Raw genomic sequence first — 115,343 nt, 5'->3', positions numbered from 1 at the left:
CAGCGTTTGCCACACGTAGAGAAACGACATCAGCCGGCCCCACTTCTGCTCGCCGTACGCCAGCTTCAGAAAGCGGTAGGAGCCGCCCGCTTCGGGGTACGCGGCGCCCAGCTCGCTCCAGATAAGGCCATCGACCAGGGCCAGGCCCGCCCCCACCAGCCAGGCCAGCAGAAAATTGGGCCCCATAAAGCCCATCACGAGCGGCAAGGTCACGAACGGCCCAATGCCGACCATGTCAATCATATTTAGCGCCGTGGCTTGCACCAGGCCCAGGCGGCGCTGCAAAGAAGGTTGAGACATGGGACGAAAGTAACCGCCACTGTTTTAAATGAGGAAAGCAGAAGGAGGAATGAGGAATTCCCAGTCACCAATTCTCCATTCGTCCTTCTTCATTCCTCATTAAGCAATGCGCCCCGCCAACGCCTGCGCCAACTGCTGCGTAAGGCTAACCCATGAGTACAACAGCTTCCTCTTCCAAAGTCGCCATCTACGGGGCCATTGGGGCCAACATCGCCATTGCCATCAGCAAGTTTGTGGCGGCGTTTTATACCGGGAGCTCGGCCATGCTCTCGGAGGGTATTCACTCCCTGGTCGACAGCGGCAACGGGGTCCTGATTCTGTACGGCGTGCACCAAAGCGGCAAAGCGGCCGACGCGCGCCACCCTTTTGGCCGCAGCAAGGAGCTGTATTTCTGGGCCCTGATTGTGGCCATTCTGGTGTTCTCAGTGGGTGGCGGCATGTCGTTTTACGAGGGCATCGAGCACATCAAAAACCCCGCGCCCCTCTCCGACCCCACCTGGAACTACTGGGTGCTGGGGCTCTCGCTGGTGTTCGAGAGCATTTCCTGCTTCCTCGCCTTCAAGGCCTTCAACGCCGACCGCGGCGACGAAGGCTTCTGGAAAACCCTGCGCCGCAGCAAAGACCCCGCGGTGTTTGCCATTCTGCTCGAAGACCTGGCCGCGCTGCTGGGCCTCGTCATTGCCCTGGCAGGCGTGTATTTAGGGCATTTGCTCAATAACCCCATACTCGACGGGGCCGCGTCCATCGGCATTGGCACGCTGCTCGTCATGGTAGCCATCTTCCTCATTTACAAGACTAAGGCGCTACTGGTGGGCACGGGCGTCGACGAGGAAACCCTGGACGACCTGCAGGTCATCGTGCGGCAGCAGCCGGGTGTGCAGCAAATGCGCGCGCCGCTCACCATGTACATGGGCCCCGCCGATATCATCCTGGCCCTTGACGTGGAATTTGATAACCACCTGACGGCCGACGAGATAGAAACCGCCGTGAAAGCCGTTCAGAAGGCCATCCGCGTGAAGTACCCCGAGTTTAAGCGCATTTTTGTCGAAGCCAAAGCCATTGGCGAAAAAGAGCGTGTGGGCAGCGCCGCCACTGATTAACCAGCCCAATTTTTTCTAATCCTGCCTTATGGCTTCCCCGAATTCTTCTAAACTCGCCCTCTACGGGGGCATTGTGGCCAACGTGGCCATCGCCGTCAGCAAGTTTGTAGCGGCGTATTTCACCGGCTCGTCGGCCATGCTTTCCGAGGGCATTCACTCGCTGGTAGACACCGGCAACGGGGTGCTGCTGCTGTTCGGCATCCGCCAGAGCCAGCTTCCCGCCAATTCCCGCCACCCCTTTGGGCGGAGCAAGGAGCTGTACTTCTGGGCCCTGATTGTGGCCGTGCTCATCTTCGCCATCGGCGGCGGCATGTCGTTCTACGAAGGCGTGAAGCACCTGCAGGACCCCAGTCCGCTGGAAGACCCCACCTGGAACTACGTCATCCTGGGCTTGTCCATCGTGTTTGAGGGGCTGGCCTGCTACCTGGCCGTGAAGGCACTCTACGCCGTGCCCGCCGAGGAAAAACCAGCTTCTTCACCACCCTGCGCACCAGCAAGGACCCGGCGGTTTTTGCCTCCGTGCTCGAAAACCTGGCCGCGCTCGTGGGCCTGGTGTTTGCACTGGTGGGCGTGTTCCTGGGCCATTACCTGGACAATCCTTACTTCGACGGCGGGGCCTCCATTGCCATCGGCTTGCTGCTGATGCTGGTAGCCATTTTTCTGGTGGGCAAAACCAAGCGCCTGATTGTGGGCCTCGGCGTTGATGACGCCACCCTGGCCAGCCTGGCGACGGTGGTGAAAGGCCAGTCGGCCGTGGAGACGTTCCGGCCGCCGCTCACCATGTACCTCGGCCCCACCGACGTGGTGCTGGCCCTCGACGTGGACTTCCGCGACGAGCTCTCGGCCGTGGAGGTAGAAAGCGCCATCGAGGAGCTGCAAACGGCCATCAAAACCGCTCACCCGGAGTTCCAGCACATTTTTGTGGAGGCCAAGGCCCTGGCCAAACGCCGACACAATCAACCAGTTGTATAAAATTAGCCCTATCTTATACCTGTAGTTTCAGGTATATCAGCAGCGGCCCAGGCCGATTAGCTGCGCTTTATTTTGCTATTATGGCTTTCTCTGCTTCCAATCCTTTCCGCTCCTTCTGGATGGGCGGCTACGAATGCACCGACCAGCTCAACGCCTTCGGCAACCGCGTCGATTTCCTGCCCCTGACCGGTCACTTGCAGCTCATTGACGAAGATTACGCCGCCCTCGACCCGTTTCAGGTGCGCACCGTGCGCGAGGGCATCCGGTGGGCCCAAATCGAGAAAACGCCCTACCACTACGACTTCAGCACGGTGAAAACCATGCTGGCCGCGGGCCAGCGTCACGGCATCCAGCAGGTGTGGGACTTGTGCCACTTCGGCTACCCCGACGACCTCACGCCGCTGCACCCCATGTTTGCCCGCCGCTTTGCCGCGCTGTGCCGGGCCTTCGTGGATTTCTACCGCAGCGAGCGGCCCGACGACACGCTCATCGTCACGCCTATCAACGAGGTGAGCTTCATCTCGTGGCTCGGCGGCGAGGTGCGCGGCACCTCGCCCTACTGCCACCACCAGGGCTGGGACGTGAAGTACGGACTGATGCGCGCCTACATCGAAGGCAGCTACGCCCTGCGCGAAGCCGACCCCGGCATCCGCTTTCTGACCACCGAGCCCTCATCAACATTGTGCCGCCACCCAACGCGACGCCCCAGCAGCGCCGCGACGTGCGCACGGCCCACCTGAACCAGTTTCAGGCCACCGACATGCTCTGCGGCCAGATGTGCCCCGAGCTCGGCGGCGCCCCCGAACTGCTCGACATTGTCGGGTTCAACTACTACTACGACAACCAGTGGCAGCTGCACCTACCGTCAGTTGGGCTGGAACGACACCGTCATTGACCCCAACTGGCGCCCGCTGCATACCTTGCTGCGCGACGCCTACAAGCGCTACCGCCGCCCCTTCGCCATCACCGAAACCAGCCACCCGGGCGTCGACCGCCCCCTGTGGTGGCGCATGATTGGCCGCGAATGCGCCGCCGTGCTCAGCGAGGGGCTGCCGCTGTGGGGCACCTGCCTCTACCCCATCATCGACCGGCCCGACTGGGACCACCTCGACCAGTGGCACCAGTCTGGCCTCTGGGATGCCGACCTGGGCCAGCCCGGCCCCGGCCGCCTGCTGCACCTGCCCAGCGCGGAAGCCCTGCGCGAAGCCCAGGCCCAGGTGGCGGCCGCTGTGGCTTCTACCGTGCCCCGCAAAAGCAGCCAACGGATATTGGGCTAAAAGGGGCCACCCGCGGGCTTCCGTTCCGCAGGGAGCCCCTACTTTTAAGCCATGCCAGCCACTGCTTATCTCGATTCCCCATTGGGCCTGGTGTCCCTCACCGGCTCTGACGCGGGCCTGAGCGCCGTGAGCTTCGATGTGCCCGCGGGCCTCGCGGCTACGAGTTTTAATGCTGTGCCCACCTGTTTGCGCGAAGGTCACCGCCAGCTGCAAGCCTATTTTGCCCGCGAGCCTGCGCGACTTTGCCCTCACGTACGCCCCGGAGGTTGGCACCGAATTCCAGCGGCAGGTATGGACGGCGCTGCTGGGCATTGGGTACGGGCGCACGGCTTCGTACCTGGAAGTAGCTAAGCTGCTGAACAACCCCAAATCGGTGCGGGCGGTGGGTGCGGCCAATGGCCAGAACCCGCTGGCCATTGTGTGGCCCTGCCACCGTGTTATCGGGGCCGATGGCAGCCTGACGGGCTACGCCGGCGGCATGCACCGCAAAAAGTGGCTGCTGGAATTTGAGCAACCCACCCGGCAAATTGGGCTGTTTGGGTGATGCACGCATTGCGGCTAACTATTACAACAACTGCCCGTCTTGCCAAGTGGAGCTGCAGGGACCTCCCCCGGCCCCTCTCCAAAAGAGAGGGGAGCTACGGCACAAGGGTTAGCTCAATTATAAAGCAAAAGGCCCGGCTCAAGTTAGCCGGGCCTTTCTGTTTGCTGATTAACGTCAGGCTCCCCTCTCTTTTGGAGAGGGGCCGGGGGTGAGGTGCCACCAGGCAGAGGCTCCGCTACGCAGGAAGCCCCATTCCTTACGCCCCGACCATCTTCAGCAGCTCCCGGTAAATAATATTGTGCTGCCAATACAGCTGTAGCACCATGGGAATGTGGTGGCGGCCGGCAATGACGGTGTAAGGTGCCGGCTGCCCAATGGCCTTGAGCCGGTCGCGAAAGCGTCCCGAGCTTCCGCTGATGCTCGGGTACGTTTCGCCGCCGATGAAAAACTGGAACGGCGGCATGCCCGCCTTAATCTTGTAAATGGCCGACTGGGCCTTCCACACGGCGGGGTCGGTGCCAAAGGGCACGAGGTACTGCTGGTCACCCGCGTACTTCATTTCCTTGAGGTAGCTGTACATGTCGAGGCCGGCGGGGTCGTCCATGATGGCGCCGCGCACGGGGTTTTGGGGCAGGCCGTGGCGGGCGAGTAGCTCATCGTCGGTGGCCAGTAGGGCGGCCAGGCCACCGCCTGCCGAGTGGCCCATCACGAAGATGCGGGCGGGGTCGCCGCCGTGGCGGGCGATGTTTTGCACGGTCCAGGCCAGGGCGCGGGCGCAGTCGGCGGCTTGCTCGGGCACGTGCACGGCCGGCGCCAGGCGGTAGTTGATAACCACGGCCACTACGCCCTGCTTGGCCAGGCGCCGGCCGATGAAGGTGTAGATGTTCTTGCTGCCGCTCGTCCAGCTGCCGCCGTGGATGAATAGCACCACGGGGTAGCCGCCCGTGTGGGGCCCGGCTTTTTTGGGCGAATACACGTCGAGGACGTGCCGCTCCTGGTCGAAATCGGGGGCGGAGGCGGGCACATAGGCCAGGTCTTTGGCGCGGCGGCTGGGGCGGGCAGCCACGTATTCGGTGGCCAGCAGCATTACCAAGGCGGCCAGCAGCACGGCCAGGGGCATCAACAAAAAGAAACGACGCATACAGTCAACAACCGGAAAAGCCCGGCAATAGCTGGCGGGCAGCCCAACCTACGCCCGGGCGCCCGCCGCAGTTTGCGGCCAGCTCAACTTCCGGCCCCACTATATCCTTGCCGCTATTGGCTTTACCTTTGTCAACAACCTTGCTCAGGCGGTTTTATAGCGCCTGGCTTCATTTTTAATTTATCCCAGACCCGTGCTTATTTCCGCTTCGCTCAAAACCGTTTCGCAGTCGTTGGCCGCTTTGCTGCTGCTCGGGCTGCTCGTTGCTGAGCCCGCCCAGGCCCAACGCAAGCGCAGCACTTCGGTAGCCAATGCCGACGGCAGCCTGGCTACTACGGCGCCCGTTCCCGCCCGGCCCGCCCGCCTGCAGCCCTTGTTTGGGGGCCTCACTCCGGCTCAGGCCACCCAGCTCATCGGCGAGAAGCAGCTCAAGGCCATTGCGGCCAGCTTTGCTTCTACGGCCGAGGCCAGCACGTTTTTCACCACCAAAGGCTACGAGTACCTGCGCGAAAACCAGCCCGACACGGCGGCCTACCGTTTCAACCTGGCCTGGCTGCTCAACCCCCAGAATGCCGAAGCCTACCGCGGCCTGGGCATCGTGGCCAGCACCCAATCGGCACCCGACGCCGCTATCAACCTGCTGAGCAAAGGCCTGGCGCTGGACCCCAAAAGCAACTACATCATGGGCGACCTGGGCGCGAGCTACCTCATTCGCTACGGCCAGACCAAAAAGAAGAAGGACCTGACCACCGGCCTGGACCTGCTCAAGCGCGTGCTCGCCGCCGAGCCCACCAACGCCGATGCCTGGCAGCAGGCGGCGCGCGGCCTCTACTACCAGGAGAAATACGCCGAAGCCTGGGACGCCGTGCACAAGGGCCAGGCCCTGAGCGTACCCAGCCTCGATTTCACCCTCATCACCGACCTGCTGGCCAAGCAGCCCGACCCGCAAGGCACGTTTAAGTAAGCCGCACGGTACACGGATTCCGGCGGTTTCACCGTTGAAGCCCGTATAAGCGGTGTTATTTTCACTTAGATAGATAGTATGCGGTTTAGGGCCTTGATTTTAGGAGTAGCAGCGGCAGGAATATTTAGCATTCAAACAGCTCAGGCCCAGCACTATGGGGTGAAGCGACATTACAATACGCAGGGCCGGCCTTACTACCGGGGGCCGTACCACGTGACACTCGGCGGCGGCACGGCATTTTACGACGGCGACCTGGGCAATAGCCTCGGCAACAATTTTTATGGGCCGGCCATCAGCGCGGGCATGCTGCACCGCATCACCACGCGCATGCACATCGGCAGCGAGCTGTCGTACGTGAAGATGGGTGCCCGCGACCAGGCCCAGGAGCGCGGGCTGGCCTTCACCAGCACCAACGGGCTCGGCACGGTGTTTCTGCGCTTCGATTTGCTGCACGACGAATCCATCTTTGCTGCTTCGCAGGCCGAGGCGCCCAGGTTTCAGGTGTACGTGCAAGGCGGGGCGGGCCTATTGCTGTACAACCCCAAAGCGTACAACGGCACGGAGCGGCCCACGAAAGGCACTACCATTCTGGCACCGGAGCGCAACGACTACCCCGCGCTGGCCGGGGTGCTGCCCGTCGGGGGCGGGTTTCAGGTGCGGCTCACCGACCAAATCCGGGCCGGTGTAGAAGGCAATTACTACTTCACCTCCACCGACCAGCTCGACGACATCAACACCCGTCTGGGCGGGGCCGGCCTCAAGAAAGACGGCTTCGGCACGCTGATGCTCAAGCTGGACTATTCACTGGAATAGCATCGCTTAACTTAGCTCAACGGAAACAAAAAAGGCCCGCCAGCATCGCTGACGGGCCTTTTTACTTGGCTTCCGAAGCTTATTGCTTCACGAAGCGCTGGTGGAACAGCTTCTGGCCGTTGCTTACCGCAATGGTGTACATGCCCTTGGGCAGGCTGCTGATGTTCACTTGGCCGTTAGCCAGGGTCACATTGTCCATCCGTGCGCCGCGCACATCGGTGATTACCACGCTGACGGCATCGCCCGGCAGGGAGAGGTTCAGCAGGCTGGAGGCGGGGTTCGGGTATACTTCTAACACCTTGGCCAGCTCGTTGCCAATCGGCGTAGCGTCGCCGGTCAGCGCGTAGGTACCGCCGGTTAGGGCTGCGCCACCCGTGATGTTCACGTTATAGTCTTCGGTTTCGCCGTAGCTGTAGCTGTTGCAGCGGTGGTAGCCGAGTTGTCGCTCACAATAACCCGCATGCGCGTAGTGCCCGACTTAGCCGTGGAAGGGACCGTAAAGGTGCCCGACAGCGTAGCGCTGCTGCTGCTTGAACCGCTTATAACCAGTTCGCCGGCATCGGTGAACACGCCGTTCTTATTGTAGTCGATGTATACTTTCCAGTACTCGGTGTAAGCCGTACCGGTTGGGAAGGCTACGCTGAAGCGAACGGTTTGCGAAGTGCCGGCACCGATGCTAGGAGCAGCCAGGGCCGTGCCGTTGTAGTAACCAGCGTCCGAACCGGAGGTGCGGGCCAGGGTACCCAGGCTTACGTAGTCGATGTACTCATACGACTGGCTGCCGCCTTTGCTCGCGCAATAGGTAGCCGGGGGAGGCGTGGTGCCACCGCCGCTGTACGCAGCGCCGACGCCTACGGCGCTCCAGGCGTTGGTAACGGCAATTTCCTGAGCCGAACCGGCACCGTAGAGGTCCTTGGCCGACTGGATGGAGTAGGTACGGGCGGCGGCGTAGTTGCTCGAAGCCGTCAGGTACACACTCTCGGTGCGGTAGGCAATTTTGGCGGCCGCATCAATGCCGATGCCGGTCACGCTGAAGGCCGTGCCCAGGTCGTTGGTGCCGCTGCCGCCCACCGCCGTGCGGTAGAACCAGTGGTTGAGCACGCCCGAGTTGGTGTGCACTCCGCCGTAGTCGCCGGTGCCGGTGTACCAGTAGGTGCCTTTGTAGGTGTCGGGCTGGCTTTCGGCGTTGGGGTTGCTCATCGAGCGCAGCGAGGGCCGCACTTTGTCGATGTCTTCGCCAATGAGCCAGGTGGATTTGGCGGGCGCCTTGTAGTACTCCACGGCCGCACCCCAAATGTCGGAGAAGCCTTCGTTCATGGCGCCCGACTCGTTGGAGTACGTCAGGTTGGCGGTTCTTTCGCACACGGCGTGGCCGATTTCGTGGGCCGCTACGTCGAGCGAGGTCAACGGGTCGAAGCGCGAGGCGCCGTCGCCGTAGGTCATTACCGAGCCGTTCCAGTAGGCATTCTCGTAGCCCACGCCATCGCCGGGGGTGTCGTCGAAGTGCACGTAGCTCTTGATTTTGGCGCCGGCGTTGTCGTAGGAGTTGCGGGCGTGCACATTCTTGAAGTAGTCGTACGTGCTCTGGGCCCCGTAGTGCGCGTCCAGCGCGGCGTTGTCGAAGTTGGCGTTGTTGTACTCGGTCCAGCTGTTGTCGGCGTCGATGAAGTCAACGGCCGCGGTGTAGCTGTTGCCCTTGCGGCAGTTGTAGGTCTCGATGCCCAGGCCGCGGGTGAGCTCGCGCAGGTAGTAGCCGCCGGTGGTGGTGCCGGTAGCGCTGGTCTGGGTGCCCGAGTACTTGGTGGCAAACGTGCCGGTAGCGGCCGCGTGCTTGATGATGTTGTCCTGCAACACCACCTCGCCGGTGCGGGCGTCTACGTAGATGTAGGCGCGGCTCACGGGCTGCTGGGCGTAGATGTTGAACTTCCAGGCCAGCACCAGCGGGCCGGCTTCGGCGTTGTGGCGGGCGTCGCGCACAATCACCAGGCTCGCCTTTGGGCAGGTAGGTAGCAGCCGGGTTGTTTTCCTGCTGCTTGAGGCCGGCTTCTTCCGAGCGGTCCTGCCACATGTACTTGCGGGCACCTACTTTCGCCAGGGCGCGGCTCAGGGCGGCGGCCTCGTTCAGGCTGGGGGTGGTGCTCAGGCCGGCGATTTTCTCAAAGTCGCCGCTGATGCTTTCTACCGCGCCGCCTTTGGCGTGCACGTTGTAGTCGGCGTGCTCTACCCGAATGCCCTTGTAGAACTGCGAGAATTTCTGGTGGGTAAAGCCGAGCTGGTCGAGCTCGGTGCGGGCGGGCCGCAGCTGGTCGTCGGCGCCGAGGGCCAGTTCCTGGCGCAGCACCTGGGCCGCGTTGGCAGCTTTGTAGCTGGCCTTGCCCGCGGCGCTGAATTCAATCAGCTCGGGCTGGTTGTCGTTGCCCAAAACTTTGGTTTTGATGCGGGCGGCATCTTGGCCTTGAGCTGTGGAAGCAGCCAGGGAGCCGAGCATCAATAATGCAGCAGCTGAGTATTGTTTTCTCATGAACAGAAATGGGGAAAAATGGTGAAAATGGTGAAAAGCGTTATTTGCGGAAATGCTAATATTTGATAGCGTATCTGCCGCAACCTAGTCATTTTAGGAATCGGCATTACTGAATTTTTAAAATTAGGTTACAAAAGCCCGAATTTTACACGTTTATCATCAAACAAATTGCACTCTGACAAATTGAAACATTCCTTTAACCTGAATATTAAAATTGGACCATTTTTTGCTACAAGCTTCTACTCATGAAGCGGATATCCGGAAAACAAATGAGGATTTTGCTCTTCCGGGTGGACTTCAGGCAGGTTGCATCCTAGCCCTTTTGAGGGCCGGCAGCATGAGCATGGATACAAGAAATTCGGAGTTGAGCTGATGGTCGGGCTTGCAGCAGCGCGGCAAACCAGCTCAACTATCCACTTGGCGGGGCGCCGCGCCGGGGAGTGGCCGCGAACTGCACCGCTACCCTAGAGCTGTTTCAGATTCACCGTATGGCCATGCCAGTAGCGCGGACTTTGTAGTCCGCGTCCCCGGCGGAAAACTGAACGTCACTCAACGGTGCGGGGACGCGGACTACAAAGTCCGCGCTACTGTGCACGCACTCCGAAACCGCTCTAAGGGGGCGTATTAGGCTTCTAGCGAGATGCCAGCAACCGTCCAATGAGTAGCAAGCGCAGCTTTACGCAGCTCAATTACTGCGCATAATGGTCTCGCACGCCGCAGCCTGCGGCGTGCGTGCTCAACGCCGGTTGCTCCCGATTACAGTTGAGCTACTAATCCCTCAAACAAGGAGCCAAGTCTTTGCTACTGCTTCTTGGCGTTGAGGTAGTCGGCGGCCAGCGTGGCCAGGGTTTTTACGCCCAGCGTGAGGCCGCTCTCGTCGATGCGGAAACCGGCGGTGTGGTGGTCGGCGGTCTTGGCGGGGTCCTGGCCTTTGGTCATGCCGCCCACGAAGAGGAACAGGCCGGGCACTTTTTCCTGGTAAAAGGCAAAGTCCTCGGCGCCGGTCACGGCCTTGATTTCGCGCACGTGGGCCGGGCCGGCGGTGGCCTGCAGGGTGGGCAGCATCTGGGCCGTGAGGGCGGGGCTGTTGGTGGTTACGGGCACGTAGGGCTCGATGGTGACGTCGGCCGTGGCCCCGGCGCTCTCGGCGATGTTGGTGGCAATGCGCTTGATGGAGGCCCAGATTTGCTTTTGCACGTCGGGATTCAGGGCCCTGATGGTGCCGCTCAGCTCCGCATCGGGCGGGATGACGTTGTAGCGCACCCCGGCGTTGATGGTGCCCACCGTGACCACTGCCGCGTCGTCAATCAGCCGCACCTGGCGGCTCACGATGGTTTGCAGGCCCATGATAATCTGGGCGGCGGTTACCACGGGGTCCACGCTGTTCCAGGGGTAGGCGCCGTGCGCCCCTTGCCGTGCACCTTGATGACAAACCGGTCGGACGAGGCCATGGTCCCGCCCGGGCGGTAGGCCAGGTTGCCCACCTCGGTTTGCGCGTTGATGTGCACGCCAAACACGGCGTCGACCTTGGGCTTGTCGAGCACACCCTCCTTCACCATGAGCTTGGCGCCGCCTTCCACGCCCGGCAGGGAGCCTTCTTCGGCGGGCTGAAAAATGAATTTCACGGTGCCGGGCAGGTCTTTCTTCACCTGGCTCAATACCTCGGCGGCGCCCATGAGCATGGCCACGTGGGTGTCGTGGCCGCAGGCGTGCATCACGCCCACGGGCTGGCCCAGGTAGGTGGTCTTCACCTTCGAGGCGAAGGGCAAGTCATTGGTTTCGGTGATGGGCAGGGCATCCATGTCGGCGCGCAGGGCCACCACGGGGCCGGGCTTGCCGCCCTTCAGAATGCCCACCACGCCGGTGCGGGCCACGCCGGTTTGCACTTCCAGGCCCAGCTTCTTGAGGTGGGCCGCAATGATGCCCGCCGTGCGGGTTTCCTGGTTGCCCAGTTCGGGGTGCTCGTGCAGGTCGCGCCGCCAGGCAATCACCTTGCTTTCTTCCTGGGTGGCCAGTTGGGCAATGCGGGTGTTGAGGTCCTTGTTCTGGGCGTGGGCCGGCAGCCCCGCAAACGCCAGCCCAACACCAGCCGAAAGAGTAGCAAAAGAAAACCGCATGGCAAGCAGAGAAGAAAATTAGACGCAGCGCCCCGATTCCAGCGGGCAAGCAATGTTACGCCAGAGACGCCAACCAATCACCTACTGTTGAGGCTAGGGCGTAATTTTACCGCTTAATTATCATCTACCCTTCCCAACTGCCGTTTCCATTGCCCACGCTTCTCTCCCCTCCCGGGAGCTCCCCTGCCGCGTCAGGAACAGCAGTAGCCCAGCCGCAGCGGCAGCCCTGGCCAGCGGCGTGGGCCCTTCCCGGCTTCCGTTGGCGCCTCGGGCTCATTGTGCTGCTGCTGATGGGCTTGCTCGCAGTAGTACCGGGCTTCTACCACTTTATTCAGGCGCGCCCCGGCCAGCAACTGGCCGACCCGCTGCTGGACCTGCTGCCGGTGCGCGACACCTCGGCCCTCACCTTCGCCCTGATTTACGGGAGCATTGCAGCCACGCTGGGGTTCCTGGCCCGAAGGCCTAAGCTGCTACTACGGGCGCTGTGGGCGTATTACTTCCTGCAGTTGCTGCGCATGCTCACCCTGTGGCTGGTGCCGCTGGAGCCGCCGACGGCCCTGGTAGTGCTGCACGACCCCGTGATGGACCACATTTTTGCCGTGACCACCCAGCCCATTGTGCGCGACTTATTCTTCTCGGGCCACACCGCTACGGCCGCGCTGCTGGGGCTGGCCGTGCGCGGGCGCACCTGGCGCCGAGCCCTTGGCTTGCTCACGGTGACCATTGGCCTGCTCGTGCTGGTGCAGCGGGTACACTACTCGTACGATGTGCTGGCCGCACCGTGGTTTGCGTGGGCGGCGTATTGGCTCGCCGGGCAGGTCTGCCTGTCGAGGGGAAAAGCCCAATCAGCTCAATAACCCAATGAAAAAGGCTGTTCCATCAGGAGCAGCCTTTTTCATTAAACAGAACTTGAGCCGACTTAAAGGTATTTCTCGTAGATACCCGCCGCGATTTTCTCCACAATGCCCTTGGGCACCACGCTGGTGAGGCCGGCCGATACCTTGTTCAGCACGCCGGGGATGATTTCGGCCTCGCCGGCGAGCAGGCCCGCTACGGCAGCTTCGGCTACGGCTTCGGCCGTCATCGAGACCTTGTTGGCGGTGGCTTGCAGCTCGGCGCCCATGCCAGCGCGGTCGGCAAAGCTGGTGGTGGTGGCCCCGGGGCATAGGCAGGTCACCGAGACGCTGCTGGCCTTGAGCTCGTAGCGCAGGCCCCGGCTGAAGCTCAGCAAAAGGCCTTGCTGGCGGCGTAGAGCGAGAGCGACGGCACGGCCTGGTAGGCAGCGGTACTGGCCACGTTCAGCACGTAGGCTTTCGGGGCGCGGTGCAGGGCAGGCAGCAGGGCGTGCGTGAGGGCTACCGGCAAGTGCATGTTGAGCTGCAACATGTTTTGCTGCTCGGCCAAATTGAGCTGCTCGAAGCGGCCCCAGAGGCCGTAGCCGGCATTGTTTACCAGCACGGCCAGCTGGTCGGTCTGCTGCGTGGTCCAGGCGGCCACGGCTTCGGCGGCGCCGGGCGCGGCCAGGTCTAGGGCCAGCACGCGGGCCTGGCGCTGGTGCTTCTGCCCAATTTCCTGAGCCAGGGCCTGGAGCTGGTCTTCGGAGCGGGCCACCAACAACAGGTCGTAGCCCCGCTGAGCCAGCAAAAGGGAGATGGCGCGGCCAATGCCGCGCGAGGCGCCGGTAACGAGTGCGTACATTTTATAAATGAAGAATGAGGAATGAAGAATGAGGTATTGAAACCGGCCAGGTTGAGCCAATTCTTCATTCCTCATTCTTCATTCCTCATTTATTTGACAAGGTGCAGAAAGCGCAGGTAAAACGGCGTGGGGCTGGCTTCGCTTTTGGGCTGATACTTGCCCGCGATGATGGGCACGTACATCACCCGGCGGCGGCTGGCTTCGCCCGTGAGGGGCGACTGGGCCACGCGGTGCCACATGCGCCCGTCGTGCACGGTGAGGTCGCCGGGCTCGGTTTCGATGGCCACTTCGTTGGGGTCGTCGAACACGTCTTTGTAGTAGCGCTTGCGAAACAGCATCTGGTGCAGCCCCTGGCGGTGGGTACCGGGAAGTACGCGCAGGCCGCCGTTGGTGGCCTTGGTGCCGTCGAGGTGCAGGCCCACGTTCAGCATGGGCCCGATGCGCTTGCCGTAGAATACGTCGCGCAGCGAGTCGGTATGCCAGCCCATTTGCGAGAACTCGGAGCCGGCCACGTGCACGTAGTGGTTCACCACGAGGCCGTCCTTCTCGTTTTCGCCCACCCGGCCGCCGTCGGCTTCCAGCAGCGGAAACAGGGCCTTGAAGCGGGCGTCCTGCACCAGTGGTGCAGCACCGGGCTGTGCTGGGAGGCAAAGGCAAACCGCTGCACAATGCGCGAGCCGTCCACGTCGTGCCCGTATTTGATGGGCACCCCGTTCACCTTCTCCACGCCCTCGGCCAGCCATTTGGCTTGCACGTCCTGGGTGGCTTTAAGCAGTTGCTGCACGTATTCGGGCGAAGCAAAAGGCCGGAAATGCAGGAAGCCGTACTGGGTAAAAAACGCGCGCTGCTCGGCCGTAAGCGTGCTGCCGAGGGTAAAACGCGGATAATTGGCGGATAAGGACATAGCAGAAAAGAGGCGGCCAGCGGGCGTTGCCGCCGGGGCACAAAGGTAACAAGGCAGCTTGCGCGCCTGCCGTTTGCAGACGAGCCGGGGCAATGCAGCCGCTGGTAACCGCCCCGGCGAGGCAGTGTTTTGCGAAGGCATCGCCGCCCGGCGTAACGGTAGTGGTGGTGAAGCGCTTCACCCCCTCCCGACACAAGACGTTCGCGCCCGCCGCATACCTTAGCTACCTAAATATAGCCCCGTCTAGGCAAGGTTTGGCCTCGGAAAATAATTTCCCAGCACGTATATATTTTGCTACTGCAGCCCAACCCTTCTGCTTGGCGGCGGGGCCGGCGCGTCGGGCCGGAGCCCAGGACCGCCGGCTACCGGGTGACGCGCCGCCTGAACGGCCGGTGGGCCGGCCAGGGCGCTACTTTTTCCTTAAAATTCCCCACCTTCACCCCCGCGCATCCCGCCGGCTCGTTCTTCACGCTACACCACATCACCCACCAATATGGTCTTCACTCCCAGCCCCATGCTCCTGAAGCTGCTGTATACCCGCGGCAGCCTCCACAACCTGCCCCACACGGGCGTGGCTTTCAGCATCAAAAACCGGCTCGACACCGTGAACGTGACCGGCTTCAAGCAGGTGCAAATCGGCGACGTGGTGATTCCGGCTGAGAAAATACACATCGACCTGGGCAACGGCGAGCGCCGCGCCGCCACCGACATCAGCCCCGACGGCCGGGCCATTGAGCTGCCGGTGGGCCGCGCGCTCGACATTTTCCTCGACACACCGCGCCTCGCCGAGGGCATGCACCCGGTGCAAATCTGGTTTTCCACCGATGCCTTCGGCGACCTGCACGTGGAGGTAGAAGACGCCATTGTGGGCCTGGCCAGCTTTAAGCCCCACATTCCCCGCTCCAGCGAGGACGATTATTCGGAGGCTTCCATCGCGGCCCGCCAGCGCTTTGCCGAAGAGTTTTCGGGGAAAGAATTCACCCACCTCAAGCACTACTCCTTCGACCCGCACATGCTGAAGGGCAACTGCGAGCATTTCACGGGCGTGGCGCAGATTCCGGTGGGCCTGGCCGGGCCGCTGCAAGTGAACGGCGAGCACGCGCAGGGCGAGTTCCTGATTCCGATGGCCACCACCGAAGGCACGCTGGTGGCCAGCTACAACCGCGGCATGCAGGTGCTCAACCTGTGCGGCGGGGTGAAGTGCACCGTCATCGGCGACGCCATGCAGCGGGCGCCGGTGTTCGTGTTCAGCGACGCCCGCGGGGCCCGCGACTTTGGCAAATGGGTCGAAGACACCATCGACCAAATCCGGCCCCAGGCCGAAAGCACCTCGAGCGTGGCCAAGCTGCAGTACATCGACACGTACCTGAGCAACAAGTTTGCCTACCTGCGCTTCAATTTCAGCACCGGCGACGCTGCTGGCCAGAACATGGTGGGCCGCGCCACCTTCGCCGCCTGCTCCTGGATTCTGGAAAACTACCGGGGCCCGAAGGTGGAGCACTTCTACCTCGAATCGAACTTCGCCACCGACAAAAAGGCCTCGCAAATCAACGTGATGCGCACCCGCGGCAAGCGCGTGGTGGCTGAGGCTGTGGTGAAGCGCGAGGTGCTGCAGCAGCGCATGCGCGTGACGCCCGAGCAGGCTGGCCTACCACGGGCAGGTGAGCAACGTGGGCGCCTTCCTGTCGGGGGCCAACAACAACGGCGCGCACTCGGCCAACGGCATCACGGCCATGTTCATCGCCACCGGCCAGGACGTGGCCAACGTGAGCGAGTCATCGGCCGGCATCTTGTACTCCGAGGTCACGGCCGAGGGCGATTTGTACATCAGCATCACCATTCCGTCGCTGATTGTGGCCACCCACGGCGGCGGCACCGGCCTGGCCACCCAAAACGAGTGCCTGCAAATGCTGGGCTGCGTGGGCCGCGGTACCGTGCGCAAGTTTGCCGAAATCGTGGCCGGCGTGGTGCTGGCCGGCGAGCTCAGCCTGGGCGCCGCCATCAGCAGTTCCGACTGGGTGAGCAGCCACGAGCAGTACGGCCGCAACCGCTAACCGATTTCAGCTCAATTTTTATTCGGCCAAACGCCCCGCTACCTAATCAGTTAGCGGGGCGTTTATGATTCAATAGAGAATAAAACTTGTTCCTGAATTAGCCTTGATATAAAAAGACCGTCCTGCTTTATCTGGCGTCCGCGCAGCCGAAGCATCTCTACCGCAGCACTAACCCAATCGCCTGTCATGCTGAGGCACGAAGCATCTTATCAGGTCAGCACGAATCGTTGAGCCGTGAAAAGATGCTTCGTGCCTCAGCATGACAGACGATTGGATTACTAACACACGCGAGATGCTTGGCTACGCCGACCTACGGTTCGACAAGCTCAGCATGACGTTCTTTTTGGGAACAGGTCTATGGTGCTTCCCCGGAGTTGAGCCGGTTTTACCCATTCAGGGCCGAAGGATACCACGGCGGGCTTTGTCCGGCGCCTTACTTGTCCGCATTTTCCTCGGGAAAACTGCACCAAAACCATACTCCTTTAACCCGCAGCTCGCGATGCACGGAGCATCTCAAGGAGCAGAGCAGGAAAAAATAGCTCAATAAAAGCGGGGCGAGTTTTCCAAACGCGCGGCCCGACCTGCACTTAGCCTTCAAAATACTTCGGCTATATTATCAGCAACTTACGGGGCGAAACTTCCTGTCCCCGCCTTCCAAAAGCCGCGCTGGCATGGTGATTGGGATTATTCCATATATGCATGAAAGCTGCCGATGTTATCGTAGTTTTGATGCCCTTCTTATTTCGATGCTTTTTTATAATTAATTAGTGAAGCACTCCTACTATTTAATTGCTTTGCTGGTACTGTTGGGCTGCGGGTGCCCGGCCCTGGCCCAAACGGCGCGGGAGCAGGCAGAAGCCCAGGCGATGTACCAGCAAGCGAATACGGCCGCGTCGGGGCAGGCCCTGCGCACGGCCCTCAGCCAGCAAACGACGGGCTTTCTGGGCGATGGCAGCTTTCAATTTGGCGCCCTGCGCACCTATGACGGCCGCTACCGCCCCATCACGGGCCTGCGCTACCACGTGGGCCTGCAGCTGCTCGAAGCCCAGGATTCGCTCGACCTGGAAAAAACCCACCTCTGGCCCGCCGGCAGCCTCCGCGGCTTCGACCTGGGCGAGGCCGGAGATGCCGAAGTGCCGCTGCGCCGCTTCCGCTGCCGCGTGGTGAAGGAAGGCACCACGGGCACCCGCCGCGAATTTGTGGAAATCCTCACCGCCGTGGATGCTGGGCCGCTCGTGTTGGGCTGGCTGTACTCCATTGCCCTGGTGCCCACGCCCAACGGCAAGCGGCCGCTGGTGGCCACGCTCATGGCTGGCCCGGGCACCATCGGCGCCGAACCGCTGCGCCCACTCGAGCCCAACCAAACGGCCGTGCTGCGCCTGTTTGGGGCCCGGGCCGAGGACGTGCGCATGTTCGCCCTGGGCCAACACCTTGACTTTACCCGCCCCGCCGACATTGCCCGGATGATGGACCATTACAACCGCATGGTGGTAGTGGTGCGATAACCCCGAACCTTCTGCAAACGACAACGCCGGCCCAAGTGGACCGGCGTTGTCGTTTGCAGGAAATTTAGCTCAATTTAGAGCGGTTTAGCCGTGACCTTAAACGTGGCGTCGGACCGGACCGTGAAATCGTTGGCGTTGAAACCGCTCAGCTTAGCATCGACGCTCAGGCTCGTAGATATCGGCCTTTAGATACTCGTCGAGCTTGGATTTGGTGGGCACCAGGGTAATGGTATTGGTGCCCCGCGGAACGGTGGCGAGGCTGGCGAGCAGGATTTTATTGTTGGCGCCTGGGGTGTTGATGTAGATGTCAATCTTGTCGAGAAAGTCGAACGTAGCGCCGGCCGGGCTGGTCACCGTCAGCACCATCTTGTCGAGGTACACGTCCTTCACCTTGTCGCGGGTGGTCTTGTTGTTGCGGAAAGACTCTTCCGACTTGGTGGTCACCTTCACGGGTGGCACTGCGCGCCCACGAAGTAGCCGGGAATGGTCACGCTCTGCGTCACGTCCACGTTGAAGGTGAGCAGCTGGTCAATCTTTTTGCACCCAACGAGGACGAGAAAAAGCAGCAGCGGGGCTAGTAGAAAACTCTTTTTCATAAAGCTGAAGAATAAATTGTGCTGCAAATACGGCAAAAGCCAAGCCAATGGTTCACGGCGAGCAGGTTGCCGTGCGCAGATGTAAAAATAGTTGTTTGTCGGTTTCGGCGCTAACTTGGAAACCTCTCTGTATCATTCAATAAAAACATGGTCAAACCTTACTCTTTGCTGACCCTGGCTTTTGCGTTTACGCTGAACTCCCAGGCGCAACCCGCGGGCCCCGAAACCCTGCTACTGCGCGAGCCGGCCCTGAGCCGCGACAAGCTGGCCTTCAGCTATGCCGGCGACATCTGGACGGCCAACCGCGACGGCTCCAACCCACAGCGTCTCACGGTGGGCCCGGGCGTGGAAACCAGCCCCCACTTCTCGCCCGACGGCCAGTGGATTGCCTTCACCGGTGACTACGACCGCAATGCCGACGTATACTTGGTGCCCATCAGCGGTGGGCAGCCGCGCCGCCTTACCTGGCACCCTTCGGCCGACGTGGTGCGCGACTGGACGCCCGACGGCAAGGCCATTCTCTTCAGCAGGCTCGCAGGAAGCGTATGCGCGGTCGTTGCAGCTGTTTACGGTGGCGGTGGCCGGCGGCCTCCCTACCCGCCTGCCCCTGCTGATGGGCGAGAAAGGCAGCTACTCGGCCGATGGCAAAGCGTTGGCCCACACGCACATCACCAACGCTACCACCACCTGGAAGCACTACCGCGGCGGCCAGACCGGCCCCATCTGGCTCACCAACCTGCAAACCCTGGCCACCGAAGAAATTCCCCACGAAAACGCCACCGACACCAGCCCCCGCTGGCTAGGCGGCAAGGTGTATTTCCTCAGCGACCGGCAGCGCACCAACAACGTGTTTGTTTACGACGTGGCTTCCAAAAAGTGGAGCAGCTCACCCGGCACACCGACTACGATGTGAAAGCCCTGGCCGGCTACGGCACCGAGCCTGGTGTACGAGCAGGCCGGGCGGCTGCATGTGCTCAATACCGAATCGGGCAAAGCCACGCCCCTCAAAATCAGCATCACGCCCGAGGTGCTGGCCCTGCGCCCGCAGTACCGCAACGTGGCCGCTATGATGCGCTCGGCCGCGATTTCGCCCACCGGCATGCGGGCCGTGGTGGAAGCCCGGGGCGACATTTTCACGGTGCCTGCCAAGAAAGGCGAGAGCCGCAACCTCACCCACTCCGACGGCGCCCACGAGCGGTACCCGGCGTGGTCGCCGGATGGCACGCGCATCGCCTACGTGTCGGATGTATCGGGTGAGTACCAGCCTGCAGGTACAGGACCAGCGCGGCATTAAGCCCGCCGAGGCCTACTCGCTGGGCGCCCCTTCGTTTTACTTCCACCCGTTGTGGTCGCCCGACAGCAAGAAAATAGCCTACACCGACAAAAAGCTCAACCTCTGGTACCTGAACCTGGCCAACAAAAAGTCGGTGCGGGTGGCCACCGATGCTTTCGGCCCCGTGCGCGGCGAGCCGGTGATGGCCCCGGCCTGGTCGCCGGACGCCCAATGGCTGGCGTATTCGGCGCTGATGCCCAATCACCTGCGCACCGTGTTTGTGTACCACTTGCCCACGGGCCGGCGCTTCGCCATCAGCGACGGGCGCAGTGACGCCACGTCGCCGGCCTTTAGCCGCGACGGCAAGTACCTCTTCTTTGCCGCCAGCACCGACGTGGGCCTACGCACCACCTGGCTCGATATGACGGCCTACGACCGGACAAGCAAGCGCACCCTCTACGTGGCGGTGCTGAATCAGAAAGACGCGTCGCCTTTCGCCCCGCAAAGCGACGAGGAAAAGGACGCCATCAGAAAGCCGGACTCCGTGGCAGTGGGCAAGCCCGTGGGCAACCGCCCCGCCCCGAAAGTGGCCATAAAAGACCTGAAAGGGAAAAAGCCGGCCAGCGTGAAAGTGGTTATCGATACAGTCGGCATGAGTCAGCGTGTGCTGGTGGTGCCCGGCTCCGCCGTGGGCGCCCTCGAAAACTTAGAAGTAGCTGATGCCGACAAGCTGTTCTACCTCGAAGCCATGCCCGCCACCACGCCGGCCGGCCCCACGGCCACCCCGGCCGAGCCCACCCAGCGCCTGCACCGCTTCGACCTGAAAGAGCGCAAAGACGACGTGTTTATGGCCGAAGTGAACGGCTATGCGCTCAGCGCTGATGGCAAAAAGCTGCTCTACATGGCGCCCGGCAACGCCTTCGGGATTGTGGAAGCCGGAGGCAAACCCACCGCGACCGACGGCAAGCTCACCCTCACCGGCATGGATGCCTACATCGACCCGCGCCACGAGTGGGCGCAGATGTTCAACGAAGTGTGGCGCCTGGAGCGCGACTACTTCTACGACGCCAACATGCACGGCCTCGACTGGGTGGCCACCAAGAAAAAATACGCCTCCTTCCTGCCCTACGTGGCGCACCGCGCCGACCTCAACTACCTGTTTGGTGAGATGATGGGCGAAATGGTGGTGGGCCACAACTACGTGAGCGGCGGCGACATGCCGGCCCTGCAAGCCGGCCCGGTGGGGCTGCTCGGCGCCGACTACGAGGTCGCCAACGACCATTACCGCTTCAAGCGGGTGTTCAACGGCGAAAGCTTCAACCCCGGTCTGCGCGCTCCGCTCACCGGCCCCGGCGTGAACGTGAAAGTGGGCGAGTACCTGCTGGCCGTGAACAACCGCCCGGTGCGCGGCACCGACAACGTGTACAGCTTCTTTGAGAACACCGTGGGCAAGCAAATCACGCTCACCGTCAACGACAAGCCCACTATGCGCGGCGCCCGCGAAGTAACCGTGGTGCCAGTGGCCAGCGAGGCCACGCTGCGCCGCATTGCGTGGGTGGAGGGCAACCGCCGCAAGGTAGACGAGCTCACCGGCGGCCGCGTGGCCTACGTGTACCTGCCCAACACCGGCCCCGAGGGCTACGAGTTTTTCAACCGCTACTACTTCAGCCAGCTCGACAAACAGGCCGTCATTATAGACGAGCGGTTCAATGGCGGCGGCTTCGTGGCCGACTACATCCTCGACCTGCTCAACCGGCCTTTGCTCAGCTACTGGGCCACTCGTGAGGGCCCCGCTTTCACATCGCCGGGCGCATCCATCTATGGCCCGAAGGTGATGCTGGTGAATGAGTTCGCCGGCTCGGGCGGCGATGCGCTGCCGGCCTTCTTCCGTCGGCGTGGGCTGGGTACCATCGTGGGCAAACGCACCTGGGGCGGCCTGGTGGGCATTTCGGGCTACCCGCCGCTCATCGACGGCGGCAGCGTGACCTCGCCCAGCTTCGGCATCTACAGCCCCGACGGGAAATGGGAAATCGAGAACATCGGTGTGTCGCCGGATATTGAAGTGGACGTGCTGCCCAACGCCACCCAAAACGGCGACGACCCGCAGCTGACCAAAGCCGTGGAAGTCATCATGGCCGACTTGAAAAAGCAGCCTTTCAAGCCGCAGGCCATTCCTGTACAGCACCCCGAGCGGGCCGGTGGGAAAATGGAGCAATAAGACTGACGGCCTGCTGCAGGCCAAAACAGAACGTCGTACTGAGCGCAGCATCACGGCCGGCGGAACCTCACCCCGGCCCCTCTCCAAAAGAGAGGGGAGCCTTACATAAATCAAAAAAAGCCCCAACTCAATAGAGTTGGGGCTTTTTTGTTAAAATTGAGCTGAACATTGTGCCGTGGCTCCCCTCTCTTTTGGAGAGGGGCCGGGGGTGAGGTTCCCCGTTGCGGCTCAACGAAGCAGTAGAGATGCTTAGATAAGCTCAGCATGACGTTCTGTTTTGCCTTTAGCTAGCGCTTAGCCCACGGTTCAGCTCAATCCATCATATCCGCTGAGCGGGGTGGGTCGGGTACGAAGCCGGGGTTCCAGCTCATGGGGTAGCGGGCGTCGACGTAAGGCAAGGCCGCCTCGGTGAGGTAGAGCGGGCGGAAGGTGTCGAGCATCACAGCCAATTCGTGGGTTTCCTTCTTGCCGATGCTGGCCTCCACGGTGCCGGGGTGCGGGCCGTGGGGCAGGCCCGTGGGGTGCCAGGTGAAGGATGCCAAATCGACGCCCTTGCGCGACATGAAATTGCCGGCCACGTAGTACAGAACCTCGTCCGAATCGACGTTGGAGTGGTTGTAGGGCGCCGGAATGCTGAGCGGGTGGTAGTCGAACAAACGGGGCACAAACGAGCAGATGACGTAGTTGTGGCCTTCGAAGGTCTGGTGCACGGGCGGCGGCTGGTGCAGGCGCCCGGTGATGGGCTCAAAATCGTGGATGCTGAAGGCATAGGGGTAGAAATAGCCATCCCAGCCCACCACATCGAAGGGCGAATGCGCATAGGTGAGCTGGTGCAGCAGGCCTTCCTTTTTCACCTGCACCACGTAGTCGCCCTCGGGCAAGTCGTCGAGAATCAGCTCGGTGGGCGGGCGCATGTCGCGCTCGCAGTAGGGCGAATGCTCCAGCAGGCGGCCGAAGTGGTTGCGGTAGCGGCGCACGGTTTCCACGGGGCTGAACGACTCGATAATCATCAGCCGAACCGGCCCTTCCTCGAAGTGAAGCTGGTGAATGACCGTGCGCGGCACCACCACGTAGTCGCCGGGCTCGAAGGCTACCTTGCCCATTTGGCTCCATAGCTCGCCGCGGCCCTCGTGCACGAAAATCACCTCATCGGCCTGGGCGTTTTTGTAGTAATAGTCCATCCGCTTGTCCGTGGGGTTGCAGATGCTCATGGTCACGTCGGCGTTGCCGAGCAAGGTCTGGCGGGCGGTGAGGTAGTCGCCGCCGGTGCTGTTTTGGGCCAGCGTGCGCAAGTGCTCGGGCTGCAGCGGCCGGTCCTTGAGCAGCTTGGGGGCATAGGGCCGGGGCTCGCCCACGTGCTTAATCTGGGTGGGCGGGTGCACGTGGTAGAGCAGCGACGACACGCCGTGAAAACCCAGCGTGCCCACCAGCCTGCTCCGAATACAGGGTGCCGTCGGGCTGGCGAAATTGGGTGTGGCGCTTGCGCGGAATCTGGCCTAAGCGGTGGTAGTGGGACATAAAAACGGGGGTGGGATTGGAGCAGTGAAGTTACGTGCTTGGCCCGTCTTTGCATTCCCGCCGGTTCTGTTCCGGGCCTGGTTGGCGCTGCGTTACTTGCCCAACAAGGCCAATTGAGCTGTGCTGTCGCTCACGGCGTGCAGGGCGCGCTGCAGCTCGGGGTCCTGCTCGCGCAGCACCGTGTAGTAGGCCACCGGCCCGTAGGCGCTGCGGGCAATGAAAGCCTTGAGCCTGGTTGCGCAGCAGCGGCGCGCAGCGGCGCACGGCAGCCACATCGGTGCTCACGCCGGCCTGCGCCGCTTGGGCCGCCAGGCTCACCAGTTGGGCATCGCTGATGCGGAAAGTGGCGTTGAACTGCTCGAAGCGCAGCCCAGCCAGCTCCTCCTTGTGGGCTTGGTAGAACGACAAGGCGAAGGCGCGGGCTACGCCGTGGCTCATCAGCTTGGTGTAGTAGGCGGAGTGGGCCAGCGTGTCGCGGGGCACAAACACGTCGGGCATGATGCCCCCGCCGCCGTACACGGCGCGGCCGTGGTCGGTGCGGAAGCGCAGCTCTTTGGCGAAGTGAATGCTGTCGGCCGAAGTGAGCTCGCCGCGGGCGGAGCGCCCGGAAAGCTCGCGGCTGTATTCGGCGTAGTTGGCGCCGTAGGGCTTCTGAATGGAGCGGCCGGCGGGCGTGTAGTAGCGGGCAATAGTCAGGCGCAGCTCGCCGCCGTCGCTCAGGGAAATGGGTTGCTGCACGAGGCCCTTGCCGAAGGTGCGGCGCCCCACCAGGATGGCGCGGTCGTGGTCTTGCAGGGCGCCCGCCACCACTTCGGCGGCCGAGGCGCTGCCTTCGTCCACGAGCACCACGAGGGCGCCGTCTTCGAATTCACCGGCCACGCGGGCGTAGGTCTGGGAGTCGTATTGCTCGCCCTTGCCGTCGGTGTACACGATTTTGCGCGAGCCGCCAATGAACTCATCGGCCAGGCGGGTGGCCCGGTCGAGGTAGCCGCCGGGGTTGCCGCGCAAGTCCAGCACGAGGCGCGTGAGGCCCTGGCGGCGCAAGTCGCCCAGGGCAGCCTTGAACTCGTCGTACGTATTAGAAGCAAAGCGGCTCACCTTGATGTAGCCGGTCTGGCCATCTATCAGATAAGCGGCGTCCACGGAGGAGTTGGAGATGCGGCTCCGGGCGATGGGGACGTTGAGGGTGCGGCCCAGGCCCCGGCGGCGCAGCTCCAGGGTGACGCTGCTGCCCCGTGGGCCGCGCAGCAGCTCGCTGAGGCGACCGGTAGTAAGGTGGCTGCCGGAAACGCGCCGGTTGGCTATGCTCAGAATCTGGTCGCCGGGCTGCACGCCGGCCTGCTCGGCGGGGCCGCCGCTGAGCGGGGCCACCACCGTCATGGTGTCGCGAAACAGGTTAAACTCGAGGCCGATGCCGTCGAAGTCGCTTTGCAGAAACGAATCGGCCTTGTCGCGCTCCCGGGCCGGGATATACACGGAGTGCGGGTCGAGCTTTTCCAGCATCTGCACCACGGCGTAGTCGGCCAAGCCTTCGGTATCGACGGAGTCGGCGTAGTCGCGGTCGACGTAGCTCAATATTTCCTTGAAGCGCAGGTAGCCGCGGGCCGTGGCATCGGGATTTTCCGAGGAGGGCCGAAACGGGTTGTTGGCCACCAGCACCCCGCTGCCCATGGCCAGCAGCAGCAACACGCCCTGCCGCAGCCACCGGCGCCGGCTCCGGGAGGGAGCGGGCCGGCCAGTTTCTGGAGCAGCGGGCGGGGCGGAAAACATGCGTCGAGTAAAGGTGTTGGCGAATAGAAAATCGGTTTGTACAAACCAAAACTATTTAAATTTTCTTAGAACCAAATCAATCAAGACAACAATATGCCTTTTTCTTTGAAAATTACAATATATTGCGTTCAAAGAGCAAATAAAACATGTGATTAATGGCAAATTACAATTGTAAACACCTTTAAATATCAGAAATCGGACATTCTATTTTTATAACTTTGCCATTATAGCCCTGTCTTATTTTGAACACCAACCCTGAAAGATTGTGGTAGGGAAATGGCCAACCGAACCGTCATATCAGCTGCTGCATTTCGGGCAGGCGGCTCAACTACGGCGCCCGACTACCCTTTGGATTGAGGGCCTTGCCCCCTGCCGTATCTTTGCGCCGGCAATACTGCCGCGCTTCACCTTCGCTACTTTAACCTCGGGCACATGGGCCGCATCCTTGCCATCGATTACGGGAACAAGCGCGTGGGCCTGGCCGTCACCGACCCGCTGTGCATGATTGCCTCGCCGCTCGAGACCATTCACAGCCAGGATTTGGTGGCGTATGTGCTGGCCTACCACAAGCGCGAGCCCCTGCGGGCCGTGGTGGTGGGCATGCCGCGCACGCTGCTCAACGAGCCCACCGACGTGACCAGCGCCGTGGTGGGCCTGCTGCGCCGCCTGCGCCGCGAGCTGCCCGAGGTGCCCGTGCACGAGCTCGACGAACGGTTTACCTCGCGCATGGCCCACGCCACCATGCTGGCCGGCGGCCTGGGCCAGAAAGCCCGCCGCGACAAAGCCACCGTGGACCGCATCAGCGCCACCATCATCCTCCAATCGTTTCTCGAATCGCCGCTGATGCGGGCGCTGGAGGCCAATAGCCTGCCTCCGACCCCGTTGAGTTGAGCCAGCCGTTATTTATCTAGTTCCGACACCTGAATTTTAGACCATGATTTATTCCATCGTCGCCATCGGCGACCCCGTGCTGAAGACCAAGGCCAAAAACCTGGCCGCCGACCTGGCCGCTGCCGACTTGCAGCAACTCATTGCCGACATGTACGAAACCATGTACTACGCCCACGGCGTGGGCCTGGCCGCACCCCAGATTGGCAAAGGCATCCGCCTGTTTGTGATGGACTCGGGCCCAATGGTGGAGGTAGACGAGGAAGACCGGGAAGAAGGCGAAGTGCTGGAAGCGCCCATCAAACGCGCCTTCATCAACCCCCAAATGGTGAGCGAAACCGGCGAGATGTGGGGCTTCGAAGAAGGCTGCCTGAGCATTCCCGGCGTGCGCGAGCCTGGTGAACCGCAACGCCGACATCGTGCTGCGCTACGAAGACGAAAACCGCCAGGTGCATGAGGAAGCCTTTTCTGGCATGGCTGCCCGCATCATTCAGCACGAATACGACCACCTGGAAGGCGTGCTCTTCACCGACAAGCTCTCGGCGTTTAAAAAGCCTGCTGAAAGGTAAGCTGGCCCGCATCAGCAAGGGCGACGTGAAGCACGACTACCGCATGAAGTTTGCCGCTGACGGCAAGCGGCGGTAGTCGGCTCTATTCTGCGCCCTCGTTTAGCTCAACTTGCGCTTTGCATGGCGTACCCTGTTTTCAGTAGTTTGCCCGCGCCCCAGGTAGCTGCCCGCTGCCTGGGGCGCTGCTTATGGGCCCTGTCGAATCCGAATTTGCAGCAGTAGGGCCTCGCCAAAAGTTTTTTGACATGCAATGCCAATACTTAACAGTAGATTGGCGGGCCTTCTACCCCGGGCGCTTTTGTTGTGATGAAAAAGCTCTTTCCCTGGTGCTGCTGGGGCTTGTTGTGCTGCTGAGCACCAGCCCGGCGTGGTCGTGGGGCTTTTTCAGCCACCGCCTGCTCAACCGGCTGGCCGTGTTCACGCTGCCGCCCGGTATGGTGGGCTTCTACAAAGCCCACATCGACTACCTGACCACCAACGCCACCCGGCCCGACTCGCGCCGCATGGTGGTGCCCGGCGAGGCCCCCAAGCACTTTCTCGACGTGGACCGCTACGGGGACAGCGCCGCTTACCGCCTGCCGCGCCGCTACGCCGATGCCGTGGCCCGCTACGGCGAAGACTCCCTGCTGCAGCACGGCATAGTGCCCTGGAACGTGGTGGCCATGAAAAACCAGCTCACCGCCGCGTTCCAGGCCCGCGACACCGACCGCATCCTGCGCCTCTCGGCCGACCTGGGCCACTACCTGGCCGATGCCTGCGTACCGCTGCACACCACCCGCAACTACAACGGCCAGCTCACCGGCCAGCGTGGCCTGCACGCCCTCTGGGAATCGCGCCTGCCCGAGCTGCTGAGCACCGACTACGACCTGTTCAGCGGCAAGGCAAGGTACCTGGAGAAGCCCAGCGACGCTATCTGGGCGGCCGTCATTCGCTCGCACGCCGCTGTAGATTCGGTGCTGCGCTTCGAGCGCGAGCTCACGGCTCAATACCCCGAAGACCAGAAGTACGGCTACGAGCAGCGCGGCACCCAAACGGTGCGGACGTATTCGCGCGGGTTCAGCAAGGCCTACCACGCCCGGCTCAACGGGCAGGTGGAGCGGCAGATGCGCTACGCTACGGCCCTCATCGGCGACTTCTGGTTTACCTGTTGGGTCGACGCCGGCTCGCCGGACCTGAGCAACATGCCGCGGCCCTCCGAACTCGAGCAGCAGCGGCTAGAGCGCGAAGCCAAGGAAGCGGCCGCCGCACCGGTAGTGGCCGTACCGGGCCACGAAGAATAGGCAGCACTCAACGGCGCGGGGACGCGGACTACACAGTCCGCGCTACTGGGACAGCACTCCCAAACTGCTCTAAGCAAGTCCTTACAGGCTGTAATTTCTGGCCCGGGCGCGGCTGGCTTCCCTTGCCAGGCAAGCCGGTGAGTGGCAGCGGATGGCTAATAACCTCGGCCCTCGAACAGCGTATAGAACGCGCCTGAATATGGCCAATGGTTGAAATCATATTCGGGACGAGCTATAGCTCAATAAGTGGCCGCGCTATTGCATAGCGTGCGTTTCAACTACAACGCCTTTCTCTTACTCTATGCTCGCTATGACCTCAATCAGACGGCTACTCAACAAGTCCGGCTTGCCGCTTTCTTTCTTGTTTTTGATGCTGGCCTTCCAGGGCTGCACCAAAAATGAAAACGCCGTGAAGCCCGACGCCGAGGGCCAGTCGAGTGGCGGCGTAAGCAAAATAACGGGCAACATCGCCGGCGCCTGCAAGCAGGTATGCCTGGTGGCCGACCAGAAAAAGTACGTGGGCGCCGTGGGCGTCGTGACCACCAACGGCGATTTGCTGGTGACTTATAAGCTCACCGCGCCGAATGCCTACCTGGCCGACGTGCAGCTCGATGTGTTCACGAGCGTGGCTCGCCTGCAGGCCGCCGGCAAGCTGACCAGCGCCGGCGTAGTGCCCAGCAAATTTGCGTTTACCCACACCTTCAGCGCCGCCGACAAGGCCACGACGTACACGGCCACCATACCCAAGGCCTACGTGGACCAGCTGAGCAGCGACTGCTTTTTCGTGGCCGCGTACGCGGTGCTCTCCACCGGCGAAAAGGCCTGGGGCGGGCTGTGCATGGACGCCGCCGACGGCGTGGCCCAGGACGCGGGCAAGCAGTTTGCGGGCAGCCCCGGCGCGGGCTATTTCGAGTTCTGCAAGACCGACTGCGCCCCTGGCATCGTGTACACCTACGCCTGGGAAGACCAGCGTACCAGCGGCAACGACAGCGACTACAACGACCTGGTGGTGCAGTCCACCATTGCCAAATCGGCGACTGAGCTGAAAATCAACTTCCTGGCCGTGGCCCGGGGCGCTTCCATCGACCACAAGTTCCGCTTCAAAATCGCCAAAACGGGCATTGCCGCCATCTTTGGCGGGGCCTATACCCAGGACGCCAACTTCTACTACGTCACCGTGTTTGAGAGCACCAAGGCGGCGCTGCCCACCTCCAACGCTTCGGGCTTTGCCAACACCTCGCCCACGCCGCCGTGCGTGCCGTTTGCCCGCCGCGAAGTGGTGCTCACGCTCAACAACGCCTTTTCCTACAACAGCGCCAAGCCGATTGAGCCGTTCATTTCGGTGTATGGGTCAGGCAATACCACGACGGCCTACGACCTGTACATCTACGAGGTATCGAACCGCGACACCTGGACAGCTACCAACGGCAAAACCTACCCCAACGGCATCCTGATTCCGCTGGACTGGCGCTGGCCGCTGGATGGGGTCAACATCGCGGTTCCGTATCCCAAGTTCACGAGCCTCACCGACGGGTTTACCCCGAATTGGGCCGGCCCGCCCGTCGACCCTCCAAAACGTTCGACAAAGGCATTTGCCAGTAGCGCCCGCCGGTTGAGCCACCTGCAGACAAAAGCCCTCCCGAACCGTTGTTTGGGAGGGCTTTTCTGTGGCCGTGCTGCGGCTTTCTCGCGTACTTCGGGCCGCGTGCGTTTCTTCTGCCCGCTCAACTCACGACTCTGCTGCTTTCCATGAAAGGCGTTTATTCTCTGCTGCTGCTCACCATTTCCAACCTGTTCATGACGTTTGCCTGGTACGGGCACCTGCACTTGTTCAAAAAGATGGCCTGGTTTGCCAAATTGGGCCTGTTCGGCGTTATTATGGTGAGCTGGGGGCTGGCGCTGTTCGAGTACATCTTCCAGGTGCCGGCCAACCGGCTGGGGTACGAGGGCAACGGCGGGCCCTTCAGCCTGTTTCAGCTCAAGGTGATTCAGGAAGTCATCACGCTCACGGTCTTTTCGCTTTGTGCCGTGTTCGTTTTCAAAACCGATAAGCTGGCCTGGAACCACGTGGTGGGCTTTGCGCTGCTGGTGGCCGCGGTGTACGTCATTTTCAAGAAATGGTAAAAAGCCACCGGGCAGGTATTCCGCCCGCCAGCGCCTACCTTGAGGCAATTCCCTAACAACCTGTCCTGCACTGGCGGCGTACAGGCAGTGCTTTGCTTAACAAAGCGTATTGAGCTGATTTTATGCATAAAATGTTACCGCGCACCGTTGCGCTTTTGGCAATAAGTTTTCTGTGGTGTTTCGGGGCGCAGGCCCAGCGTGTGGGCGTGGTGCTGAGCGGCGGCGGCGCCAAGGGCCTGGCCCACGTGGGCGTACTTAAAGTCCTGGAAAAGAACGGCATCCCCATCGACTACATCATCGGTACGAGCATGGGCTCTATTGTGGGCGCGCTGTATGCGGCGGGCTACTCGCCGCGCGAGATGGAGCAGCTCATGCTCACGCCGGAATTCCAGAACTGGGTGAGCGGCAAGCCCACCGAGGACAAAACCTTCAACTACCTCACGGCCGAGCCGTCGCCGTCGGCCCTGCGGGTGGGCGTGGCGCTGGATTCCACGTTCCGGGCGCGCATCAGCACCAACCTGGTCAACGACCTGAACCTGAACTTTGCCCTGGCCCGTACGCTGGCCCCGGCCGCCGCGCAGGCCAACTACGACTTCGACAAGCTGTTTGTGCCCTTCCGCTGCCTGGCGGCGGAGGTGTTTACGCGCAAGCAGGTGATTCAGAAAAGCGGCTCGCTGGCCGATGCCGTGCGCAACTCCATGACCGTGCCGTTGGCCTTCCGCCCCATCCGCAACCCCGACGGGCGCTACCTCTTCGACGGCGGCATCTACAACAACTTCCCCACCGACGTCATGCGCAACGAGTTTGCGCCCGACGTCATCATCGGGGTGAACGTGGGCGACGTGGCCTACAAGAAATACCCCTTCAAAGAAGACGACGCCCTGCTCACCGGCACGCTTCTGTTCCTGGGCGCCAACGTGGCCGACACCCTGAGCGTGGGAAAAAATGGCATCTTCATTCAGCCCGACCTGGAAGGCTTCGGCGGCACCGACTTCGACCGCGTGAACGACCTCATTGCCAAAGGCGACACCGCTGCCCAGCGCCACTCGATTTGCTGAAAAAGCGCATAACGCGCCGCGTGGACACACTGGAGCTGCAACAGCGCCGCCAGGCTTTCCAGAGCGGCGCGCCGGCCCCGCGCTTTGTGCAGGTGCGCGTACAGGGCCTGCGGCCCGAGCAAAACGCCTACGCGCAGGCCTTCTTCCAGCGCTCGGGCAGCACTTATACCATCGATGACCTGGAAGAAGGCTACTTCCGCTTAGCGTCCGACGACTTCTTCCGCAACATTTACCCGCGCATCAAGTACGACCCCGAGCAGAAGGGCTACGTGATGAGCGTGGACGCCCGCCAGAACAACAACGTGAGCGCCGAAGCGGGCTTCGTGCTCAGCAACCGGCCGCTCGACAACCTGTACATCGGCGTGGAGTACCGCTACCTCCGCCGCCTGCTGTATTCGGCGTCGGCCAACGTGAGTCTGGGCCGGTTTTACAACGGCGCGCAGGGTGGCTTCCGCATCAACGTGCCCGGCCGACTCCTTCTACGTGGAGCCCACCGCTACCTACAACCGTTGGGACTACCAGAACACCAGCGGCCTGCTGGGCCGCGACGTGCTCAGCACCCAGGTGCGCCAGCAAGACACCAAAGTAGGCGCGCAAGTGGGCCTGAGCCCCAATTACCGCAGCCGCATTCTGCTGGACATGGGCGCCTTTTACCTGAGCGACGACTACGCCAACATATCCGAGATTTCAAGCGACACCAAGCTCGACAAAACCAACTTCCGGGGTGGTACGGTGGCCGTGCAGTTTGCCCGCAACTCACTCAACCGCAAGCAATACGCCACCAACGGCAAGCGCATCGTGCTCACGGCACGCGCCGTGAGCGGCTCGGAAGACTACAAGCAGGGCGACACGTCCATTCTGCCCGGTTTCTCGCAAAACCACCGGTGGTTGCAAATGCGCGCTACCCTCGAGAAGTACTTCCCGCTGAAGGGCGACAAGCACGCCTGGGGCTACTACGCCGAGGTGGTGGTCAGCGGCCAGGGCACCTTTGCCAATTACCGCTCCACGCTGACCACCTCGCCGGTGTTTGCGCCGCTGCCCGACTCACGCACCTCGTTTATGGACAGCTACCGCTCGCCGCGCTACGCTGCCGCGGGCCTGCGCTACACCATGCCCTTCCTAGGCAAGCTGGAGTGGCGCAACGAAGTCTTCACCCACGTCAACTACCAGCCCCTGCGCCAGAACGAAGAGCAGCGCGCCGTGCGCCGCAACGGCTTCGAACGGCCCCGCCTCACGGCCAGCACGGGCTTGGTGTTCCAAACCCCGGTGGGCCCGCTGGCGCTGCACGCGTTGTTCTACGACGACCCCTCGCGCCGCTTCAGCGTGTACGGGCACCTGGGCTACCTGCTGTTCCGCAGCCGCGCGCTGGAGTAGGCCGGCGCATTGTTGAGCTGATTCAGGCGTGAGCAGTTTAGCTCAACGCGGGCACTCCTCACGCGTCAGGGCTTCGTTGATGACGATAGCAGCTCTGGCGCCAGCCGCAGCGGCCAGCAGGGCTTGCTGCGTTCCCGGCGTGGTGTCGCCGGCGGCATACAGGCCGGGAACGGAGGTTTGCATGGCCGAGTCGACCCATACGGCGCCTCTACTAGTGTGCCTTGCCCCAAGCTTTTCGGCCAAGGCACTGCGCTGGTGCTGCGGGGCGTGCAGAAACACGGCGGTGCGTTCGAGCTGGCTGCCATCGGCAAACTCGATGCACTGCAGGTCGTTGGTGGCCGAGCCCACCAGGCGGGTGATGTGGTCTTCGCGGATTTTTATTTTCTGCCGCCGCAGCCGGCGCCGGGCATTGGGCGTGAGGTGCCCGGGCCCGTTGGTGATTACCACCACGTCGTCGGTCCAGCGGCTCACGAGCAGCGCGAGGCCCGTTACGGTTCGGCCCTGCCCGTACACGGCCAGGGGCTGGTTGCGCACCTCCCAGCCGTGGCAGTACGGGCAGTGCAGCACACCCCGCCCCCACAGCTCCCGAAATCCCGGCAAGGGCGGCAATATATCCGACACGCCCGTGGCGAGCAGCACCCGCCGGGCCGTGATGGTAACCGGCGTATCATCGGCGGTATTGCTGCCGGTGGCCCGAAAGCCGCGGCCTTCGGGTACTATACCGTCAATCTCCAGGCACTGCACCTCCACCGTGGTGTAGGGCTCCAGCCTGCTCATGGCCCAGGCGCAGCAGCTCGGCCGGGGCAATGCCGTCGCGCGTGAGAAAGCCGTGCACGCCGGGCGAGGCTTCGTTGCGCGGGGGCCGCCATCGGCCAGCAGTACCCGGCGCATGCACCGCCCCAGCGTGAGAGCCGCAGAAAGCCCGGCGCTGCCCGCACCGATAATAAGAACGTCGTAATGCATCGGGATAGAATAAAGCTCAGAACTTGCTCTAACCCCCGGCTAAGGCCCCGGGTTACGAAAACAGGCCCCGCCAGATGCAAAAAGACCCCTTCCGGCCGGAAAGGGTCTTTTTCATTTGAAGTTGAGCTGAGGTAGAGACGCAATATTTTGCGTCTCGTCGTTGAACGATGGGTGCCGCGCCGTTCTGCCGACGACCGTTCAACGACGAGACGCAAAATATTGCGTCTCTACTTCGTTCCAGCTAATTCCAACAACTCCTTATCCCCGGCCGCTGGCTTCTACCAGCCCACGCAACGGCTCGTTGAAGCCCACCGCATCTACCAGCTCTTCGAGCGGCAGGTGCAGGCGGTACTTCCAGAAGTGCGTGGGGTTGCTGGGCACGTTGATTTGCTCGTCGTGCGGATTGGCGCGGCGCAGGCCGGTGTCCATGGCCAGCAGGTCCTGCAGGGGGAAGATGGCCCACATAGCGGGCGAGTGCAGGTGCTGCACCAGGATTTCGCGCGCTACCCAGGGCTCGCAGTAGAACGGCGCCACTTCGCGCCAGTGGCCCAGGATGGTTTCGAAGAAGCGCTGGGTGCGCACCCGGTCTTCTTCCCACCAGCCGCGGACGGTGCTCATGTCGTGGCTGCTGGTGGTCACCACGCTCAGGTAGGCGGCGGTGTCGGGGTGGCCGAACTCGGTTTCGGGGTTCGAAGGCATGCGCTGGATGTTCAGACCCAGGATGCCGAGCTCTTTCATCACGCCGGGCACGGAGGCGGGCACCATGCCCAGGTCTTCGCCGCAGATGAGCATGTCGGTGGCGTAGCGCACGGGCGGCAGCTTCACAAGGCCCTGCTGGCGCCAGAACTCCTCGTGACGGCGGAAGAAGAAGTCCACGTAGATGTCGTCGTAGAGGCGGCGGCGGTCTTCGTCGCTTTCCAGCTCCCGGAATGAGTAGCTCTTGTTCAGGGTGATGCGCGGGTGGTAGAAGTCGTCGCCGGCGGGCACGAACAGCACCTCGTTTATCAGCTGGAACAAGCCCTTTGCAGCCAGGCAAAGTAGTCGGCGTGCTCGGGCGCGGCGGCCAGCTTCTGGGCAATGTAGGCCTCAATCTTGCGCTGGGTGTCCACGGGCTCCTTGAAGTGGATGCGGCCGTAGCTGGCGTCGTACATGTACTCGTCGAACACGGCCTGGGCTTCGCCCTGGAAGATGTCCTGCAGCATGTGCCAGCGGATGTAGGGCTCGCACAGGCGGCTGTAGCTGAACCAGCCCAGGCGGCGCTCAATTTCGTGGCGGTGCAGCGGCAAGGCGGGCGAGAAGTGGCCCAACAAGCCCTCCACCGACTCGATGGGCATTTCCCAGATGCGGAAGAAGCCCAGAATGTGGTCGATGCGCAGGGTGTCGAAGTAGCGGGCCAGGTGGCCCATGCGCTGCTTCCACCACTTGTAGCCGTCCAGGGCCATGCGCTCCCAGTTGTAGGTGGGGAAGCGCCAGTTTTGGCCGGTGGTGGAGAAATCATCCGGCGGGGCGCCGGCCTGGCAGTCCATGTGGTAAAGCTCGGGCTGGGTCCAGGCATCCACGGAGTGGCGGTAGATGCCGATGGGCAGGTCGCCCTTGAGCACCACGCCGCGGCTGCGGGCGTAGGAAACGGCCGAGCGGAGCTGCTTGTCGAGGTAGAACTGGGTGAAGAAGAACAGGCCGTACTCGTCGTAGCCGGGAGCGGTTTCGGCGGTAAGTTGAGCTAAGTTCTGCGGGGTGCGGAACTCGGCGGGCCACTGCTGGAAGTCGGCCGTGCCAAACCGGTCGCGCAGGGCCGAGAAGGCGGCGTAGGGCACCAGCCAGTCGGCCTGGCTCACCAGGAACTCGCGGTACTCGGGGTCGGCCAGAAAAGCCTTCTTTTCCTGCTGATACAGCAGCTTAAGAAACTTCCATTTGGCGTTCATCACCGGCTCGTAGTCCACAAAGTCCTTGGCGTTGAACTCCTGCTTGAGTTGAGCCAGTTCGGCCGCGGCCTTCTTGTCCTTGAGCGGCGCAATGCCTTCGAGGTGAATAAACTGCGGGTGCAGCGCAAACACCGAAATGGCCGCGTACGGGTACGAATCGACCCAGGTGTGGGTGGCAGTGGTGTCGTTGATGGGCAGAATCTGCACCAGCTTCAGGCCGGTTTGCACGGCCCAGTCGGTGAGCAGCTTCAGGTCGGAAAACTCGCCCACGCCGAAGCCTTTTTCGCTGCGCATGGCAAACACCGGCAGGGCCACGCCCGCGCCGCGCCAGGTATCGGAATAGCGGTAGGCTTCGTCGCTGAACACGCGGGCGGCGGTGCGGTCCTTGGTGCCGGGCACCACGCGGTTTTCGCCGCCTTCCATGTCGAGGGCGTGGCCGGCCTGGGTGTCCCACACGGCGTATTTATAGAGGCAGTCTTCGGTGGGGTTTTCGAGCGTAATGCTGCCTGTCCAGGTCGGGTAGTCCCGGTCCGAAAGCACGAGGCCCTTGGTGTTGTCCCAGGCCCCCAGGGCCGGGTCGGAACCGAGAATACACAGCTGGTAGTGCGGCTCAACGCGCGGAGCCAGCAGCCGAAATACGGTTTCGCCGGCCGCGGGCGTGGCCGGGGCCACGGCGTCCACCTTGGGAGCTTTCGCTTTTTTGCCTTTGGCCACGGGGACCGGGGCCGCGGCTCCAGCAGCCGGCCGGCGGAACAGGGCTTTGGTGAAGGCCGCGGTCAGCAGCTCGTTTTCGGGTTGGGCCGGGGCGCGCCAGTAGTCGGTCAGCTGCAGACGCTGAGTACGCGAGGGGTCGCAGGCAATGCTGCGGTTGGGGCCCGACTCCCAGTGCACCGCGCCGGTGTTGGCGTCGAGCAGGAGGTATTTGTAGGTGAGTGTTTGCGGCGCGGCGGTATCGGCTACGGTCAGCTCAAGCGACCAGCAGGTGGTAGCCTCGTCGTAGCGCATCACGGCCGCGGCGGCCTGCAGCCAGTTGCCCAGGTCGGGGTGGGAGCCGCACACGGCCAGGCGCTGGCCAAATACGGTGCGGTAGGGCAGCGAAAAACGTAGTATCATGCAATCGGTGGTTTTGGGGGTGCAAGATAAGGAGGGCATTGGGCAGCCCGCATCAGGAAAAACTTATGGCAGGGGATACGAAGGATTGCCAACCCCGGCCGGACGTTTTGCGTTTGGAAGCTCGTCCTGCTTCGTTTGACGCTTACCACCTCTCGCTTTGTCCACTTTTCTGCGTCGTGCCCTTTACGGTTTGCTGGGGCTCTTAGCCTTTGTGCTCCTCCTCGTTATTGCGGTGGTGGTTGTGTTGCAATTTCCCGCGGGCCAGGACTTTGTGGCCCGTCGGGCCGAAAGCTACCTGCGCGATAAGCTGAAGACGGAGGTGCGCATCGCTAAGTTTCGCACGGATTTCCGCCACGCCATCAACCTCGACGGCGTGTACCTCGCCGACCAGCAGCGCGACACCCTGCTTTCGGTGGGCCACCTGGGCGTCGACCTCGACATTCTGGCCCTGTTGCGCAGCGAAATCAACGTCTCGAACGTGGAGCTCAACGACGGCCGCGTGCGCCTGACCCGCACCGAGCCCGACTCGGTAAACAACTACGACTTCATCCTCGCCGCCTTCACCGACCCCAACGCGCCGGTGGACACCACGGCTTCGAACCTGAAGTACGACATCGGCAAGCTGCGGCTCACCAATATCTACTTCACCCAGGACGACCAGGTGACTGGGTCCGACGTGCGTGCCCGGATTGGAGAATTCACAGCTAACATGGACGAGGTAGATGTGGATAAGTCTATGTACAAAGTGGATAACGCGGCGCTCCGTCAAGCTTCCATCAGCATTACCCAGACCAAAACAGCGCCGGAAGTGGACAACCCCGCTCCTACCGAGCCGCTCACCCTGCAGTTTGGGCTGAATCGGGCGACGCTCGACAGCGTGGCCTTCACGTATAAGAACAACCCCGCGGCGCAGTACATCAGCACCAACATTGGGCTGGCTGACATCACGGCCCGCAACATCGACCTGCAGAACCAGCGCGTCGACCTCACCAAGCTCACCCTCAAAAACACGCGCTTTGCCTACGCGCAAAACGAAAACGTGCCCGTGGAGCAGCGCGTGGTGAACCCCGCCGAGGCTATTCGCAAGCTCGACGAAGCCACCGACAAAGCCAAAGCCGCCACCGGCCAGCCCCTGAAATGGCGCGTGACCCTGGCTCAATCCGACATCAGCGGCCTCGACGTGGCCTTCGACAACTTCAACCAGCCCAAGCAGCGCACCCGCCTGCCGGCCATGGACTACAACCACCTCCACTTCACGGATTTGGTGCTCAACACGCGGGACTTTGCCTTCTCCGAAAACAGCACCACCGCTAAGGTAGACAACCTGGCCGGCCGCGAGCAAAGCGGCTTCCAGGTGAATAAGTGGCGAGCCAACGTGGTGTACGACTCGGTGCAAATCCGCCTCGACAGCCTGGATTTAATAACCCCGCATACCCGCATCCGGCGCACGCTGGCCATTGGCTACGAGAGTCTGGCGGCGCTTGGCGAAACCAAGAACCTGCCCAACCTGAAGATAGAGGGCGATTTGCGCAATGTGCGCCTCGGTTTCCGCGATATTCTGTACCTGGCGCCGGACCTGGCGGGCACGCCCCTTCAACACCGGCCCCAACCAGTCGGTGCTGCTCAACGGGCTGGTGGCCGGCCGCGTGGGCGACTTCACGGTGCGCAACCTGGAGTTTGTGGGCCTGCGCAACACGGTGCTGCGCGCGCGGCGCGGCCGCATTCAGGGCCTGCCCAACGTGGACTCGCGGCTGTACGCCGACCTGGACATTCAGCAGTTCAGCACCACCGAGGCCGACATCCGCAGCCTGGCGCCGAAGGGCAGCATTCCGAGCAACATCAACATTCCACCGACGCTGGCCGTGAGCGGCACGTTCCGTGGCCGGCCCACCGTGCTGCAGTTCGACACCGACCTGACACTGCGCTCCACCTACGGCAACCTTGCCTTCGACGGCAACCTGGGCGCCAAGCAGGCCAATGGCCGGCAGCCGGTGGTGGGCACCTTCGCGGTGGGCGGGTTCGATTTTGGCAAGCTCCTGAAAGACCCCACCATTGGGCGTGTCACGGCCACCGGGCGCATCAATGCCAGCGGCAACGTGCAGGACCCCGCCACCCTGGTGGGCCAAGTGAAAGCCAATGTGCAAAGCGCCGTGTACAACGGCTACACCTACCGCGGCGTGGCCGCCACCGTCGACCTCGACCGGAACCGCTACGTCATCAACGCCAACAGCAAAAACGACCCCAACCTCGACCTCGACCTGCGGGCCGTGGTGAACCTGCGCGACGCCAACAACCCCACCTACGAGGTAACATCGCTGAACCTGCGCGGCGCCAACCTTACGGCGCTCGGCTTTTATACCGGCGGCGACCTGCGCGTGCAGGGCAACCTCAACGCCAACATCTCCGGCTCTAGCCTCAATACGCTCAACGGCACGATTCGCGGCACAAATGTGGTGCTGGTGCGCGACAACCAGCCCTTTGCCTTCGACACGCTCAGCGCCAAAATCACCCAAACGGCCACGCGGGCCGCGCTGGATTTCAATTCCAACATCGTGGCCGCCAAGCTCGACGGCAACGTGCACCTCGGCGACCTGGCGCCGGAGCTGCAGCAGCACCTCGACCGGTATTTTGACCTGCCCGGCGTGCGCTACGCGGCCGGCTCGGCCGACCGCCGCTTCACGTATTCGCTGCAGCTCAAGGATGGCAAGCTGGCCACCAAGCTGGTGCCGGGCCTCAAGGAAATTTCGCCCTTCACGCTGGCCGGCGACTACAGCCGCCGCGACGCCCGCCTCACCGCCAACACCAGCATTCCCGTAATTCGCTATGAGAATTACCGGGTCGACTCGCTGCGGCTCAACGTGGGCTCCGATGCCAGCAAGCTGGATTATGGCCTGCGCATGGCCCAGGCCGCCCAGGACACGACCCTAAAGCTGCGCCGCCCGAGCATTATCGGCAACGTGGCCGACAATAAGGTGTTTACCCGCGTGGCCATCCTCGGCGACTCAGCCAACCGCGAGCAGCCTGGCGCTGGCCGGCACGCTGCAGGCCCTGACGGAGCGCGGCCGCACCGGCGAGGTGGTGTATCAATTTGCCGCTGCCCCCGAGCAAGTCATCAACTACGAGAAGTGGAGCGCTGGCCCCAACAACTACGTGCGCTACTACCCCACCGGTGCCGTGGTGGCCGACGGCCTGCGCCTGACCAACGGCCGCAGCACGCTGGCCCTGCAAAGCCAGAATCCCGCGGTGGCTACTTCGCCGCTGGGCGTCACGTTCAACAATTTTGAGCTGGCCGAGCTGGCCCGCATCGTGCAGCAGCAGGATTCGCTGGTGGCCGGCACCCTGAACGGCACGGCGCGCATCGACAACCTGGGCACCAAGCGCCAGGCCTTCACGGCCGATGCCACGGTGAGCAACTTGGTGTTTCAAAAAGCCGTCATCGGCGACATTGCCGTGAAGGCCACCAACCCCGCGCCCAGCCGCTACGACGTGGACGCCCGCCTAACTGGCGGCGCTGCCGGCAGCGTGGGCGGCAGCGGCAACGACGTGCGCCTCACCGGCAGCTACCTGGCCAGCAGCGCCACTCCGCTCAACTTCGTGGTCGAGGCCAACCGGTTCAACCTGAAGCTGGTTGAGCCCTTCTCGGTGGGCCAGGTGCGCAGCGCCACCGGCTTCGTGCGCGGGCGCCTGACCGTGGCCGGCGCCCCGGCCGCGCCCCAGGTGCGGGGCACACTCACCACTTCCGACGATGCCGGGTTTGTGGTGCCGCAGTTGGGCTCGCCTTTTCGCCTGCCTGGCCAGGACCTGACGTTCGACGACCGCGGCATTGCCTTCAACAACTTCACGGTGCTCGATTCGGCTTCGAACAAGGCGGTGGCCAACGGCTACTTGCTCACCAAGGACTTTGTCAACTACACGTTCGACATGCGGGCCACGACCAACAACTTCATGGCCGTGCGCAGCACCCGCGCCAACAACGAGCTGTTCTACGGGCGCTTGGTGCTCGACTCGGAAACCCGCCTGACCGGCCCCCTCACCCTCATCAAAGTCGATACCCGCGTGACGGTGGTGGAAGGCTCGAACCTGACGGTGGAATCGCCCAGCGCCACGCCCACCACGGTGGCCCGCGAAGGCATTGTGGAGTTCATCGATGTGAGCGCGCCGCTCGACACCATGCTGGCCCGCAACCTGGCTCTGGACACGGTGAAGGTGGACGCGACGGGCTACGACGTTACGGCGGTGGTCACCGTGACCAGCCGCACGCCGTTCACCATCGTCATCGACCCGGCCAGCGGCGACAACCTGCGCGTGCGGGCCGACGGCACCCTGAACACCAACATAGCGCCGGACGGCACCATCACGCTCACCGGCCGGCTGGACGTGGCCCGCGGACAGTACCACATGTCGCTGTATGACCTAGCCGAGCGGGATTTCATCATCAGCCGGGGCTCGTCCATCACCTGGGACGGCGACCCGTATAACGCGGCGCTCAACGTCACGGCCATTTACAAAGTGCAGGCGGCTCCGGCCGAGCTGCTGGCCAGCCAGGGCGAAGACGACCCCACCAGCAACACGGTCTCGCGCAACCGTCTGCCGTTTAACGTGCTGCTCAACGTGACCGACCAGTTGAGCAAGCCCACCATTGGCTTCGACATCACCCTGCCGGAAAACCAGCGCGGGGCCCTGGATGGGCAGGTAGAAGCCAAGCTGGCCCAGCCTGCGCCAGCCCAGCCTGAATTCGGAAATGAGCAAGCAGGTGTTTTCGCTGCTGGTTCTGGGCCGGTTTGTGGCCCAAAACCCATTTCAGACCAGCAGCGGCGAAGGCCTGGTGGCCACGCAGCTGCGCGGCAGTGCCAGCGCCGTGCTCACCGACCAGCTCAACACCCTCACCGACAAGTATCTCTCGGGCGTGGGCCTCGACCTGGGCCTGACCAACCAGGCCGACTACAGCACCGGCGAAGCCCGCAGCCGCACCGACCTGAACGTGGCCGTGCGCCGCCGCTGCTCAACAACCGCCTCACCGTGCGCGTGGGCACCGACATTGGCCTGAGCGGCAATACCGGCTCAACGGTCACGCAGGGACAGTCTGCCGCTAGCAATTTTGCCGGCGACATAAGCCTGGAATACCTCGTGCTGCCCGATGGCCGCCTGCGGGTGCGCGTGTTCCGCCAAAACGCGTTCGAGGACATCGACGGTCAGATTGTGCGCACGGGCGCTGCCCTGGTGTTCCAGCGCGACTACCGCGATTTGAAAGAGCTGTTTTCCAAAGTACCTGAAAGCATCAAAGAGCAGCGCAAGGTGAACCGCAAAGTTGAAAAGGTCGAAAAGAAGGCCGAAAAAGATTCCGTTCAGAGCCAGCCGACGGCCCGCGTGGATACCTCGCGCACCAAAGCGGCCAGACGTTAATACCCGATTTTAGTATGCTTGATTTCTTACGTCGTGTGGTTCGCCGGCAGGGCCGCCCCCATTTGCTCCGGGCCACCGGGCCCGGCGGGGAGCGCCCGCAGGCTGGCGGCCGGCTGTGCTACTACGGCGCGACCTTTTCCCTACTCCTGCTCTCGGCCTGCTCGGGCCTGCGCTACATCCCCGAAGGCCAGCGGCTGTACACCGGCAGCAAGGTCACGCTGAAAACGCCCGGGAAAATCCCCAACGAATCGGCCCTGCAAACCGAACTGGAATCGGTGATTCGGCCCAAGCCCAGCGCCTCGTTTCTGGGGCTGCGGCCCAAGCTGTATTTCTGGGGCATCGGGCAAGGCAAAACCAAGGGCCTGGCCAAGTTCCTGTCGGATAAGTTCGGCGAGGCGCCCGTGCTGCTGAAGGACGTAAAAATCAGCGCCACCGAAGGGCTGATGACCAACCGGCTTTACAACAACGGCTTCTTCAAGGCCACCGTGGCCCACGAGGTGAAAACCCAGGAGAAAACGGCTCAAGTCGACTACACCGCCACCACGGGCAAGGTGTACACTATCAAGGAAATTCACTTTCCTGACCGCGACACGCTGGTGGATGCCGCCATCCGGGCCACTCAGCCCGGCACGCTGCTCAAAGTGGGCGACCCGTACAACTTGGACGTGCTCACCGCCGAGCGGGTACGCATCGATAACGAGCTGAAAAACCAGGGCTATTTTTATTTCACCCCCGGCTTCCTGCTGTTTCAAGTGGACAGCACGCTCAACAACCAGGTGAACGTGTACATGCGCGTGAAGGCCACCGCTCCGGACCGCACCACCCGCCCCTACTGGCTCGACGTCATCAAGCTGAATACCAACTACGTCCTCACCGACACTACCCGCCGCGAGCCGGTGCGCTACCGCGGCTACGAGTACTACCCCGACGAGAAAGTATTCAAGGCCAAGGCCGTCACCAACGCCACCTTTCTGTACCCCGACAGCCTGTACCGGCGGCGCCGGCGCGACCAGACCGTGAGCCGCCTGATGAGCCTGAACGTGTTCAAGTTTGTGGAAATCCGCCTGAAGCCGGCGGCAGCCGGTGACTCGGCCGGCCGCGCCCGCCTCGACGTGGACGTGCTGATGACCCAGCTCAAGAAGAAAAGCCTGCGCGCCGAGCTGCGCTGGTATCGAAAAGCAACGGCTTCACGGGGCCGGGCCTCACGGTGTCGTATCGCAACCGCTCGGCTTTGCGCGGCGGCGAGCAGCTGACCCTCAATGCCACGGCCACGGCCGAAACCTCCACCAAAGCACCGCCCGGTGGCGAGTCGCGCAACAACACCGGCCTGACTTCCACCGAGTTTGGCTTCAATGCCGCGCTGGCCGTGCCCCGGCTCATTGCGCCCAACCTGCCTTTGCTCGACGTGCGCCTGCCCAATTCCGACTTTCAGCCCCGCACCACGTTCGGCACGGGCGTGCGGTACGTCACCCGCACGGGCTTTTTCAGCACCACCAACTTCAACCTGAACTACGGGTATAGCTGGAAAACGAAAATCACCAATGAGCAGGAGCTGCGCCCCATCGATGTGCAGTACAACCTGGTGTCCACCACCCCCACGTTCGACACCATTCTGACCAAGCGGCCGTTTCTGCGCAACTCGTTTGAGCAGCAGTTCATCTTGGGCTCGAGCTACCGCTACACCTTCAACCAGCAGGTACTGGAGCAGCGGCGCCAGCAAATCTTTTTCAGGGCCAGGTGGAAGTGAGCGGCAACGTAGCCTCCGCGTTGGGCAATGCCTTTGGCATGAGCCAGAATTCGGAGGGCCGCTACACCGTTTTCAAACAGCCTTTTTCGCAATACACCAAGTTTGACCTGGAGCTGCGCGAGTACTACCGTATCTCGGCCGACCCCGCTTCCGGCAACCGCATTGTGGCCCGCCTGCAGGCCGGTATCGGCCTGCCCTACGGCAACTCCAGGGACCGTTCGCTGCCCTACCTGCGCCAGTACGGCATCGGCGGTCCCAACTCCGTCCGGGCCTTCGCTCCGCGCGAGATTGGCCCCGGAACATACAAGCCGGTTCAAAACACCGATAACGTCATCAGCTACTACGACCAAGTGGGCGACATTCGCCTCGAAGGCAACGTGGAATACCGCCAGGACTTGGTGCCCTACCTAAAAGGCGCCGTCTTCGTAGATGCGGGCAATATCTGGCTGGTAAACCCCGACCCCGACCGGCCCGGTGGCCAGTTCAAAGCAAGCAACATTTTCAACCAGGCTCGCCGTGGGCGCCGGCGTGGGTTTGCGCGTCGACGTGCAGTTCTTCGTCATCCGCTTCGATTACGCCATTCCCCTGGCCGCCCCCTACGGCACGCCCACCAGCACCGCCGGCCGGCTCAACCTGGCCATCGGCTACCCCTTCTAACGCTGGGCTTAATGAAGAATGAGGAATGAAGAATTGGTCGTTGAGCTAATTCTTCATTCCTCATTCTTCATTTAATAATCGGGCAGCGTTCGAATGGCCGTGTTTCGTCGAACAGCTTGCGGTAGGTGATGTGCGTTTTGCAAACCTTGGCCCCGATGGAGCGCGTGGTGGCCAGCATGCGAGGGTTGAAGTCGCCAATCCAGTTCATTTCGATGTCGGTGTACCCTGCCACCTGGAATTGCCTTTGGGCGTGCACCAGCATCACGGCGTCCACGTTTTTGCCCTGGTGGGCGGGCACTACGCCGTAAATCACCCCGAACATTTTCTTGGGCTGGCGGCGCTGGTAGCGCCACCGCTCCCACAGAAACCGCACCTTGCCCACGAGGTCGAGCCGCGGGCCCACGTGCTTGAGAATCTGGTTCAGCTCGGGCAAACTCAGGAAGAAGGCCACCGGCTCGTCGTGATGGTATGCAAACCAGAGCAGGCGCTCGTCCAGAATCGGACGCATTTGCTTTACCAACTGGCGGGCTTTTTCGAGGCTCATCTCCGGCACGCCGGAATGGTTGGCCCAGGCCAGGTTGTACACGTGGTGGAAATCCTGGGCCATGCGCTCGGGCTCGGCCTTCAGGGCGTGCCGAAACTGGTAGGCCGGCTGCTCGGCCGCGAAGCCCTCCGCCCGCTTAGCAAAGCTGGGGTGCAAGGGCGTATCGACCTCCCGGGCGCAGGTGTACTGTTTGAAATACAGCTGAAAACCGTAGTTCTCGAACAGCTGCTGGTAATACGGCGGGTGCCAGAACATGCCGTAGTTGGGCTCCAGCTCGAAGCCATCAACCAGCAGGCCCCAAAACCGGTCCCGCTCGCCGAAGTTGATGGGGCCGTCCATGGCCTGCATGCCCCGCGCGGCCAGCCACTGCCGCCCGGCCTCAAACAGCGTATTGGCAGCCGCCTGGTCGTTGATGCACTCAAAAAGCCCAGGCCGCCGGTGGGCAAATCAGTATCGGTCACCGCCGGAGTATCGCGGTTGAGGAAGGCCGCCACCCGGCCGATGACGGCGCCACTGCCATCGGTGAGTATCCAGCGGATGGCCTCGCCATTGGCAAAGCTCAGGTTCTTGGCCGGGTCGAATACGGCTTCAACTTCGGCGGCCAGTGGCCCGATGTAAACGCGCTGCCCGCCGTGCAGCCGGGCGGGCAGGTCCTGGAATAGCCGCGCCTGGCGGGCACCAATAACTTCAAGTAGGGGCATGTGGAAAGAGCGCAAGGAACAGGCACAGCACCCTAACGGCAAAGCGGCAGGCGTGGCCCTAATAAGGCCACAAAGAAACACTCACCCGCTCGCTTATGGTCCGTGGGGCTTGTCAGCCCAGCGCTGTGCTTGCCTCTGGCTGTCTCGGCAATCTTTCCGCCTTACGCCGCCGACGAGGCGCTGGACCCAGTTTCCCGGCCCATGGGGTATTCAACTCTGGCATCTGTGGGCGGCTGCTTACGGCTCTTCCGGCTCGCCTCAAACTGCCCCAGCACGAAACAAAAGGGACATTGCCGTCGGCCGTAGCCCGTACCCGGCACTTGGAGGCTCAGCGCAATGCCTTGCCCAACCCGGCAACGGGGGTGCGTGTGGTAAACACCAGTCCCGTCATTTTCTGATAAGTCGGAATAAAATGGAAAGGAAGTAGCCATGGCGAGAGAGGTTTTTTATAAATATAATATTACTTTTTGAATAAAAAAAATGCTTTTACCAAAGACAAATTCTTCTTCTCATCAGACCATATGCTCTGCCTTCACCCATAATAAACTGATTATTAATGGATATAATATTATACGCTGCAGAGATTTACAAATCTTGAGCTAAGTCATGATAAGCCATAGGGAGAAAGAGGCAGGAGTGCCATTTTTTGTAGAATCCAGCCCAACTACTCATCAGCGAAGCCCGAAATGCTTTGGCTTAAGTGACAGCATTTATGATACAGCTACGGCTCTCCTTTCTCGAATTTAAAACCGTAATCGCAATACGTATATTTAGTTATTATTCATAAAATAAATAAGGTAAATGCAATTGGATTTCATAATTTGGGGTGTGCTAGCAAAGCTGCTGGCTGGCAACTGAGGCAGAGTTGCTGGCTGGAGGCCTTGGCATTTCATCAATGCGCAGCACGAATGCATTGGTTTTCCAGTCCTTCTAGCTCATGATTCTACCTTACTGTCTTTGGCCCTTTGCCCGCGCGTGCAAGCAGGCGTCTACCTTACTCCCAACTGACCGGTTACGTCTTATTTATCGGTCCAGCCGCCTGCTGCTGGCCGTGTTGTTGCTGGTGGCCCGACCTTCGTTTGCCCAGCCCTCGGCCAAGCCACAGCCCCCGCTTTTTCGGGCCGATGGGCCCGCCGCGCAAGCAGCTTCGCGCTCGCAGCTGGCGGCTAGGTTGCGGCAGTATCGCGCCTTCACCCTCGACCTTGCCGGCTTGCGCTCCGCCTTGGCTGCCGCACCGCTACGGAGCGCCACAGCAAGCCAGCCGCTTGAGCTGCACCTGCCCCTACCCGACGGTTCCACGCAGCGGTTTGCCTTGTGGGAAACCCCATTGCTGACCCCAGCGCTGGCAGCCCGCTACCCCGGCCTGCACACGTACGGCGGCCGCGGCCTCGACGACCCCACCGCCCTGCTTAGCCTCACGGCGAGCCCCGGCAATTTGCACATCCAAATCCTGAGCGAGCAGCCCGGCGGTGCCGTCTACCTCGAAGCAGCCAGCACGGGCGATGCTCAACACTACGTGAGCTACTACGCCCGCGACGTAGTGGCCCCGGCAGGCAGTCAAAGAGGCTGTGGCGCGGCCTCCTTACCCAAGGTGCCCCAGCCAAGGCCCTTTGGCAAGGCTGGTGGCCAGCTGGGCCGAGACGCTAAATTGAGCCAGCCCGTGGGCCCTACGCTGGCCGTGTACCGCTTGGTAATGACCACCACCAAGGAGTACACCAACAGCGTGCACAGCGCGGCCAATGGCGCCGACTACACCGACGTAATGAGCAACGTGGCCGCCCTGGTCAATGACGTGCGCACCATTCAGGAGCGCGACCTGGCCGTGACCATGATGCTGGTGGGAGCTCATTTCTACACCTCGGCCAACGACGGCGCGTACGACCAGAGCAATGACGACCAGATGGTGAATCGGAACCGGCAAAACGTAGAAACCGAGTTTGGCGCTGCAGCTTTTGACCTGGGCCACCTGCTGACTACAAACGCAAGCGGGCTGGCGTATTTGGGCGTGGTGGGCACCAGCGCCACCGGCGGCACTCCCTTTACCTACAAGGCCGGCGGCTTGTCGGGCAACCTGAATCGGACCACGCCGACGGCGTACTTCATCACGAGCGTCTTTGCCCACGAGATAGGCCACCAGTTTGCAGCCTCGCACACCTTCAACACCAACGAAGGGGAATGCGGCAAAAGCACCCGGGCCGCCACTTCGGCCTGGGAACCGGGCAAGGGGTCCACCATCATGGCCTATACCGACATCAATTGCGACGCCCCCGAGCCCAACACTATTCAGGCGCATTCGGACGCGTACTACCACACCGGCTCGGTGGAGCAGATGCGGACTTACATAGAAAGCATTCCCAGCGTGGGTGCGCAAATCAGCTCAGGCAATACCTCACCGCTCGTGACCGTGCCGGCCAACCGTACTATCCCGCAGGGCACGCCCTTTAAGCTCACCGCCACGGGTACCGATGCCGACGCGGCCGATGTTTCAGCCCTCCGATACAATTGGGAAGAAATTGACCTGGGCTCGCCATCCAACCTGAGCACGCCGCAAGCAGCCCAAGATAACGTGCCCTTGTTTCGCTCGGTGCTGCCCAGCACCACCGGCGCCACCCGCTACTTCCCAAGTCTCAACAGCTTAATTTCCAATGTGACTTCGAGCCCCGTCGAACGCTTACCCACCGTGGCACGTGAGCTCAACCTGCGCTGCACGCTCCGCGATTACCACGCCGTGTCCGGGTCGGTAGCCACCAGTACTGCCTCGGGCATCGTGGGCGGCGTGGCCCTGAGCAACACCGTGACCCTGACGGTGAGCGCCGCCAATGCCACGCCGTTTGCCATAACCCAGCCCAATACGGCCGTCACCTGGGTTGCGGGCTCTACGCATACTGTGCAGTGGAATGGGGTCGGCACCAAGTCTTCGGCCGTGAATTGCCAAACCGTGAACATCCGCCTCAGCACCGACGGCGGCCTCACCTACCCCACCCTGCTTGCCGCCGCAGTGCCCAACGCTGACGGGACGGGTTCGGCGAGTATCACCGTACCATCGCTGAACACGACCGCCGCCCGCCTTATGGTGGAAGCCGCCGACAACTACTTTTTCGATATTTCCGACAGCAATTTTACCATTACCACCGGGCCCGCCGTAACTGGCCTGAGCCCAGCGCAAGGGCCAACCGGCTCCACGGTCACCATCAGCGGCTCGAATTTTGGCACCAGCGCCGCTGGCCTGGGCGTCACCTTCAATGGGGTTTCCGGCACCATTGTGTCCGTCAGCGATGGCAGCATCACGGTCACGGTTCCAGCCCAAGCCCAAAGCGGCCCGGTAGTGGTTACCCGAAACGGAACCGGGGCCGGTACTGCCAGCGCAGGCCGCTTCGTGGTAACTCCGGTGGTGAGCGGTATCAACCCGGGCTCCGGACCGGAGGGGGCGCTGGTCGTGGTAGCCGGCACTGGTCTGGCAGGAGCCAGCCGAATAACGTTTAACGGTGCTTCCGTGCCCTCGTCCTCCTTTTTCAATACGAACTACACCGCCGCCCCAAATACCATCATGGTGCGGGTACCGCTGGGCGCGACCACGGGGCCGGTCATCGTAACTACCCCGGCCGGCTCCAGCAACGCAACGGTGAATTTCGTGGTGACCACGTTTACGTTTAGTGTCCTCTCCGTATTGCCCCCGCTCAATGGCCCAATTGCCGAGAGCACCAACATCCAAGCCACCTTCAATGCCGAGCTTAATGCCAATAATGCCACCACGCAGCTGCCCATCAAAGTGAGCAGCCTGCAAGCCGGGGGCCGCAAAGCCGGCACTTCGAGCGTAAGTGGCTCAACCGTGACGTTTGACCCGGCCGTCGACTTCCAGGCCGGCGAGGTGGTGCAAGTAAGTGTAACTACTGCCGCTCGCTCAAATGCCGGTGCAGAACTGGTAAAAAGCTATGTAAGCCAACTTACAACCCGCACGCGAGCGACCACTGGCGTAAGTGCAGGCAGTAACTACGCCACCGGTGCCCAGCCCGAGCACGTAGTGGCCGGCAACCTCAATGGTGACGCTGCTCTCGATTTGGTGGTCGCCAACCAAGCCGATAACACTGTAAGCGTGCTGCTCAACAACGGAACCGGCACCAACTTTACAGCAGCAGGAGCCCCAATTGCTGTGAGCGGGAATCCCCAGAGTGCGGCCCTGGCTGACCTGAACAACGACGGCCTGCTCGATTTACTCGTGAGCTGTCTTTCGGGTACCATCAACGTTCTGAAGGGCAACAGCGACGGCACTTTTTCGCCTCAACCAAGCCTGAATAGCGTCGGGCCGGTGCAAGCCGTTTCCGTCGCGGACCTCAACGGCGACGGGAATTTGGACCTGGTGGCCCCACTACTCTATGGTGGCGATGCGGGCTATGCTTTAATCGGCATGGGCAACGGCACTTTTGGCTTCACCATGAGCACCTATACCGGCCTGCCTCCTGCGGCTCGCAGCCTGGCCCTTGCTGACTTCAATGAAGATGGCAATCTGGATTTGGCTTCCGCTAGCTATTCCGGCGTGGCTTCCAACGGCAGCGTCAGTGTGCACTTTGGCAATGGTGCCGGCTCTTTCACCTTAGCCAGCAGCTTTCCCACGGCTGGCGCTTTCTACGTTGTCGCAGCGGACCTGAACGGCGATGGCCATGCCGATATAGCTTCCACAAACACTTACGCAACCGGTGCTCCACTCAGCGTATGGCTTGGAACCGGTGGTGGCCTCTTCGCCAGTGCCATCACGCTAAGGCTGAGTAGCGGGTTTGCATATACCCTCAGCACCGGAGACTATAACGGTGACGGCATCATCGACTTGATTACTCCACGCGGTGCCTTCGGGGCGGGCCCTGGGGTTGAAGTTTTCTCCTTTTTAAGTGGTGGGTTCACAGGCCCAACTACTATCACTGGTTTCGGTAACCAGCCTCGTTTCACAGCGCTGGCCGACGTGAACAATGACCGCACGCTGGACTTCATTACCGCCAATTCCACTGGTGATAACACCGTGAGCGTCGCTTTATCAAAGCCAGCACAACCACTGCCAGTAGAGCTAAGCGCATTCACCGCCACAGTCATAAGTGAATCAGTAGTTCGACTCGCATGGAGTACCGCTTCTGAGCACAACAATATGGGCTTTGAAGTCGAACGCGGTATTGATGGACACACATTTACGAAAATAGGGTTCGCACCCGGAGCCGGTACCCGAACTGCTCCTCAAGCATATAGCCTGCTCGATGCCCCGCCCCCCACAGAATCGACCCTTTTCTACTACCGCCTTCGCCAGATAAACCAAGATGGCACAGCCGCATACTCTCCAGTACGCACAGCAACCCTTGTCGAGTCTGAAGTGCAACTTTTAGTTTATCCCAACCCAGCTCATGATGCAATACAGGTGCATCTATCCTCACTTGTTCCAGGAACACCACTACAGCTGTATGACGCATTAGGCCGCTTGCTGGGCACATTCAATGTCACAGCAAACAATGCTAAAACATCATTACCGCTAACAGACTTGCCGAAAGGCCTATATTTTATCCGCTACGGGCAACTGAGCCAACGCTTGACGGTAGAATAAAGGATAAGCAGCCTTTCAGTGAGAACAAACTGGCTGATTTTCTAAGGTCACGTCACTTAATAGCAAGGGGGTTCTATTGTATAAGCTAACACTAACAGCAAGCGAAACTTTCCATCAATTAGGAAGAGCACATTTTCACTTCCTTTTGGGCTAAAAACATGTTCTTCCCGCTCGTCTTGCTCGTCTTGGGGTGGGGTATACAAGCAAAACGCCTGCCGCTGGTGAAAGCGGCAGGCGTTACAAAAAAGGTTGGCGGCGACCGACTCTCCCACCGGTGAAGGCAGTACCATAGGCGCACCGGGGCTTAACGGCTCTGTTCGGAATGGGAAGAGGTGAACACCCGGGCTAAAGCCACCATTGCTGGCGGGTCACTGCGTGTTCGTGCAGGACTCAATAACGTTGACATAAGGGGGCAAAAACGAAGCGTGTGTTGCGCGCTCGACGAATGAATTCAATTGCTTGAAGTAGCGAAGCCCTCGGCCACTTAGTACGGCTCAGCTATTGCATTTCTGCTGGTTCACCTGCCGCCTATCCACGTCGTCATCTCCGACGGGCCTTCATATTGGGAAATCTCATCTCCAGGTGAGTTTCGCACTTAGATGCTTTCAGCGCTTATCTCGTCCCAGCGTAGCTACCCGGCGCTGCACCTGGCGGTACAACCGGCGCACCAGCGGCTGGTCCATCCCGGTCCTCTCGTACTAAGGACAGGTCCTGTCAAATTTCCAACGCCCACCACAGATAGGGACCGAACTGTCTCACGACGTTCTGAACCCAGCTCGCGTGCCACTTTAATCGGCGAACAGCCGAACCCTTGGGACCTTCTCCAGCCCCAGGACGTGACGAGCCGACATCGAGGTGCCAAACCTCCCCGTCGATATGAGCTCTTGGGGAGATCAGCCTGTTATCCCCGGCGTACCTTTTATCCTTTGAGCGATGGCCCTTCCATGCGGAACCACCGGATCACTATATCCGTCTTTCGACCCTGCTCGGCTAGTCGGCCTCACAGTCAAGCCCGCTTCTGCTATTGCGCTCTGCGTACGGTTACCAAGCGTACTGAGCGGACCTTTGAAAGCCTCCGATACTCTTTTGGAGGCGACCACCCCAGTCAAACTACCCAGCAGCCACTGTCTCCTTCTTGGAAGGATTAGGCATCAGGCACGGCAAGGGCGGTATTTCAACGGTGGCTCCCCGAGAACTAGCGTCCCCGGCTCAGCGCCTCCCGCCTATGCTACACATGCCGAACCCAACACCAATGGCAACCTATAGTAAAGGTGCACGGGGTCTTTCCGTCCCGTGGCGGGTACTCGGCATCTTCACCGAGACTACAATTTCACCGAGCTCACGGCTGAGACAGCGCCCAGATCGTTACACCATTCGTGCAGGTCGGAACTTACCCGACAAGGAATTTCGCTACCTTAGGACCGTTATAGTTACGGCCGCCGTTTACCGGGGCTTCGATTCAAACCTTCGCAGCTTGCGCCACTAAGTTCCCCTCTTAACCTTCCGGCACCGGGCAGGTGTCAGGCCTTATACGTCCGCTTGCGCGTTAGCAAAGCCATGTGTTTTTGTTAAACAGTCGCCTGGGCCTTTTCACTGCGGCTTCTCGCATTGCTGCGAGGAAGCGACCCTTCTCCCGAAGTTACAGGTCCATTTTGCCGAGTTCCTTGGCCGTGATTCACTCGAGCGCCTCAGGATACTCTCCTTGACTACCTGTGTCGGTTTGCGGTACGGGTAATGTTAAAATTAAAACGCTTAGCAGGTTTTCTTGGCAGTCGGATTAGGCACACTATCCGCGTGTCCCGAAGGACGTGCGGTACTATCAGCTTTCGACAAGAGTGGCGTACTTAACTACCTCTCCTATATCTACGGCCTTCAACGGGCACTTCCGTCCGCCCGCGGTGCTTTCACTTCTGCGTCACTGCATCACTTTTTAACATTAGTACAGGAATATTAACCTGCTGTCCATCGAGTTCACCTTTCGGCTGCCCCTTAGGTCCCGACTAACCCAATTCCGATTAGCGTTGAATTGGAAACCTTAGTCTATCGGCGTGGGGGTTTCGCACCCCCATTATCGTTACTCATGCCTACATATGCTTTTCTCCACGCTCCAGCACGCCTGACGACGCACCTTCACCGCAAGGAGAATGCTCCCCTACCACGTAGCAGTCTTGCATGCTACATCCATTGCTTCGGTACTAGATTTGATGCCCGCGTATTATCGATGCCCGGTCGCTCGACCAGTGAGCTGTTACGCACTCTTTAAAGGAATGGCTGCTTCCAAGCCAACCTCCTGGCTGTCAAAGCAACTGGACCTCCTTTGTTCAACTTAATCTAGATTTAGGGACCTTAGCAGATGGTCTGGGTTCTTTCCCTCTCGGCCGGGGACCTTAGCACCCCAGGCCTCACTGCCGTGTATAGCCGCTGGCATTCGGAGTTCATCAGGATTCGGTAGGCTCTGACACCCCCTAGTCCTATTGGTAGCTCTACCTCCAACGACCTCACCACGACGCTGTACCTCAATACATTTCGGGGAGTACGAGCTATTTCTCAGTTTGATTGGCCTTTCACCCCTACCCACAAGTCATCGAAATCCTTTTCAACGGAAACTCGTTCGGTCCTCCAGTGCGTGTTACCGCACCTTCAACCTGCTCATGGGTAGCTCACCAAGTTTCGCGTCTACCCCCCGACTCCGCGCCCTGTTCAGACTCGCTTTCGCTGCGGCTCCGCGACTACAATCGCTTAACCTTGCCGGGGAGGAGTAACTCGTAGGCTCATTATGCAAAAGGCACGCTATCAGGCCACAAAAGCCCTCTAACTGCTTGTAAGCACACGGTTTCAGGTTCTTTTCACTCCGGTATTCCCGGTTCTTTTCACCTTTCCCTCACGGTACTAGTTCACTATCGGTGTCTGAGGAGTATGTAGCCTTAGCGGATGGTGCCGCTCGCTTCAGACGGGGTTTCTCCGGCCCCGCCCTACTCAGGGTATCGCTACCGTGAATCAGAATTGTCGCTTACCGGGCTCTCACCGTCTCTGGCACTGTTTCCCAACAGCTTCAGCTAACTCGATTCAATCAGATGTCGCGACCCTACAACCCCGGACTGGCCGTAACCAACCCGGTTTGGGCTCCTCCCCGTTCGCTCGCCACTACTTGGGGAATCATTGTTATTTTCTTTTCCTGCCGGTACTTAGATGTTTCAGTTCCCGGCGTTTGCCACCGCTCGTCAAGCGAGTCGGTTCCTGCCTCTTCCAGGCAGGGGGTTGCCCCATTCGGAAATGCGCGGATCACAGAGTATGTGCCTCTCCCCACGCCTTATCGCAGCTTATCGCGTCCTTCGTCGCCTCTCAGACCCTAGGCATCCCCCGTGTGCTCTTGCTTACTTCGCTTTCGTATCGCTACTCTATTGCTAGAGTTGTGCTTGTCTGTTGCCAGACCAAGCGCGCTACGCTTCGTTTTTGTTACCCCTTACGTCAAAGAACGTTTGTCATTCTGGTGTTTAATGACATCGTAGAAGAATGCCTATTGCATTCGTCTAATTATTGCTGAATCCCGAACCTTTCAGACCACCTGGGTAAACCAAGTGGGCCTGCGTGGACTCGAACCACGGACCTCTACATTATCAGTGTAGCGCTCTAACCACCTGAGCTACAAGCCCGTATTCGGATTCAAAAATTATTTGAATGAAGGAAAAGACAAACGGTGTGACAACCGTAACATACTATTATAAAAACTCACGAGTCGAACTGCTCCAGAAAGGAGGTGATCCAGCCGCACCTTCCGGTACGGCTACCTTGTTACGACTTAGCCCTAGTTACCTGTTCTACCCTAACCGGCTTCTGTGACGAGCACCGGCTTCAGGTCTACCAAACTTCCATGGCTTGACGGGCGGTGTGTACAAGGCCCGGGAACGTATTCACCGCGTCATTGCTGATACGCGATTACTAGTGATTCCAGCTTCACGGAGTCGAGTTGCAGACTCCGATCCGAACTGAGAACGGCTTTTCGGGATTGGCGCACCATCGCTGGTTGGCAACCCGCTGTACCGTCCATTGTAGCACGTGTGTAGCCCTAGGCGTAAGGGCCATGATGACCTGACGTCGTCCCCGCCTTCCTCACTGCTTGCGCAGGCAGTCTGTCTAGAGTCCCCGCCATTACGCGCTGGCAACTAAACATAGGGGTTGCGCTCGTTGCGGGACTTAACCCAACACCTCACGGCACGAGCTGACGACGGCCATGCAGCACCTTGCTTTGTGTCCCGAAGGAAAGCCCCATCTCTGGGGCGGTCACGCGCATTCTAGCCTAGGTAAGGTTCCTCGCGTATCATCGAATTAAACCACATGCTCCACCACTTGTGCGGGCCCCCGTCAATTCTTTTGAGTTTCACCCTTGCGGGCGTACTCCCCAGGTGGGATACTTAACGCTTTCGCTAAGCCACCGACATTGTATCGCCGGCAGCGAGTATCCATCGTTTACGGCGTGGACTACCAGGGTATCTAATCCTGTTCGCTCCCCACGCTTTCGTGCCTCAGCGTCAGTTACAGTCTAGGCAGCTGCCTTCGCAATCGGGGTTCTGGATGGTATCTATGCATTTCACCGCTACACCATCCATTCCGCCACCCTCGTCTGTACTCAAGCCGTCCAGTTTCCAGGGCAGTTCCACTGTTGAGCAGTGGGCTTTCACCCCGGACTTAAACGGCCGCCTACGCACCCTTTAAACCCAATAAATCCGGACAACGCTTGCACCCTCCGTATTACCGCGGCTGCTGGCACGGAGTTAGCCGGTGCTTATTCACCAGGTACCGTCGTCGACCCACGCATGAGTCTTATTCTTCCCTGGCAAAAGCAGTTTACGACTCAGAAAGCCTTCATCCTGCACGCGGCATGGCTGGGTCAGGCTCTCGCCCATTGCCCAATATTCCCTACTGCTGCCTCCCGTAGGAGTCGGGCCCGTATCTCAGTGCCCGTGTGGGGGACCAGCCTCTCAGCTCCCCTAGCCATCGTCGCCTTGGTGGGCCGTTACCCCCCAACTAGCTAATGGCACGCAACCCCATCCAATTCCAATAAATCTTTAACCACTGTATGATGCCATACTATGGTCTTATGCGGTATTAATCCGCCTTTCGGCGGGCTATCCCCCAGAACTGGGTAGGTTGGTTACGCGTTACGCACCCGTGCGCCACTATGGTATTGCTACCACCGTTCGACTTGCATGTATTAGGCCTGCCGCTAGCGTTCATCCTGAGCCAAGATCAAACTCTCCATTGTAAAATGTTCTACACCCATCCGAAGACGGGCTGATGTCGAGTGCGAATCCGACTCGTATTTGACGAGTTTTTATTCAATGTTACGTTTGGTTGTCAACTTGCCGAAGCAAGTCTTACCATTTGTCTTTTCCAAGCATTCAAAGAACGTCTGCCCGCCCCATTTGAGCGAACCGTGTGGCCTCGCGGCCGGTGTCTTTCTTTCCGTGTAACCCGCTTCTTTCGATTTGGGAGTGCAAAGGTAAGAAGAAGTTTTCAACTTCCAACAAACTGCCGATCTTTTTTTCGATAGAGTCAGGACTCAAAACGAAAGCTGGACTGGTAAGAGGGAGCAGGAATGTAAACCCATAGCCGACCTTTTTTAGTTCGTCCCTTTTAAAATTTTTGCTTCCGTTTGAAGCGCTTTCTTATTGGGGGTGCAAAGGTAGAAACAATACCTGGCTGTGCAAGGACTACCGCAACTTTTCTTCCCTGTTTTTAGCAAACCGTTTTGCATCCAAGGTTTTAAAAAGCGAACAGGCAGTTATTGTAGCTCAACCTGCCTACGGACTACCTTAACTACCGTGGCTATCGGAGTTTGGAACCAAGTGATGGCGCCAGACATTCGAACCCGGAAGACCTTGCTGCCACCCTAAAGAGAGTTTCTTGTAGGAGACATCTGCGTTGAAGTGCAGCTGTGCTAATTCAATAACAGTCGCAGCACCTGACTGCGTGTGCGCACAACATAAACCCCACGAGCTAGGCCAGCCGGGAGCGCTAGATTGGCTGTACCGCTTGCATCGACGGTGGCGTTGGCCACTGGGCGGCCCAAGGCGTCGAGAACCTGAACTGTTGTACCGGCTGCAGCTCCTACTAAGGTAGTGGCAGCCTTAGTAGGATTTGGGAACAGCGCTAATCTCGCCACCTTATTCGCCGGTACCACGGCCTGCACCGGCGAATACGCGACGCGGCCATCCCGGTCCACCTGGCGCAGGCGATAGTAAAGCAGTGCTGCGCCTTCCGGCAGAGCGGCATCGGTCAGGCCGTAATCGTGCACCGCAAAGCTGTTGCCTAGCGCTGCTACCTGCCCAATGGCCTGGAAGAGGATTCCGTCGAGGCTGCGCTCCACGGCAAAGTAGGCGCTGTTCTGCTCCGAAGCCGTGGCCCAATCCAGGCGCACGGTGGCCGGGACTTCGGATTTGGCGGTAAAGCGCACCAACTCTACGGGCAGCGCTACTCCTTGCGGGAGGACCACTGCTACATCGCGAATTTCAAAGTTCAAGAAGGTACTTGCGGGCACGGTATTGCCGAGTAGCGTCGCGGCGCCAGTGGCCAGGTTGAGCCGGTAAAGGTTGCTCGCGCGGGTCCCGTTAGAACGAAGCGATGTTACTTCTGTCAGGTAGCCGACGTTCTCCTTGGTGCTGGGGTCATAGTAGATGTCGAGGCCCATGGCGTCGGGCTCGCCGATGCCGTAGGTACCCGAGGGGATGACAACGGTAACCGGCAAGGGGGCGGTGAGGGTGCCGGCATCCGGCGGGCTTTGCACGGCGAGCAAGCCGTTACGGTAGTCCAGGTCGTAGAGCGTGGTGTTCCGGCTGCCCAAAAACGAATTGGTGTATGCCACTGCCGAAATTGCCGGTGTTGCCGGGGCTCCACCTGCGTAAGCCAGGGCGCCGTCGGTGGCCAGCAGAGCCCCAGTGGGAGCCAAGCGGTAATTGGCCCCATTGGTGCTTGTCACGCGGATGCGGTCCGTAACCGGATTGAAGTCGAACCCGATGCGGTTGGTGGCGTTGCCTAATTCCAGTCGGATGGCTGCACCCACGCGCGACACAGCGTTTGTAGCGGGGTTAAGTAGGTACAACTGGGCATTGGCACCTATGATTGAGCCATTGTAGCCCAGAGCATACAGCAGGTTGTCGGCTGGCCGAAAGTCCATGCCTACCAGTATCTGGCCGGCTGTGATGCCCGTGATGGCAACCGGGTAAAGTGTAAGCGCGGCACCGTTCGTCGGATTAATGGGAACAAGTCCCTGGCTGTTCACAGCCGCTCCTCTAATGTTACTGCCGGTGATGATGCCCAAACCGTAGATGGTCTGCGCAAAGCCCGGCACGGCAAGCAACAGGATGGCGAATAACAGAGGCATTTTCATTTTTGATAACCAAAAGATGAAACCGTATAAAAATAGTTGAGCCAATAACAAGTGCGTCCCGGCGGCCACTTTGCTGCGGCTTGCTTCCTTCTACCCATGCTAAGGATAACTAGGCTTGAAACCCGCTTTCAATAAACGAATGGCAGCCAGCGACTCATCACAAAAGGCATAGCTACTACGGCATATTCATGATGTAGGTACCGGCTAAGGGCCAGGAAAACCCGGGCCGCGCAGGAAGACGAATCCGAATGCTGGTAAAAAGGGCGTGAAAGGGCTACTAAATCCCCTGGCCTCAATCATGACGGGGACTTTCACTGATTCAGGAAATCAAGTTTATAAGCGTGAGGCCGCTTACAACAAACTTGATTTGAAGCACAGCAAGGCACCTGGCTTCAGTGCCAGTAACTGCTATGGCCTATCCTTCTCAAGGCTTTCCAGCCGTTAAGAGGAAATCTGATTCACATCATCAATGACGACTGTCGAAGCACGTGTATGAACCAGCGTGTGTACCGCCGTAAGATTTGGAGCGTACAACCGACAGGGCCAAAAGCAAAAAGTCCCTCAGCCTTGCGACTGAGGGACTTTTAATCAATGTGGGGGATGTAGGGTTCGAACCTACGACCCTCTGCTTGTAAGGCAGATGCTCTGAACCAGCTGAGCTAATCCCCCGTGGGTGTTTCCGTTTGGGATTGCAAAGATGGGAGGTCTTTTGGAAACGCCAAACAATCCTGAGTTTTAATCGGCCACAATATTGCGCTTGAGGGGCTGCTGACACAGCAACAAATTCATTTTCAGGGAGAGAAATTTTCTGGGCGACCCTAAAATTTTTTCCGTCCAAGGGTGCTTTAGGGGCAAAGCAACGTATTTGAGCGGGCTGCGTTAAGCACGGCAGGCACTTTTTCCACCCATTTCACTTCTTTTTACATGGACACCCAGCTTCTTCAGAATTACTCCGAGGCAGAAAAAACTGCTTACCTGAGCGCCATTGCCAGCTTGGCTAGCGCCGACCGCCAGGCCTCGGGCGCCGAAACTGAATTTTTGCAGGCATTGGCCCAACAGGCCGGCCTTTCGGGCGGTGCTACCCAGCAGGTACTGGCCGCCGCCCAGGATGCTTCCAACCAAAGCATTCAGCAGAGCCTCGATGCCCTCAAGAACAGCGACCTCCGCTTCTCGCTCGTAACCGACCTCATCAGCTTTGCGCGGGCCGATGGGGCTTACGCCAACGACGAGGAGGCCATGATTAGCAAGATGTCGGAGTACCTCGGCATTAACCAGCAGCAGAAACAAACGCTTGAAACGGTGGTAGACCAGGCCGAAACCGTGGCCCACGACCCACAGGACCCTGCCAAGGAAGGTTTCTTCAGCCGCATTGGCGACAAGCTCTCGAGCGCAGGCATCCCCAAAAATGCGCTAATGGCCGGCCTGCTCGGTGTGGTGGCGCCCATGGTTATTTCGCGGGTGATAGGCGGCGGCAACCGTACGCAAGGCTACGGCAACCAAGGCGGCGGCATGCTCGGCGGAGGCAGCCTTGGTGGCTTGCTTGGCGGAGCGGCTCAAACTGGCTTGGGTGGCATGTTGGGCGGCTTGCTCGGCGGAGGCATGCTGGGCGGTTTGATGGGCGGCAATTCGCCAGCTAACCTTCCCCAGCGCGGCTCGGCCATCGGCAACGGCGGCTTGGGCTCGATGATGTCTATTCTGGGTGGCTTGGGCGGCCGGCCCAACATGCAGCCGGCCAGTGCCGGCGGCGCGGGGCTGGGCGGCTTGCTCAACGGCGGCATGGGTGGCCTGCTCGGCGGATTGCTGGGCGGCCGCCGCTAAAGCACGTTTTAGTATTCAGGGAAATTTTCCTGAAGCATTCTTAAGCAAAAGAGGCAGCCCAGTGGGTTGCCTCTTTTGCTTTCTGCCCGGTTGTGAGAGCTTTCAGGATTTAGATAAAAATTGAGCTAAATTGAATTGGCCGCTAGCCGCATCAGGCTTGGGGGACAGCCACGGCGGGAGCGCCGGCGAATACACCGCCGTGCTCTTCTACTACTTCAACCAGGCGGTAGTTGAGGTCTTCTTTTACATCAAGGTATTCGTCGTAGCTGGTGGTGTCTACGAAGTACTGCACGGTCACTTCTTTGCCGGACGGCGTTAGGGCATTGAACTTCATCTGCACGTCCTGGGTCACCAGCGGGTGGCCTTGCATGGCCTTGATGGACCCCGCGATTATGTCGTGGAGTTGGGCGCTGGTCGTTTTCTGGTCGAAGGTGAGCGTAAACCCCACCCGGCGCGAGGTGCGCAGCGAGAGGTTATCGAGGGGCTTGTCAATCATGCTTTTGTTGGGCACGGTGAGGTAGCTTTTCTCGGCGGTGCGCAGGCGGGTGCTGCGGAAGCCGATTTTCTCCACGGTGCCGTTCACCTCCCCAGCCTTCACGAGGTCGCCCACGCCGAAGGGCTGGTCGAGGAAAATGGTGAAGGAGGCGATGAGGTTTTCGAGGCTCTCCTTGGCGGCGAAGGCCACGGCCAGCCCGCCAATGCCCAGGCCGCCTATCAGGGCCGTCACATTCACCCCAAACACCTCCCCCAGCACCACCATCAGCCCAATAATGATGACCAGCACCTTGAGCAAATCCTTGGCAAAGGGCAGGAACTGGTGGTCGAGCCGGCGCAGGCCGGGGCTGTCGCGCAGCTCGTTGCGGCGCTGTACCACCAGCAGGGCAAAGTCGACCAGCCGCAGCATTACCCACGTGACGGTGGCAATAATGCCCAGCAGAAAAATGCGCAGCAACGCCACTTTGGGCCAGGGTCTACGCCTTGTACCGCATCGGGCGGCATGGGGTAGCGTAGCACGCCAAAGGCCACGTATGCAGTGCCCAGAAACAGCAGCACCGACAGCGGCTGGATGAGGAACTCGTGCATTTCCTGCTCGGTCACGCCGGCCGTGTACCGCTTCGTGAGCCGAAACAGCACCTTGCTCAGCAGCCGCGACAGCAACCGGCGCAGGGCCGCACCCACCAGCAGAATAAGAATGGCCAGCAGGTATTGGCTCAGGGTATTGCCCAGAATTTCGTGGTGCAGAAAGGGAGGTAGCGTCATGCCGCAACGCCGGGCGCAGGCCCGGCGGCTAATTGGGGGTTAACTAAAAAGACTGCTCCGTATTCGGTGGCTCAGGCCGGAATGTTACTTGGCCCGAATCGCAATAACGGGGTCCAGGTTGGCGGCGAGCACGGCCGGCACGATGCCGGCAATCACCCCAATGCCGACGGAAATCAGCAAGCCCAGGATGACGCGGGAGGCCGACATGGTGAGCGGCAGCGCGTCCTGCGGCACCAGTGTAACAAGCCAGACCAGCAGAATGCCGGCCAGGCCGCCAATCAAACACAGGCAGATGGCCTCAAACAAAAACTGGAAGAGGATGAAAAAATTCTTGGCCCCTAGTGACTTCTGAATGCCGATGATATTGGTCCGCTCGCGCACCGACACGAACATGATATTGGCAATGCCGAAGCCGCCCACCAGGATGGCGAACGAGCCGATGACGCCGCCCACGATGCCGATGACCCCAAACAGCTTGCCAATGGCCGCGGCAATCATCTCGGGGCGGTTCAGGGCGAAGTTGTCTTCTTCCCGGGGCTTGAGGCCGCGAATGTTGCGCATCACGCCGCGCATTTCGTACTCCAAATCCATCAGGCCGGGGTCCTCGTCGCGGCCCTTTACGGCGATGGTGGCGCTGGGGCCGCCCCCGAAACCGGTCGTGCTCAGGGTAAACATCTTGGTGAACATGCCGAAGGGAATGATGCAGTTGGCGTCGTTGCTGGAGATGGTGAGCAGCTTTTTGCCTTCTTTTTCCATCACCCCGATTACCGTGAGGGTCTGGCCGCGGGCCTTGAACTGCTTGCCCAGGGCGTCGCCGTTGGGAAACAGGTTTTCGGCGATGGTGGCCCCGATGATGGCCACGGGCCGGGCGGCGTCCATTTCCTGGGTGGTGAAGTAGCGGCCGTCTTTCACGGGCACGTTGCTCACGGCCCGGTAATCGTAGCTCACGCCCTGCAGCACGCAGTCGGCCACAGAGTTGGAGCCTGCTTTTAGCGTGTTGCCGTTGTTGGCCGCGAAAATGGCAATGCCCTTGTTGTTGGGTCCAAGCTGTTTGCGCAGCTGCTGGTATTCGCGCGGGTTGGGCACGGGCCGCTTGAAGTATTTCCACCACGGGAACTCCGAATCGAAGGCAAAGGGCCATTTCGACACGTAGATGACTTTGTCGCCCGCAAAATCGAGGCTGCTGCGAATGTTGGCCTCCAGCGAATCGACGATGGTAAAGACGGCGATGATGGAAAAGATGCCAACCGTGACGCCCAGCAGCGACAAAACCGTGCGCAACAGGTTGGATTTTAGCGCATCCCAGGCAAAGCGAAAACTTTCTAAGGTAAGGCGAAGGGTCAGCATAAAGAAGAAGGCACGCGTAAGGGGCAGTATCCGGAGTCAAAAGACGGAAACTCGCGGGGAAGTTGCTGAGGCCTAAAGGCCGGGCTGGGTTTTCGCAAGGTGCAAAAATGGAAAGTAAGAGAAAAAGCCGTACTTTTGCCTCCCCAAATTTCCGTATCTTCCCCCAATACTGCCCTATGGCGATGAAATTGCATGAGTTCAAGTTCGAACTCCCCGAAGAACTGGTGGCTCTGCATCCGGCCCGCAACCGCGACGAAAGCCGCCTGATGGTGGTGCACCGCGCCACCGGCCAGATTGAGCACCGCACTTTCAAAGATATTCTCGATTATTTCGACGAGGGCGATGTTTTGGTGCTCAATGACACCAAAGTTTTCCCGGCCCGCCTCTACGGCAACAAAGAAAAAACCGGCGCCAAAATCGAAGTTTTCCTGCTGCGTGAGCTGAACAAGGAGCTCCGCCTGTGGGACGTGCTGGTGGACCCCGCCCGCAAAATCCGGGTGGGCAACAAGCTGTACTTCGGCGAGTCGGATATGGTGGCCGAGGTAATCGACAACACCACTTCGCGCGGCCGCACCATTAAATTCCTGTTTGATGGCACCGACGAAGAATTCCGCAAGGCGCTGTACGAGCCTGGGCGAAACCCCGATTCCGAAAGAGGTCCTGAACCGCGAGACCGAGCCAGCCGACAAAGAGCGGTACCAGACCATTTATGCCGAGAACATTGGCGCCGTGGCGGCTCCTTCGGCCGGCCTGCACTTCACCCGCGAGGTGATGAAGCGCATGGAGATTAAAGGCGTAGAGCCGGCGTACGTGACGCTGCACGTGGGCCTGGGCACTTTCCGCACCGTGGACGTGGAAGACCTGACCAAGCACAAGATGGACTCCGAGAACTTTATTGTGACGGCGCCAGCTTGCGCTATCGTGAACAAGGCCCTCGACGCCAAGAAGAAAGTGTGCGCTGTGGGCACCACCACCATCCGCGCCATGGAGGCGTCGGTGTCGGCCAATGCCCGCATGAAGCCCACCCAAGGCTGGATTGACCGGTTCATCTTCCCGCCTCACGATTTCAAAATCGCCAACTGCCTGCTCACCAACTTCCACCTGCCGGAGAGCACGCTCATCATGCTGGCGGCCGCTTTTGCAGGCTATCCCCTGCTGATGGAAGCGTACAAGGAAGCCATAAAAGAGAAATACAAGTTCTTCAGCTACGGCGACGCCATGCTGATTCTGTAGTGTTTTGGGTGACGAAGTGATGAAGTAAAAAGTCCCGATTGCCACTGCGGCGGTCGGGACTTTGTTTTTTCCTGCGGTTTAATGGGCCTGCAATACTTTTATGCCATGCGGCCTCCTCAACACCTCATTGCTCCATCACCTCATCACCCAAAACGCTTTGCCATCATCGTAGCAGGCGGTAGCGGCACCCGCATGGCCGCCGACCGGCCCAAGCAGTTTCTGCTGCTGCGCGACGAGCCCGTGCTGCTGCACACCCTGCGCCGGTTTGCCGAGCCAGCATTGGGCATACAGGAGCTGATTGTGGTGCTGCCCGCCGACCAGCTCACTACCTGGCAGCAACTCTGCGAGCAGCATCAGGTCAATATTCCGCACCGGCTGGTGGCAGGGGGAGCCACGCGCTGGGCATCGGTGAAAGCGGGCCTAGCGGCGTTGAGCCAGTACCCAGAAGGCCTGGTGGCGGTGCACGACGGCGTGCGGCCTCTGGTGTCGCGGCTGGTAGTGGAGCGCACCTACGCGGCGGCAACAACCCACGCGGCGGCGGCCGCCGCTGTGATGCCCAAGGATTCGGTGCGGCTGCTGTCGCAGCACGGCTCCTCAGCTCAGAACAGAAGCCGCTTGCGGCTCATGCAAACGCCGCAGACGTTCGAAATAGACTTGCTGCGCCGCGCCTACGCTATGCCGGAGCTCACCTCCTTCACCGACGACGCGACGGTAGTGGACGACCTCTGCCGAGTACAGCTGGTAGAGGGCGACTACCGCAACCTGAAAATCACGACGCCGGAAGACCTCATAATTGCGGAAGCGCTGCTTCGAGCGACTTAGTAGCTGAGTGCCTGGGCTGGCGAGTGCAGTAACCGGTAGGTTGAGCTAATTGCATGGGCATGGAGAATTCGGACTGCCGTTATTTGCAGGCATCATTCGCTCTACACTTTCCCACTCAGGCACTCCGCCACTCAGTCACTCCATGGAATACACCAGCCTGCTTTACGATGTGCGCCCCGACGGCGTGGCAACCATTACCCTGAACCGCCCGGACGTTTTCAATGCCTTCAACGACCCGTTGAGCTACGAGCTACAGGATGCGCTCAAGCAAGTGGCGCGCGACGCGGCCGTACGCGCGGTGGTGCTCACGGGCGCGGGCCGGGCCTTCTGCTCGGGCCAGGACCTGAAGGCGGCCCAAGGCGCGGAGAAACGCTCGTTCTACGATTCGCTGCACAAGCGCTACAACCCCATTATCCGGGCCATGCGGGCCTTGCCCAAGCCCATTATTGGCCGCATCAATGGCGTGGCGGCGGGCGCGGGCTGCTCGCTGGCGCTGGCGTGCGATGCGCTGGTAGCCAGCTCGGAGGCGTCGCTGATTGAGGTATTTATCAACATCGGGCTGGTGCCGGACTCGGGCTCTTCGTGGTTCTTGCCGCGGCTGGTGGGCACGCTCAAAGCGTTTGAACTGTGCAGCCTGGGTTCGAAAGTGCCTGCCGAGGAGGCGCTACGTCTGGGCCTCGTGAACCAAGTGGTGCCGCCGGAGCAGCTGGATGAAGCGACCTATGCACTGGCTGCCCGCTACGCCTCCGCCCCTACCAAGTCGATTGGGCTGATTAAGCAGATGCTGAACAAGGCCGGCGCAGCCACCCTGGACGAAATGCTGGACTACGAAGCCCATTGCCAGCAGATTGCCGGGGAAACCGAAGACTATTTTGAGGGAGTGAAAGCCTTTAGCGAGAAGCGCAAGCCGGCGTTTAAAGGCGTTTAGAGGCGCAGGCTAGCCCCACAAAAAAGCCCCGACTGATTGCAGTCGGGGCTTTTTTGTGAGCGCTGCAACTGTGTATTAGCGCAACGTAATGGTTTTGGTGCGGCCGTTGACCGTGACGGAGGCAATGCGGTCGCAGGCTTGGGTGCCGCTGGGGTCGTAGTTGAGCACCATGGCCCGGGCGTTGGAATTGGTGATGCTGATGGTGCCGGCCACAAAGTACTTGAAGCAGTCGCCGCGCTTGATGAGCGGCGTTTGCACGGTAGTGCTGTAGGTGACGCCCTTCCGGTTGGTGCCATTGGAAGAGCCGGTTACGCTGTACACGTCGTCCGACGCTTGCGGCGTGCCGTAGCCGGCCGTGCGGGTGAAGACCCAATTAGCAGTCCAGGAGTGGGTGCCGCCGTTGTTGGCCCGGATGATGCTGGCATTGGTCACGTCCACGGAGAAGGAGCCCAGGCCGAGGTCGGTGAAGGTGCGGGTGGCCGTGTGCTGGTTGTCGTTCACGAAATAGTTGGTGCGCGTGACCACGGCCCCGGCCCGGCGCGTGGTCACATCCGTCGTGAAGCGGACCTGAATTTTACCCCGGCGGTTGCGGCCATCGGGGCACAGGCAGTTGGTGGGCCCAAAATCGATGGTGAGCGTGCGGGTAACGAAGTCGTAGCTGCGGGTGGCGCAGGCGCCGAACTTGAGGCGAAACTCCGCGTCCGTCGTCGCGTAGGCCGAGCCCTGCACGTTGGGGTCGACGGGGCCCGCCGACTGCGCGGCATCCGAACTGACCGCCGTTTCGATGTTGTCATCGCTGCGGTCTTCTGCCGTCGTAATGTCGTCGGGCGTGGCGTCGGATTCGCGCTGGCAGGCGGTGGTGAGCAACAAGCCGCTGGCGAGGCAGGCCAAAGCCAGAGAACGGAGGGAAGAGGTACGCATGAGTGAAGTGAAAAATTGAGTTAGGTGAACTGCGTTAGTGGCCGTTGGAAGCAAGAGTCCCGCCCGGGTTTAAAGCACATATAAAAAAACTTGCATTCTCTGCCGCAGGAACCCGGCTCGCGGTCAGTCGTATAGCGTTGCAGCTATACCCTTCTTCCCACCAACCCCTTCGCTATGCGCGGCTTATTGCTTTCCCTACTGCCTTCGCGGCAGCTCATTCTTCAGCTGGCGGTGGCGCTTCCTTTGCTATCGGCCTGCTCCTCGGGCGGTAGCAACGACGCAGTGGATGCGGCCAACGCCGAAAACAAGAATAAAATTAGCGAAGCCGACGTGACGGCCAAACAGGAAGCAGATGCCGACTTTCTGGTGAAATCCACCAGCCGGGCCTTGCTGCAAGTTGAGCTGGGCAAGCTGGCCCAGGCGCGCGCCACCACGCCCACCGTGCGCACCTACGGCGCCCGCCTGGTGCAAAACCGCCTCGAGCTGCTCAACGCCCTGCGGGGCCTGGCCACGTCCAAGAACCTGACGGTGCCCCCGCCCTGGGCGGCGACGAGCAGGCCGCTTACCACGAAGTGAGCACCAAAACCGGTACGCAGGTAGACAAAAGCGTCATGGAGCTCATTCTAAAGGTCCAGAAGCAGGACGAAGACGCCTTCGACGATATGAAGGACGACGCCTACGACGGCGACATCCGCGGCTTTGCGGCCAAGTACCACACGCCCGTGCAGGAAGAGCTGGCCGGCGCCGAAGAAGTGGCCGATGCCATTGAGGACTTGCCCTAAGGCTACCCCGCTGCGCCAGAATGGCTCAACTGCTGGCTCACTTCCTTCGGAGGTGGGCCAGTTGCTTTTCCGGGCCTAATTAATTGTTCTGCTTTGCGTTATTCTATAGTCGAGCTTAGCTCTGCTTGAACAATTAAATATGTTTTATCACGCAACAACTTGCCCGCAACCGCCCGTACTAGAAGTACTACCAGCCATTTGCCTGCTTACCAGAGAGGCTGGTGGCCTTGGTTCTTTCCCATTCCTTTCCACAAAACCCTTTCCTTTTTATGAAACGCTCCTTCTTTCCCCTGCTGGCCACGGGCCTGCTGACCTTGGCTTCCTGCGGCGACTCCAACAAGTCGACCACGGCGGAAAACGGCAACGCCAGCGATAACACCATGACCAGTTCGGCTACCGGCGGCGACACCGTGTCGACCACCATGCCGGCCGGCTCCGAAAACCCTGCAAACCAGCCCGGGGCTGCCGGCTCGGCCCAGGGCACTACCAGCGGCGCTGCCGCCATGGGTGACCCGAATGGCCCCACCGCGCCCCACAAAGACGACAAGGAATTCATGATGTCGGCGGCCCACAGCGACCAGAACGAGATTCAGCAAAGCAAAATGGCGCTGGCCAAAGGCGTGACCGGCATGACCAAGGACATGGCCAACCAGATGATTGCCGACCACACCAAGTCGACGGCGGAGCTGAAAGTCATTGCCAAGAAAAAGGCGTGACCCTGCCCACCGACATGGATGCCGAGCATAAAGCCATGGCCCCGGCCATGCAGAAGCTCTCGGGCAAAGATTTTGAGCAGCGGTACATGACCCAGATGGAAACCGACCACCAGAAAACGGCCAATACCATGCGCGCCCACGAAAAGATGACCAAGGATGCCGACCTGAAAGCCTTTATCGGCAAGACGGTGCCCGTGGTAGAGAAGCATCTGAGCATGGCCAAGCAACATAATGCCATGAAAATGTAATTCCGGCTTTGGCGGGCTGGCGAGTTTGCCACCCCGTAAAGCCGTTCAGCAAAAAGCCGCCGCAGGTAACTGCGGCGGCTTTTTGGTGCTTAGGAAAATCCGATGACTAGGAAGTGTTAACAGTGAGAAGTAAATTGGAGCATGGATTTTCTGCTAACGGAAGCGCAGTGGGCACGCATCGCGCCCCTGCTGCCGGGTCGAGAAGGCACGAGCGGGGGCCGGGGCCACGACAACCGGCGTTTCGTGGAGGCGGTGCTCTGGTTGACGCGCAACGGTTGCCGCTGGCGGGCCTTGCCGGCCGAATGGGGCAACTGGCACACGACGTACACGCGCTTCCAGCGCTGGGCCGCGTCCGGCGTGTGGGCCCGGGTGCTGGCGGCCGTGCAGCAGGACGACGCGCTGCACACGCTGCTGGTCGATTCGACCACCGTGCGGGCCCACCAGCACGCGAGCGGCGCGCGCAAAAACGGACCGCAAGCCTCGGGCGCAGCCGCGGCGGCTTGACCAGCAAGCTGCACGTGGCCGCCGATGCGCAGGGGCGGCTTGTGCGCTGCCGGCTGACAGCCGGCCAGCGCCACGACGCCCCGCAGGCCTTGCCGCTGCTCGAGGGGCTGGCCCCGACGCACCTCGTCGCCGACCGCGGCTACGATTCCGACCCGCTCGTGGCCGCGCTCGCCGCCCGCGGCACCTGCGCCGTGATTCCGCCCCGGTGCAAGCGCCGCACCCCGCGGGCTTACGACGCGGCCCGCTACGCCCAGCGCCACCCCGTCGAGCGACTCTTCAGCCGCCTCAAGCAGTTTCGCCGCGTGGCCACCCGTTACGACAAGCTCGATGCGCATTTCTTGGCCTTTGTTCATTTGGCGGCGACCGTTTTGTGGCTCCGTGACTGTTAACACTTCCTAGTACCTGCGCGCTAGCGGACGGGCGCGGCAGTCCACTGCAGCTGGCTGGTTCCGCAGCACAGGTCGTTGATTGTCATTCGGAAGGTGCCAACTGCGAGGGCTTTACCGGTAAAGTCGGCTTGCAGGCTCGAAGCGCCCCGTGCCCCGGGTGGGCGGGTCGATGGCCACGCCGCTTACCTTGCCGCCCATGATGCTGAACCGGTCTTTGGGGCCTACCATCTGCCGCTCCAGCCGGCCGCTACACTGCTCGTAGCCATCAAACGTAAGTTCGGAGAGTGTTTTCCCATCGGGCGACACCACAAAGCTGATTTTGTCGCCCGTCGTGCCGTTGCTGACGGTGCCATTCCACCGCGTGCTTTTCGGAGGTGCCGTGGCAATGGCCACGATGAGCAAACAGGAAAAGAGTAAGGATTTAATCATAAGCAAAAGGCGGGGAAAAGAGCGACGAAGCTAGCCGCATTCTGCATTCCCACTAACAAAAACGCCGCCCGAAACCCACTGTGAAGTGGGTTTCGGGCGGCGCGAGCTAATAGTCAATAAATTGACTATTGTAATTATTTAAACTTTCTCAACCTTGGCTTCGCTGTACTTGCTGATTTTCAACTCCTCGGCCAGGAAGCGTGCCGTGTGACCTTTGTCGGATTTGGCTACCTGCTCGGGCGTGCCCTGGGCCACGATGGTGCCACCGCCCGCGCCGCCTTCGGGGCCAATGTCGATGACGTGGTCGGCTACCTTAATCAGGTCGAGGTTGTGCTCGATTATGAGGACGGTGTTGCCTTTGTCGGCCAGCTTCTGGAGCACGTCGGCCAAGTGGTTGATGTCCTCGAAGTGCAGGCCGGTGGTGGGCTCGTCGAGGATGTAGAAGGTCTTGCCGGTGTCCTTTTTGCTGAGCTCGGTGGCGAGCTTCACGCGCTGGGCCTCTCCGCCGGAGAGCGTAGTGGCCTGCTGGCCCAACGTGAGGTAGCCCAGCCCAACGTCGTTCAGCGTTTTGATTTTGCGCAGGATGCGCGGCTGGAACTCAAAGAATTCCACGGCTTTCTCCACCGTCATGTCCAGGATGTCGGTGATGGACTTGCCTTTGAAGCGCACTTCCAGGGTTTCGCGGTTGTAGCGGCGGCCTTTGCAGGTTTCGCAGGGCACGTGCACGTCGGGCAGGAAGTTCATCTCGATGGTCCGGATGCCCGCGCCTTCGCAAGTTTCGCAGCGCCCGCCCTTCACGTTGAAAGAGAAGCGGCCAGGACCGTAACCACGGATTTTGGCCTCCGCCATCTCGCCAAACAGCTGGCGGATTTCGGTGAACACGCCGGTGTAGGTGGCCGGGTTCGAGCGCGGCGTGCGCCCAATGGGCGACTGGTCCACCTCAATCACCTTATCCACCAAATCCAGCCCTTCGATGGCGCTGTAGGCCAGCGGCTCTTTCTTGGAATTGAAGAAGTGCTGGTTGAGGATGGGGTACAGCGTGTCGTGGATGAGTGTGGATTTGCCCGAGCCCGATACGCCCGTAACGGCCACCAGCTTGCCCAGCGGCACTTTCAGAGTCACGTTTTTGAGGTTGTTGCCCTTGGCGCCCTTTAGTACCAGGCTCGGCGCCTTCTCCCTTGCGCTTCTTCTTGCGCATTTCGATGTGCTTCTGCCCGCTCAGGTACTGCGAAGTGAGCGAGCCCGAATTCAGAATCTCCTTAGGCGTACCCGAGGCCACGATGTGGCCGCCGTGAATGCCCGCGCCGGGGCCGATGTCGAGCACGTGGTCGGCGTGCAGAATCATGTCCTTGTCGTGCTCCACCACAATCACCGAATTGCCGATGTCGCGCAGGTGCTGCAGGGCCTTGATGAGCCGCTCGTTGTCGCGCTGGTGCAGGCCGATGCTGGGCTCGTCCATGATGTAGAGCACGCCCACGAGTTGGGTGCCAATCTGGGTAGCGAGGCGGATGCGCTGGCTTTCACCGCCGCTCAGCGTGCGCACGGGACGGTGCAAGTTGAGGTAATCCAGCCCAACTTCCAGCAGGAAGCCGATGCGCTTGCGGATTTCCTTAAGCAGGCTCGCGGGCGATAACGTTCTGGCGCTCAGTGAGCCGGTTTTCCAAGCCCTCAAACCAGCCGGCCAAGTCGTTCAGGTCCATCACCGACAGCTCGCCGATGTTCTTGCCGTCCATCTTGAAGTGCAAGCTTTCCTTTTGAGGCGGTAGCCCTGGCACTCGGGGCAGGTTTGGGCCTGGGCATATTGGGCTATCCACTCGCGGATGTTGTCCGACTCGGAATCCATCTGCCGGCTCAGGAAAGGGATAATCCCCTCGAACGCCTCGGTGTACTGGCTTTTGCTGTCGTCGGCCTCGTCCTCCGAAATGCCGTGGAGCAGGCGCTTGAGCAAGTCCTCGGGCAGCTTGTCGATGGGCGTGTTCAGCGTGGCCTTGTGCTTTTTGAGAATAACCTGCAGCTGCTGGAAAATCCAGATGTCGCGGTAGTCGCCCAGGGGCGCGATGCCGCCGCGCGAGATGCTCAGCTTGCGGTCGGGCATCACGCTTTCTTCCGTGATTTCCTGCACCTCGCCCAGGCCGTTGCAGGTAGGGCAGGCGCCGTAGGGCGAGTTGAAGCTGAACGTATTGGGTGCCGGGTCGTCGTAGGCGATGCCGGTGGTGGGGTCCATCAGGAAGCGCGAGAAGAACTGCGGCTTGCCTTTTTCGCCCTTGGCGTCGGGGTCGAGCACCAGCATGGTACCCTTGCCGTGCGTAAGGGCATTCTGCACCGAACCGCTGAGGCGAAACCGGTCTTCTTCTTTCACCACCAGCCGGTCAATCACGATTTCGATGTCGTGAATCTTGTAGCGGTCCACCTGCATCTTGGGCGTGATGTCGAGCAGCTCGCCGTCGACGCGCACCTTGGTGAAGCCTAGCTTGGCAATCTTCTGGAAGTCTTCGCGGTAGTGGCCTTTGCGGCCTTTCACTACCGGCGCCAGCACCACCAGCTTGCGGCCATCGAAGTGCCGCAGGAGGAAGTTGATAATCTGGTCGTCGCTCTGCCGAATCATCTTCTTGCCCGTGGCGTAGCTGAAAGCCTCGGCCGTGCGGGCATAAAGCAGGCGCAGAAAATCGTAAATCTCGGTGATAGTGCCCACCGTGGAGCGCGGGTTGCGCGAGGTGGTCTTCTGCTCGATGCTGATAACCGGCGACAGGCCCTCAATCTTGTCCACGTCGGGCCGCTCCAGGCCGCCCATGAAGCTGCGGGCGTAGGCCGAGAACGTCTCCATGTAGCGGCGCTGCCCCTCGGCATAAATCGTATCGAACGCCAGGCTCGATTTGCCCGAGCCCGAGATGCCCGTGAATACCACCAGCCGGTTGCGCGGAATCTTCACCGACACGTTTTTCAGGTTGTGCTCGCGCGCGCCGTACACTTCAATGAAGGGCGCTTCGAGGTGCTGCGAGGCGGGGCTGTGGCCGTTGAGTGGCCGCTGGTGTGCTCCGTAATCGGGCCCGCAGCGGGAAGCTCGGTCATCGTGCGCACCGCGGCGGCGGTTTCGGCGGCGCCGGCAGCACCGTCTTTGGCTGGGGTTTTCAGCGCGGCGGCCTTGGCTGGCGCCGACCGTTGGTTGGCTTTGGGAGCTTTGGCAACCGGGGTAGCAGTGGATTTTTTGGCCATTCAGAAACGCAGCGAATAAGTGCGCAAAGGTACGAAAAAGGGAAGCCGAAGGCTAACCGCAACCGCATATTTGCCAGTCGCATTAGCCGGTTCAGATAAGTCGGTTGGTGCACAACAGCACGGGGCCTCGCTTTGTGCCCGTACTTCTCAAGGACTTCGCAAAACAGCTCAGGACGAGCTTACGTACCGGGCTAAGCAAGTTGGCACCGTACTTGCGCCTGCATTCTTATTATTTTCTCCTCTTGCCAATTCCACCTTATGGAAAAGCTTCCTAAAATACTTTTCGCCGCGATGCTGGGCATGTTTGCCTGGGGCACTCCGGCGGCTGCACAGGCCCAAACCATCAGCAACCTGCCCCCGTGGATGAATAAAAAGGTTGAGACGCCGGCCCCCAGCCCCAGTCTTATCCGACCAACGCCCCGGTAGAAGTGCGGACGGAGGATGGCCGCCGCGTGTATTCCGACGGCCGGACTTATCGGACCAGCGAATACCGCAACGCCGAGTATCGCCGCAAGGGGCATCCGCACGGCATGCCTCCCGGCCAGGCCAAGAAATTGGGCTACCGCGCCAACCCCAGCAACGGCGGCCTGCCTCCCGGGCAAGCCAAGAAGATGGGTGGCCACGGCCACGGCAAAGGCAAGCATTAATTGCCCTGCGCATCCAGCTTTTGAAGCCCCGCCCCTGGCGGGGCTTTTTGTTTGTAGTGCTTTCGTTTCAGAAATCATGCGCAATGCAAGAGCCAAGCGAGTCCCTACCCAGCCGCACAAATTGGCACCGTAGTTGCAATTCCCTCTTTATCGTTTTATCCTCATTTCCCCTTTACCTATCCCATCATGGAAAAGCTTGCTAAACTCTTCTTTGCCTCCGTGTTGGGCATAGTAGCCTGGAGCACTCCCGCGGCCGTGCAGGCCCAAACCCTGCCCCCGTGGATGAACAAAAGAACCGAGACGACTTCTCCCCAGTCCTCGCCCCAGCAATACCCAAATACCCGGCCTGCGGAAACGCGCACCGACGAAAACGGCCGGACCTGGGACGGCGACCGGGCTTACCCTACCAACGGTAACCGCAAGGGCCACCCCCACGGCATGCCTCCCGGCCAGGCTAAAAAAATGAACCGCGGCTATGGCGTCGCCAACAACCGCCGGTATGACGACCGTCGCTACGATGACCGCCGTTACGACAACCGTGGCTACGACGACCGCCGCGACAATCGCGGCTATGATAACCGTCGCTACGACGGCCGCCGCGATGACCGTGGGTACAACGACCGCCGCGACGATGACCGCCGATATGATGACCGTCGCTACGACCACGACGACCACGACGACCACGATAAAGACCATGGCAAGAAGGCTAAGTATAAGTACAAGAAGGACAAAGGCAAAGACCGCGACTAACCAGCGTGGTGAAAACACAAAAAAGGCGGCCCGAATTGGGCCGCCTTTTTTGTTGCTGCTTTTTCCAGATTAGAACGCCGCGTTCTTGGGAAAGCGTGGGAAGGGAATCACGTCGCGGATGTTGGACATGCCGGTCACGAAGAGCACCAGGCGCTCGAAGCCCAGGCCGAAACCGGAGTGTGGCGCGGTCCCAAACTTGCGCAGGTCGAGATACCACCAGAGGTCTTCGGCAGGCACGTGCATTTCGGCCATGCGGGTGGTGAGCTTGGTGAGGTCTTCCTCGCGCTGCGAGCCGCCGATGATTTCGCCAATGCCGGGAAACAGCACGTCCATGGCGCGCACAGTGCGGCCGTCTTCGTCCAGCTTCATGTAGAAGGCTTTGATTTCCTTCGGGTAGTTGGTCAGGATAACCGGCTTCTTGAAGTGCTTCTCCACCAGGTACCGCTCATGCTCGCTCTGCAGGTCGGTGCCCCAGTCCACGGGGAACTCAAATTTCTGCTTCGCCGATTTCAAGATTTCTATCGCCTCGGTGTAGGTCAGGCGCTGGAAGTCGGTTTCAACCACCGAGTTGAGCCGGCTTAGGAGCTCCTTGTCGTACTGCTCGTTGAGGAAGGCCAGGTCGTCGGCGCAATGGTCCAGGGCGTAGCGCACCAGGCTCTTGAGGAAGTCCTCGGCCAGGTCCATGTTGTCTTCCAGCTCGTAGAAGGCCATTTCCGGCTCAATCATCCAGAACTCGGCCAAGTGGCGGGCCGTGTTGGAGTTCTCGGCCCGGAAGGTGGGGCCGAAGGTGTAGACTTTGCCCAGGGCCATGGCGGCAATCTCGCCTTCGAGCCGGCCCGACACGGTGAGGTTGGTTTGCTTGCCGAAGAAGTCCTCGCTGAAGTCCACCGAGCCGTCGGCGGTGCGAGGCGGGTGCTCGGGGGCCAAGGTGGTCACGCGGAACATCTGGCCGGCGCCTTCGGCATCGGAACCGGTGATGATGGGTGTGTGAACGTAGAAAAAGCCGTTTTTGTTGAAATAATCGTGCACGGCAAAGGCCAGTGCGTGGCGCACGCGCAGCACCGCGCCAAAGGTGTTGGTGCGGGGGCGCAGGTGGGCAATCTCGCGCAGGAACTCCAGCGAGTGGCCTTTTTCTGCAACGGGTACTCTTCCGGGTCGGCTTTGCCGATGACGGTGATTTCGAGGGCCTGGATTTCTACCGACTGGCCTTTGCCCTGGGAGGCCACCAGCGTGCCACGCACGGCCAGCGAGGCCCCGGTGGAGACGTCCTTGAGGTTTTCCTCGGGAAACTGCTCAGCGTTGGCCACAATCTGGATGTTGTGGATGGCGGAGCCGTCGTTGAGGGCGATAAATTGCACGTACTTGTTGCCACGGCGGGTGCGAACCCAACCTTTGACGAGAACTTCGCGGTCGAGCTCCTGGCTCGACAGAAGCTGCTGCACGGTGGACCGTTTAAGGGACATAACTTGCGGGGAAGCGGGTGAACGGGCAAAGGTAGACTCGTAGCGCGGACTCTGTAGTCCGCGTCGCGGGCGGAAACCCGAACGACTCCCGAACGGCGCGGGGACGCGGACTACAGAGTCCGCGCTACTGTGCGCCTGTGTTACATCAACTTTTCGGGCCGAATGCTAGTAAAAATGACTGCCGGCCCGCCCTTTTCGTAATTTCGCTTCTATGCAACGCCTCGACCTTAAACAGCTCCTTTCCCAAAAGCTTAGCCCGCAGCAGATTCAGTTTATTAAGCTGCTGCAGATTCCTACGGCCGAGCTGGAAACCCGCATCAAAGAGGAGATGGAGGTGAACCCCGCCCTGGAAGAGGACGAGGCCGACGAGCCCGAGGAAATGGAGCGCGACGAGGACGACAGCGACGACTCCGACGACCCGGATGCCTCGCTCGACAACGACGAAAACACCCTGGACGAGGATTTTGACGACCACGGCGCCGACCAGGAAATGGCCGATGAAATGCCCGAGCCCGAACTTCAGCCCAAGGACGAAGGCCCCGCTGACAGCGAAACTGCGCCCGACAACACCGACCTCGACCTGAGCGACTACCTCAACGACGACGAAATAGCCGGCTACAAGATGCAGGGCGACGGCCCCGGTGAAGAAGAGGAGCGCGACACCCCGCTGGCCGACACCAGCGGCTCGCTGATGGATTCGCTGCTGGACCAGCTCCATTTTGCTGACCTCGATGAGCGCCAGGAGGCCATTGGCCAGCAGCTCATCGGCTCAATTGATGGCGACGGCTACATCCGGCGCGACCTCTCGGCCATTGCCAACGACCTGGCTTTCTCGCAAAACCTGGAAGTGACCGTGCCCGAGATTGAGGCCGTGCTGCGCGTGGTGCAGGGCTTCGACCCGCCCGGCATCGGCGCGCGCGACTTGCCCGAGTGCCTGCTGCTGCAGCTCGAGCGCCGGCCCCAGGACGAGAATACCGTGAACGCTGAGCGCATCCTTACCGAAACGTTCGAGGAGTTCAGCAAGAAGCACTACCCCCGCATTCAGCAGAAGCTGGATTTGGAAGATGACGAGCTGAAAGAGGCCATCAACGTCATTCTGAAGCTGAACCCCAAGCCGGGCGGCAGCGGCCCCAGCGGCCTGGGCAAGACGCAGTACCTGATGCCGGACTTCATCCTGACGAACGACAACGGCGTTTTCAACCTGACCCTGAACGCCCGCAACGCCCCCGAGCTGCGCGTGAGCCCCGCCTACACCGAGATGTTCCGGACCTACGACAAAGCGGCCAAGAAGGACGCCAAGATGAAGGAAGCCGTGACCTTCGTGAAGCAGAAGCTGGACTCAGCCAAGTGGTTTATCGACGCCATCCGGCAGCGCCAGAACACCTTGCTACGCACCATGAACGCCATCGTAGAGCTGCAGCACGACTTCTTTGCCGAGGGCGACGAGGGCAAGCTTCGGCCCATGATTCTGAAGGACATTGCCCAGCGCATCGGCATGGACATCTCGACGGTGAGCCGCGTGGCCAATTCCAAATCCATCCAGACGGAGTTCGGCATTTACCCGCTCAAGTACTTCTTCTCCGAAGGTATTGCCACCGACTCGGGCGAGGACGCCAGCAGCCGCGAGGTGAAAAGCATCCTGAAAGAGCTGATAGGCAAGGAAAGCAAGGAGCGGCCCCTGAGCGACGATAAGCTGGAAAAGATGCTCAACGCCCGGGGCTACAACATTGCCCGCCGCACCGTGGCCAAGTACCGCGAGCAGCTCAATATTCCGGTAGCCCGCCTGCGCAAAGAGCTGTAAGAACAACAAGCTCCCCTCCTCAGTTGAGGAGGGGATGTTCGCGCTTCAGCGCGAACGGGGTGGTTGCCCTCGTTGCACGACACCCGAACGATTCCAGCTCAACTCGTTCTGCCGCCAGTCGTTTGGGTGTCGTTCAACGGCTCAACCACTCCAGTTGCCACTTCGCGGCAACGTCCCCTCCTCAGCTGAGGAGGTGAACTGCGGTTGTGCCTTCTATCAAGCTTCTTTGTGCGGTGATGACTGCTGAATTTCCCACGGACCCTGCTGAGCTACGTGCGCTACTGCTGGCGGAGCGCGACCACTGCGCCCAGGTCGAAGCCGAAGTGGCCAAGCTGCGCGCCGCCAGCCGCATTCCACAGCTCAACCCCAACCCGGTTTTGCGCCTGAGCCGCGAAGGGAAACTGCTGTTTGCCAACCCGGCCGCGGCCCTACTGGCCGACGAGGTGCGCGCAACCGGCCCTTCGCGCATCCGGCCGCAGGTGGTGCAGGCGGCCACGCAGGCCCTGCGCACCGGCGAGGCCCTGGAGCGCGAGGTGCAGGCCAACGGCCGGCATTTTATGCTCTCCGCAGTGCCGGTGGTGGAAGATGGCTCGGCCTTGCTTTACCTCACCGACGTAACTGCCCGCCGCAAGGCCGAGCAGCAAGCCCGCGAGCAGCGCGAGTTTTACGAGACCATCATGGCCCACTTGCCGGCCATCGTGTCGGTGCTCGACCCGGACCAGCGCTACCGCTACCTCAATCCCTACACCGAGCCCGACCCGGCCAAGCGGCAGGCCCTGCTCGGGCTCAACTTTGCCGAGCACTGCCGCGCCCTGGGCCTGCCCGAGGCCCTGGCCGTGCGCCGCCGGCGCTTGTTCGACCGCGCCGTGAGCTCCCGCGAGGTAGTGAGCTGGGAAGAGCGCTGGCCGGCTCCCACCGGCGAGGTTGGCAGCTACTGGCAGTGCTACTACCAGCCCATTTTCTCCCCGAAGGCGACCTGCGCGAAGTGATGTGCTACGGCCTGGAAATCACCACCCAGCGGCAGGCCGAGGCACGCTCCCGCGAAAGCGAAGAGCAGGTACTGGCGCAGCAAACCTTCACCAACCTGGTGCTCGACCTCAACCCCAACCTTATCTGGGTGCGCGACGCCCAGGGCAACACGGTGTTTGAGAATGCCCGGATGAAGGCCGCGCGCGCCAATATTCAGGAGCAGGCGGGCACCGCGACTATGGAGGCCGCCCTGCATGTAGAGGAGCTGAAAGCCGCGGCGCTGGCCGACCAGGAAGTACTGGCCACCGGCCAGCAAATCACTTCCATCACCTCGGTGAAGCTGAAAAACGGCGAAGAGCGCTGGTACCAGACGGTGCGCTGCCCGCTGGTGCTGGCCGGCGGCCAGACGCAGGTGCTAGGGGTGAGCACCGACATTACCGCCCTTAAGGCGGCCCAGCAGGAGGCCGAAGCCTCGGCCTCGGCCCGCGAAAACTTCCTGGCCAACATGAGCCACGAAATCCGCACGCCCCTCAACGGCGTGCTGGGCATGACGAGCCTGCTGGCCAAAACCGGGCTCAACGACCAGCAGCGCAACTACACCGCCGTGATTCAGCACTCGGGCCGCCACCTGCTCAACGTGGTGAACGACGTGCTCGACATGGCCAAAATCACTTCGGGCAAGCTCGAGCCTGGACCAGTCGGCCTTCAACCTGTGCGACTCCATGGGCCGGGCGGCCGAGCCCCTGGTGATGCAGGCGCAGGAAAAAGGCATCCGGGTGGTGGGCACGCTCCTGCGCGATTCCTGCCCGCTGCCCTGGGTGCTGGGCGACTCCTACCGGCTCAACCAGATTTTGATTAACCTGCTGTCGAACGCCATCAAGTTTACCCCGGCCGGCGGCACGGTGTCGGTGGGCGGCTACTTCGTAAGCGAAACCGAGGACACCCTTACCACCGAATTCCGGGTGACGGACTCTGGCATCGGCATTGCGCCCGATAAGCTGGAAAGCATCTTCCAGGAATTCACCCAGGCCTACGCCGACACCACCAGGCAATTCGGCGGCACCGGCCTGGGGCTGAGCATCAGCCGGGCCCTGGTGGCCCAGATGGGCGGGCGCCTCACGGTGCAGAGCCAGCTGGGGCAGGGCAGCTCGTTTTCCTTTGTTACCACGCTGCCCAAGGCCAGCCCCGAGGCCCGGCAGGCCGCCCTGGCGCCCGTGCCGCCGGTGCAGGAAGCGGCCGTGCGCGGCTGCCGTGTGCTGCTGGTGGAAGACAACCCGGTGAACCGCGAAGTAGCCCAACTGCTGCTCGAGGGCCACGGGGTGATAGTGGACGAAGCGGCCAGCGGCCTCGAAGCCCTCGCGCTGTTCATGGACCGCCGCTACGACGTCATCCTGATGGACATCCAGATGCCGGGCATGAACGGGATAGAAGCTACGGAACGCATTCGGGCCCATCCCGATGCGGCCCGGGCCGCCACACCCATCCTGGCCCTCACCGCCAATGCCTTCCGGACCGACGCGGAGAAGTACGCCGCTGCCGGCATGAACGACACCCTGCCCAAGCCCTTCGACGAAGCCGAGCTGCTGAGCAAGCTGGCTTCGCTGATTGCGGGCGTGAATGGGCCGCTGGTTGCCCTGGACCGGCCAGCGCCAATTCCCGCACCTTCGGTTGAGCCATCGCACAAGGCGCCGGTGCCAGCGGAAGCCCTGGCCGGCAAGGAAGCCGCTGCCGTGCCCGGGACCAGCCGGCTTTTCGACCTGACTTTGCTGGACAAGACGGCCCATGGCAAAACGGCCTTTATGAACCGCATCCTGACTTCGTTTCACACCAACACGCCGGGCAGCGTGGCCGACTTGCGCATGGCGCATGCCGCGGCCGACTGGACCGCTGCCGCTGCCGTGGCCCACAAGCTGCGGCCCTCCCTACGCTTGCTTGGCGCCGACAGCTTATCGGAGGCAATAGCCGTGCTCGAAGCTAAGTCCTCGAGCGAACCAGAGCGGCAAACAGCCACGATGCAACTGGCTGTCGGCCTGGAGGAGCTGATGAAAGTCTTGCCCAGAGAAGTTGAGTCGCCTGCCAGCGCGGTCTAATCCGGCAACCGAGTAGTTCTGCTTACACTAAATCCGGAGCGGTGGCGTTGCAACTCAGCGAGAGAACAAGTGAGTTAAAAAATCGTGCCGGAATGCCCGCCGGGGCATTCCGGCAGCTGCTAAGCACCGGGCGCAGCGGGCATCGCTGCCACCCGCATTTGTGCACAGCTAACGGGAGCTTATCGGCCCACATAAACGGCAACATATCTATCTTATTAACTGGCTCAGACTTGGCCCTGCTACAGAGCATTATCCCAGCAAATCTGCGTGATAAAATATTAATAATCAGTTGATAACAAACGAAATAGCTGGACTTATCGGAGGCTTTTCGGAGAAGAAATGCAGCGGCTGGAGTGGCTTGGGAAATAGTTTTTCATTAGGTTAGCTGTGAATAAAGCCGCTTGGGCCTGCACCTGTGCTTACGCTACGGTTCAGGCGTGCCCTTAGGGTTTTACTTTTTCTGCTATTCGTTCTATGATTAAGTCTTTTGTATTGCGCCTCCTGGCTTGCGGGCCACTGGCCCTGTTGCTGCTGGCTGCGCCCACTGCCCAGGCCCAACGCGTGCTGTGGGCGGCCAAGGTGGTGGCCGTGTCGTCGCAGAAATCGGAAGGCAAAGCGCCCTTCTCGCCGGAACAGGTGTTGAGCACGCCCAACGCCCTGCCGCTGGGCCAAATCAGCAACGATGCCTGGATTCCCAAAAAGGAAGGGTCCAACGAATTCATCGAAGTGCGTTTTGCCCGCTCTATTGCCGCCCAGCAGGTGACAATCGTCGAAAACTTCAACCCGGGCTCCATCACCAAAATTGAGCTGGTAGACACCAAAGGCAAGCACCACGAGGTGTACTCCAACGACAACCCCGGCCCGCTGCCAGAAGCCTTCCGCACCCTGGAAGTACGTTTTCCGAAGGCGGAATACCGCACGCTGGGCGTGGTGGTCCGCATGAACACCGGCAAAGTGGAGGGCGTGAACCAGATTGACGCCATCGGCATTGCCGACGTGGCCTCCACGATGGTGAAGCAGGCCTTCGACGCCCCCAAAGGGCCCGATGCGGTGCTGTCGACCCAGTTCGACTCGTCGCTGGTGAACCTGGGCCCGAACGTGAACTCGCGCTACGTAGACACCCACCCGGTAATCTCGCCCGATGGCCGCACGCTGTACTTTGCCCGGCAAAACCACCCCGGCAACGTGGGCGGCGCCCGCGACCCGCAGGACATCTGGATTTCCAAGCTGGTCTCGGGCAAAAACAAAACCTGGAGCCAGGCCAAGAACATGGGCGAGCCCAGCAACACCCCCGAGGACCCCAACGGCCTCGCGGCTGTGTCGGCCAACGGGCAGGTTGCGCTGCTCATCGGCGTGTACGAAGACGGGCTGATGCAGCCCAAGGGCTTCAGCATGAGCCGCCGCACGGCCGTGGGCTGGGCCAAACCGGTGAAGGTGGAAATCGACGACTACTACAACAAAGACCCCGAGCACATCGACGCCTGCTGGGCTACTTCGGGCAAGGCCCTGCTCATGGCCGTGGAGCGCAACGACGGCATCGGCGGCCAGGACATCTACGTGAGCTTCCCAAAACCCGAAACCCTGCCCGAAGGCGTAGCCACCGTGGGGAAGCAAACGCAGTGGACCAAGCCCATCAACCTGGGTCGCAACGTGAATACCTCCGGCTCTGATTTTGCTCCGTTCCTGGCCGCCGACGAAAAGACACTGTATTTCGCCAGCGACGGCCGTGGCGGCTATGGCAAGTCAGACATCTTCTACTGCAAGCGCCTCGACGACACCTGGACCAACTGGAGCACTCCCCGCAACCTGGGCCCGGTGGTGAACTCGCCGGACTTTGACGCTTATTACACCGTTTCGGCCGCCGGCCAGGATGCCTACCTGGTGTCGTCGCGCAACGGTACCGACAACTCCAAAGACATTTTCCGCATCTCGCTGGCCCCGGCCTTCCAGCCCGAAGTAGTGACGCTGGTGACCGGCCGAGTACTCGACGTGAACACCAAGAAGCCCGTGCGGGCCATCATTCACTACGAAAACCTGCTCACGGGTGAAGAAATCGGGGTGGTCGAAACCAACCCCACCGACGGCTCCTACACCATCGTGCTGCCCACCGGCGTACAATACGGCTACCGCGCCGAAGCCAAAGGCTACATCGCTGAGAACGCCAACCTCGACGTGACGGCCAAGGACAAGTACTCCGAACAAAAGGAAGACCTCTACCTGGTGCCCTTCAACGTGGGCCAGACGGTGAAGCTGAACAACATCTTCTTCCAGCAGAGCAAGTACTACCTGAACACCAGGCTCCTACCCGGAACTGGCCCGCCTCATCCGCATCATGAAGGAGTACCCGTCGCTCGAAATCAAGATTTCCGGCCACACCGACAACCAGGGCGACCCCGCCCTGAACCTGAAGTTGAGCCAGGACCGGGTGAACGAGGTGAAGAAATACCTCAGCAGCCATGGCATCAACAGCGGCCGCATCACCACCGAGGGCTTCGGCGGCAGCAAGCCCATCGCCAGCAACGACCAGGAAGAGACGCGCGCCAAGAACCGCCGCGTAGAGTTTACAATTACGAAGAAGTAAACGCCCTTGGGCAGCTCAATTAGAAACAACAAAAAAGCCTGACCTACTTGGTCAGGCTTTTTTGTTAGCCGTGGGCCTATCACAAAGCCGGTGGCTCACTCCTTGGAATTAACGCACTTGGCCACGAATTTCCCCGCCTGGATACGTCGTAGAGTGCACGTTGGTGTATATGTTCCCGGCTTCCATGGCGGCTAGCAAAACCGACAAAGGCTGGCCGGCCAGTGGCCCTTTCAACGAGGTGCTGGTGATGGTACCCTCCGCAATCACGCCTTGGGGGCTAGGTCCGGTACGGCCCACCAAATCAACCACCACGGGCCCGTTGGTGCCACGGGCCCCCAGGTGCAAGTGGCCGAAAAGCACCGTCGATTCGATGTTGGCGACAATGAGTTTATAGGACAGCGACAAGCCGTCCTTGCTGAGTTTGAAAATGGCCTGGCCCGTGGCGTTGGTCATCACGGCCGGCACCTGTTCGTCGCCCCGGAGGTGAGCGGTAAAATTGCGGTTGTCCGATTGAACATCGGCGGCTTGAACACTCGACACCGAAGGCTCAGCCTGTGGCTCAACCGACTCTTTTTGGCAACTGCTTAGCAGGAGCCCGCTCGTTAATAAAGCATAAAGTGAATTTCTCATCGTTCTTGGGTTTAAGGGGTTAGCAGATGATTAACCAACCAGCGTCCGCAAGAACAGTTATGCTCGAATTAGCAAAAGCCAAAATATTATACCTTCAACTATATTTAGCTCAACGGCATGCAACTATCCTGCCTGCACCCATTGGGCCGGTAGGGCCAGCCTGGCCCTACGCTCGTATTGTTCCCCTAAGCCCCAGCAGACGGGGCTAGGACTGCCGGCCTTCTTCCCGGCCCGGCTTGATGCTGCCGCTGCCCCCACCGGGGTTTGCAATGGAATCCCGCATTTCGGTATCGGCCTGCACGTTGCGCATTTTGTAGTAGTCCATCACGCCCAGGTTGCCGCTTCGGAAAGCTTCGGCAATGGCTTTGGGAATTTCGGCTTCGGCTTCCACCACGCGGGCTTTGGCTTCCTGGGTTTTGGCGCGGTTTTCCTGCTCCACGGCCACGGCCATGGCGCGGCGCTCCTCGGCCCGGGCCTCAGCCACGCGCAGGTCGGCCGCGGCCTGGTCCATTTGCAGCTTGGCGCCGATGTTCTCTCCGATGTCGACGTCGGCGATGTCGATGGACAGGATTTCGAAGGCCGTGCCTGCATCCAGGCCTTTCGACAAGACCAGTTTGGAAATCTTATCGGGGTTTTCCAGCACCTCCTTGTGCGACTTCGACGAGCCGATGCTGGTTACGATGCCCTCGCCTACCCGGGCCAGGATGGTTTCTTCGCCGGCGCCGCCCACGAGTTGAGCTATGTTGGCGCGCACCGTAACCCGGGCAATGACGATGAGCTGGATGCCATCCTGCGATACCGCCGCCACGTTGGGCGTGTTTATCACCTTGGGGTTGACGCTGGTGGTCACGGCCTCAAACACGTTGCGGCCGGCCAGGTCGATGGCCGTGGCCTGTTTGAAGGTCAGCGGGATGTTGGCCTTATCGGCCGAAATCAGGGCTTTGATGACGCTGGGCACATTGCCGCCGGCCAGATAGTGCGTTTCGAGGTCATTGGCGGTCAGCTGCAGGCCCGCCTTGGTCGAGGTTATCATCGAATTGACGATGAGTGACGGCGGCACTTTTCGCACCCGCATAAAGGCGAGTTGCATGAGACTAACCCGCACCCCGGAAAAGAGCGCCGTTACCCAGAGGCTAACCGGAAAAAATACAGAAACACCAGCAGCACCAGGGCCGCTATTGCTAAAGGAAATAAGGGGAAATTCATAGCGTAAGGTTACGCAGAATTTCACTCCGCTACGCGGCCGCTACCACAATCCGGTTGTGCTCAATTATCAAGACGCGCACCTGGGTGCCGGAAGCCACAAACTCACCGCGCGTGACTACTTCCCGCCGCTCGGTGCCAAACAATACTGTGCCCGCCGGCCGCAGCGCCGAGAGGGTGTGGCCTACGGTGCCGGGCGCCACATCGGGCCGCCGCACATCGTCAACTGACGCATTGTTGACGCTGGTGAGGGCCACCCGCGCGAGGTTTTTGGGCCGCAGCCCCACGTACACTATTAGCCCGGCCAGCAGCACCACTCCCACCAGGGCGTAGTGGCCCAACGGCGTCCCAAGGTCGCGGTAGCCCATCCAAACCCCTACCACCAGGAGCGCAAAACCCACCACGCCCACAATGGTAGTACCGGGAATAAAAATGACTTCGGCCGCGACAAACAGCAGGCCGAACAACAGCAGCATCGCAATGGTGAGCCAGGGCATAGTCAGAAATTGAAGGAATAGTAATGAAATATAGCCAAAAAGACCGTCATGCTGAGCGGAGTCGAAGCATCTCGCGTGCAGTCACTAATCCTTGCGATTGGTTTACTACCCCACGCGAGATGCTTCGACTCCGCTCAGCATGACGGTCTTTTCTTTTGCCTGTGTTGGCAACCAGCTATTAATACGCCCGAGCGAAATAAGCACGGCGGACACTGGGCTTGCCCGTCACCATGCACACGCCGTCTTCGTCCGGCTCGTTGAGGGCCAGGCAGCGCACGGTGGCTTTGGTTTCGTCCTTGATGCGCTCCTCGGTTTCGGAAGTGCCGTCGTAGTGGGCCAGCACAAAGCCGGCTTCGTTGTCGAGCACGCGCTTAAACTCGTCGTAGCTGTCGACGCGGGTGGTGTGGGTTTCGCGGAATTTCTTGGCCTTCGCGTAGATATTGAGCTGAATATCATTGAGCAGCTGGTCGACGCTGGCCACGATGTCGGCCAGGGGCAGACTCATCTTCTCCTTGGTGTCGCGGCGGGCCACTTCCACGGTACCATTGTCCAGGTCGCGGGCGCCAATGGCCAGGCGCACGGGCACGCCCTTCATCTCCCACTCGGCAAACTTGAAGCCGGGGCGCTCGGTGTCGCGGCTGTCTACTTTCACGGCAATGCCGCGGGCAATGAGACCCTGCTGAATGGGCCGGATGCGCTCGAGCAGCGCGTCGAGCCTCGCCGGTCTTGTAAATCGGCACGATGACCACCTGAATCGGGGCCAGCTTGGGCGGCAGCACCAGGCCTTCGTCGTCGGAGTGGGCCATCACGAGGGCGCCCATCAGGCGGGTGCTCACGCCCCGGCCTGGTGCCCCACACGTGCTCCAGGCCGCCTTCTTTGGTGGCGTAGGTCACGTCGAAGGCCTTGGCGAAGTTCTGGCCCAGGAAGTGGCTGGTGCCGGCTTGCAGCGCCTTGCCGTCCTGCATCAGTGCCTCGATGCAATAGGTATCCTCGGCACCGGCAAACCGCTCGTTGGGGGTTTTCACGCCCTTTACTACCGGTAGGGCCATGTGCTCCTCGGCAAACTCGGCGTACACGTCGAGCATCTGGCGGGTTTCGGCTACGGCTTCTTCGGCGGTGGCGTGGGCCGTGTGGCCCTCCTGCCACAGGAACTCGGCGGTGCGCAAAAACAGGCGGGTGCGCATTTCCCAGCGCACCACGTTGGCCCACTGGTTGATGAGCAAGGGCAGGTCGCGGTAGCTCTGCACCCAGTTTTTGTAGGTGCTCCAGATGATGGCCTCCGAGGTGGGGCGCACCACCAGTTCTTCCTCCAGCTTGGCGGCGGGGTCTACGCGCAGCTTGCCGGGGTTGTCGGGGTCGGTCTGGAGGCGGTAGTGGGTTACCACGGCGCATTCCTTGGCAAAGCCTTCGGCGTTTTTTCTTCGGCCTCAAACAGGCTTTTCGGGATGAAGATGGGGAAGTAGGCGTTTTCGTGGCCCGTGCGCTTGAACATATCGTCCAGCTGGCGCTGCATTTTTTCCCAGATGGCGTAGCCGTAGGGCTTGATGACCATGCAGCCCCGCACAGCCGAGTTTTCGGCCAGGCCGGCGCGCTTCACTAACTCGTTGTACCAAAGCGAATAATCTTCTTGGCGGGTAGGCAACTTTTTGCTCATAGGAGGCATCTTATATTTAATTGAAAAAGCTCCTGTTTTTGGTACAAGATTTGACCACTTTAAGAGGCACCGTTTCGGGGTCAAATTACGTTACTAAAGAGCGGACCTTGTACGATTGACTATTCGGCTCCTTCGCCGCCCCCGGGTGGCGACTCTAACTTTACCCTGGCTTTCTGCTTATTAAACCGGCGCTGAGTATTAGTCCTTTCTCCTGCTTGTCTCGTTTGCGTCGTTACTTTGACAGTAAGCCTCCCACTCTTCACTTTTCAGTCATGAAAAACCTGCTCACCGCTTTTTTGCCCGCCTTGGCCTTGCTCGCGTTGGGCGGCTGTGCGAGTACCTCGGGCCTCGCTACGTCGGAAGATGACGGGGTTTACTATTCTTCTAAAGACCACACCACGGCCGTAGTGCGCGCGGCGCCAGCCCAGGAAACGGCGGCCGCCAGCACCGACGAAGCCGCCAACCCCGATTACAACGGCAACACGGCCAACAAGCCTCGCGCCGCGGCAATACCGGCTCCGACCAGTACTACGACAACTCGTACACCTACATGCAGGGCCTGCCGGGCTACGGCCCCGGCGTTACCTACTACGTGCCCTACTCGCCTTATACCAGTCTGAGCTACGACCCGTTTTACAGTCCTTTCTATAGCCCCTTTTACGGGTCCAGCGTGAGCATCAGCCTGGGCTTTGGGCGGCCGTGGGGCTATGGCGGTTTTTATGGCCGGCCTTATGGGTACAGCTCTTTCTACGACCCCTTCTATTACAGCAGCCCGTTTTATGGGGGCTACTACGGCCGGGGCGGCTACTACGGCAACCGCTACTATGGCAACAGCTATTACGGCAGCAACTTTGGCTATGGCACCCGCTCTTCGGGCAACGAGAACGTGCGCGTAAACCGCACCTACGGCCACCTCAACCGGCGTGACTCAGATGGGCGCTACACTTCGGGCAGCACCACCGGCAACCCGAACGGCGGCAACATCAGCGGCCGGCCCAACACGGGCCGGGCCAGGACTGATGACCAGATGGCCCCATCTACTCCCCTGCCCGACGGCGCCCGTCCCACCAACAACGATGGCCGCTTACGGTCCGAATCGGTTACGGGAAACACGGCGGACAACCCCGCAGGCCGTTCGGAAGGCTACAACCGGCCCCGCCGCCAGCAGCGCGCCGATGAGCCCGTGTACCGCGACATGAGCCAGCCCACCGAGGCCGGCCGGGTAACAACCGAAGACAACCGGGGCCGGGTGCGTGAGAATACCGCGCCCGAGCCACAAGCTGCTCCGCAGGAAGTGCAGCGCCGCCGCGGCGGTTGGTTTAGCGTGCCGGCCCAGCCCAGCAACGCCGGCAGCCAAAGCACCGAGCAGCCGCAGCCGGTTCGCCAGCGTGCTTATGACCAGCCCCGCCAACAGCGCCAGGAGCGCACCTACGAGCAGCCCCGGCAGCAGTCGTATGAGCAGCCCCAGCGTTCGAGCCAGCCTTCCTATTCTGCTCCCGCTGCGGCCCCGTCTAATAACAGCGGTGGCAGCCGCGGCCGCAGCCGGGCCGACTAAGTCCTGAGCCAACGATTTCTGCAAAAACTTCCCCAAGCGAGCCGGCCCATCGGCCGGCTCCCTTTCTCCCACCCCTCCCATGAAAAAACGGATAATTTGGCTTAGCCTGGCCCTCGTAGCCGGGCAGGCAGGCCACGCCTTTGCCCAAGGCCCCAGCGACGCGCTACGCTATTCCCGCCTGCAATTCGGTGGGCCAGCCCGCACCCTGGGCATTGCCGGGGCCAACGTAGCCCTGGGCGCCGACTTCGGCAACCTCACCAGCAACCCCGCGGGCCTGGGCATGTACCAGAAATCGGAGCTGCACTTTACGCCGGGCGTCGGCTTTGGGCAAAGCACCACCCGCATCGAAGGCAACGGCACAGCTGGGAAGGAAGCCACCAAAAACAGCTTGCACGTGGCCAGCGGCGGACTGGTGCTCACTTCCCGCCGGCCCGACGACGACCAAACCACCAACTGGCGCGGCGGGGCCTTTGCGCTGGGCTTTACCCGGCAGGCCGATTTCAACGTGGCCACCAGCTACCAGGGCACGGTAACTAATAACAACTCGTTTTTGTCGCGCCTGCGGCCCCAGACCGGGGCGCGCGGCCAGGACTTCTTCAACAGCCTGGACGACCAGGTGAACGAGAACAACTACACCACTAACCTGGGCCTGGCCTACGGCGCTTATCTGGCCAACATCGTGCGGGCCCGCACCGGCAACCGCGCCGACTCGGCCGTGGTGCTCCGCCAGCAGGGCAGCGTGCTCAACCAGGGCGAAACGGTGACGAACTCGGGCTCCCAGTCGCAGTTTGACCTGGGCTACGGCGCCAATTACCGCGACAAGCTGTACATCGGCGGCGCGCTGGGCATTGTTAGCTCCACGTTCACTGAAACACGCATTCTGACCGAGGCTGACACCGACGTCAACACGCACTTCATCAGCCTGCGCAGCCGCAGCGAGCAGAAAACGAGGGGCACGGGCATCAACGCCCGGCTGGGCCTGATTTACCGCGCCAGCGACAAAGTGCGGGTGGGCGCTTCGGTGCAGACGCCCACGTTTATGCGGCTCACCGACACCTTCAACGAAAACCTGACGTCCAATTTCAGCGGCCAGGGCACCGACCGGGTACCCAGCGACCTGCCCGTGGGCGAAACCACGGTGGCTTTCCCAACCAACGACTACGCCTACACGCTCACAACGCCCTTCCGGGCCAACGGTGGCGCGGCCCTGACCTTCGGCAAGTACGGCTTTGTGACCGGCGACGTGGAGTATGTGAGCTACGGCAAGGCCCGGCTCAACAACGACGCGCAGGACGCCAACGGCGACGACTACGATTTCAGCCAGGAAAACAGTGACATCCAGTCCCGCTACCAAAGCGCGGTCAACCTGCGCCTCGGCGCCGAAGGCCGCTTCGATATATTCCGGGTGCGGTTGGGCTACGCCCGCTACGGCGACCCCTACAAGGCCGACACCAACAACGAGCGGGCCCAGAACTTTTACACCGGCGGCGTGGGCCTGCGCCAGGGCAATTTCTTCATCGACGCCGCTGCGGTGTACACTTCGGCCGACCAGCTCTACACCCCCTACAGCCTCAGCAACGACCTGCAACCCGTAATAAAGACGGATGCCAACCGCTTCACGACCAGCGTGACAGCCGGCATCACTTTCTAAAGTTACCAAGCCGCTCGGCGGCTTTCCAACAACAAAGAAGGCTGCTCCACTACGGAGCAGCCTTCTTTGTTTAATTGCCATACTGTAGCGGAAGCTCGGCGGCTTATTTCTGCACTTTGATGCTGCAGTTGAGCCGCGGCGACGTCCCGGGCACCAAGTCAGACACCAGCAGCAGGCCGTAATAGCCGTTGGCGGTGCGAAAAGCGACCACATTGCCTCTGGCCAGCACCCCGGTCGACAAGCTGTCGCGGGTGGCAGCCGTGCCCACCGCAAATGCCGAGGCAAAGCTGCCGGTGGTGCGGGCGTTGCCAAATTCGGTAGCGGTGAGGCGGGTATTCAGCAGGCGGGTTCGCCGTCGATTGGCCACGGGCCAACTGGACGGCGCCAGCTTCCTGCTCAGGCTATCCGCCGCCGTGGCATCCAGCCGGATGGTGGTGCCCGCGCGGTTCGCCACGCACACCAGGTCAATCAACTGCTGGTTGGCCTGCACCGAGGCTTCGTTATTGCGCACCGCATACTTGGGCAAGAGCAACCCATCGCGCAAGCTCAGAAACACGCGGGCGCGGTCGTGGAGCACCGACGCGGCCAGGGGCGAGCCCGGGACCGGGCGAATGACCGTGGTGTAGTTATGGAAAACCGCGGCTGAGTCGGCCTTGCGCACCGTGAGGCGATACGCCCGCGAGGCGCTTCCGTCGGCAGCGTCGATGGCGGTGTATTGCCAGCGTTCGGCACCCGAAGTGGAGCGGGCCGAAAACTGATTCTCAAACAAATACTCGCTTTCCTGAGCTGCAGCAGTGGGCTTGATGAGCGAATCGAGGTAAACGATTTCCTGCGGGCCGGGGGCGTTGTTGGGGTTAAAGCCCGAGATGGGCACCGGATACAGAACGGGGCTAGGACCGGGCTCGTACCGTACCGTGATGCGCAGGCGCTTGAGCAGATTGTCCTTGGCCACGGCGTAGGCCTTCGTCGAGAGGGTGTCGTTGGCGTTCACTACGCGGCTGCCCGAGGTGAGCGTAGTGTTGCCGATGAAGTCGAGCCGGACGGGTTGGGCTGGTTTGGAACAGGCGCCCAGCAGCACGGGCAGCAAAAACAGAAGGAGGCGAAAGCGCATAGTACAAAGGTAGCCGGGCCCACCTGCTGCGATGGTGCTGCCAGTGGCTATTACCTTTAACGTTCAGTTTCCTCCCTTATTTCGCTCACGCTCTTTTCGTGTTTATGCGTTTTCGCTTTTTTGCGCTGGCTTTGCTGCTGGCGGCCAATGGACCGGCCTTGCTGCCGGGCCTCACTCAACTTCCGTTCAGGCCCAGCAAAAGCTGCCGCTGACCCTGGAAGACATCTGGGCCAAGCCCACGTTTCGCGCGGCTTCGGTGCCGGGCTTCAATTGGATGAAGGACGGCCGCTACTACTCGGCCCTGGAAGGCGGCAGCCTCGTGCAGCACGAAGTGACCACCGGCAAAGCCGTGCAAACGCTGGTAGAGTCGGCCGACCTCAAGCTGGCCGGTGCCGACAAGCCGCTCAACGTGGACGGCTACTCCTTCAATGCCAACGAGCAGAAAATCCTGTTCACCACCGAGACCGAGCCCATCTACCGGCACAGCGCGCGCTCCACGTACTACGTGTTTGACCGCGGCACCAAGAAGCTGACGCCCCTGAGCGCCGGCGGCAAGCAAGGCTACGCCACGTTCTCCCCGGATGGCCAGCGCGTGGCCTTCACCCGCGACAACAACGTGTTTGTGACCGATCTGGCCACCATGAAGGAAACCGCCGTGACCACCAACGGCGTGAAAAACAACCTCATCAACGGCTCAACTGATTGGGTGTACGAGGAGGAGTTCGGCTTTGCCCAGGGCTTCTTCTGGTCGCCCGACAGCAAGCAGCTTGCTTTCTATACTTTCGACGAAAGCCAGGTACCCGAGTACGACATGCAGGAATGGGGTGGCCTCTACCCCAAGGAAAACCGCTTCAAGTACCCCAAAGCCGGCGAGAAAAACTCGGTGGTGAGCCTGTCGACCTACGACGTGGCCAGCGCCCGCACCGTGAAGATGGACGTGGGCCCCGAGCCCAACCAGTACATCCCGCGCGTGCAGTGGACCACCGCGCCCAACACCCTCAGCATCCAGCGCCTGAACCGCCTGCAGAACAAGCTCGAGATTCTGCACGCCGACGCTGGCACCGGCAAAACCAAAGTGGTGCTGACCGACACCAACCCGGCCTACGTGGAAATCAACGACGATTTGAAGTACCTGGCCGGCGGCAAGCAGTTTGTCTTCACCAGCGAAAAGGACGGCTACCAGCACCTCTACCTGCACGACATGAACGGCAAGCAGGTGCGCCAGCTCACCAAGGGCCCGTGGGAAATCAGCCAGATAAACGGCTTCGACCCCAAGACCGGCTTCGTGTACTACACCAGCACCGAAGGCTCGGCCCTGCAGCGCCACCTGTACCGCGTCAACCTCAAAGGCTCGGGCAAGAAACGCATCAGCGAGGCCGGCAACGGCACCGACGTGGTGAACATGAGCCCCGACACCAAGTACTTCCTCAATACGCATTCATCGGCGGGCGTGCCCACCGTGGTGAGCCTGCGCGAAGGCGCCAGCGGCAAGCTGGTGAAAACCCTGGAAGACAACGCCAAGCTGCGCCAGACCCTGACGCAGTACGACCTGGGCAAGTTGGAGTTCCTCACCATCAAGACGTCCGAAGGCGTGGACCTGAACGCCTGGATGATTAAGCCCAGCAACTTCGACCCCAACAAAAAGTACCCCGTGATGATGCACGTGTACGGCGGCCCCAGCTTCGGCAGCGGCAGCACCCAGACCGTGCTTGACAATGCTGGCGGTGGCACGGCCTTCCCCAACTACCTCTGGCACCAGATGCTGGCCCAACAAGGCTACATCGTGGTATCGGTAGAAAACCGCGGCACCTCGGGCCGGGGTTCGGCCTTCCGCAAGGCCACCTACGCCAACCTAGGCAAGCTCGAAACCATCGACCAGGGCGAAGGCGCCAAGTACCTGGCCACCCTTCCCTACGTGGATAAGTCGCGCATCGGCATCTGGGGCTGGAGCTACGGCGGCTACATGACCTCGCTGGCCATGACCAAAAACGCCGACCTGTTTAAGATGGGCATCGCCGTAGCCCCCGTTACCAACTGGCGCTACTACGACACCGTGTACACCGAGCGCTACCTCAAAACACCCCAGGAAAACCCCGCCGGCTACGATGAGAACTCGCCCGTGCAGTTTGCCCAAAACCTGAAAGGCAAGTTCCTGCTCGTGCACGGCACCGGCGACGACAACGTGCACTTCCAGAATTCTATCGCCTTCGTCGATGCCCTCATCAAAGCCAACAAGGACTACCAGACGCTGTACTACCCCAACCGCAACCACGGAATTTCGGGCGGCAACACGCGCCTGCACCTCTACCGCCAGATGACCAACTTCGTGACCCAGAATCTGTAGGAAGTAGCTCAATTTAGCTCCATAGGCCGTCATGCCGAGCGCAGCCGAAGCATCTCGCCCGCGCTGCTTGTCATGTGAGTTTGCGAAGCATCTCATCGCCGTCGAACGAATCGTTGAGCCATGAGCAGATGCTTCGCAGGCGGACGCCAGATGAGCATGACAGACGATTGGATTACTACCACACGCGAGATGCTTCGGCTACGCTCAGCATGACGTTCCTTTTTAACGCTGACGGTGTTTTAGCTGCCTTCGTGTTGAATCATAAAAATTGAGCAATAAAAAAGGGCACCCAATTGGGTGCCCTTTTTTATTGCTGCTAAGCCAGATTAATACGGCTTGGCTTCGTGCGCGATGGCTTCGGCCTGGTGCACAGCCTCAGAAGCTTTGCTTTCGTTGGCCTGAGTAGCGCCGGATTTGCCGTTACGGGCATTCTGCAGGCCCTCGGCCAGGCGGCGGCCCCAGTCGGCATCGCACTGGGAGCAGAGGTCAATCATTTTGTCCTGGATGACCTTGGCAGCGTCGGCAAGGGCGCCGGTCATGTTGCTGATGAGGTCGTTGCGCTCCCAGTCTTCGTGCAGGCGGTAGCGCTCACCGGCTTGCTTGAAGTTGTTGGTACGGTCGATGGCCTGGCGAACCAGGCGGCCTTCGTAGGCCGGCATGTGGTCGGCGCCGGCGCGGGGCGACTCCTTCAGGCCCTTCAGGCTGGAAGGCTCGTAGTTCACGTGCAGGTTCTGGCCGGGGGCCGAATCGACGTGGTAGGCCATCTGGCCGTCGCGCTGGTTGGTGGCCACGTGCTTTTTGGGCGCGTTGATAGGCAGCTGCAAGTAATTGGTACCCACGCGGTAGCGCTGGGTGTCCGAGTACGAGAAGGTGCGGCCCTGCAGCATCTTGTCGTCGGAGAAATCGAGGCCATCCACTAGTACGCCGGTACCGAACGCTGCCTGCTCCACTTCGGCGAAGTAGTTCTCGGGGTTCTTGTTCAGCGTCATCTTGCCCACGGGCAGGTGCGGGAACTGGTCTTCGGGCCAGATTTTGGTGTCGTCGAGCGGGTCGAAGTCCAACTCCGGGTGCTCGTCGTCGCTCATAATCTGCACGCGTAGCTCCCACTGCGGGAAGTTGCCGGCCTTGATGTGGTCGAACAGGTCCTGGGTGGCGTGGTTGAAGTTCTTGGCCTGAATGGCTTCGGCTTCCGGCTGCGTGAGGTTTTTAATGCCTTGCAGTGGCTCCCAGTGGTATTTTACCAGCACGCCCACGCCTTCCTTGTTCACCCACTTGTAGGTGTTCACGCCGGAGCCTTGCATCTGGCGGTAGTTGGCCGGAATGCCCCAGGGCGAGAACAGGAACGACACCATGTGCATGGCCTCGGGCGTGTTCGAGATGAAGTCGAAAATGCGCTCGCCGGTCTGGCGGTTGTGCACCGGGTCGGGCTTCTGCGAGTGAATCAGGTCCGGAAACTTGAGGGCATCGCGGATGAAGAACACCTTCAGGTTGTTGCCCACCAAGTCCCAGTTGCCGTCTTCGGTGTAAAACTTCACAGCGAAGCCGCGCGGGTCGCGCAGGGTTTCGGGCGAGTGACCGCCGTGGCCCACCGTGGAGAAGCGCACGAATACCGGCGTCTGCTTGCCGGGCGTGTTGAACAACTTGGCGCGGGTGTACTTTTCAATGGGCTCGTCGCCCACTTTGCCGTAGGCTTCGAACACGCCGTGGGCACCCGCGCCACGGGCATGTACCACCCGCTCGGGCACCCGCTCGCGGTCGAAGTGGCTGATTTTCTCCAGGAACTGATAGTTCTCCAGAGTGGCCGGGCCGCGGTTGCCCACGGTGCGCAGGTTCTGGTTGTCGTACACCGGGTGGCCCTGGCGGGTGGTCAGCGTGTTGGCGTTTTCGCCGGAAGCCAAACGGCCATCCTGCGAGCCTGCCTGCTCCGGTCACGGCCGTACCGTTCTCGCCGGCGTTGGCGCCGCGCGTCTGGTCTTGCTCTTGACTCATAGATTGGTGAGTTAAAAAAGGTTGAAAGAATAACTACGTGTGGTGCGCAAATAACGCCAATAACGGGCTGGTTGTTTGAAACCTTTGCCCGCAAAACGCCGTGACGCCTGGCGCAAAAATGCCGCTGCGAGCTTAAACCAAGCGTATTGCCGCGGAAAAAGCAACCAAATAATTCGGGCATCGGCCAGGAGCAGTTGAGCTACCGGAGCCTAGGAATTTCCATCCCTGGGCCAGCCCAACTTAGCTCAATTGCCCGATTTGTCTTCCTGTAAATTACAAAAAATTACGCGCGGGTGCCGCGCACCATGCGGGGCTTGCCGAACATATCGGGCAATACCCGCACGTCTTCGTAGCCGTGCTCCTGGAGCAAAGCCGCCGTTTCCGGCCCCAGGGCTTCGTTGATTTCCAGATAGAGCGCCCCGCCGGGACGCAGCAGCTCCTGGCCGACATCGCCTAGGCGGCGGTAGAACAGCAGCGGGTCGTGGTCGGGCACAAACAGGGCCGTGGCGGGCTCCCAGGCCAGCACGTTGTCGCGCATGAGCGGCCGCTCGCTTTCGCGGACGTAGGGCGGGTTGCTTACCAGCACATCCAGGGAGCCCGGGGCCAGGCTCAACCGGCAGGTCCTGTAGAATATCCACCCGCTGAAACGTCACCGTGGGCGCGTAGCGGGCAGCGTTGCGTCGCGCCACGGCCAGCGCTTCTTCGGAAATATCCACCGCCAGGACCTGGGATTTGGGCAGCGTGCGGGCCAGGGCAATGGCCAGGCAACCCGAGCCGGTGCCCACGTCCAGCACCTGCAGGCCGCTGCGCCCCTGCTGCTCCTGTTTTATCACCCGTACCAATTCTTCGGTTTCGGGGCGCGGAATGAGCGTGGCGGGCGTGACCTCCAGCGCCATGTCTTCAAAATACGCCGTGCCCAGCACGTACTGCACGGGCTCGTGGGCCAGCAGGCGTGCCTGCAACGGCGGCAGTGCTGCTAATGCTTCGGGCGGCACGGTTTCCTGCGCATCCATCATGCGCTGCAGCGCGTCGATATCGAGCAGGTATTCCACCACCAGCGTGGCAATGGCTTCGGCTTCGCGGGTAGGGTAAGTGGGGTGGAGCGCGGCGGCGAGAGAGGCAGTGAATTCGCGGATGGTCATCTGGGCAAAGGTAGCCCAACGGCGCAGCTACGGCCCCCGGCTTACCTTCGCCCGGATGAAACCAGATGATGCTATGTTCATGCGCCGCGCCCTGGATTTGGCGCACCTGGGCACCGGCTATGCCCGGCCCAACCCCTTGGTAGGCTGTGTGGTGACGCACCACGGCCGCATCATCGGCGAGGGCTGGCACCGGCAGTACGGGGGCCCGCACGCCGAAGTGAATGCGCTGGCTGCTGTGGCCGACCAGTCCTTGCTGCCCGAAAGCCGCGTGTACGTGACCCTGGAGCCCTGCGCCCACCACGGCAAAACGCCGCCCTGCGCTGACTTGCTCATTGCCAAGGGCGTGCGCGAAGTCGTTATCTGCAATGAGGACCCGTTTCCGCTGGTGGCGGGCCGCGGCATCGAGAAGCTGCGTGCCGCCGGGGTGAAGGTGGAAACCGGCTTGCTGGCCCAGGAAGGGCGCTGGCTCAACCGCCGGTTCTTTGGCTTCCACGAAAAGAAACGGCCTTACCTGGTGCTGAAGTGGGCCGAAACCGCCGATGGCTTTTTGGCCGGGCGCTACTTCCAGCCGGTGCAAATCAGCAGCCCGCAGGCCGGCCTGCTCACCCACCAGTGGCGGGCCGAAGAGCAGGCCATCCTGGTGGGCACGCGCACGGCCCTGCACGACAACCCTCGCCTGAACGTGCGCGACTGGCCCGGCCCCCAGCCCACGCGCCTCGTCATCGACAAAAACCTGAGCTTACCACCCACGCACAACCTGCTCGACGGCTCACAGCCCACCCTCATCTATACCTACCGTCAGCCCCGCCACGCCACCAACCTCGACCTCGTGACCCTGTCGGAAGCCGACGACCTGATTCCTCAGGTCTTGGCCGACCTCTACGAACGGCAGGTGCAGTCGGTGTTTGTGGAAGGCGGGCCCACGGTGCTCAATGCCTTGCTAAACGCCGGGCTGTGGGACGAAATCCGGGTATTCCGGGCGCCCATGAAATTGGGCCAGGGCATTGCTGCGCCGCGGCTTGGGCTGACGGGCTTGCGCGAACGCCGGAACGTTGGGCCCGATGAATTGTTCTGGTACGTGAACGACAAGTAACGCGACCCTGAGCCGCGCTAGCCGTTGGCTGTAATGCGCGGCGCTGTTCAGCGATTAATGCTTTATTCTCCTTTTTAACTGCGCGAACTGACCTTTTCGCGCGACTTCCTTCATGGCTGAAAACCTCACCCTCGACACCACGCTCACCAAAGCCGAGCAATACCAGCAGCTCCTGCCCCAGATTGAAGCCCTGACCACCGGCGAGCCCGACCTCACGGCCAACCTGGCTAACACGGCGGCGGCGCTACGGCAGGCTTTCGGTTTTTCTGGGTGGGCTTCTACCTCGTGAAAGGCGACGAGCCTGGTTTTGGGCCCATTCCAGGGACCCATTGCCTGCACCCGTATCCGCCACGGCAAGGGCGTGTGCGGCGCCAGGCGGGCCCAGGCCCAAACCCTGCTGGTGCCCGACGTAGAAGAATTCCCCGGTCACATTGCCTGCAGCTCCGATTCGAAATCGGAAATCGTGGTGCCCATTCTCAAAGACGGCCAAGTGGTGGCCGTATTGGACGTGGACAGCGACCAGCTCAACGACTTCGACCACGCCGACCAAACCGCCCTGGAGCAGCTGATGCAGCTCGCCGCCCGCTGGTTTTAACCTCTGGCTAGTACTTTCGGCAACCCCTTCATTTCTTACTTTTCGCTATGAAAAAGCACTTTCACCCCCTTGGCGACTGGCGCCGCAACGTGCTGCTGATGGCCGCTGCCAGCAGCCTGGGCCTCGCCCTGCCGGCCTGCTCCAACGACAACAGCCGGGCCGACGAAAACGGCGCCGAGGCCAAATGGGGCGGCGAAACCTACAGCGAGGGCGTCATCACCGAAATGACCGAAGTGCAGCCCGGCCAGTGGAAAATCACGGCGGAGCGCCCCGCCGGTAAAGAGCAAGTAGCCGCCGTGCTGCACCACTTCGACGGCAAAGTCGACACTCTGCAAGGCCAGGCCCTGCAGCGCCAGATGCAGGAGTATAGCCGCGTCAATCCCGAGAACCGCACGGGCGGCACCGGCATGATGGATGTGCTCATGTGGGGCGGCATTGGCTACATGGCCGGCCGCTTTCTCACGCCCAATCCGGGCGTGTATGCCAACCCCGGCCTACTGCAGCGCAACCAGAACTGGCGCGCCAACGTGGCCCGCGAGCGGCAATCCGGCCGCGGCTTTTTCGGCAGCGGCTTTGCCGGCGGCCGCACCTCTCCGAATGCGGGCATTCAGGAAAGCCGCTCCACAGTGCGCAGCGCCCCCGGCCCGGCTACCGCAGCAGTGCGCCAGCGGGCCGAAGCAGCCGTTTCGGCAGCCGCGGCGGCTTCCGGGGCTTTGGCGGGTAATAGTTTTTGATTCCTAGAACGTCATGCTGAGCGCAGCCTCTGGGTACCTCACCCCTGTCTCTCCTTTGGGAGAAGAGAGCCAGCTGAGTGTAGCGCGGACTTTGTAGTCCGCGTCCCCGCGTCCGTTTTATCAAGGCCGTTCTGGACGCGGACTACAAAGTCCGCGCTACACTCGCCCTGAACTGGTGCCCCCTCTTTTTTGGCGAGGGCCGTGCCCGGCAGGGGTCAGGGGTGGAGGTTCCGGCGAGCGAGATGCTTCGACAAGCTCAGCACGACGTTTCGATTAATTGTTTCTTCTGACCCGACCAGCATCATCCGAATATGATAAACCTCCTCCCCTTCCCGGCGATGTATCGCCGGCTGTGCGCACCCTGGGCTGGGAATGGGCCATTGAAGAAGCCTGCCAGAACTACGTAGCCCGCGAGGCCGTGCAGCTCACCGAAGCAGGAGCGGAGATGCTGCTGGAAGCCGCCGATTCGCTCTACGACATGCTGGTGGAATCGATTCCTGACCCCATTCCCGATGAGTTTCTGCAGCGGCTAGCCATCCCGGCCAACCTGTGGGAGGCCGTGCGCCACTCTTGGAACGACGAGCGCCACTGGCACCTCTACGGCCGCTTCGACCTGGCCCTGACGCCGGAAGGGCCCAAACTCCTGGAATTCAACGCCGATACTGCCACCAGCCTGCCCGAAACCGCCGTGGTGCAGTGGGCCAGCCTGGTGGCGGCCGGCCAGGGCAACGAAGACAGCCAGGCCAACGGGCTTTTTGAGTGCCTGGAAGACCAGTTCCGCCACTGGCGCACCCTCAACATCGACCGGCAGGCGACCCTCCTGCTCGTGTACCTACCGGGCAGCGCCGAAGACGAAGCCAACTGCGCCGTGCTGGCCGAAGCCGCCCGCGCCGCCGGCTTTGCCGACCTGCACATCTGCCCCGTCGACGACATGAAGGTTTCGGTAGCGGGCGAAGACCGGGGCATCTGGGCTGAAACAGCGCCGCAGCAGTGGCAGAAGTTCGACTTCCTGTTTAAGCTAGTGCCCTGGGAAATTCTGGCCGAAGAAGAGCCCGAGCTTACCGCCGACCTTACCCAGTTGCAGCTCACGCGCGACGTGGTGATTGCGAACCCCGCCTACAGCTTGTTATTCCAAAGCAAAGGCCTGCTGGCCCACCTATGGGACGTTTTCCCGCACCACCCGCTGCTGCTCGAAGCCAGCCTGGCTCCCCTGCCGGGCCACCACGTGCGCAAGCCGCTGTTTGGCCGCGAAGGCCAGAACGTGGCCGAAATTGAGCCAGATGGCCGCATGACCGCCGAAGTTCCGGGCGAGTTTGGGCAGCAGCCGCAGCTCTACCAGCGCTGGGCTGAGCTGCCTGCCGATGCCCAGGGACGATTGTACCAGGCAGGCGTGTTCTGGGCCGGCGAGGCCTGCGCCATTGGCTTTCGGCGCGAGGCCGGCGTTATTACCAACTTGTCAGAGTTTGTGCCGCACGTGCTGGTATAAGCGCCGAATTAGCTGTTGAGGACTGTAGAATTTAGCTCAACAAAAAGCCCGGCCGCATCACTGCAGCCGGGCTTTTTTAACGTCAAAACGGATGTTATTACTTCACCTTGAGCTGGCAAATCACGGTTTCGCCACCTTTCACTTTCTGGCCTAGCTCAACTTTTACTTCGGTATCGAGGGGCACAAACAGGTCGACGCGGGAGCCGAACTTGATGAAGCCGAATTCTTCGCCCTGGCTTACTTCGTCGCCCTCGTTCACGTACCACACAATGCGGCGGGCCATGGCGCCGGCAATCTGGCGGAACAAGACCAGCGGGCCGGCGTCGCTTTCCACCACCACGGTGGTGCGCTCGTTTTGGGTGCTGCTTTTGGGGTGCCAGGCCACCAGGTAGTTGCCGGGGTGGTACTTGAAATATTTCACCAGACCCGAAATGGGGTTGCGGGTCACGTGCACGTTGATGGGCGACATGAAGATGCTGATTTGCTTGCGCTCATCTTCAAAATACTCGGGCTCGAACACGTTTTCTATGACCACGACTTTGCCATCGGCGGGGGCCAGCAGCAGGTCTTCGTGGGTAAACAGGTGCCGGAACGGGCTCCGGAAGAACTGTAGAATCAACAAAAAGACAATGACCGTGGCCCCGGCAAACAGCCGGTTGAACAGGTCAGCACCCTTGTTAAAATTAAATACCAGTAAGTTGAGCACTAGCAGAACTAGCAGCGTGACGAACAGGATGCGTCTTCCTTCTTTGTGAATCTTCATGCGAAATGCGAAACGGGCCGCTGGGGGTGCAAGTTAAAGCCCTTATGCCAAACAACGGCCCACTTTACCGCAACGGGTAAAGTGGGCCGTAGGTTAGCTTGGCGCGCAAAACAGGGGCTTTGCGCTGGCGTCAACCCAATGAACGCCATTTCTGGCGTACCCGGGTTGTGCCTGAGCTCTTAGAAGCCGCCGCGGAACTTGTAGGTCTGGGCTACTTTATCGATGGCCACGACGTAGGCCGCGATGCGCATCGGCACTTTGTACTTCTGGCTGGTTTCGTACACTTTCTCGAAGGCATCGGTCATGATGCGGTCGGCGCGCTCGGTCACCATTTCCAGGCTCCACTTGAAGCCCTGCTTGTTCTGCACCCACTCGAAGTACGACACCGTGACGCCACCGGAGTTGGCCAGGATGTCGGGCACCACCATGATGCCCTTCTCGTTGATAATCGGGTCGGCCGAAGCCGAGGTGGGGCCGTTGGCGCCTTCCACGATGAGCTTGGCTTTGATGTCGTGGGCGTTGTGCTCCGTAATCACGTCTTCGACGGCGGCGGGCACCAGCACATCCACGTCGGACGTCAGCAGGTCGTTGGGGTCCATGGGCGTGGCGCCCGTGAAGCCTTCGAGGCGGCCGTTGTGGGCATTCTTATAAGCCACGGCGTCGTCGATGTTGATGCCGTTCTCGTTCCAGTAAGCGCCCGAAATGTCGGAAACGCCCTTGATTTTCACGCCCTGGGCGTGCAGCAGAATGGCGGCCCAGGAGCCCACGTTGCCAAAGCCCTGAATAGCGGCCGATACTTCGGTCGGCTTCAGGCCTAGTTTCTTGAGGGCGGCCAGGGCCGATACCATCACGCCGCGGCCGGTGGCCTCGGTGCGGCCCAACGAGCCACCCATTACCAGGGGCTTGCCGGTTACTACGGCCGGCGAGGTCATGCCGTTGGTCTTCGAGAATTCGTCCATCAGCCACGCCATTTCGCGGGGGCCGGTGCCCATGTCGGGGGCTGGAATGTCGCGGTCGGGGCCGAATACATCCTTGAGGGCCAGCGTGTAGCCGCGGGTCATGCGCTCAATCTCGCCGGGGCTCATGGTGGTGGGGTCGCAGATGATGCCGCCCTTGGCGCCGCCGTACGGAATGTCCACCACGGCGCACTTCCAGGTCATCCAGGCCGCCAGGGCCTTCACCTCGTCGAGGTGCACGTTTTTGTCGTAGCGAATGCCGCCCTTGCTCGGGCCCAGAATGGTGTTGTGAATAACGCGGTAGCCTTCGAACACGTGAATCTTGCCGTCGTCCATGGTCACGGGAATATTCACGATGACCTGCTTGTCGGGGGCCTTGAGAACGTTGTAGGTGGCTTCGTCAAGCCCAAGAATGTCGGCCGCGATGTTGAAGCGCGACATCATTGATTCCAGTGGGTTTTCACGGTCCATTAACGGAGCCGGCTCTTTATACACGGTATGAGCTGCCATTCGGGATAGGGGTTAAGAAAGTGTTGGGTGGGAATTAGCCTACGGTTTAGGGGCGCAAAGGTATTGGTTTTGCCTAGACCGTAGCCGAATTCGGCGCAAACGTTTGGGGCGTTTTCCACAAGTTTTTCACTGTGAGCCCGGCACCTGCCGCCGGCCAGTCCGGCCGCTGTTACCCCGCCAGCAGCTGCAGCAGCGCCAGCACCGGCAGCACCAGCAGAAACGCGTCGAACCTATCCAGCAGGCCGCCGTGGCCGGGCATGATGCTGCCCGAGTCCTTCACGCCCACGCTGCGCTTGAGCATGGACTCGGCCAGGTCGCCGAGGGCGCAAACACTGCCACCGCACCGGCCGCCAACAGGCGGTGGTGCAGCGGCATATCGGGCAGCAGCGCACCCAGGGCCCAGCCCACCAGCAGCGTGAGCACGAAGCCGCCGCCCCAGCCTTCCCAGGTTTTGCCGGGCGAGATGCTGGGGGCCATTTTGTGCTTGCCAAAGGTCTTGCCGGCGGCGTAAGCGCCGATGTCCGAGGTCCAGATAAGGAAGAGCAGGGCGAAGATGCGGCGGTAGTCGTAGCCCGCGCTGCCCTGCGCCAGCAACGACAGCAACGCCATGGGCACGCTGATGTACAGCAGCCCCATCAGCACCGAGCCCGCATTGCTGAAAGGATTGGAATAGCGCGGCCACAGCACCATTTCCCGCACCAGCAGTAGCACCGGGACCAGCAGGGCCAACGCGGCCCACAGAATTTTCAGGAAAAACGACTGGAACGTCCCCATCAAAGATTCCAGCGCCGCGCCTACCACGTCGGCGCTGGCATCAACCACGTGGATGTTGCTGCTGTGCACAAACCAAAACGTGCCAAAGAACAGCAGCAGTCCGGCCCCAATGCCCAGCCACGTGGCCGGCGCAAGCCCGCCGGCCCGCATCATCCGGAAAAACTCCCACAGCATGACAGCCTGCACGGCGGCAAAAAACAGCCCGAACGTCCAGGGGCTGAGCCACACGCTGCCCAGCAGCAGCGCGGCGCCAATCACGCCATAAATCACCCGCAGCCGCAGGTTGCTCGGGCCCGGTTTGGTATCGGCAGGTTGAGCTAAAATGGAGGAAACCGGAGGCGTAGAATCGGACAACTCGAAAGGATTAGAATAAAGAATACGGAAATTGAGCTACGCCAGCGGCTCGCCGCGGCGCACGTCCACGCCGTGGTGGCTGAGGGTGAGCATGGCGGTGGGCGCGGCCGGGGCCGTCATGCGCTGGTACAGGAAATAAAGCAGCCCGGCCGAGAGCAGCGCCGACGGCACGGCCAGCGTCCAGGGCAGCGCGTCGGTAGCATCGGGGTCGAAGCCCCAGCCGAACAGGCCGCGCTGGGACAGGTACACCACGAGCAGGCGGAAGGCGTTTTGGGTGAAGTGCGCGGCCATCGACACCAGAATATTGCCGCTCCACAGGTACAGGTAGCCCAGCACCAGCCCGAGCACAAACCGCGGCACAAAGCCAAAAACTGCATGTGAATGGCGCTGAACAGGGCCGCGCCCACCCACACGCCCGCGTGCGGCGACAGCCAGCGCACCAGGTTTTTCTGAATCACGCCCCGAAACACCAGGCTCTTCGCCCACGGCCGGCACCACGGCAATCACCAGCACGGCCACCAGCAGGCGGCCCGTGGAGTTGAGCCGGGTAAGGAACTTGGTGAGGACCTGGGCGCGGTCTTCGCTGGCGCGGGCCCACACTTCAAAATCGTGCAGCGAGCCGGGGAAATGCGCGCCCGCGTTCCAGGCAATGAGGCTGGACATGAAAGGCACAATCACCAGGATGAGCACGGCCGCCGCCAGCAGCCACCAGCCCGCCCCCAGCCGGCGCGGGTTGAAATACTCGGCCCAACTGTAGCCCAACGACCAGGCCAGTGCCAGCGCGCCGCCCGCGCACGCCGTAAACAGCAGCACGCCCTGGGCCATCATGAGCAGGCTCCAGCCCTGCGGGTACGACGCCGGGTACAGCATCACCTTTTGCACTTCCGGCAGCGAGAGCCCGAACACGGCCTGGGCCAACCCAAAGATGATGGCGTAGCCCACGCAGGCCCCGGCCACCATCAGCACCAGAAGCATCATTATCTGAAGGCCGGGGTGCAGCGTACGGGGCAGGAAACCTTTCATAGCGGAGAGCAAGTTGGGAAGGGCGTAAATTTACCGCAGTTTTTAACTTTAGGCTTGTTTAAAACAAGCAAACAAGAACGTCATGCTGAGCCTGCCGAAGCATCTTGACCACAATACTAATCCATTCGTTGAGCTAGTTACGTGGTCGAGATGCTTCGGCAAGCTCAGCATGACGTTCTGAAATAAAATAGATATTCCGTGGTTAAAATAGGCAACATCCAGCTCCCTGACTTCCCGCTCCTGCTCGCTCCCATGGAAGACGTGAGCGACCCGCCCTTCCGCGCCGTGTGCAAGGCCAACGGGGCCGATTTGATGTACACCGAATTCATTTCCTCGGAAGGCCTGATTCGGGCGGCAGCCAAGAGCCGCAAGAAGCTCGACATCTTCGACTACGAGCGGCCCATCGGCATCCAGCTCTTTGGGTCCGACGTGGAAACCATGGGCGAATGCGCGGCCATCAGCACCGAAGTAGGGCCCGATTTGATTGACATCAACTACGGCTGCCCGGTGAAGCAGGTGGCCTGCCGCGGCGCCGGCGCGGCCCTGCTGCGCGACATTCCCAAGATGGTGGACATGACGGCCGCCGTTATCCGGAACACGCACTTGCCCGTGACCGTGAAAACCCGCCTGGGCTGGGACGACGGCACCAAAAACGTGGAAGAAGTGGCCGAGCGCCTGCAGGACATTGGCATCGCGGCCCTCACCGTGCACGGCCGTACCCGCGTGCAGCTCTACAAGGGCGAGGCCGACTGGCGCCTCATCGCCAAAATCAAGGACAACCCGCGCATTCACATTCCCATCTTCGGCAACGGCGACATTACCTCGCCCGAAAAAGCTCTCGAATACAAAAACCGCTACGGCGTGGACGGCGTGATGGTGGGCCGGGCCAGCATCGGCTACCCCTGGATTTTCCGCGAAATCAAGCACTACGTGGCCACCGGCCAGCTATTGGCGCCGCCCACGCTAGAAGAGCGGGTGGCCATGTGCCAGATGCACTTCGACAAAAGCGTGGAGTGGAAAGGCCCGAAAGTGGGCATCTTCGAGATGCGCCGCCACTACGCGCACTACTTCCGCGGCCTGGAAGGCGCCAAAGCCTGGCGCACCAGCTTGGTAAATGCCGAAACCCCGGACGTCGTGTATGGCATTCTGCAGGAGATTGCCGCCAGCGACGCCGTGCTGGTGGGCTAGTTTTGTTTGTACCATAACGTCATGCTGAGCTTGCCGAAGCATCTCGCGTGCAGTCACTAATCCTTACGATTGGTTTACTACCACACGCGAGATGCTTCAGCTGCGCTCAGCATGACGTTTTTTATTTTTGACGTTGTATAGGCTGACGCGCCTTTAGCAGCGTCCTTTTCCTGCTTAATGATTCTTCCGATTTACGACCAAAAGTCCCGCCTCAAAATCCTGATTGCGGTGCTGGCCCTGCTCATCGGGGCGGCCACCGTTATCTACACCAACCGGCTGGTGCAGCGCGTATCGGAGCGGGAGCAGCAGCAGATTCAGCTCTACGCCAAAGCCCAGGAGTTCATCATCAACTCCGAATCGGACTCGAACACCTTGTTCGTGTTCAATGAGATAATCGACGCGAATGCCACTATTCCGGTAATTCTCAGCGACGGCGAGAACATCATCGGCGCCAAGAACATCAACATGCCGGCCCGCCTTTCGGCCGCCGATTCAGTCACGATGCTCAACAGCGAACTGCTGCTGATGAAGCAGCAGCACCAGCCCATTGTGGTGAAGTTTGGGGCGGGGCAGGTTAACTACATCTACTACCGCGACTCCCAACTGCTCCAGCAGCTGCGCACCTATCCGCTGGTACAGCTCGTGGTGATTGGCTGCCTGGGCATCATCGCCTACTTCGCGTTCAGCTCGTCGCGCCGGGCCGAGCAAAACCGCGTGTGGGTGGGCCTGGCCAAGGAAACGGCCCACCAGCCTGGGCACGCCGCTGAGCAGCCTGGTGGGCTGGCAGAACTACCTGCGCGACTCCGAACGCTTCAAAAACGAGCCCATAGTCGAGGAATTGGGCAAGGACATCCGGCGCCTGGAAATCATCACCGAGCGGTTCAGCAACATCGGCTCGGTGCCGGTGCTTAAGGACGAAAACCTGTACCACACCACCCGCAATGCCATCGAATACCTCCAAAGCCGGGTATCAAAGAAGGTGGTGTTCAAGATAGAATCCGACCTGCCGCTCGACACGCCCGCCCGCATCAACGTGCCGCTGTTCGACTGGGTCATCGAAAACATCTGCAAAAACGCGGTGGACGCCATGGACGGCCGCGGCTCCATCACGCTGCACCTGCGGCGCGTGCGCACCCGCACCGCCTGGTACCGCCGGGGCACCCCGCCCCGCCAGGTCGCCATCGACATCACCGACACGGGCAAGGGCATCCCCAAAAACAAGCTCGAAAGCGTGTTCATGCCCGGCTTCACCACCAAAAAACGAGGCTGGGGCCTCGGCCTGGCCCTGGCCAAGCGCATCATCGAGAACTACCACGAAGGCAAGCTCTTCGTGAAATGGAGCGAAGTGGGCCGCGGCACCACCTTCCGGCTGGTGCTGAACCAGTAGCGTGGACTCTGCGAGGCCGCACCGGAACCGCGCCATTCGAACCCCCAGCACACGCGGACTCGCAGAGTCCACGCTACGTTATCGATTGGTGATTTCCACGTAGGCGTTGCCCGTCACGGGCTTGCCGTGCTGCGTGCCGGTTACTCGGCACATGCCTTCCCAGTAGTGCAGGTTCAGAACTTTGAAGAGGCGCAGGCTGAGTTCCTGGTGGGGCACGAGCGGCGTCACGGTCAGGTCGTAGCCTTTGCTGGGCACGGTGATGTGCCAGGTGGCGGGGTATTTCTTTTTGGATTTGGGGCTGGTCCAGTACGTGAGGGGCTCTAGCTTGAAGTCGGCTTCGTTGAGGTGCAGGTTTTCGCCTTCGGTCCCGAAGTGCGAGCCGCCGCCGATGTGCTGGCCGGTTTTGTTGTCGTGCACGGCGTAGAGCATCAACTCCTCCTTGGGCTGGTCGAGCTGGATGCTGAGCCAGTCCCAGGCCACGTTTTTCTTGTTGACGCCGCCACAGTTCCACTGCCGGTCATACCACAGGCTCGCCGGCCACCTGGTGGATTTTCCCATCCACTTCAATGGTGCCGGTGGTAGTGAGCCGCGGATAGCTGTAGTACCCGGCCTGAGCTACGGGGCCATACTGCTCGTAGCCGGTGCCGCCGTGCATCAGCGCCGCCTTGGCCGGCGTGGTCTTCAGGCTGATGGCGTGGCCCGTGTGGGTGGCCATGCGGGCCTGCAGGCTGGTAGCGGCCTTCCTGGCCGGTGAGGGCCCAGGCTTGAGCCAGCTTATTTTCTATCAGGTTGATGGGCAGTACCGCGGCCAGTGGCACGGCCAGCTTGTTGAGCTGGTAGTCGTAGCGGAACTGCTGCGTCTGCGGGTCGGTGAGGGCGAAGTTCACCATCTGGTAATCCTTCTTGCCATCGGGGCTGAAATGGAAGAAGACGTACTCCACCCCAAAATCTTCGCCGGTGGCCACGTCCTTTAGGTGGCCCGTGAAGTACCACCACTCCAGCGAGTTTTTGACGTGCGGCGCTTCTTCCAGCGGCAGCTGGGCCTGGCCGGGGAAAAGGTCGTGTTTGGTGGTAGGCTTGAGGATGGAGCAGGCCGAAGCCAGCACGAGCAGCAAAGAGAAACGCAGGAACTTCATACCCTGCCACAAGGAGATTGCGGGGCGAAAGGTTTGGCTTGGAACCGGTTTTTAGCTGGGCCGGAAGGGCATTGCCCGCCAGCGCGTTGGGGCAGCCGGGGCGGCGCGCTGCAACGGCCGCTCCAGCTGCCCCGCCGCGAAGCGCCCGCCGGGGCGGCCGTTCGCGGCTCCGGCCAGGTAGGCCAGAATTTCGGCGTCGGTTTTCAACGTGAAGTCCACCACGATTTTTTGGCAGGCGGCACAGTGGCGGCCGCTCGCGGTGGGCGTCATCACGGCCCAGCTTTGGTGGCAGGGCTGCGGAATACTGAGGGTAACAGCCGGATGCATAGGCTTGATTCACTGCGAAAGCAGCTGTTTAGCCGATGCCCGCGGGGGCCGGATTACACACGCCCCCGGCATTATGCTTTATCTTTTGCCCTTCAAACTCGTTCTGCCCACCTTTCATGCGTTCTGAAAAGTCCCTGTTCCGCCGCAAAACCATTGCGGCCATCCTCCAAAACCCACCTGCCGACGCCGAGGGCCACGCGCCCGGCGGCCTCGAGCGCCACCTCACCGTGCGCGACCTCACGGCGCTCGGCATTGCGGCCATCATCGGGGCTGGCATCTTCAGCACCATCGGCAAAGCCAGCCTCGACGGCGGCCCCGCCGTGTCGCTGCTGTTTGTGTTCACGGCCGTGGCCTGCGCGTTTTCGGCGCTGTGCTACGCGCAGTTTGCGGCCACCATTCCGGTGAGCGGCTCGGCCTACACGTATGCGTATGCCTCGTTTGGCGAGCTCGCGGCCTGGATTATCGGCTGGGCCCTCATCATGGAATATGCGGTGGGCAACATCGTGGTGGCCATTTCCTGGTCCGACTACTTCACCGGCCTGCTCGACGGCATTGGGCTGCACATTCCGGCCTACCTGAGCACCGGCACCCAAAGCGCCTACCAGGGCTACAACGCCGTGATGGCCCTGATGCAGGCCAACCTGCCGCTCAGCCAGGCCACGCCGGCCCAGATGGAGGGCTACAAAATCTGGAACAGCGCCCCCACCCTGTTCGGCAACTGGCATTTCGTGGTCGACCTGCCCGCCTTCACCATCACGGTGCTAATCACGGCGCTGGTGTACGTGGGCATCAAGGAAAGCAAAACCGCTTCCAACATCCTGGTGCTGTTGAAATTAATCATCGTGGCCGTGGTGATTGCCGTGGGCGCGTTCTACGTGCAGCCCGCCAACTGGAGCCCCTTCGCCCCCAACGGCGTGGGCGGCGTGCTCAAGGGCGTGTCGGCCGTGTTCTTCGCCTACATCGGCTTCGACGCCATCTCGACTACCGCCGAGGAGTGCAAAAACCCCCAGCGCGACCTGCCCAAGGCCATGATGTACGCCCTCATCATCTGCACGGTGCTGTACGTCATCATCACCATGGTGCTCACGGGCATGGTGCCCTACACCAAGCTCGGCGTGGGCGACCCGCTCTCGTTTGTATTTGCCGAAGTGGGCCTGCCCCGGCTCTCGGGCCTGGTGGCGGTGAGTGCGGTGTTTGCCATGGCTTCGGTGCTGCTGGTGTTCCAGTTGGGCCAGCCGCGCATCTGGCTCACCATGAGCCGCGACGGCCTGCTGCCCAAGGTGTTTGCCCGCATTCACCCGCGCTTCCACACGCCTTCGTTTGCTACCATCGTCACGGGCTTTTTCGTGGCCGTGCCGGCGCTGATTCTCAACATGGATTTGGTGGTGGACCTCACCAGCATCGGCACGCTGTTCGCGTTTGCGCTGGTGTGCGGCGGCATCCTCATCATCGACCCCTACGGCCGCTCGGAGGCCCGTTTCCGGGTGCCATACATCAACGGGCAGTGGGTGGTACCCCTGGTTCTGGCCCTCGGTGCCTACCTCATTTACCGGTATAATGGCGCCAACAACCAAGAGTTCTGGCAGGACGTGAGCGGGCAGCGCGGCTGGCTGCTGAAGGATGCCGTAAGCGGCAGCATCGTGGGCGGCTTTGCCCACCAGATTCCCACGGTGGTGTTCCTGCTGTTTTGCGTGGCGCTGGCGGTGCTCTCGTTCCGCAAGCGGCTTTCCACGCTGCCGGTGCTGGGCTTGCTCATCAACCTGTACCTGATGACGCAGCTGGGCATCAGCAACTGGACGCTGTTCTTCGTGTGGCTGCTCATTGGGCTGGCCGTGTACTTCGGCTACGGGTATTCCAACTCCAAGCTCAACCCGCGGGTGCGCGCCCTGCAGGGCACCGTGTAATTCACATAACAGGCTTGGGCGAAGCGACGGTTGGGGTGCAAAATCCTGCGGCCATGCTCGTGCTGTTGGCTCAATAACAGCGGGCCAAAACAGCCTCAGATACCCCGCGGAGTTCCCGGCCGGGGCCCACAACCTGATGCCGACACTTGCAGTAGTTACGCTCAAGGGCCGGGCTTGGTACTGTACTGGTTATCTAGTATTTCCTTTAACAAACCCTGCGCTTTACCTTAGGGCTCCGGGGTGGGGGTTCAGCCCAATTTCGGGCGGTCTGCCGCCGGTATCCTTACCACGTAATCCAAGGCAGCAGCCTACTAGTCTGTACCGCTCTTCCCCGATGTGCCATGTTAGACCAGTTAGAGTTATTTCATCACCTGCTGGAGGGGAATCCCCAACTCGCTTTCGTCTATAGTGTCAGTGCGAAGGAAGTGCTGTACGTCAACGATGCCTACGAGCGGATGTTCTCGTCGGCCCGGCGCGATACCGTCAACCAGGACCTGCAGTGGCTACTGAGCTGCCTGCCGGCTGAAGACCAGGACTACGCCCTCTCCTGCTTCACGGAGCTGGCCAAGGGTGCCCTGCAAGACGACCTGCTGCTGCGCCTGCAGCAGCCCAACAGGCCCCTGCAGTGGCTGTGCGTGCGGGCCCACCGCGCCGTGGCCAGCGACGGGCAGGTGCTGCTCTGCGGCACGGTGCAGGACGTGACCGTGGAGCAGGAATACACCCGCAACGCCGACAAGTTCATGGCCAAGAAGAACACCACGCTGGAAATTCTGTCGCACGACCTGGCGGGTCCCTTCAACATGCTGCAGCAGGCTGGCCGAGTTTTTCGGGAGAAAACCCAAGGCCTGCAAGACGCCCAGGCTCGAAAAGATGGTGCAGATAATGCAGGACACCTGCCGCGAAAGCGTGAACCTGATTCGCGACTTCGTGGACAGCGAGTTTGCCGAGTCGTCGGCCGTTCAGCTCAAGAAATCGCGGGTAGACCTGGCCGCCGGCCTGCGCCAGGTGATGGACACCTACCAGCGGTCGGAGAGCCTGGTGGTCAAAGACTTCAGCTTCAGCAGCACGCCGGACGAAGTGTACGTGGACATCGACAACAACAAGTTTCTGCAGGTGATAAACAACTTGCTGTCGAACGCCATCAAGTTCACCCGCGAAGGCGGCCACATCGACGTCACCCTGGCCCAACACCCCGACCACGTGCTGATAACCGTGGCCGACGACGGCATTGGCATTCCCGAAAAGCTCCAGCCCGTGCTGTTCGACCGCTTCACCAAGGCCCGGCGGCCGGGCCTGCGCGGCGAGAAAACCACCGGCCTGGGCATGTCCATCATTCAGGCGCTGGTGCAGCTGCACGGCGGCACCATATGGTTTGAAAGCCAGGAGAAAGTCGGGACAACGTTTTACATCAAACTTCCGGCGTAACGCTGGCCCTCTGGCTGGCCAGCCCAACACGTCTATGAGGTAGCACCTGCGCGGCGCCCCGGGCCCGCCTAGCCTACTTCCTACTCTGAGCCAGCGGCCGCTTCTACCTGGATGCGCACGGCCTGTATCTGGGCACTGTCAATAGGCTTGTGAATCAAGCCGGAAACCAGGGGTATTCCCGAATGCGGTCCGCGTCGGAATGGGTCAGGGAGGAAGTGAGGATGTAGATGTGGCAGCGGCCGAGCAGCAGGTCTTCCCGCGGTTTGAGGGCTTCCAAAAATTCCCAGCCGTCCATCACGGGCATGTTCAGGTCCAGAAAGATGACCTGCGGCAGGTCGTCCGGCTCGGCAGCACTCAGAAACTCCAGGGCCTCTTCGGCCGAGCCGAACGAGGCGATGCTGTCGGTAAAGTCTTCCCGTTTCAGGAGGCGCTCGGTCAGAAACACACCGATGGCATCGTCGTCAATCAATAATATATCCATGCGGTCCTCAGCGTAAATGCAAAGTGAATGGGGTGCCAACTTTCTCCCTGGTGCGCTCCAACATCCTGACGCAAGGCGGGCTGGCGCCGGGAATAGCTCCGCTCGTGCCTTGAAACAGCACCACGTCGGGATTATTCACCAACAGCGCCTGAAACCGCTGTTCCCTTTCCCTCAGCTGAAGAATATTACTCATAAACAAACCGCTTCGCTGGTAGCTGGAGCCTGGAAATTGCTGGAAAAGAAGCGCCCGCGGTTCTTACGGAAATGGCTAAGATTTGGAGTGAATTAACTCCAAAAATACCTTTTTGTGCTATCCTACCCTATTCATACCCTTTTTACAATCGGGCGCCGCCAGGCCATTTCTGCGGAGCAACGGCGCCTACTGAGATACTATTTCGCTGGTTTTCAATACTGAATATAAGCCATGCCGGAGCTTACCAAAAAGGTACATCCTCTACCATCGCCTTCTTATAATTCTGTTTTCAAGGGTTAGCTCAACTCCAGCTCAAAGGGTTGCTGCTGTTGCTCAAAGCCGACCTTAAGCCAGTGCCGTTCGGCGGGGCGGTGCGTGGGCAACCAGCCCCGGCCAACGGCACTGGCAATGAACAGGCCCTCGTCGTCGCCCAGGGCCGCGAAGTCGGCCAGCCGCGGGCCCCGGGCGTAGAAAGGTACCTGGTAAGTGGCGGCGATTTCCTCGCAGTCGTGCGCCACGTCCGGCAACGCCAGCCCCACTTCGCACAGGCCGTGCAGGGAAGCCGCCGAGAAAACACCCTGGCTAGCCGGCACGGTTGCCCGGCCGATGCACTCGAGGATGTTGCCGTTGTTGTCGTGGAAGTAAAACGCCCGGGCCCGCCAGTTGGGAAAGTCGGCAATGGGCGCGTCGGCAGCGTAAGGCAGGATTTCGGCCCGGGTGGCCATCCAGGCATGGGCCGCGTCGACCTGCTGCAGCGCAATGGCGAAGGCGATGTGGTAGAAAGGCTGCTGGGCGGCAGGCGCAGCCCGAAAGTGCAGCGTGGACTGCCCCACCCGGAAGCTGATGCCATCCGGCGTACTCTCCACGAGCGGCAGTTCCAGGCTGCTGGGTGTAGAACGCCTCGGTCCCGGCCAGGTCGGAGGTGAGCAGGTGCAGGTCGGTAATGCGCATGGGGCGGGCAGGCTGGCCGCGAGTTGAGCCACGGGCGGGTTAGCTCTCCGAAAATACTTACGAGCCCTGACTTTCTTACTGCCGCCGCTTCGCCCCAGCTGCCAGGGCCAGTTGGAAGTCGCAGCCCCGTTTTAGCTGGCCACGCTTGCCCAGCTCCCCCGTCGTCGCTTAAATTCTCACTTGGCCCGGTGGATAATCAGGACGCCCACCAGGATAATGAACATGCCCAGCAGGTGCCACAGGTTGAACGCCTCGCCATCGAGCGCGCCCCAAGCCAGCGCCACGATGGGAATTAGATAAGTACTAGACGAGGCAAACAGCGCCGTAGACTGCTGAATGAGCCGGTTGAACAGCACCATGGCCACGGCCGTGCTCATGGTGGCCAGCAATGCGATGTAGCCAAACGCCGCCCAGGCCCCCGGCACGGTAGCCAGCTTGTGCAGAAAGCCCGTGCCCACCAGCAGGTAGGCCAGGGCGGGTCCGCCGATGAGCAGCAGCAGCACAGCCGTCACGGCCATCGGCGTCATGCCGCCCAGCCGGTGCTTTATCACGTTCACGCTCAGTCCGTAGCCCATGGTGGCAATCAGGATGTAGATGCCGTACCAGGCGTTGCCCTCACCCGTCGGGGTATCGGTGCCGCCGCTGCCGCCGAGCAGCAGCATCACCACCGTGCCCACCAGCCCCAGCGTGATGCCCAGCACCCGCAGGCCCGTGAGGCGCTGCCCAAACAGCAGGGCGCCCACCAGCAGCGTAAACACCACCGTGAGGGCGTTGAGCAC

General features: G+C 61.1%; 91 protein-coding genes, 2 tRNA genes, 3 rRNA genes and 13 pseudogenes (2 of these 109 only partly in view). 58 read left to right on the top strand and 51 right to left on the bottom strand.

What is annotated here, in order from left to right:
• A protein-coding gene (locus tag ACFQT0_RS07920; RefSeq protein ID WP_380201807.1) for an APC family permease crosses the window boundary here: on the bottom strand, positions 1–300 show its start. The gene continues 1,092 nt to the left of window position 1, outside the view; only the first 300 of its 1,392 coding nucleotides appear in the window; the start codon lies at positions 298–300; its stop codon lies beyond the left edge, outside the window.
• A gap of 152 nt (positions 301–452) precedes the next feature.
• Here ACFQT0_RS07920 and ACFQT0_RS07915 point away from each other — a divergent pair, with 152 nt between their 5' ends.
• The 7 genes from ACFQT0_RS07915 to ACFQT0_RS07885 all read left to right on the top strand — a co-directional run bounded on the left by ACFQT0_RS07915 (position 453) and on the right by ACFQT0_RS07885 (position 4,193).
• Positions 453–1,400 carry a cation diffusion facilitator family transporter gene (locus ACFQT0_RS07915; RefSeq protein ID WP_380201805.1) on the top strand — a complete coding sequence of 316 codons (948 nt, stop codon included), beginning with the start codon at positions 453–455 and terminating at the stop codon, positions 1,398–1,400.
• A gap of 28 nt (positions 1,401–1,428) precedes the next feature.
• Positions 1,429–2,043: a cation diffusion facilitator family transporter gene (locus tag ACFQT0_RS07910; protein ID WP_380201803.1), complete on the top strand. Its 615-nt coding sequence runs from the start codon at positions 1,429–1,431 to the stop codon at positions 2,041–2,043.
• The gene (locus ACFQT0_RS07905) at positions 1,944–2,372 is read left to right on the top strand and encodes a hypothetical protein (RefSeq protein WP_380201801.1); all 429 of its coding nucleotides are present in this window, start codon (positions 1,944–1,946) and stop codon (positions 2,370–2,372) included. The genes ACFQT0_RS07910 and ACFQT0_RS07905 overlap by 100 nt, the downstream gene beginning before the upstream one ends.
• A gap of 80 nt (positions 2,373–2,452) precedes the next feature.
• Positions 2,453–3,112, top strand: a complete 660-nt coding sequence (locus tag ACFQT0_RS07900) for a hypothetical protein (protein WP_380201799.1) — start codon at positions 2,453–2,455, stop codon at positions 3,110–3,112.
• A complete protein-coding gene (locus tag ACFQT0_RS07895) occupies positions 3,055–3,267 on the top strand; it encodes a hypothetical protein (RefSeq protein WP_380201797.1) in 213 nt (70 codons plus the stop codon). Before ACFQT0_RS07900 ends, ACFQT0_RS07895 begins: the two co-directional genes overlap by 58 nt.
• A complete protein-coding gene (locus ACFQT0_RS07890) occupies positions 3,242–3,649 on the top strand; it encodes a hypothetical protein (protein ID WP_380201795.1) in 408 nt (135 codons plus the stop codon). Before ACFQT0_RS07895 ends, ACFQT0_RS07890 begins: the two co-directional genes overlap by 26 nt.
• 220 nt (positions 3,650–3,869) lie before the next feature.
• Entirely contained in the window at positions 3,870–4,193 is a 324-nt protein-coding gene (locus tag ACFQT0_RS07885) for a methylated-DNA--[protein]-cysteine S-methyltransferase (RefSeq protein WP_380201793.1), read from the top strand.
• Positions 4,194–4,449: 256 nt separating this feature from the next.
• Here ACFQT0_RS07885 and ACFQT0_RS07880 read toward each other — a convergent pair whose 3' ends face one another.
• The gene (locus tag ACFQT0_RS07880; protein WP_380201791.1) at positions 4,450–5,334 is read right to left on the bottom strand and encodes an alpha/beta hydrolase; all 885 of its coding nucleotides are present in this window, start codon (positions 5,332–5,334) and stop codon (positions 4,450–4,452) included.
• Positions 5,335–5,527: 193 nt separating this feature from the next.
• Here ACFQT0_RS07880 and ACFQT0_RS07875 point away from each other — a divergent pair, with 193 nt between their 5' ends.
• Both ACFQT0_RS07875 and ACFQT0_RS07870 read left to right on the top strand, forming a co-directional pair.
• Positions 5,528–6,298: a tetratricopeptide repeat protein gene (locus ACFQT0_RS07875; protein WP_380201789.1), complete on the top strand. Its 771-nt coding sequence runs from the start codon at positions 5,528–5,530 to the stop codon at positions 6,296–6,298.
• A 159-nt stretch (positions 6,299–6,457) separates the two neighbouring features.
• A complete protein-coding gene (locus ACFQT0_RS07870) occupies positions 6,458–7,111 on the top strand; it encodes a hypothetical protein (protein ID WP_380201787.1) in 654 nt (217 codons plus the stop codon).
• A 79-nt stretch (positions 7,112–7,190) separates the two neighbouring features.
• On the opposite strand, the gene ACFQT0_RS07865 is transcribed toward ACFQT0_RS07870, so the two are convergent.
• From ACFQT0_RS07865 to ACFQT0_RS07850, 4 genes and pseudogenes are all read right to left on the bottom strand, one after another.
• Complete coding sequence (locus ACFQT0_RS07865; RefSeq protein WP_380201785.1) at positions 7,191–7,496, bottom strand: T9SS type A sorting domain-containing protein; 306 nt, start codon at positions 7,494–7,496, stop codon at positions 7,191–7,193.
• Entirely contained in the window at positions 7,493–9,094 is a 1,602-nt protein-coding gene (locus ACFQT0_RS07860) for a M4 family metallopeptidase (RefSeq protein WP_380201783.1), read from the bottom strand. The genes ACFQT0_RS07865 and ACFQT0_RS07860 overlap by 4 nt, the downstream gene beginning before the upstream one ends.
• Positions 9,095–9,281: 187 nt before the next feature.
• Positions 9,282–9,599 (bottom strand): annotated as a pseudogene (locus ACFQT0_RS07855) (hypothetical protein); the annotation flags it as partial.
• A gap of 834 nt (positions 9,600–10,433) precedes the next feature.
• Positions 10,434–11,749, bottom strand: a pseudogene (locus tag ACFQT0_RS07850) (amidohydrolase).
• Positions 11,750–11,898: 149 nt separating this feature from the next.
• On the opposite strand from ACFQT0_RS07850, the gene ACFQT0_RS07845 reads away from it, so the two are divergent.
• A complete protein-coding gene (locus tag ACFQT0_RS07845) occupies positions 11,899–12,606 on the top strand; it encodes a phosphatase PAP2-related protein (protein WP_380201781.1) in 708 nt (235 codons plus the stop codon).
• Positions 12,607–12,668: 62 nt separating this feature from the next.
• Here the strand turns inward: ACFQT0_RS07845 and ACFQT0_RS07840 are convergent, their stop codons facing one another.
• From ACFQT0_RS07840 to ACFQT0_RS07825, 4 genes are all read right to left on the bottom strand, one after another.
• The gene (locus tag ACFQT0_RS07840) at positions 12,669–12,980 is read right to left on the bottom strand and encodes a hypothetical protein (protein WP_380201779.1); all 312 of its coding nucleotides are present in this window, start codon (positions 12,978–12,980) and stop codon (positions 12,669–12,671) included.
• Entirely contained in the window at positions 12,974–13,447 is a 474-nt protein-coding gene (locus tag ACFQT0_RS07835) for an SDR family NAD(P)-dependent oxidoreductase (protein ID WP_380201777.1), read from the bottom strand. Before ACFQT0_RS07835 ends, ACFQT0_RS07840 begins: the two co-directional genes overlap by 7 nt.
• Positions 13,448–13,536: 89 nt before the next feature.
• Complete coding sequence (locus ACFQT0_RS07830) at positions 13,537–14,064, bottom strand: phytanoyl-CoA dioxygenase family protein (protein ID WP_380201775.1); 528 nt, start codon at positions 14,062–14,064, stop codon at positions 13,537–13,539.
• Complete coding sequence (locus tag ACFQT0_RS07825) at positions 13,974–14,351, bottom strand: hypothetical protein (RefSeq protein ID WP_380201773.1); 378 nt, start codon at positions 14,349–14,351, stop codon at positions 13,974–13,976. Before ACFQT0_RS07825 ends, ACFQT0_RS07830 begins: the two co-directional genes overlap by 91 nt.
• 493 nt (positions 14,352–14,844) lie before the next feature.
• On the opposite strand from ACFQT0_RS07825, the gene ACFQT0_RS07820 reads away from it, so the two are divergent.
• Both ACFQT0_RS07820 and ACFQT0_RS07810 read left to right on the top strand, forming a co-directional pair.
• The gene (locus tag ACFQT0_RS07820) at positions 14,845–16,473 is read left to right on the top strand and encodes a hydroxymethylglutaryl-CoA reductase (RefSeq protein ID WP_449272050.1); all 1,629 of its coding nucleotides are present in this window, start codon (positions 14,845–14,847) and stop codon (positions 16,471–16,473) included.
• A gap of 726 nt (positions 16,474–17,199) precedes the next feature.
• On the top strand, positions 17,200–17,910 hold the full coding sequence (locus ACFQT0_RS07810) for a hypothetical protein (protein ID WP_380201771.1): 711 nt from the start codon (positions 17,200–17,202) through the stop codon (positions 17,908–17,910).
• A gap of 150 nt (positions 17,911–18,060) precedes the next feature.
• Here the strand turns inward: ACFQT0_RS07810 and ACFQT0_RS07805 are convergent, their stop codons facing one another.
• Complete coding sequence (locus ACFQT0_RS07805) at positions 18,061–18,360, bottom strand: hypothetical protein (protein WP_380201769.1); 300 nt, start codon at positions 18,358–18,360, stop codon at positions 18,061–18,063.
• On the bottom strand, positions 18,357–18,506 hold the full coding sequence (locus ACFQT0_RS07800) for a hypothetical protein (protein ID WP_380201767.1): 150 nt from the start codon (positions 18,504–18,506) through the stop codon (positions 18,357–18,359). Before ACFQT0_RS07800 ends, ACFQT0_RS07805 begins: the two co-directional genes overlap by 4 nt.
• 412 nt (positions 18,507–18,918) lie before the next feature.
• Between ACFQT0_RS07800 and ACFQT0_RS07795 the strand changes: the two genes are divergently transcribed.
• The 3 genes from ACFQT0_RS07795 to ACFQT0_RS07785 are packed head-to-tail and all read left to right on the top strand — an operon-like array spanning position 18,919 to position 21,997.
• Complete coding sequence (locus ACFQT0_RS07795; protein WP_380201765.1) at positions 18,919–19,419, top strand: hypothetical protein; 501 nt, start codon at positions 18,919–18,921, stop codon at positions 19,417–19,419.
• 30 nt (positions 19,420–19,449) lie between these two features.
• Positions 19,450–19,800 carry a hypothetical protein gene (locus ACFQT0_RS07790; RefSeq protein WP_380201764.1) on the top strand — a complete coding sequence of 117 codons (351 nt, stop codon included), beginning with the start codon at positions 19,450–19,452 and terminating at the stop codon, positions 19,798–19,800.
• Complete coding sequence (locus ACFQT0_RS07785) at positions 19,751–21,997, top strand: PDZ domain-containing protein (RefSeq protein WP_380201762.1); 2,247 nt, start codon at positions 19,751–19,753, stop codon at positions 21,995–21,997. The genes ACFQT0_RS07790 and ACFQT0_RS07785 overlap by 50 nt, the downstream gene beginning before the upstream one ends.
• 311 nt (positions 21,998–22,308) lie before the next feature.
• Here the strand turns inward: ACFQT0_RS07785 and ACFQT0_RS07780 are convergent.
• Both ACFQT0_RS07780 and ACFQT0_RS07775 read right to left on the bottom strand, forming a co-directional pair.
• Positions 22,309–23,515 (bottom strand): annotated as a pseudogene (locus ACFQT0_RS07780) (homogentisate 1,2-dioxygenase).
• A 30-nt stretch (positions 23,516–23,545) separates the two neighbouring features.
• A complete protein-coding gene (locus tag ACFQT0_RS07775; protein ID WP_380201760.1) occupies positions 23,546–25,285 on the bottom strand; it encodes a S41 family peptidase in 1,740 nt (579 codons plus the stop codon).
• A 432-nt stretch (positions 25,286–25,717) separates the two neighbouring features.
• Between ACFQT0_RS07775 and ruvX the strand changes: the two genes are divergently transcribed.
• The 8 genes from ruvX to ACFQT0_RS07735 all read left to right on the top strand — a co-directional run bounded on the left by ruvX (position 25,718) and on the right by ACFQT0_RS07735 (position 32,578).
• A complete protein-coding gene (gene ruvX, locus ACFQT0_RS07770; protein ID WP_380201758.1) occupies positions 25,718–26,176 on the top strand; it encodes a Holliday junction resolvase RuvX in 459 nt (152 codons plus the stop codon).
• Positions 26,177–26,219: 43 nt separating this feature from the next.
• Positions 26,220–26,630 (top strand): peptide deformylase, encoded by a 411-nt coding sequence (locus tag ACFQT0_RS07765; RefSeq protein WP_380201756.1) that lies wholly within the window; start codon positions 26,220–26,222, stop codon positions 26,628–26,630.
• Positions 26,572–26,742, top strand: coding sequence for a peptide deformylase (locus tag ACFQT0_RS07760; protein WP_380201754.1), 171 nt, complete (start codon positions 26,572–26,574; stop codon positions 26,740–26,742). The genes ACFQT0_RS07765 and ACFQT0_RS07760 overlap by 59 nt, the downstream gene beginning before the upstream one ends.
• 326 nt (positions 26,743–27,068) lie before the next feature.
• Complete coding sequence (locus tag ACFQT0_RS07755; RefSeq protein WP_380201752.1) at positions 27,069–28,022, top strand: zinc dependent phospholipase C family protein; 954 nt, start codon at positions 27,069–27,071, stop codon at positions 28,020–28,022.
• A 310-nt stretch (positions 28,023–28,332) separates the two neighbouring features.
• Positions 28,333–29,775 (top strand): LruC domain-containing protein, encoded by a 1,443-nt coding sequence (locus ACFQT0_RS07750; RefSeq protein ID WP_380201750.1) that lies wholly within the window; start codon positions 28,333–28,335, stop codon positions 29,773–29,775.
• Positions 29,772–30,146, top strand: a complete 375-nt coding sequence (locus ACFQT0_RS07745) for a DMT family protein (RefSeq protein ID WP_380201748.1) — start codon at positions 29,772–29,774, stop codon at positions 30,144–30,146. Before ACFQT0_RS07750 ends, ACFQT0_RS07745 begins: the two co-directional genes overlap by 4 nt.
• A 155-nt stretch (positions 30,147–30,301) precedes the next feature.
• Complete coding sequence (locus ACFQT0_RS07740) at positions 30,302–31,204, top strand: patatin-like phospholipase family protein (protein ID WP_380201746.1); 903 nt, start codon at positions 30,302–30,304, stop codon at positions 31,202–31,204.
• A gap of 444 nt (positions 31,205–31,648) precedes the next feature.
• Positions 31,649–32,578, top strand: coding sequence for a hypothetical protein (locus ACFQT0_RS07735; protein WP_380201744.1), 930 nt, complete (start codon positions 31,649–31,651; stop codon positions 32,576–32,578).
• 42 nt (positions 32,579–32,620) lie between these two features.
• On the opposite strand, the gene ACFQT0_RS07730 is transcribed toward ACFQT0_RS07735, so the two are convergent.
• The 3 genes from ACFQT0_RS07730 to ACFQT0_RS07720 all read right to left on the bottom strand — a co-directional run bounded on the left by ACFQT0_RS07730 (position 32,621) and on the right by ACFQT0_RS07720 (position 36,615).
• Positions 32,621–33,541, bottom strand: coding sequence for an NAD(P)/FAD-dependent oxidoreductase (locus tag ACFQT0_RS07730; protein ID WP_380201741.1), 921 nt, complete (start codon positions 33,539–33,541; stop codon positions 32,621–32,623).
• Positions 33,542–33,799: 258 nt separating this feature from the next.
• A complete protein-coding gene (locus tag ACFQT0_RS07725) occupies positions 33,800–34,558 on the bottom strand; it encodes a 4-alpha-glucanotransferase (RefSeq protein ID WP_380201738.1) in 759 nt (252 codons plus the stop codon).
• Complete coding sequence (locus ACFQT0_RS07720) at positions 34,546–36,615, bottom strand: 4-alpha-glucanotransferase (RefSeq protein WP_380201736.1); 2,070 nt, start codon at positions 36,613–36,615, stop codon at positions 34,546–34,548. The genes ACFQT0_RS07725 and ACFQT0_RS07720 overlap by 13 nt, the downstream gene beginning before the upstream one ends.
• Before the next feature lie 118 nt (positions 36,616–36,733).
• On the opposite strand from ACFQT0_RS07720, the gene ACFQT0_RS31590 reads away from it, so the two are divergent.
• The 5 genes from ACFQT0_RS31590 (at position 36,734) to ACFQT0_RS31580 (ending at position 44,412) form a co-directional block, all read left to right on the top strand.
• Complete coding sequence (locus ACFQT0_RS31590) at positions 36,734–38,989, top strand: AsmA family protein (protein WP_449272049.1); 2,256 nt, start codon at positions 36,734–36,736, stop codon at positions 38,987–38,989.
• Positions 38,990–39,654: 665 nt separating this feature from the next.
• Positions 39,655–41,979, top strand: a complete 2,325-nt coding sequence (locus ACFQT0_RS31585) for a translocation/assembly module TamB domain-containing protein (RefSeq protein WP_449272048.1) — start codon at positions 39,655–39,657, stop codon at positions 41,977–41,979.
• A gap of 14 nt (positions 41,980–41,993) precedes the next feature.
• On the top strand, positions 41,994–43,232 hold the full coding sequence (locus ACFQT0_RS07695; protein ID WP_380201732.1) for a hypothetical protein: 1,239 nt from the start codon (positions 41,994–41,996) through the stop codon (positions 43,230–43,232).
• Positions 43,187–43,726 (top strand): hypothetical protein, encoded by a 540-nt coding sequence (locus tag ACFQT0_RS07690; RefSeq protein ID WP_380201730.1) that lies wholly within the window; start codon positions 43,187–43,189, stop codon positions 43,724–43,726. Before ACFQT0_RS07695 ends, ACFQT0_RS07690 begins: the two co-directional genes overlap by 46 nt.
• A complete protein-coding gene (locus tag ACFQT0_RS31580) occupies positions 43,717–44,412 on the top strand; it encodes a BamA/TamA family outer membrane protein (RefSeq protein ID WP_449272047.1) in 696 nt (231 codons plus the stop codon). The genes ACFQT0_RS07690 and ACFQT0_RS31580 overlap by 10 nt, the downstream gene beginning before the upstream one ends.
• Before the next feature lie 38 nt (positions 44,413–44,450).
• Here ACFQT0_RS31580 and ACFQT0_RS07675 read toward each other — a convergent pair whose 3' ends face one another.
• On the bottom strand, positions 44,451–45,275 hold the full coding sequence (locus ACFQT0_RS07675) for a hypothetical protein (RefSeq protein ID WP_380201728.1): 825 nt from the start codon (positions 45,273–45,275) through the stop codon (positions 44,451–44,453).
• Positions 45,276–46,691: 1,416 nt separating this feature from the next.
• Here ACFQT0_RS07675 and ACFQT0_RS07670 point away from each other — a divergent pair.
• On the top strand, positions 46,692–51,209 hold the full coding sequence (locus ACFQT0_RS07670) for an FG-GAP-like repeat-containing protein (RefSeq protein ID WP_380205943.1): 4,518 nt from the start codon (positions 46,692–46,694) through the stop codon (positions 51,207–51,209).
• 247 nt (positions 51,210–51,456) lie between these two features.
• On the opposite strand, the gene rrf is transcribed toward ACFQT0_RS07670, so the two are convergent.
• The 6 genes from rrf to ACFQT0_RS07640 form a co-directional block, all read right to left on the bottom strand.
• A 5S ribosomal RNA gene (gene rrf, locus ACFQT0_RS07665) occupies positions 51,457–51,568 on the bottom strand.
• 105 nt (positions 51,569–51,673) lie between these two features.
• Positions 51,674–54,593, bottom strand: a 23S ribosomal RNA gene (locus ACFQT0_RS07660).
• A 195-nt stretch (positions 54,594–54,788) separates the two neighbouring features.
• A tRNA-Ile gene (locus ACFQT0_RS07655) sits at positions 54,789–54,862 on the bottom strand.
• A gap of 97 nt (positions 54,863–54,959) precedes the next feature.
• Positions 54,960–56,472 (bottom strand): 16S ribosomal RNA (locus ACFQT0_RS07650).
• Together the 16S, 23S and 5S rRNA genes with 1 tRNA gene alongside form the textbook arrangement of a ribosomal RNA operon.
• 675 nt (positions 56,473–57,147) lie before the next feature.
• Positions 57,148–58,596, bottom strand: coding sequence for a DUF4394 domain-containing protein (locus ACFQT0_RS07645; protein WP_380201726.1), 1,449 nt, complete (start codon positions 58,594–58,596; stop codon positions 57,148–57,150).
• 594 nt (positions 58,597–59,190) lie between these two features.
• Positions 59,191–59,265 (bottom strand) — tRNA-Val (locus ACFQT0_RS07640).
• A 255-nt stretch (positions 59,266–59,520) separates the two neighbouring features.
• Here ACFQT0_RS07640 and ACFQT0_RS07635 point away from each other — a divergent pair.
• The gene (locus tag ACFQT0_RS07635; protein WP_380201724.1) at positions 59,521–60,414 is read left to right on the top strand and encodes a TerB family tellurite resistance protein; all 894 of its coding nucleotides are present in this window, start codon (positions 59,521–59,523) and stop codon (positions 60,412–60,414) included.
• A 151-nt stretch (positions 60,415–60,565) separates the two neighbouring features.
• Here the strand turns inward: ACFQT0_RS07635 and ACFQT0_RS07630 are convergent, their stop codons facing one another.
• From ACFQT0_RS07630 to ACFQT0_RS07620, 3 genes are all read right to left on the bottom strand, one after another.
• Positions 60,566–61,366, bottom strand: coding sequence for a mechanosensitive ion channel family protein (locus ACFQT0_RS07630; RefSeq protein ID WP_380201722.1), 801 nt, complete (start codon positions 61,364–61,366; stop codon positions 60,566–60,568).
• Positions 61,318–61,674 (bottom strand): hypothetical protein, encoded by a 357-nt coding sequence (locus ACFQT0_RS07625; protein WP_380201720.1) that lies wholly within the window; start codon positions 61,672–61,674, stop codon positions 61,318–61,320. Before ACFQT0_RS07625 ends, ACFQT0_RS07630 begins: the two co-directional genes overlap by 49 nt.
• 84 nt (positions 61,675–61,758) lie before the next feature.
• Positions 61,759–63,021 (bottom strand): ABC transporter permease, encoded by a 1,263-nt coding sequence (locus ACFQT0_RS07620; RefSeq protein ID WP_380201718.1) that lies wholly within the window; start codon positions 63,019–63,021, stop codon positions 61,759–61,761.
• Positions 63,022–63,203: 182 nt separating this feature from the next.
• On the opposite strand from ACFQT0_RS07620, the pseudogene queA reads away from it, so the two are divergent.
• The 3 genes and pseudogenes from queA (at position 63,204) to ACFQT0_RS07605 (ending at position 66,004) form a co-directional block, all read left to right on the top strand.
• A pseudogene (queA, locus tag ACFQT0_RS07615) lies at positions 63,204–64,254 on the top strand (tRNA preQ1(34) S-adenosylmethionine ribosyltransferase-isomerase QueA).
• 105 nt (positions 64,255–64,359) lie between these two features.
• Positions 64,360–65,076 carry a 2-C-methyl-D-erythritol 4-phosphate cytidylyltransferase gene (locus ACFQT0_RS07610; RefSeq protein ID WP_380201716.1) on the top strand — a complete coding sequence of 239 codons (717 nt, stop codon included), beginning with the start codon at positions 64,360–64,362 and terminating at the stop codon, positions 65,074–65,076.
• Positions 65,077–65,218: 142 nt separating this feature from the next.
• The gene (locus tag ACFQT0_RS07605) at positions 65,219–66,004 is read left to right on the top strand and encodes an enoyl-CoA hydratase-related protein (protein WP_380201714.1); all 786 of its coding nucleotides are present in this window, start codon (positions 65,219–65,221) and stop codon (positions 66,002–66,004) included.
• A 75-nt stretch (positions 66,005–66,079) separates the two neighbouring features.
• On the opposite strand, the gene ACFQT0_RS07600 is transcribed toward ACFQT0_RS07605, so the two are convergent.
• Complete coding sequence (locus ACFQT0_RS07600; RefSeq protein WP_380201712.1) at positions 66,080–66,925, bottom strand: hypothetical protein; 846 nt, start codon at positions 66,923–66,925, stop codon at positions 66,080–66,082.
• A 174-nt stretch (positions 66,926–67,099) separates the two neighbouring features.
• Between ACFQT0_RS07600 and ACFQT0_RS07595 the strand changes: the two genes are divergently transcribed.
• The 4 genes and pseudogenes from ACFQT0_RS07595 to ACFQT0_RS07580 all read left to right on the top strand — a co-directional run bounded on the left by ACFQT0_RS07595 (position 67,100) and on the right by ACFQT0_RS07580 (position 69,564).
• Entirely contained in the window at positions 67,100–67,501 is a 402-nt protein-coding gene (locus ACFQT0_RS07595; protein WP_380201710.1) for a DUF4142 domain-containing protein, read from the top strand.
• Positions 67,498–67,707 (top strand): hypothetical protein, encoded by a 210-nt coding sequence (locus ACFQT0_RS07590; protein WP_380201708.1) that lies wholly within the window; start codon positions 67,498–67,500, stop codon positions 67,705–67,707. Before ACFQT0_RS07595 ends, ACFQT0_RS07590 begins: the two co-directional genes overlap by 4 nt.
• 269 nt (positions 67,708–67,976) lie before the next feature.
• Positions 67,977–68,671 (top strand): annotated as a pseudogene (locus tag ACFQT0_RS07585) (DUF4142 domain-containing protein).
• 141 nt (positions 68,672–68,812) lie between these two features.
• Positions 68,813–69,564 (top strand): annotated as a pseudogene (locus ACFQT0_RS07580) (IS5 family transposase).
• Between the two features lie 111 nt (positions 69,565–69,675).
• On the opposite strand, the gene ACFQT0_RS07575 reads toward ACFQT0_RS07580, so the two are convergent.
• The 3 genes and pseudogenes from ACFQT0_RS07575 to ACFQT0_RS07565 all read right to left on the bottom strand — a co-directional run bounded on the left by ACFQT0_RS07575 (position 69,676) and on the right by ACFQT0_RS07565 (position 73,206).
• Positions 69,676–69,993 carry a hypothetical protein gene (locus ACFQT0_RS07575; protein ID WP_380201706.1) on the bottom strand — a complete coding sequence of 106 codons (318 nt, stop codon included), beginning with the start codon at positions 69,991–69,993 and terminating at the stop codon, positions 69,676–69,678.
• A 138-nt stretch (positions 69,994–70,131) separates the two neighbouring features.
• Positions 70,132–72,967, bottom strand: a pseudogene (uvrA, locus tag ACFQT0_RS07570) (excinuclease ABC subunit UvrA).
• Complete coding sequence (locus ACFQT0_RS07565) at positions 72,934–73,206, bottom strand: hypothetical protein (RefSeq protein WP_380201704.1); 273 nt, start codon at positions 73,204–73,206, stop codon at positions 72,934–72,936. Before ACFQT0_RS07565 ends, uvrA begins: the two are co-directional and overlap by 34 nt.
• Before the next feature lie 258 nt (positions 73,207–73,464).
• On the opposite strand from ACFQT0_RS07565, the gene ACFQT0_RS07560 reads away from it, so the two are divergent.
• The 3 genes from ACFQT0_RS07560 to ACFQT0_RS07550 all read left to right on the top strand — a co-directional run bounded on the left by ACFQT0_RS07560 (position 73,465) and on the right by ACFQT0_RS07550 (position 74,603).
• On the top strand, positions 73,465–73,632 hold the full coding sequence (locus ACFQT0_RS07560; protein WP_380201702.1) for a hypothetical protein: 168 nt from the start codon (positions 73,465–73,467) through the stop codon (positions 73,630–73,632).
• A gap of 2 nt (positions 73,633–73,634) precedes the next feature.
• The gene (locus ACFQT0_RS07555; protein ID WP_380201700.1) at positions 73,635–73,853 is read left to right on the top strand and encodes a hypothetical protein; all 219 of its coding nucleotides are present in this window, start codon (positions 73,635–73,637) and stop codon (positions 73,851–73,853) included.
• A gap of 186 nt (positions 73,854–74,039) precedes the next feature.
• Complete coding sequence (locus tag ACFQT0_RS07550; protein ID WP_380201698.1) at positions 74,040–74,603, top strand: hypothetical protein; 564 nt, start codon at positions 74,040–74,042, stop codon at positions 74,601–74,603.
• 69 nt (positions 74,604–74,672) lie between these two features.
• On the opposite strand, the pseudogene asnS reads toward ACFQT0_RS07550, so the two are convergent.
• Positions 74,673–76,066 (bottom strand): annotated as a pseudogene (gene asnS, locus ACFQT0_RS07545) (asparagine--tRNA ligase).
• Between the two features lie 211 nt (positions 76,067–76,277).
• Here asnS and rpoN point away from each other — a divergent pair.
• The 5 genes from rpoN (at position 76,278) to ACFQT0_RS31575 (ending at position 83,530) form a co-directional block, all read left to right on the top strand.
• Positions 76,278–77,867, top strand: coding sequence for an RNA polymerase factor sigma-54 (gene rpoN / locus ACFQT0_RS07540; protein WP_380201696.1), 1,590 nt, complete (start codon positions 76,278–76,280; stop codon positions 77,865–77,867).
• A gap of 236 nt (positions 77,868–78,103) precedes the next feature.
• Positions 78,104–78,856 carry a PAS domain-containing protein gene (locus ACFQT0_RS07535; protein ID WP_380201694.1) on the top strand — a complete coding sequence of 251 codons (753 nt, stop codon included), beginning with the start codon at positions 78,104–78,106 and terminating at the stop codon, positions 78,854–78,856.
• Positions 78,856–79,695, top strand: coding sequence for a histidine kinase dimerization/phospho-acceptor domain-containing protein (locus tag ACFQT0_RS07530; RefSeq protein ID WP_380201692.1), 840 nt, complete (start codon positions 78,856–78,858; stop codon positions 79,693–79,695). The genes ACFQT0_RS07535 and ACFQT0_RS07530 overlap by 1 nt, the downstream gene beginning before the upstream one ends.
• Positions 79,586–80,926: a response regulator gene (locus tag ACFQT0_RS07525; protein ID WP_380205942.1), complete on the top strand. Its 1,341-nt coding sequence runs from the start codon at positions 79,586–79,588 to the stop codon at positions 80,924–80,926. The genes ACFQT0_RS07530 and ACFQT0_RS07525 overlap by 110 nt, the downstream gene beginning before the upstream one ends.
• 474 nt (positions 80,927–81,400) lie before the next feature.
• Positions 81,401–83,530: a hypothetical protein gene (locus ACFQT0_RS31575; RefSeq protein ID WP_449272046.1), complete on the top strand. Its 2,130-nt coding sequence runs from the start codon at positions 81,401–81,403 to the stop codon at positions 83,528–83,530.
• Between the two features lie 85 nt (positions 83,531–83,615).
• On the opposite strand, the gene ACFQT0_RS07515 is transcribed toward ACFQT0_RS31575, so the two are convergent.
• From ACFQT0_RS07515 to proS, 4 genes and pseudogenes are all read right to left on the bottom strand, one after another.
• Complete coding sequence (locus ACFQT0_RS07515) at positions 83,616–84,047, bottom strand: CHRD domain-containing protein (RefSeq protein WP_380201690.1); 432 nt, start codon at positions 84,045–84,047, stop codon at positions 83,616–83,618.
• A gap of 295 nt (positions 84,048–84,342) precedes the next feature.
• Positions 84,343–85,343: pseudogene (gene floA / locus ACFQT0_RS07510) on the bottom strand (flotillin-like protein FloA).
• Positions 85,344–85,372: 29 nt separating this feature from the next.
• Entirely contained in the window at positions 85,373–85,837 is a 465-nt protein-coding gene (locus ACFQT0_RS07505; RefSeq protein ID WP_380201688.1) for an NfeD family protein, read from the bottom strand.
• A 178-nt stretch (positions 85,838–86,015) separates the two neighbouring features.
• A pseudogene (gene proS, locus ACFQT0_RS07500) lies at positions 86,016–87,492 on the bottom strand (proline--tRNA ligase).
• A 272-nt stretch (positions 87,493–87,764) separates the two neighbouring features.
• On the opposite strand from proS, the gene ACFQT0_RS07495 reads away from it, so the two are divergent.
• The 3 genes from ACFQT0_RS07495 to ACFQT0_RS07485 all read left to right on the top strand — a co-directional run bounded on the left by ACFQT0_RS07495 (position 87,765) and on the right by ACFQT0_RS07485 (position 90,698).
• Positions 87,765–88,112, top strand: coding sequence for a hypothetical protein (locus ACFQT0_RS07495; protein ID WP_380201686.1), 348 nt, complete (start codon positions 87,765–87,767; stop codon positions 88,110–88,112).
• On the top strand, positions 88,043–89,047 hold the full coding sequence (locus tag ACFQT0_RS07490; protein WP_380201684.1) for a hypothetical protein: 1,005 nt from the start codon (positions 88,043–88,045) through the stop codon (positions 89,045–89,047). Before ACFQT0_RS07495 ends, ACFQT0_RS07490 begins: the two co-directional genes overlap by 70 nt.
• A gap of 79 nt (positions 89,048–89,126) precedes the next feature.
• Entirely contained in the window at positions 89,127–90,698 is a 1,572-nt protein-coding gene (locus ACFQT0_RS07485; protein WP_380201682.1) for an OmpP1/FadL family transporter, read from the top strand.
• A gap of 103 nt (positions 90,699–90,801) precedes the next feature.
• Here ACFQT0_RS07485 and ACFQT0_RS07480 read toward each other — a convergent pair whose 3' ends face one another.
• The gene (locus ACFQT0_RS07480) at positions 90,802–91,809 is read right to left on the bottom strand and encodes a hypothetical protein (RefSeq protein WP_380201680.1); all 1,008 of its coding nucleotides are present in this window, start codon (positions 91,807–91,809) and stop codon (positions 90,802–90,804) included.
• Positions 91,810–92,065: 256 nt separating this feature from the next.
• Here ACFQT0_RS07480 and ACFQT0_RS07475 point away from each other — a divergent pair, with 256 nt between their 5' ends.
• Entirely contained in the window at positions 92,066–94,153 is a 2,088-nt protein-coding gene (locus ACFQT0_RS07475; protein WP_380201678.1) for a S9 family peptidase, read from the top strand.
• Between the two features lie 326 nt (positions 94,154–94,479).
• Here the strand turns inward: ACFQT0_RS07475 and ACFQT0_RS07470 are convergent, their stop codons facing one another.
• Entirely contained in the window at positions 94,480–96,051 is a 1,572-nt protein-coding gene (locus tag ACFQT0_RS07470; protein ID WP_380201676.1) for a catalase, read from the bottom strand.
• Positions 96,052–96,387: 336 nt separating this feature from the next.
• The gene (locus tag ACFQT0_RS07465) at positions 96,388–97,284 is read right to left on the bottom strand and encodes a N5-glutamine methyltransferase family protein (protein ID WP_380201674.1); all 897 of its coding nucleotides are present in this window, start codon (positions 97,282–97,284) and stop codon (positions 96,388–96,390) included.
• On the opposite strand from ACFQT0_RS07465, the gene ribD reads away from it, so the two are divergent.
• The 4 genes and pseudogenes from ribD to ACFQT0_RS07445 all read left to right on the top strand — a co-directional run bounded on the left by ribD (position 97,277) and on the right by ACFQT0_RS07445 (position 101,192).
• On the top strand, positions 97,277–98,377 hold the full coding sequence (gene ribD, locus ACFQT0_RS07460) for a bifunctional diaminohydroxyphosphoribosylaminopyrimidine deaminase/5-amino-6-(5-phosphoribosylamino)uracil reductase RibD (RefSeq protein WP_380201672.1): 1,101 nt from the start codon (positions 97,277–97,279) through the stop codon (positions 98,375–98,377). The two genes, ACFQT0_RS07465 and ribD, sit on opposite strands and share 8 nt — an antisense overlap.
• A gap of 112 nt (positions 98,378–98,489) precedes the next feature.
• Positions 98,490–98,972 (top strand): annotated as a pseudogene (locus tag ACFQT0_RS07455) (GAF domain-containing protein).
• A gap of 47 nt (positions 98,973–99,019) precedes the next feature.
• Positions 99,020–99,706 carry a hypothetical protein gene (locus ACFQT0_RS07450; protein ID WP_380201670.1) on the top strand — a complete coding sequence of 229 codons (687 nt, stop codon included), beginning with the start codon at positions 99,020–99,022 and terminating at the stop codon, positions 99,704–99,706.
• A 352-nt stretch (positions 99,707–100,058) separates the two neighbouring features.
• The gene (locus ACFQT0_RS07445) at positions 100,059–101,192 is read left to right on the top strand and encodes a glutathionylspermidine synthase family protein (protein ID WP_380201668.1); all 1,134 of its coding nucleotides are present in this window, start codon (positions 100,059–100,061) and stop codon (positions 101,190–101,192) included.
• Positions 101,193–101,289: 97 nt separating this feature from the next.
• Here ACFQT0_RS07445 and ACFQT0_RS07440 read toward each other — a convergent pair whose 3' ends face one another.
• From ACFQT0_RS07440 to ACFQT0_RS31570, 4 genes and pseudogenes are all read right to left on the bottom strand, one after another.
• Positions 101,290–101,955 (bottom strand): phosphatidylserine decarboxylase family protein, encoded by a 666-nt coding sequence (locus ACFQT0_RS07440; protein ID WP_380201666.1) that lies wholly within the window; start codon positions 101,953–101,955, stop codon positions 101,290–101,292.
• A 179-nt stretch (positions 101,956–102,134) separates the two neighbouring features.
• Complete coding sequence (locus ACFQT0_RS07435) at positions 102,135–103,421, bottom strand: Glu/Leu/Phe/Val family dehydrogenase (protein ID WP_380201664.1); 1,287 nt, start codon at positions 103,419–103,421, stop codon at positions 102,135–102,137.
• Between the two features lie 169 nt (positions 103,422–103,590).
• Positions 103,591–104,423, bottom strand: a pseudogene (locus tag ACFQT0_RS07430) (phosphatidate cytidylyltransferase).
• A gap of 162 nt (positions 104,424–104,585) precedes the next feature.
• Positions 104,586–105,572 (bottom strand): CPBP family glutamic-type intramembrane protease, encoded by a 987-nt coding sequence (locus ACFQT0_RS31570; RefSeq protein ID WP_449272045.1) that lies wholly within the window; start codon positions 105,570–105,572, stop codon positions 104,586–104,588.
• A 198-nt stretch (positions 105,573–105,770) separates the two neighbouring features.
• Between ACFQT0_RS31570 and dusB the strand changes: the two genes are divergently transcribed.
• The 3 genes from dusB to ACFQT0_RS07410 all read left to right on the top strand — a co-directional run bounded on the left by dusB (position 105,771) and on the right by ACFQT0_RS07410 (position 108,147).
• A complete protein-coding gene (dusB, locus tag ACFQT0_RS07420; protein WP_380201662.1) occupies positions 105,771–106,760 on the top strand; it encodes a tRNA dihydrouridine synthase DusB in 990 nt (329 codons plus the stop codon).
• A gap of 177 nt (positions 106,761–106,937) precedes the next feature.
• Positions 106,938–107,672, top strand: a complete 735-nt coding sequence (locus ACFQT0_RS07415) for a hypothetical protein (protein ID WP_380201660.1) — start codon at positions 106,938–106,940, stop codon at positions 107,670–107,672.
• Complete coding sequence (locus tag ACFQT0_RS07410; protein ID WP_380201658.1) at positions 107,599–108,147, top strand: ATP-binding protein; 549 nt, start codon at positions 107,599–107,601, stop codon at positions 108,145–108,147. Before ACFQT0_RS07415 ends, ACFQT0_RS07410 begins: the two co-directional genes overlap by 74 nt.
• 78 nt (positions 108,148–108,225) lie before the next feature.
• Here the strand turns inward: ACFQT0_RS07410 and ACFQT0_RS07405 are convergent, their stop codons facing one another.
• From ACFQT0_RS07405 to ACFQT0_RS07390, 4 genes and pseudogenes are all read right to left on the bottom strand, one after another.
• Complete coding sequence (locus tag ACFQT0_RS07405) at positions 108,226–108,705, bottom strand: lipocalin family protein (protein ID WP_380201656.1); 480 nt, start codon at positions 108,703–108,705, stop codon at positions 108,226–108,228.
• Positions 108,665–108,862 carry a lipocalin-like domain-containing protein gene (locus ACFQT0_RS07400; protein ID WP_380201654.1) on the bottom strand — a complete coding sequence of 66 codons (198 nt, stop codon included), beginning with the start codon at positions 108,860–108,862 and terminating at the stop codon, positions 108,665–108,667. Before ACFQT0_RS07400 ends, ACFQT0_RS07405 begins: the two co-directional genes overlap by 41 nt.
• Positions 108,863–108,956: 94 nt before the next feature.
• Positions 108,957–109,283 (bottom strand): annotated as a pseudogene (locus ACFQT0_RS07395) (lipocalin-like domain-containing protein); the annotation flags it as partial.
• Between the two features lie 51 nt (positions 109,284–109,334).
• Positions 109,335–109,610 carry a hypothetical protein gene (locus tag ACFQT0_RS07390; RefSeq protein WP_380201652.1) on the bottom strand — a complete coding sequence of 92 codons (276 nt, stop codon included), beginning with the start codon at positions 109,608–109,610 and terminating at the stop codon, positions 109,335–109,337.
• A gap of 116 nt (positions 109,611–109,726) precedes the next feature.
• Between ACFQT0_RS07390 and ACFQT0_RS07385 the strand changes: the two genes are divergently transcribed.
• On the top strand, positions 109,727–111,514 hold the full coding sequence (locus ACFQT0_RS07385) for an amino acid permease (protein WP_380201650.1): 1,788 nt from the start codon (positions 109,727–109,729) through the stop codon (positions 111,512–111,514).
• A gap of 503 nt (positions 111,515–112,017) precedes the next feature.
• Here ACFQT0_RS07385 and ACFQT0_RS07380 read toward each other — a convergent pair.
• Positions 112,018–112,407, bottom strand: coding sequence for a hypothetical protein (locus ACFQT0_RS07380; RefSeq protein ID WP_380201648.1), 390 nt, complete (start codon positions 112,405–112,407; stop codon positions 112,018–112,020).
• Between ACFQT0_RS07380 and ACFQT0_RS07375 the strand changes: the two genes are divergently transcribed.
• Positions 112,385–112,939 carry a sensor histidine kinase gene (locus ACFQT0_RS07375; protein WP_380201646.1) on the top strand — a complete coding sequence of 185 codons (555 nt, stop codon included), beginning with the start codon at positions 112,385–112,387 and terminating at the stop codon, positions 112,937–112,939. The two genes, ACFQT0_RS07380 and ACFQT0_RS07375, sit on opposite strands and share 23 nt — an antisense overlap.
• 154 nt (positions 112,940–113,093) lie before the next feature.
• On the opposite strand, the gene ACFQT0_RS07370 is transcribed toward ACFQT0_RS07375, so the two are convergent.
• The 3 genes from ACFQT0_RS07370 to ACFQT0_RS07360 all read right to left on the bottom strand — a co-directional run.
• The gene (locus ACFQT0_RS07370; protein ID WP_380201644.1) at positions 113,094–113,420 is read right to left on the bottom strand and encodes a response regulator; all 327 of its coding nucleotides are present in this window, start codon (positions 113,418–113,420) and stop codon (positions 113,094–113,096) included.
• 489 nt (positions 113,421–113,909) lie between these two features.
• Positions 113,910–114,479 carry a hypothetical protein gene (locus ACFQT0_RS07365; RefSeq protein ID WP_380201642.1) on the bottom strand — a complete coding sequence of 190 codons (570 nt, stop codon included), beginning with the start codon at positions 114,477–114,479 and terminating at the stop codon, positions 113,910–113,912.
• 261 nt (positions 114,480–114,740) lie between these two features.
• Positions 114,741–115,343, bottom strand: partial view of a DMT family transporter gene (locus tag ACFQT0_RS07360; RefSeq protein ID WP_380201640.1) — the 3' portion only. It continues 363 nt past the right edge of the window; only the last 603 of its 966 coding nucleotides appear in the window; its start codon lies off the right edge, out of view — the gene reads right to left on this strand; the stop codon is at positions 114,741–114,743.

This window comes from Hymenobacter humi, from assembly GCF_042665855.1.
Lineage (GTDB): Bacteria > Bacteroidota > Bacteroidia > Cytophagales > Hymenobacteraceae > Hymenobacter > Hymenobacter humi.
This window is presented reverse-complemented; position numbering and strand designations above follow the sequence as displayed.

What these genes read in the sequence shown, in the direction of transcription:
- ACFQT0_RS07915 (WP_380201805.1), top strand. Translation starts at nt 453, where the DNA reads ATGAGTACAACAGCTTCCTCTTCCAAAGTCGCCATCTACGGGGCCATT.
- ACFQT0_RS07910 (WP_380201803.1), top strand. Translation starts at nt 1,429, where the DNA reads ATGGCTTCCCCGAATTCTTCTAAACTCGCCCTCTACGGGGGCATTGTG.
- ACFQT0_RS07900 (WP_380201799.1), top strand. Translation starts at nt 2,453, where the DNA reads ATGGCTTTCTCTGCTTCCAATCCTTTCCGCTCCTTCTGGATGGGCGGC.
- ACFQT0_RS07880 (WP_380201791.1), bottom strand. Translation starts at nt 5,334, where the DNA reads ATGCGTCGTTTCTTTTTGTTGATGCCCCTGGCCGTGCTGCTGGCCGCC.
- ACFQT0_RS07835 (WP_380201777.1), bottom strand. Translation starts at nt 13,447, where the DNA reads ATGTACGCACTCGTTACCGGCGCCTCGCGCGGCATTGGCCGCGCCATC.
- ACFQT0_RS07825 (WP_380201773.1), bottom strand. Translation starts at nt 14,351, where the DNA reads ATGTCCTTATCCGCCAATTATCCGCGTTTTACCCTCGGCAGCACGCTT.
- ACFQT0_RS07820 (WP_449272050.1), top strand. Translation starts at nt 14,845, where the DNA reads ATGGTCTTCACTCCCAGCCCCATGCTCCTGAAGCTGCTGTATACCCGC.
- ACFQT0_RS07800 (WP_380201767.1), bottom strand. Translation starts at nt 18,506, where the DNA reads ATGAAAAAGAGTTTTCTACTAGCCCCGCTGCTGCTTTTTCTCGTCCTC.
- ACFQT0_RS07795 (WP_380201765.1), top strand. Translation starts at nt 18,919, where the DNA reads ATGCCGACGTATACTTGGTGCCCATCAGCGGTGGGCAGCCGCGCCGCC.
- ACFQT0_RS07785 (WP_380201762.1), top strand. Translation starts at nt 19,751, where the DNA reads ATGTATCGGGTGAGTACCAGCCTGCAGGTACAGGACCAGCGCGGCATT.
- ACFQT0_RS07775 (WP_380201760.1), bottom strand. Translation starts at nt 25,285, where the DNA reads ATGTTTTCCGCCCCGCCCGCTGCTCCAGAAACTGGCCGGCCCGCTCCC.
- ruvX (WP_380201758.1), top strand. Translation starts at nt 25,718, where the DNA reads ATGGGCCGCATCCTTGCCATCGATTACGGGAACAAGCGCGTGGGCCTG.
- ACFQT0_RS07765 (WP_380201756.1), top strand. Translation starts at nt 26,220, where the DNA reads ATGATTTATTCCATCGTCGCCATCGGCGACCCCGTGCTGAAGACCAAG.
- ACFQT0_RS07750 (WP_380201750.1), top strand. Translation starts at nt 28,333, where the DNA reads ATGACCTCAATCAGACGGCTACTCAACAAGTCCGGCTTGCCGCTTTCT.
- ACFQT0_RS07745 (WP_380201748.1), top strand. Translation starts at nt 29,772, where the DNA reads ATGAAAGGCGTTTATTCTCTGCTGCTGCTCACCATTTCCAACCTGTTC.
- ACFQT0_RS07730 (WP_380201741.1), bottom strand. Translation starts at nt 33,541, where the DNA reads ATGCATTACGACGTTCTTATTATCGGTGCGGGCAGCGCCGGGCTTTCT.
- ACFQT0_RS07720 (WP_380201736.1), bottom strand. Translation starts at nt 36,615, where the DNA reads ATGCCCTCCTTATCTTGCACCCCCAAAACCACCGATTGCATGATACTA.
- ACFQT0_RS07695 (WP_380201732.1), top strand. Translation starts at nt 41,994, where the DNA reads ATGCTTGATTTCTTACGTCGTGTGGTTCGCCGGCAGGGCCGCCCCCAT.
- ACFQT0_RS07675 (WP_380201728.1), bottom strand. Translation starts at nt 45,275, where the DNA reads ATGCAGGCCATGGACGGCCCCATCAACTTCGGCGAGCGGGACCGGTTT.
- ACFQT0_RS07645 (WP_380201726.1), bottom strand. Translation starts at nt 58,596, where the DNA reads ATGAAAATGCCTCTGTTATTCGCCATCCTGTTGCTTGCCGTGCCGGGC.
- ACFQT0_RS07635 (WP_380201724.1), top strand. Translation starts at nt 59,521, where the DNA reads ATGGACACCCAGCTTCTTCAGAATTACTCCGAGGCAGAAAAAACTGCT.
- ACFQT0_RS07625 (WP_380201720.1), bottom strand. Translation starts at nt 61,674, where the DNA reads ATGACGCTACCTCCCTTTCTGCACCACGAAATTCTGGGCAATACCCTG.
- ACFQT0_RS07620 (WP_380201718.1), bottom strand. Translation starts at nt 63,021, where the DNA reads ATGCTGACCCTTCGCCTTACCTTAGAAAGTTTTCGCTTTGCCTGGGAT.
- ACFQT0_RS07610 (WP_380201716.1), top strand. Translation starts at nt 64,360, where the DNA reads ATGCGGCCTCCTCAACACCTCATTGCTCCATCACCTCATCACCCAAAA.
- ACFQT0_RS07605 (WP_380201714.1), top strand. Translation starts at nt 65,219, where the DNA reads ATGGAATACACCAGCCTGCTTTACGATGTGCGCCCCGACGGCGTGGCA.
- ACFQT0_RS07600 (WP_380201712.1), bottom strand. Translation starts at nt 66,925, where the DNA reads ATGCGTACCTCTTCCCTCCGTTCTCTGGCTTTGGCCTGCCTCGCCAGC.
- ACFQT0_RS07595 (WP_380201710.1), top strand. Translation starts at nt 67,100, where the DNA reads ATGCGCGGCTTATTGCTTTCCCTACTGCCTTCGCGGCAGCTCATTCTT.
- ACFQT0_RS07575 (WP_380201706.1), bottom strand. Translation starts at nt 69,993, where the DNA reads ATGATTAAATCCTTACTCTTTTCCTGTTTGCTCATCGTGGCCATTGCC.
- ACFQT0_RS07565 (WP_380201704.1), bottom strand. Translation starts at nt 73,206, where the DNA reads ATGGCCAAAAAATCCACTGCTACCCCGGTTGCCAAAGCTCCCAAAGCC.
- ACFQT0_RS07560 (WP_380201702.1), top strand. Translation starts at nt 73,465, where the DNA reads ATGGAAAAGCTTCCTAAAATACTTTTCGCCGCGATGCTGGGCATGTTT.
- ACFQT0_RS07550 (WP_380201698.1), top strand. Translation starts at nt 74,040, where the DNA reads ATGGAAAAGCTTGCTAAACTCTTCTTTGCCTCCGTGTTGGGCATAGTA.
- rpoN (WP_380201696.1), top strand. Translation starts at nt 76,278, where the DNA reads ATGCAACGCCTCGACCTTAAACAGCTCCTTTCCCAAAAGCTTAGCCCG.
- ACFQT0_RS07535 (WP_380201694.1), top strand. Translation starts at nt 78,104, where the DNA reads ATGACTGCTGAATTTCCCACGGACCCTGCTGAGCTACGTGCGCTACTG.
- ACFQT0_RS07530 (WP_380201692.1), top strand. Translation starts at nt 78,856, where the DNA reads ATGTGCTACGGCCTGGAAATCACCACCCAGCGGCAGGCCGAGGCACGC.
- ACFQT0_RS07525 (WP_380205942.1), top strand. Translation starts at nt 79,586, where the DNA reads ATGCAGGCGCAGGAAAAAGGCATCCGGGTGGTGGGCACGCTCCTGCGC.
- ACFQT0_RS31575 (WP_449272046.1), top strand. Translation starts at nt 81,401, where the DNA reads ATGATTAAGTCTTTTGTATTGCGCCTCCTGGCTTGCGGGCCACTGGCC.
- ACFQT0_RS07505 (WP_380201688.1), bottom strand. Translation starts at nt 85,837, where the DNA reads ATGCCCTGGCTCACCATTGCGATGCTGCTGTTGTTCGGCCTGCTGTTT.
- ACFQT0_RS07495 (WP_380201686.1), top strand. Translation starts at nt 87,765, where the DNA reads ATGAAAAACCTGCTCACCGCTTTTTTGCCCGCCTTGGCCTTGCTCGCG.
- ACFQT0_RS07490 (WP_380201684.1), top strand. Translation starts at nt 88,043, where the DNA reads ATGCAGGGCCTGCCGGGCTACGGCCCCGGCGTTACCTACTACGTGCCC.
- ACFQT0_RS07485 (WP_380201682.1), top strand. Translation starts at nt 89,127, where the DNA reads ATGAAAAAACGGATAATTTGGCTTAGCCTGGCCCTCGTAGCCGGGCAG.
- ACFQT0_RS07480 (WP_380201680.1), bottom strand. Translation starts at nt 91,809, where the DNA reads ATGCGCTTTCGCCTCCTTCTGTTTTTGCTGCCCGTGCTGCTGGGCGCC.
- ribD (WP_380201672.1), top strand. Translation starts at nt 97,277, where the DNA reads ATGGTCATCTGGGCAAAGGTAGCCCAACGGCGCAGCTACGGCCCCCGG.
- ACFQT0_RS07465 (WP_380201674.1), bottom strand. Translation starts at nt 97,284, where the DNA reads ATGACCATCCGCGAATTCACTGCCTCTCTCGCCGCCGCGCTCCACCCC.
- ACFQT0_RS07450 (WP_380201670.1), top strand. Translation starts at nt 99,020, where the DNA reads ATGAAAAAGCACTTTCACCCCCTTGGCGACTGGCGCCGCAACGTGCTG.
- ACFQT0_RS07440 (WP_380201666.1), bottom strand. Translation starts at nt 101,955, where the DNA reads ATGAAGATTCACAAAGAAGGAAGACGCATCCTGTTCGTCACGCTGCTA.
- ACFQT0_RS07435 (WP_380201664.1), bottom strand. Translation starts at nt 103,421, where the DNA reads ATGGCAGCTCATACCGTGTATAAAGAGCCGGCTCCGTTAATGGACCGT.
- ACFQT0_RS31570 (WP_449272045.1), bottom strand. Translation starts at nt 105,572, where the DNA reads ATGAAAGGTTTCCTGCCCCGTACGCTGCACCCCGGCCTTCAGATAATG.
- ACFQT0_RS07415 (WP_380201660.1), top strand. Translation starts at nt 106,938, where the DNA reads ATGATTCTTCCGATTTACGACCAAAAGTCCCGCCTCAAAATCCTGATT.
- ACFQT0_RS07405 (WP_380201656.1), bottom strand. Translation starts at nt 108,705, where the DNA reads ATGGGAAAATCCACCAGGTGGCCGGCGAGCCTGTGGTATGACCGGCAG.
- ACFQT0_RS07400 (WP_380201654.1), bottom strand. Translation starts at nt 108,862, where the DNA reads ATGGCCACCCACACGGGCCACGCCATCAGCCTGAAGACCACGCCGGCC.
- ACFQT0_RS07390 (WP_380201652.1), bottom strand. Translation starts at nt 109,610, where the DNA reads ATGCATCCGGCTGTTACCCTCAGTATTCCGCAGCCCTGCCACCAAAGC.
- ACFQT0_RS07385 (WP_380201650.1), top strand. Translation starts at nt 109,727, where the DNA reads ATGCGTTCTGAAAAGTCCCTGTTCCGCCGCAAAACCATTGCGGCCATC.
- ACFQT0_RS07375 (WP_380201646.1), top strand. Translation starts at nt 112,385, where the DNA reads ATGGTGCAGATAATGCAGGACACCTGCCGCGAAAGCGTGAACCTGATT.
- ACFQT0_RS07370 (WP_380201644.1), bottom strand. Translation starts at nt 113,420, where the DNA reads ATGGATATATTATTGATTGACGACGATGCCATCGGTGTGTTTCTGACC.